Below are 115,343 nucleotides of genomic sequence, written 5' to 3'. Positions count from 1 at the left end.
CAAGTTAAGCCCTTCGGCTCCATGTTTTTGTAGAAAAGAATCTGGGTCATTATTTTCTGGCAAATAAATCCCTTTTACCAAAAGTCCTTCTTTTAAAAGATGGCGCATGGCCTTTTCACTAGCATTGATCCCCGCACTGTCGCCGTCAAAAAGCACAATGACGTTTTTAGTGTAACGCTTGATCAGGTGGGCGTGCTCTTCTGTTAAGGCCGTACCCAAGGTGGCCACCACATTTTTAAAACCGAATTTATAAAGTGCGATCAAGTCCGTGTAACCCTCAACCACAATGGCATAATCTTGAGCACGAATCTCTTTGGCTGTTTCGTATAGACCATAAAAGGTTTTGCTTTTTTTAAACACAGAGGTTTCGGGGCTATTTAAATACTTGGGTTTGGAGTCATCTAAAACTCGTCCACCAAATCCCAGCACGTCCCCTGTGGGGGATAGAATGGGAAATATGATCCGATTTCTAAAGACATCATAATAACTTTGGCCGTCTTTGGATTTAAAGAGTCCTAGTTCTGACAGCTGCTTAAAGCTGTAGTTTTTTTTCTTAAGCTCTGCACTGATAAAATCCCAGGAGTCAGGCGCAAACCCAATGTGGAAGAGTTCAATCAGGTCCACAGTTAAACCCCGATTGGCTAAATACACTTTAGCAGGATGACCTTCGGGTAAATCACTTAAAGCCTTGCGATATTGATCACGACATATTTCATTAAGTTTTTTTAAGTCGATCTGGTTGCTGTTTTTATTTTGCTTGGCAGCTACAGATCGCTCTGGCAATGGCAACCCCGCACGCTTTGCCAAGTATTCCACAGCCTCAGGAAAGCTGAGTCCATTATACTCTTTTAAAAAAGTAAAAATGTTTCCTGATTTTCCACAACCAAAACAGTGATAAAGCTGCTTATCGTCTGAGACGGAAAAACTAGGGGTCTTCTCATTATGAGAGGGAAAAGGGCAAGTTCCCATAAAACTTCTGCCCTTATTTTGCAAGCGAGTGTACTGACCTATGAGCTCTACGATGTCAGAGCTTTGCATGACCTTATCAATAAAGTCCTGATCAAAAAACAGGCCTCTTTTTTCTTGCAACACTCACCCCTTGAAATGTTTTATATTAAATTTTTGAAAACGAACTGAGGTTTAAATCTTAAAGACTAGGGCTGTTCTAGTGCGTTCTTTACGATTTGGCTTACCAGTCGGTTGTCTGCATTGCCACCCGTCTTCTCACGAACATAACTCATAACTCCACCCATGTCCTTCATGGTTGAAGCTCCTGTGGCTGAGATGGCTTCTCTCACAATCACAGCAATTTGATCTTCTGACAGTTGTGCGGGCAGATAGGTTTCTAAAATTTTAAGTTCTGCCTTTTCGTTGTCGGCAAGTTCTGGACGACCCGCTTTTTCATACTGCTCGATAGAGTCTTGTCTTTGCTTGACTGATTTTTTGATCACACCCACAACATCTTCATCGGTGATGGCATTAGGTCGAAGCTCAATCTCTTTATTTTTAATAGCAGAGTTTAGAAAGCGCAGCGTGGACAGCACGACTGTATCTTTATTTTTCATAGCTTCTTTAATATCTGTTAAAATTTTTTCTTTAAGACTCATAGCAACCCTTTCTTACAGTAGCAGACCTGGTGGCGTTCGTTCCTGCTGCTTCCTACTTTTACTGCTTGTGTTTCAAATTACGATCTTTAAGTTAAGGGGACTCCGAAAAGTCCCCTTGAAGATTTGTGAGCCGTTAATAAATTAACGACCGTAGTCTGACTTTTTCATTTTCTTAACTAGGCGTTTGCGAGCGGCAATTGATTTTTTCTTTGCACTCACACTTGGTTTTTCAAAGTACTCACGCTTTTTCACTTCAGAAAGAATGCCTGCTTTTTCGCAAGCTTTTTTGAAGCGTCTAAACGCACCTTCGAAAGCCTCGTTATCTCGAATACTGACGAAAGCCAAAGCTATCACCACCTTTATTTGTATTTTCCCATAATTAGGAATATATCTGAATAACAAACAGGCCGTGGTTTGACAAGCCTTTAGGCCCCTTAGCCATGCTGACTGGCAAGGAAAGGAGATTCCATAACTACCTTAAATCACGAAGTTTTTATGGAACAGGCCCTTGAACTTGCCCAGAAAGCCGCCGCCCTTGGCGAAGTCCCTGTAGGAGCCCTTATTGTGGACCCACAGGGTGAAGTTTTGGGGACAGGCTATAATCTCAAAGAAAGCCAACAGACGGCCACCCGTCACGCCGAAATCCTAGCCATTGAAGCCGCTAACCAAAAACTGGGGTCGTGGAGGCTTGAAGGCTGCACCCTGTATGTGACCCTAGAACCCTGCCCTATGTGCACAGGAGCCATTTGGGCCAGTCGCTTGCAACAGGTGATCTACGGGGCTTCTGATCCCAAATCGGGTTACTGTCATAGTCTTTATGAATTAGGGAAGGACTCTCGCCTTAACCATCGGTTTGAAGCTCAGGGCGGAATTTTAGAAGAAGCTTGCTCGCAAATTTTAAAAGATTTTTTCAAAACTCTTCGTAAATAAAAAAAGCCTCAAGGCTTGAGGCTTTTGTTGAAATCTCATTTCTGTGATTGTGGACAGTGACCAGATGCCACTTGTATCTATCTTGGGTGACATCTCCTTTTTCTGCACAGTCACACGATTGCAGAATGTGTGTTGTAACAACGATTAGTATTTTACAACAACGCGAATGTTAGAGCGGCCTACTTTTCTCATAAGGCCATTTAGCTTTTCTGCCACGTCAAGTCGGACTCTTACACAACCTGCAGAGGCTCTAGAACCCAATTTGGAATAGTTGTCTGTGGATGTCGCGTGAATAAAGTAATTGCCTTTAAATTGCATAGCGTAGCCCATGTAGGCTCCGTTGTAGATTCCAGAACGTCTGTTCTTGCCTGCAATCTCGTCCACGCTGAAAAGTCCTGTAGGTGTCACTTTACCTTTTCTTGCTGTAGAAACAGGTTTGTCATGCACGCCCGCAAGTGTGGATCCATTGTAATAGGCGTAAAGTCTTTGTTTAGAAATATTCACCACTACACATAAAGTGTATTTACGACATGTTGTTTCGTTAGGAGTTGAGGAGATCAATCCTACGCGATGAACTAAAGACTCAGTTTCTGAAGAGTCCAAACCATAGAACCAATCCAAGATGTCTTGATCTAAAGATTCTAAAAGATCTGGGCCCGAAACTTCGGGGTTTTTACTGACAAGAGACACCAAAGCCTTAGCCTGATCCTCTGTCCAGTAGCTGTCCTTGGCCCAAGTTTGAAAGCTTTCAAGGATTTGAGCTTTTTCAGATTCAGTGGCGTTTTGGTAAACGCTATATGGAGTGGCTTTAGTAGCATCCAGCTGCTCCGCGTGCGCAAATGGCAAGAACACAAACGATAAAAGAAATGATGTAAAGAGCGTAAATCTCATATATCCCCCTGTTTTAGATTTTAGTTTAACAAACACCCAGAGAACTAAATGAACACATTTCAATAGCCAATTCGTTTTCTATGACCATGTAATAAAGTCACAGTTTGGCTTGACCACTACACTCTTATTGATAATCTTGTTTTCTTTAAAGGAGCTTTATGTCATCGACAAACATCTCGCTAACAAAATCCTCACAAAAATCAAATCATTTCAAAACAATCAAAACCTTAGGTTTCTATCTTTGGCCCAAAGGTAGGATGGACCTTAAGATTCGTGTTCTGCTGGCGGTCTGTTTTTTAATCTGCGCTAAACTTATAAATGTCTATGTCCCCTTCTTGCTAAAACAAGCCGTAGATCATCTGTCTGTGGGACAAGCCTTATTGACTCTGCCTCTAGGAGTGATCCTCGCTTACGGTATTGCTAGCGTGACCGTACAGCTCTTTGGAGAATTTCGTGATTTGCTTTTTATTAAAGTCGAGCAACATGCCCAGAGAATCATTGCCCTAAATACTTTTAAACATCTTCATGCTCTGTCTTTAGATTTTCATCTTGCAAGGCAAACAGGTGGTCTATCGCGGGTGATCGAAAGAGGAACTCGCGGGATACAGTTCCTGCTCGACTTTATGACCTTTAATATTATCCCAACCCTTTTTGAAATCTTTTTGGTGACGGGAGTTTTGCTTTACAGATACGACTTTAGGTATTCGCTGATCACATTCTCAACCATAGCACTTTATATATTTTTAACTCTCGTCATTACCGAGTGGCGGCTTAAATATCGCAAACAAATGTTAGAAGAAGAGACCAATGCAAATATCAAAGCTGTGGACAGTTTACTTAATTTTGAAACCGTAAAGTACTTTGGCAATGAAAAGCACGAACACCATCGCTTTAATAAATCTTTACTGGGATACGAGAATGCCGCCATCAAAAGCCAGTACAGTTTATCCGCCCTTAATGTCACCCAAGCTAGTATTATTGGAGCAGGTCTTTTAAGTTTAATGATCTTTGCAGGGCAAGACGTTGTCGCAGGAAAGATCACAGTAGGAGATTTTGTTCTGATCAACGCTTACCTTATTCAACTGTATTTACCTTTAGGATTTTTAGGTTTTGTGTACCGAGAAATCAAAAACAGTTTAGTAGACATGGAAAAGATGTTTGAGATCACTGAGGTGCATGCTTCTGTGGCAGACAAACCCGATGCTCAGGTTTTAGCGTCTGATGCCAGTACGGTGGAGTTTCAAAACGTGCGTTTTGGTTATAACTCCGATCGAGAAATCCTAAAGGGCATTGATTTTAAAGTAGACTCTGGAAAAACGCTGGCTATCGTGGGCTCAAGTGGTGCAGGTAAATCCACCATTTCTCGTCTACTTTTTCGCTTCTATGATGTAAGCGCGGGGCACGTTAGAGTGAGTGGCACCGACATTCGAGACGTCACCCAAGAGTCATTGCGCTCACACATTGGCGTTGTGCCTCAGGACACTGTTTTGTTTAACGACAGCATTGGTTATAACATTTCCTACGGAAGACCTTCTGCCTCTCATGAAGAGATGGTTCATGCGGCAAAGCTCGCTAACATTCATGACTTTGTTATGGGTCTTCCTCAACAGTACGATACACCTGTAGGAGAAAGAGGTTTAAAACTTTCTGGTGGTGAAAAACAACGAGTTGCCATTGCCCGAACCATTTTAAAAAATCCACCCATTTTGCTTTTTGATGAGGCCACGTCCTCTTTGGACACGCACAATGAACGCGAAATTCAAGAGGCTCTTAAGAAAGTTTCGGAAAAGCGCACTACGCTGATCATCGCCCATCGTCTTTCAACTGTTGTGTACGCGGATGAAATCATCGTACTACAAAATGGAACTATTATTGAAAGAGGTCGCCATTTTGATCTGCTTTCTAAAAATGGCACCTATGCTGCGATGTGGAGATCTCAGCAGGAAGAAAAAGAAGTGGCCTTAGTCTAAACATTGGTACAGAGATTTGTTCTGAGTGCATTTCACCCTGTATTTACTTTAAAATCTGGAAAAATTCTTAAAGTCATTTCTTAAATCGTATATGAACAATGTCTCAAAATAAGGACAAGGTTTTTGCGTCGACTTAGCTTAATGAGTTTTTTGATATTGGTGGTGTATCTTGGGTTTTTCCCAAGTGCTCAGGCCAACCTATGTCGCAGATTTTTGTCTCAGGAAACCGTCCAGTCTGAACCTTTGGGTCCTACTGTGCCATGGGATCAACTGATTCCTGGGCAGACTCATTTTGGTCAACATATCGTTGAGAAGTATGACTTCAAACGTCCCATTAAAACTATAGAAACACCACAGGCCTTTATTTTGAACAAAAACATCCCCGTTGTGGAGGTCCAAACCCCAGAAGGCTCTCGTTACCTCATGGTAGACAGCCACCATACTCTTTTGCGCTTTGTAAATATGTTCTCACAAAAGAAAAATTTGCTTGTGCCTATTCGTGTGGTGGAAACTATCACCGCTACTAGATTTGATTACCAACTCATACAACGTCTTATAGATCAAGGACATGCGTGGACGCCCGATGTGCCGACTCCTCTGTGGCGATTTTCAACCCACTGGCCACAGAATATTTTAGAATTGCGCGATCTTCCCCTACGAAGTGCCGTGCAAATTTTGTTTTTTGAAATGGACTTAAGCGGAAAATCTTTTAAACCTTACATGCAATTTTATTTAGCCGAAGAGCTTCGTCAGCAAGGATTTAAAATTAAGCCTAAAGATTTTGAAAGTGCTAAACGCGAAGCTAAACTTAAAAAAAGACTACATAAGTTTCTAATCAAGACCCCCGAAGTGTTAGAGGCTTTAAAGCAGAATATCGTCGAAGGCGACACCAAAGGGGCTCTAACTAAAATCTCTAACTATCAAGCTTTGAAGACAACGAGATAAGCCCTAGAACCAATCTAAGAAATCAAACCAGCTTCTTTCAGGCACAGGTGTATTTAAGCTTAAATCCCTAGACCACACTTGCAAAGCCTTTAGGGTTTCGGCACTGAGTTCGTAGTTATTGGGTCGAACATTTAAACTTAGCAAATCCACCCACCAACGAGGGAACTCTTTGTTTTCCATAAGTCTAAACTGAAAATCACGATTAAGCTTGGATAAAACCAGCTCCATCTGCCTGGAGTTTTCAATATCGTTGGGATGAATAAAGGGCCAAATGTCTCTGGTGGGTATGCTAGTATGAATGGGGCGGCCCCCAGAGTGACAACTGTAACAGCGGCGTGGATTTTTTTTAACCGCAGGTCTTCCTTTAGAATCCCACACAAAATAACCTTAGCACCTCGTTCAACAGTCTTTGTGAATAGGTCTGACCACAATGCCCCCAACATCTGCCTCCCCCTTCAGTAAAATTTTGTTACTACAAATGGGGTATTTTTCAATATTGAGGGGGGTTTTCGGGATTTTGTCACCCATTCTGATAATTAAATGGGAATGCTTAAATTATGTGCGTGCTTTTTTGCCTATTACAATTCTGTATAGGAAAAGCAGCAGCATTACCCTTGGTTCACTGTTAATTTTATGTTTTAAGAAATTTTTGTGTTTTAAATAAGACATTTTAGCTTTTGCCCACGCCATACCCTTGCCAATAAGAATGTTATAGGCCAAACATAAACTACAATAACCTAATTAAGGAGGAACTTTATGAAATTGTACTACTCTCCAGGCGCATGTTCTTTGTCCGTGAACATTGCTTTACGTGAAGCTGATCTTAAATTTGATATGGTGAAGGTCGATCTTAAAACCAAAGAAACCACCGAAGGTCACTACCTTGATGTGAACCCCAATGGATATGTCCCCGCTTTAAAACTAAACGATAATACATTATTAACTGAGGCAAACGTAATTTTAAGATGGATCGCAGATCAGTCGCCCGAAAAGAATCTTTTCCCCAAACCAGAAGAACCTAACTACTATCAGGCCTTACAGATGCTAAGCTTTGTCGCCACAGAAATGCACAAAGGCTTCGGTAGTTTGTTTCATGCTTACCGCTTTAACGAAGAGGGTATTAAAAGCATACACTCTCAACTGCAAAGTCGCTTAACTTATGTCAATTCTATCTTTGAAAAACAAAAATTTCTTTTAGGTGATACTTTATCAATCGCAGACATTTACCTATTTAATATTCTGCGTTGGGCTCCTGCGATCAAAGTGGACCTTACTTCACACACTAAGATTTTAGGATTTATAGAAACCATGCGAGGTCTAGATAGTGCGCGTGAGGCTTTAAGATCTGAGAGCTAAATTATTCAAATTTTCAGACTCCAGCACTTATGCTTTCATAAAAAAAACATCTACGTTTTATTCTACAGCATCAGGTGTTGGCGCAGAATTTCTTACAGTGCCATGCCCTTCTTGACATTGCTCTGTAAGTTGCGCCACTAAGTTTATTTTATGTGCGTCTCCCATTACCAAAAAACCATTACCTTTTTTTGTTAATAAATTTTGGGCCGCATACACATCTCTCATGTTACCTATCTCATTCGCTGTTTTTAACTTATGAAAATAAATTGATATTTTTTCTCTTTCTGCAGTAGGCATTATTTGAACAAATTTTTGTATTTCATCTAGGCTTGGAATATTTTGAGGTGAGATCTTACCTGCAAATTCACTAATTGCCCGTATGTGCTTAGGCTCAAGGTTCGGACTATTCATTAATATTCTGCCAATGTAGTTTGCCTCTTCGAACGAAGCGTCCCAGCTTTTAATAAAACTAGAATCAAATCCTACCATTTGTATGTTTTTATCCCAGGAACTCTGGTTGCCATACAGATAATCGTCAATAATAGGGCCAAACCCATAAGATATCGTACGGTCATATAGTTGCTTAGATACACCTTTAGCTTGCAAATCCATCCAAAGGGAATCCACACCATCTTCCCACTGTCCCAAATGAGACATCTGGAATTCATCGGGAAGCATTTCTAAAGCCACCCAGTCAATTTTACCCGTTTTGTGTAACTCTAATATGCGCGCACGGTCTTGATCAAAACGCTCCAAAAGGTCTTTGTTCTGATTTATTTTTTGTCTTAAAAAATCTTCTATTTCTTGTTTTCCCGCATTAGGATTAGCGCCTAAAAAATCAAATATGAAACCAATCCCCCCCTCACCTGGAATTTGGTGTGTGGCCATGTGAAAATAAATTTTACTTCCATCCTTTTTATAAAAGACAGCCTCATCTTCTGAATATGTACAAATCTGCTGCGCATAAGCCTTTTGCATAAAATAACTAAGCCATCTCAGAGATGTTTTATTTCTTTTTTTTAATGCATTAGTTTTCGCTTCCCAAGTTCTTGTTTTGGTTTTGCTTAGTAACTGTTTGTTTAAACTAAAATAGTTTTTGCATATTTTATTTTTAGTATTCTTTTGACACAGTTGATGCGCAAACTCATGCATACGATACCAGTCGCCACTGGCGTAGGGTGATCGAAAAAATGAGCCTTTTTCCTTAGACGAAGACTTTGCAATACACTGTTTTAGTGCTTGTTGAGTGGTTACACAAACATCCCCAGCTCCAGTCCAACTGGCGCATCGAACCTGTCTAGCTGGACATTTTTGGCGATTCATAGACGAGATACAAGTGCCACCTTCAGATTTAAAAAGCCACCCCGCCTGTGTACAATTATAGCCCTTCATTTTAGAAGTCGGTTTAATTTGTGCTGTTTCAAAGCCCTGTAAAACCTCAGATAGCTGGGTTACCATGCTTGCTAGCTCAAAAGTCGTAAGCTTGGGTAAATCATTATGTTGCACAGTCTCAAAAGCCCAAGCGTTTTGCATACATAAAAGACTTACTATAATCACCAGCCATCGCATAAAAACCTCCAAGAGCTGTTACCATATTACACCGATTTACTGTAAGGCTTGTATTCCCTAAGCCAAATCAGGCCTTTCGTTCGGCTATGGTATGAGCCTGAAAGCCTTCGCTTTTTTGATGGACATGGCCCTTAGGACTTATTATACATAAATATCTTTGAACGGAGAGGTGGCCGAGTGGTTGAAGGCGCACGCCTGGAACGCGTGTAGGCTCCAAAAGGGTCTCGAGGGTTCGAATCCCTCCCTCTCCGCCAGTTTTACAACTTCCTAATTTTACTAAGATTTTTTTGATGATTTTAAGCTTGGGTCCGTGTTGGGTCCCACTCACTATTTTTCTACATTTATGATTAACTTCAAATCCTGAAAGTATCTCTCAACGTGTTTTTCATCAAAACCAAAGGTTTTAAAATAGGGTAAAAAATGCTTTTGTTCTTCCAAAGTTGGCAATATTCCTTGATCAATTATTTGCTGAAAAAGCTTTTGAGTTTCTTCACTGGTATGTGACGATTGTACTAAATCTATAACAAGATTGATTTGTCTCAACGATTTAGCAATTTCAATCCAGTATAAATCTATTGAATCAGAATTGGCTCCTTCCAAGAACCAACCATAAGTTGAAACTTGATTTTTTTCTTCTGCCTTAAGATTCTCACTTAAACTGAAAACTTGATCACCTTTTAAAGCTATAACATTACCCTTAACACTTTCTGACATTTTACTGCCATTACTAAGTAAAATTCTTAGTTGATCAAAATTACCATGTATCATGGCACTTCTGATTTCAGAAAAATTAGTCAAATTTAATTTAAATCGTTTTTTAGTTTTTTCCTGAAAATCGCTAATAATTTCACTTAAGTCTTTAAACGGCAGCATATCAGTGTTTCGTTGCTTTCTATTTCTATCATCCAACTTACGAGTTTCAACGCCGTACAGCTCTACCATCATCTTAATATGGAATTCCCATACTGCCCCTAAACCAGATGCCTGTTGGTATTCCCACCAAGATTTTCTTGTATATGAAGTTTTAAGTGCTTCATCTATGGCTCTATTAAATTTTGTTGTTGTACTTTCATATCCAAAAATATTTTGGGCTAGCTTATCAGCAATAGATTCAACATCACTTTGCTCTTTAATATTTTTTGGTTTAAATGCGTCGCTAATGGCCTGACTTATCTTCAATCGAATTTCTTCAATCGTTCCCAATCTCTTAAATTTACTACAAAAGACCCTTGCTATTAAACGACAAAGAAGCATCTAATATCTCCATTAAAATTTAATTTTAACTAAAATTTATTATCTGTATCTTATCATGAAGATAATCTGGACAAAGGTGAGCGTATCTTTGAGTCATCTTGATATCTGCGTGACCAAGGAACTTTTGAAGATCAAAAAGATTTCCTCCGTTCATCATGTAATGAGATGCGAATGTGTGTCTAAAATCATGAAATATATATTTCTCTAAACCAATTTGTTTTAAAAAAGGTTTTAGATGACGAGATGTAAAATGATCTGGTGATATACAATTACCCTTAGGATCAATAAATACATGACCTGCCCCCCAAAAGTTAAGCCCTAGTTTATCACAACTTTTGGCTCAACTTTTGGGGGGCAGGTCAAATGCAGTATTTATACCCACACTGTACACTACATAATTATGATACCTTAAATCATATCGTCAAATCGCCTAAAGATACCTTAAATCATATCCGATAAGAGAGTATGACCTACCCTAAAGTCGGCACATTAAAGCTAAATAACAAAGACTATCTCATTGTTTCTACAGAAGATTTTAAAAGTTTGGACACAAACCTTATAGTTAGAGGTTTAGCTATACCACCCTTAAATAAAATCACGATAGGATACCTTATTAGGCAACATCGTCTATTAGCAGGGCAAACCCAATCAGAACTTGGCAAGAGACTGGGTATCGGACAAAAACATATTGATAAGATAGAAAACAATAAAATAAAAAGGCCCTCAGATTCTTTACTTAGGAAAACAATTGAAGAATTTGGATCTAATTTTGAAGATGGACTTAAACTTATTGGCATAAATCTGAAATACTAAATAGCCGAATCCACAAAGATGTATTAATCTTTTCATTGCAATTTTTGGTCAAATTTTATGGGTGTATTTTTAGGTATTGCTACAGTTTTTTCTATAAAAGCGTTTATAATTTGACATAAATTATTCAAAGAAGATAAAAGCTACCATGAGCCTTGATAAACTTCAAAAAGCCTATTGGATTAAACAAGATGAGCTTCAATCTATTGCATGTTATTACAAAGTTTCTATTGATTCTTTAACTAATTGTATTGAAAATTACGATTTGTCTACACGATCAAGAGTAGAAAAAATTTTATGGGAACAAGTGGACTTAATTGAACAAATTCTAACTATAAAGAAAAAGTTACTCAAATCGAGTCAAATAGTTAGCCTTCCTTCTTATCGCCAACTTTTTTATAAGTAGCTTTAGACACCTTTTTAGCCGCACTTCTTTTTTCTTTGAGAAGATCAGCATCAATTACGATTGGCGTCTCAATTGATTTTAAAATCTGTTTCACTTGCACTTCAAACTCTGGTTTATAAAACAAACGCTGAACACTAAATATTGCATTATAATGCGCAATCAGTTCTGAAGTCTTTCTCATTTTTTCAGTCATTAATTGACCACTAACAGCTTTAGTTAGCACTGGAAAATCTAAGAGCTTTTGCTTTTTAAAAGGACGCTCACTTAAATAGAGAGCAGTATGTTCTTTACCTATACTATTAATGATTTTTTCAAATAGTATTATGTCACAACTACGATCATTGCTATAGCTTTGAATGGCAAGTAACCATAACTTCCTATTCAAAATCATATCACCGAGAGTTTTTTTAAGTTGAACGTTTTTTTCCAAAATATTTTCGTCATCAATTAAGATATATTCTTCAATTGTTGATGGTAATTTGTATCCAGATATTTCAGCCATCTTTTTAAATGCAGAATTACAGGAGGCATCAATCTTATGAGTATAAATCTGAACATGCATTTGAAATCTTGAAAAAAGAAAATCTTCAAACGCAGTAATAGATTTTCTCAAAACCGAGAATAATTTTTTATTACTTTTTCTTTCTTTAACTATACAAAGCCCCTCTTGCAGTCTCTTCAGATCATAGTTTCCATAGGGCACACCACAAAAATAGCTATCTCTTAATAAATAATCCATTCTATCAGAATCAATCTCACCATCTATTAAAGTTCTTAATAATGATATTGTATCTGGGTCAAACCCTTCCGGACATTTTACATACTTACTTTTCAAAGAGGCAATCAGATGGATATCTTCACTATTAAATTCAAGATCTCTTAGTATTTTATCTAGAATCAAAAGACTATAATCTTCATGGTCAGCGTTTTCATTATGACTATTCTTATTTTCAAAAGATACTTTAATAAACGGACTCATATTTTGATTATTACTAATAACTTCGTTAAGACTTGGCATTATTGATTCAGATGCGTGAGAAAACGGCCCATGGCCTACGTCATGCATTAATGCTGCAATACGAAGACATCTACGAATATTATCTGTGAAAATCTTATCACATTCCTCTATTGATATTGAAGTATGTACTGATGACATAACCCAATCATGATCCACTTGATCTCTAGTAACCTTCCCAATAGAATTAAAGATAACTCCTGCCACATGACAGGCACCAATTGAATGCTCAAAACGAGAATGTTTGGCACTAGGAAATACTCGATCCAAAAATCCCAATGCCTTAATTCTTCGCAATCTCTGAAATGCAACATGATTTATAATTCTTTCTTCCTCATCAGTAAGATCAATATTAATGTGTATTGGATCATTAATGGATATTGGCACTTAATCTCCTAAATTATATTTTACAAGATCGGCACCTTTCTAAAGTAAATATAGTTTATAATCAAATATACAAACTTATGTTCTATTTTGAAACTATAAGTTTTCCAAATTATCAAAATTAGAATCTTAAACCATTATATTGAAATTACTAAAAGGACTTTTGTTTCTTGGATGGAATATTTCAAATCTTTCGTTGGATTTTGTATATTCGCTTCTGAAATACTTATACAAAAATGCACTCTTTAAAAAACCCATCATATATCAGAGATACATCTATCTAAGACTCTTCCCCCCACATAGTTTTTCACATGGTATTCCATCTTTGTCTCGATCTAGCCTTGTATATCTACATTCATTCAAGTGATATAAAGCCTCTTCGCAAGAAATCATTTCAGTACATTTTTTTTCTGAGAACAATCAAATTCATTTTTGAATACTACTTTTGATGAAGCCTTAGTTTGTTTATCACTAATTAATTTTTTCTCGGAATCCTTAGTAATACCCGCTTTATTATATGACTCAATTTTGAAATCTTTATTCCACTCCCCAAATGGAATTAATGACATAACTCCGTTTATATTTTTAACATCATAAGGGTATAGATAATTCAACTTATTCCACATCCCTCTTTTTTTACTTTTTGCTTCTTTTTCTGCTGCAATAAATATTTTTTTATTTTCTTCAGAGAATGGATATTTCAAGTAGGCTTTAGCGCATCCTTCCAAAATCATAAATTCATTTAAAAAAGTGCCATCTTCCATAAATAAATACACCAATTTTCTATTATAATAATCTTTGTTTTCTACGCTATCATAAATAACTTTTACTTTTTTGTATCTAGTTGCTTTGATCAAACAATCTCGTGCTCAAAATAGCTCTATTGGTTTGTTTGGATGTTTAGATTCTGGGGGCATCAATCCTAATCAATCTTGCTGTACCTAAATTTTGAAGTTTAACAGTATCACCATCAACTATTTCGATTACAGTATCCTCAATTCCATTACTTCCATATGAGAAAGATAAAATAACTTGGGAGAACAATATAAAAAGAATAATATTTAAATTCGTCATAACCTAGTCATTGGCAATAATTATACCAAGTATATGCAGTAATCTTATCAGAACGATAACAAAATATTGTCACATATATTTTAATTATTAAAAAAGTGACGTTTTAGGACTAGCCGTTATATTAACCATAAAAACCCACAAACAACCACAAACTAGAAAACCCTTTCAGGTTTATATTTTATTTCCTTTTCTCTAAATATTTAAAGCACTTACGAATGCAAATACTTTTTTAAATAGGATTTATTTTTAAAAATCCCTCCCTCTCCGCCAATTTTCAAAGTGAAAAAATCCAGGGTCAAAACAGAAAATCAGTAAGTAAATAGAAACACTAGAAACCTAAGCTGCTGAAATCACAGGAGCAGATTCGATCCCTCAAAACCGGAAGTTACTTAAAAGTACGCAACGTCGCGGGAGGTTGACACATTTCAGGCACAGGAGCGGCACACTTTGTTCTGTGGGCGTAGCAAGGGAACTACGGAACTACTCGGTTAAAGGGGCGTAGGGGGTTCCAATAGGTAAATAGCTTCAAGACGTCACTCTGCACATGACTTCCTCTAGGACGGATCTAGGGCCGCCGATAAAGCAGCAATGCTTTAGCTGATTGCGCACGGTGATTCACAATAGGATCAGGATACTTCCATGGCTTTCGGTCTCCCTCTGGATTATGGAGAACTTTTGTAGGAGCCTCCCGTAGCTCTGATACAAAAGTTTTAATATACGCGCCATCAGGATCGAACTTTGCTCCCTGAAGCCAGGGATTAAAAATACGGAAATAAGGTTGCGGATCACAGCCCGTGGAGGCCGCCCATTGCCATCCACCGTTATTGGGAGCAAGATCCCCGTCAAGAAGCTCTTTCATAAAATGATGCTCCCCCCAACGCCAATCAATCAGAAGATCTTTTGTCAAAAAAGAGGCGACAATCATACGCACACGATTATGCATCCAGCCCGTTTGTCGAAGTTCCCTCATTCCTGCATCAACAATGGGAAAGCCCGTCGTTCCTTCTTTCCAACGTTCAAAAAAATCTTCATTATTTTCCCATTCGATATTTCTATAATGAGGCAGAAAGCTCTGCACTTCGACATCGGGGCGATGGAAAAGTATCGAGTAGTAAAACTCACGCCAAACAAGCTCCTTCAAAAACTGGAGTGGTCCATGACTCGTGCTCGTCCAATGAAGATCCTTGAGCTTAAGCTCATAAATGATCTGAGGAACGGTGAGGCTGCCATTTTTTAAAAACTGGGCAAGGCGCGATGTTCCGCTCACAGACGGGAAATCGCGTCTTTCCTTGTAACTTTGAAGGTCTGATTTGAATAGAAGAAGTTGCTCGTAAGCTCGATGAAAGCCCGCCTCTGGTATAGGGATCGTAACTTGCTTTGAATTTATTTGTTCGAAGCTTTCCATGGCATCTTGCCAAGGAAAATCTTGCGTTTTAGAGATCGCTTGCCACCTGAGTTTAAAAAGGTTCGGGTCACGCCGATTTCCTTCAAAATAGGACTTCGCTCCCTTTTGAGAAGCTATCCGTAACTGACCCTCATCTCTTGAAAGAGCCTCAAACCACCGGCGGGCAAAAGGAGAATAAATTTGGTAAAACTCACCACGTTTTTCATTCTTTAGAATTTCATGAGGTTCAAAAAGAAGATGGTCTCGATTTGTTTTTGTGAATACGCCATTTTCTTTAAGTAACTTTTCGATCTCAGCATCTCGGTCGCGAGCAAAGGGTTCATAGTCTCTACTCCATGTTATAATTGAAGGAGGGAGAAGTTGCTTTTTTTGGCAATAACTCAAAAGCTGCGGAAACGCCTTTTGTGGAAGCTTATCAATGACAAGAAGGTCTCCACCCCGTTCACGAAGATCTTTCTGCAGAGCTTTAAGTGTTTTTAGAAAAAATGCGAAACGATTTGAGGAAAAATCAGAACGACCTAAAAACTTCGAGTCAAAGCAAAATAGGCCCAAGGTTCGCCCCTTGGTCTGTTGCCAGTTTTCTCGAAGAGCCGTATTGCCAACAATTCTGAGATCTCGGCGAAACCAGTGAATTCCCCACGGCGCCATTGTCACAATGATCTCTTTGGAAAAAGCTCAGTAATTTTTCGGCGTCGAAAAGAAAATATCTTCTCGACATCTTTTCTTATCCAAGAAGAAAGAAGTAACCCCCCTAAGATTCCTCCCGGAACACGATATGTAATTTCGTCTATTAGTAAAGTCCCTTTGGGAACATCGCCAAAGGAGTGGACATGATGCCATTTTTTATAGGGACCTTTAAGTTGTTCATCGACAAAATGACTTCCTTCACTCCAGTCGCTAATGAGAGTCTGCCAGCGGATCGGAATACCACGAATTTTTAGTTGATATTCAATCAATGTGCCCTTTTCAATATTTGAAGTAGAAGATCTCAAAACGTGAAAATTAAGCCAAGCGGGTGTGATGGCCTCTAGGTTCTCAACTCTGCTGAAGAACTGAAAAAGTTCCTTTCTCGCATGAGGAACAAATTGGGAAGCGGAAAATCTTTGATCCAAAATGTTCTCATTTAAATATAGCTCTTCAAGAGCACTTTCTATATGCGGATACGAGAAACGAAAGCCCATGGATTCAAGACGCTTCGGTAACACTCGCTGGCTTGCCAGAAGGGCTTGAGACATTTCCCCCAAGACTAATTTTAGCGCAACTGCTGGCACTGGAAGAACAAAGGGGAAATGAAGACTTTGAGCCAATGCCCTCGTGAAGACTCTATTTCTAGTAGGTTCTGGACTAACAAGATTGTAGATTCCTTGAAAATCCTTCGAAGAAATCGCTTGCGACAAAAAATCCAGCAAATCTTTTATATGAATCCAGCTCATCCATTGACGACCATCCCCTAGGGAAAATGGCCCCATTTTCGATAAAGCTCCACCCTCGCGGGCGAGAACGACTCCGAAACGCGCGATCACCACCCGAAGCCCTAGGCCTTCCGCTTTTTGAGCTGCGTTTTCCCATTCACCGCAAAGACGAGAAAGAAAGCCGCTACCTTTGGGTGAGCCCTCATCGACTATCTTGTCTCCAGTGTCCCCGTAGAAACCAATTGCTGAAGCCGATACCAGCAATTGCGGGCGCTCAGAAGGGGGAAGTGACTCAATACTTTGAATAAGACTCTCTGTTCCATCAATGCGAGAATCCCAAAGACTTTTTTTGCGTTTTTTTGTCCAACGCCGGTTTGCAATTCCCTCACCCGCCAGATGAATGATCGCATCCACACTTCTGAAGGACTGAGTCGGCACAGAGCCCGATGACGACCATTTAAAAACTTGGCCAGAGGGAATCTCATGAATCTTATCAGGAGAGCGAACCAGAGCCCGAACTTCATGCCCCTCCAAAGAAAGCTTCTTAATGAGCGCACGTCCCACAAGGCCGCTTGCTCCGGTGATGGTGATTTTCACAAGTATCCTTTTCTAGTATTTGTCGTAGATAAGACCATCTACATGGTAGCCCTCTTCGCGCAAAGTCTGAATGATTCTGTCTTGGAGAGCCGATGCCATGGGTGCCTCACGGGACAAAATGAAAATAGAGGCTTTGGCGGGACCGCTGACAACCACCCACTGGTAATCGGTGTCGAGTTTTACAATCCAGTAATCTCCCTTACGAAAAAAGCCGAAGTCCACAACAAGCTTACCTGGCTCTTTTGGGTTTGGAGCCCAAGCGGAACCTCGAATGGTACTGATGGCTTTATCGTCTTTGTAGCAGGTGTTGAGAACAGAAATGGTCCCATCTTTTTGTAAGCCATATTCGGCAGTGGATCGCTCGCATTTTCGTTGAAAGAAGTTGGGGCTGTGGGCGACCTCAAACCAAAGGCCCTGATAACGCTGGAAATCAACGCTAGGGACAACCTCGGGATCTGAAGGCGAAGCAAGTGCGGGAAAAGAAAAGCTCAATAAGGAAACAATAAACAAAGCAATTTTTCTCATAAATCCTCCTTATTCATTCATCTCACCGAGACTACTCTTTGCCTTTTATTTTGTATAGATTTTTCTATACAAATATGGTGGCTTAATATAGCCTCGGTTTATGTCGTATTCGCTAAGGCAAGTTGTTGAGCTTACAGGACTGGAGTATAGGAAAAACAAACGCCCTTTTTAAGTCCAGGTCAAAACATAAGCGTTAATTATCAGAAGGTTTTCCTAGGTCCTTTGGCTAGTTTTTCGGCTTTTTTGCCAGAAGAGGGCTGTTAAGCATATGTTCAGTAGGCTGGGGAACTTTAGCCAAAGTGAGAATGTCCAAGCAGCCCTGTATGTTTAACGACAAAACTTGTGTCACTGAAAAAGTCCAAAAATATCGTATCAACTTTTTAGTAAAAAACCGCCATGGAAAGAAAATATTCGAGAAAGACTACCTTTGGGATAGGGCCAAATCTTTTGACGGTTTCAATGGCGTTTCCGCAGACGGCGGATATCATATTGTTGGTTTTGGCAAAGATATTGAACTCGGCTATTCCACAGTAGAATATTGGCTATCTGAAATCGTATGGAAGAAAGAACCGCCGAAGCGACAAGATCCGGACAACATTGCGTTTCCACTTATGGAATTCAACAATTAGAAATATTTAGCTATTCCAACCTACTCCAAAAATTGCTTTACAATCAGATTCGAAATTTTTCGGGAAATCTTTCATTTCTTCTAAATAATTATATATCTCTCTCACTCTGCCAATTTGCAGAATACCTTCATCGACTAACAGTTTGAGGAATTGGGCTAATTTCAAAAATTTAACCTCAAACTCAAGTGCGAGTTTTATGAGATCTGAATCATCAGTAAGAATGGTAATTTCAGCAGCATAAGCGTGAGCTAAAGCCTTGATATCAGCGAGTCCAGTTGTAAGCCGCATTTCTGAAGATGTATCCGCCATAGCATCGATTGCATTCTCCCTACGAAATTTTTGTTTTTTACTGAGAGGGATAAATTTTCTACGATTTAAGGCATAATCTTCGGATTCAACCCATCCAAATTTATTCTGAAGCTCTGCGCCTCGAAAATACTCTAATTCAAACTCAGATATAATATAAAGAGTAATCCTATTTGGGCCCATTGGGTTACAAAGCAGTGGATGAATTGATTGAGCTAGTCGGAAATAAACATTTGAATCAACTAAAAACTTCTGCTGCTTCATCACTAAGCCTTAGCAACGCTAATTTCTTCAAATATTGCATATGCATCGCTTAATGGGATGTCCATGAGATTAGCTACGAATTTAGGGTCAGCATCATTCTCTGTAATATAATTTCTCAAAATCTTAAAAAAATCTGTTTTAAAATAATCCTGTGATTCCTTAATATACACCTTTACATCAGGCTGTTCAGACTGGAAAAGCAACTCACTTACAGAACTCGCACTATTGAAAGCCTGACTGTATCTGTAAATAATTTTTTCAAGGCCTAAAGTTTCAAAATCGTTATGTTTAATATACTTTTCTATCTGTTTATAAATTGTAATCGGTGAGATCTTAAAGTCCTTGGCTATTGTTTGAATAACCCTTACTTTTTCATCCTTATCTGAATTAGAAATAATTTTTTCATAAGCAATCTTTGCTTCAGTTGAAGGGAAAAGTAATTCACCAGCAAAAGAATCAGCGAAGTCCTCGCCTTCCTGGTCTAATAAATTCGGAGCACAAGCATGACCCAATTCATGGGATAACCAAAACTTGAAATCATAAATATTAGCATTGATATTAGCGAAAACCCATGTGGTTTGGCTATCCGGCAAATAAATATGGGTTGCCATTTTATAGTGTTTTCTTCCCCACATAACCGGCACCAGTACTGCCTGGATATTCCTGAAGATTTCAACCAATTTTTCATTTTCAATAATACTGTTAGATATATGGAATTTATTACGGATACTCTGAGCCACCTTTTGGATATAGATATAATCTACTTTTGGATCTATAAAAGAGGGTGCCGAAAATAGTGGTTCAAATGGCAAATATTTAGTTAATTTTGATAGCAGTGTTGTCGTATACTCAAACTTCTGCCTATGACTGTCCGTAATCTTATAATTACCACTTTTCCGAAATGCAACTTGGGGCCTAGCTTGATTAGTAATTAAAATCTCTTTGAATGTCAGATTCAATATCTCACTTAATTTTAGGATATGCCTTGGACGTGGCATCTTTTCCGGTTTAAGCCAAGACGATATGCACGTCCTAGTCACACCAATTTTGCTTGCAAGGTCAGTTTGCGATAACCCTTCCTCGAGCATTCGGTCTTCGATAAGCGTAGTATTTAATCTTTTATCCATACTTTATTGTACCATCCAGACTGGCTATTAGCAACTTTTGTAATCTTTTGTCAACTAAATTTCGTATCACAACAATACGAATGACGTTTTAAATTAAAAAGTTTAGCTATTTCAGATGTTTATGGTCGAGTTTCTATGCCGGCTAAAAACCAGTGGCTATGTAGAAATCTGCATATTGTTAGGTCATTTATTAAATTTTTGGACAGTCAAAGAGGTTATATAGGATCTGGTTTGGCGAACTTGTTGCAATTGTATAACTCACGCGGGGGACTTTATGTATGTTTTATTTTTTGCTTCTGTTATTGCCATTGGAATAATTTTTAGACGCTCGAAAACCGATCTATTATTTGGACAAGCAATAGTCAGTAACGACGTTCTTAAAGTTAAACCTAATGGCCTTCAAGACGCTATATCAGATCCAAAAGATGCCCATGTTTTTATAGTAGCCACACTAGTTTATTTGGCTTCAACAGGATCAATATTCTATTTTGAAGGACTTGCAAGCGGCTTAGGTTGTTTTATCTTTGGTGTAGGTACAATCCTAACTATTCAAAATGTTGGAAATGTTTATAATGCCTATAATTTAGCTAACTTAATCAAAAGAATGGAATCCCGTTCATTAACCTTTAAATTGCAAAATGACTTTGAACGATCAGTAGCTTGCGATCATATAGGCAACAAACTTGTTCAACTTCAAGAATACTTCCTCAATACAGCTAGATCTCATGAAAAATTAAGTGATATTGCATAGTAACGTAAACTTTAATGAACCAATTCGAATTATTTAAGAATTTCAAAGGATAAAGTATGAAACAAATATTAGTTTTATTTACATTTTTAATAGTACAAGCGAATGCAAATGCGTTCCAAGACGGGGACATCATAATCGAAGTATGTAGCGAATGGGGCTGTGGTCAGGAATATGGGGGTAATATCAACGACGAATACAATTCTCATTTGCCCAAAGACCAGCACGAAGACCATACGCCAAGGCAAGTGTGTTCTGGTTACGATTGTAGGACAGAGCAGAGCAATGTGTATCAATCAAGTTATTAAAAAGATAAAAATCATGGTTTGAAAAATGTAGAGACTCTAATTGCTAAACAGATGAGCTCTTAATTTATTATATGGCAATATTTTATATTTGAACCGATGGTTAAAATATAAAATATTATCATTGCGGATTACCTCAAATCCCTTAGCACCAAATATCGACCAAGCAAACTTAGTGCTTCAATTTTATCCTGCATTTCAACTTTAAAGTGTAAGAAATTGCCCTTTTTTCTGTACCTGAACTTTTTCACGCCAGATAGGTTTTTCCAAAAATAGTCCAACAGATTATCTTCTGATAAATTGATTCCGAAGAACATCGGGGTATCTGCAATCATCATAAGTCTACTAATGACCCAATCCACTTCCAAACGATTTCTTTTAATACAAAGGGCCTTTTCTTTGTTAATTTCCGCTTTAACCTCAGCATTTCTCAGCAATCGGGCCCCATTCACTTCAGCAGTTCGTAAATTCGCAGTTGAGTAAGCCTTTCTATAGGAATCTGTTGCATTGAATGAAACCAAATAATTACTAACGAATATGTGTTGCCTCAAATTTAACATATTAAATTTTCTCCCTTTTTTAACCAAAATTTTTTAAAAGTCGCTGTCAAATTTTTTATTCTACCTTTTAAAAGGATCACACCTCATGGTTGTGTTGGCTTTGGGCTTTCGAGTTCTACCTTGAGTATAGGAAAAACAAACGCCCTTTTTAAGTCCAGGTCAAAACATAAGCGTTAATTATCAGAAGGTTTTCCTAGGTCCTTTGGCTAGTTTTTCGGCTTTTTTGCCAGAAGAGGGCTGTTAAAAATTAGGCGCACATATTTCGAAGGTTCGCAAACAAAAGGGCTATAGTCAGGACAGGCTTTGCTTGGAAGCTGGATTTTCTAGGGGCACAATAAGTAAAATTGAAAACGGCTTAACTAGTCCTGAGGTGTTTACTTTAGCCAGAATAGCCAACACCCTATATGTCCCAATCAAAAAACTGATTGATTTTGAATAGTCATTACTATATAAAAATTCATAAATATTTAGTATTCTTCGCTACTATCCAATATATTTTTGAAGGCTCAGTGTAAATGAAAATATTATTTAATATCGTGGCTTTTATATGTTTTATCGGAGTGATTTATTTAAGTTATATACCAGATCCTTCAATTTCAAAGCTGCTTGTTTGGACTTTTTTTACTGTTTTTTTCATACTTTTGGCAAACCCATCTGTTATACAATCTATAAGCTTTATGGGATCTAAAATAGAACTTCAAAGAGTTGAGTCAGCATTAGACGAACTTAGGTCTTTAGCAAAAACCGTCTCTTACATGATACTTGAACTAGTTCAAACAAGTAATCGCTGGGGCGGCTTTAACGATCAACAACAAGAAAAAGTATATAGTGATATCCAAAGCTTATTAACAGACTTAAAAATTCCAAAAAATGAAATTAAATCCATTCAAGAAAACTGGCATACATGGGTCGAACATGACTATGTTGGTTATTTAATAACACATACAATCACTCATAGAGCCGTTCCAGCTGAACGCATGGATGAATGGCAAAACGATAGGGAAACAATACATAAAAATATACAATCCATTACAACCGATGAGCTAAGAAATATATTTGAAAAATATGGTAAATCAGATGAGCAAGTAAAAAAAATCATTGATTACCTAGAATATTATAAAATTCATAAGAAACATAAAGATATACAATTTTGGAATAATCGACAAAATTGGTTTAAATAGCACCTCTTTATAAACCTTATATCTATATCAGTTTAATTATTTTAAGACTATTTTATCATCACAATGATTCTTGATATTTTTGCAAACTAAACAGAGTAATATTTTTCTGAGCTTCTAAATCCACAGCTAGGTCATCCAGACCAAACAACTTATAGATAGTAATTATATAGTCAAAAGCAATATCCAACATTATACAATATTGTTGATTCAGATTACTTAGATTTGTATTCAATACTCCCCCTGAAAGATTGTAGTGATTAATTATTGATGGCTGCATATGTGAATACAAACTATAAACTTTGTAAAATGATTTATATTGCTTTTCTTTATCTAAAGTAACCGCCAAGTCTCTTAACGAGTACTGCTCAACTCCTAACCAATTGCCTATTTTTTTTCTTCTAATACGACCAATTTCAGAATACCATTCGGGAAAATCATTTTTTAATATCCTAAGAAACTCTTCGTTTGTTATTTCTTCTTCTCGCATTTGAAATTTTAATTTCTCAATTTCTTTATATCGGTAATATTGTTTCGCTAGATTTTTATCATTATTAATTGTTAGCAATATTATCAAACCTTCAAAAAGAGACCTTCCAACAACTGACATAGTTAAATTCGATCTATTATAAAAACCACTGACAACGCTAAGATAGGCATCGTACCCACCAAGAATTAAGGGGAGTATATTCAATAACAAATCTTTGTCTAATTTTTCTTTATTTTTTTTATCAAAAAAATACTCAAAGTGGGTTAATATATTTGCATGAAAAATATATTTATCTTCTTTGATGTTTTTTGATGCCTCATTATTTAATCTCTCAGACAAAGCTATTGCATCAGCATAATTACTTATGTAATTTGATTTAATGGAAGGGAAGCTAGAAAAGCGAGTTGCCTCCACATTATTTTCTTCAAATATTCTAAAAATATTTTCTACCACTATTCAACCCCCAATAGAATTAAACTTTCTACCAAAATATTATTTTCTTAGATTACAATTGGCTCCATAAAAATGAAAGCTACACATCTTTAAATGATATACTTTATATTAATTGTGACGACCTATAATTGGGTTTTTATTACAATCGAGTATAGGAAAAACAAACGCCCTTTTTAAGTCCAGGTCAAAACATAAGCGTTAATTATCAGAAGGTTTTCCTAGGTCCTTTGGCTAGTTTTTCGGCTTTTTTGCCAGAAGAGGGCTGTTAAGATGGAAAAGAATGGCGATTATTTCCGTTTGGGCGAGGCTCACGGATTGTCACTTTAAGCACTGAAGTCACAAGTCCAGAGTACGCAGTAGCTTTTAACATCAAAATGGATTTTTTTCTGAATTCAGGATTATCTGAAATCCAATACGCTGTATAAAACCCGAGAGTGTATAAAGCGTTAGGAACCATTTGACCTGCCAAATCTCCATAGGTCGAATAGCTGCCAAGTGGTTTGTCTTCGACGGTGTCGTCTTGAATTCGATGACCTAAAGAATCTTCAACGCCATCAAAGACTAAAATCGTAGTCAAAATGGATCCAGACAAAAGATAATATTTTGCATTTGTCGTGAAAGGAGAGGTCACTTCTTTTTTAAAAGTATCAAAAGAATAGGCGTGTGCGTTGAATTTAAATATTAAAATGGACAGCAAACTAAATAGAACTTTTTTAAACATGTAGCCCTTTTTTTGGTTAAAATAATTATCTAAAAACACGAAAATCTTGAGCTTCTTCTTTTAAAAACTTTTCGGCATCTTTGCCGTATAACATACTTAATGTGGATAAGGCTCCAGCTTCGGTGCAAGTGGAGGCGACGACGGTGGTGGATCGAGGCGCATCTTCTACGGGATAAGCTGTTTTTGCATTTAAAATATGCGAGAGCTTTTTTCCATTTTGTAGCAAGTATTTGTTTTTATCCCCACTTGTGGCCACACCACCTGACAGAAGAATTAATGCATCTTGTTCTTCATCAAGTTCTATTTTCCAGCCAGATCCATTTCTTTTTGGACCAGTAATAGCAATGTCTCCACCCAGATTAACAAGTGTGGGAGCTAAATTTAATTCGTGCGCAAGTTGAGCTCCACGGTCCGCGGCATACTCTTTGCCGATTCCTCCAAAATCCAATTGCCAGCCATCAGGTAGACGAACAAAGTTTTTATTAAATTCCACTTTTTGCCAGCCTATTAAATTTAGAAGTGGAAGAATCTGTTCATTAGGTGGAATGTTATTGCTCTGATCAAAAATCCAAGCGCGGCGTAAAACTCCAGACGTGATATCAAACATCCCATGACTGGCGTGAAATAAAGTGTCAGCAAATTTTAAAAGACGAAAAGTCTCTTCATCAATTTTAATTTTTTTTCCATTTGCTGTATTGACCTGATCAATAATATTGCCTTTTTCATATCGGCTATATTTTTTTTCTAAACGTTTGACCTCTTGATAAACTTTTTGGAAGACCTGTAGAGACTGATTTTTATCTTGTGTTTCTACCAAAACTTCGCAAAGGCCCCCCATGCAATAAAATGAGTGGGCCTTATAATCTTGATAGTCGATAAATTTATAACTTTGATCCAATATCATTTAAAAAGAATAATGGAGTTGAATTATAAATGCACTCACATTTGGAAACAAATCTTGACCAATTTGACTTCCAACCGCAGAGCTTGGAGACGAATCACCAGTTTGCAAATAGTATCTTAAGATCAAACTCAGTTCTTTTTCGTCTTCGAGCTTACGAATGATTTTAAGAGCAGGTGCAATAGTGGTCATGTCTCCTAAACGATTATCTGCAGTGATATAAAGTGGTGCTGTCGCGTTGTTGGCTAAGGCATACTTATAAAAATCCACAGCACTTTGTAAATAAAGTCTAAAGCCAGGTTCGAGTCTCCATTTTGGTAAAATTCCAAAATTAAATGTTCCTTCAAAGGTGTGAGAACTAAGTCCCCAGTCATCATTTAAAAAACGATATGAGGTCGTCAGTATGCCATAGTTTAAATCATTTTTAGACGCGATATAAAAGCTACGCTTAAATCTTGTATCGGGTCTATTCTCATAAATATAATCCAGAGGATTTCCTAAAGATGGGCCAGGAGTATTATCAAATACAGTGACCACCTTATAAGGATCGTTCATATATCCCGAAGACAATCCTAAAGAGACATTGGTTTGTATAAGCCATGATCGACTCATGACCTGTGTGTAGCCTAATAGAAAATCAAGAGTGGTTTTATTTTCAGACACTCCAGAGCGTGGTTGAGGTGAACCTGCAGGAACAATACTTGCCAAAGCAGTTGGTACACCGCCGACAGGGTCTATGGTGTCTTGAGTGAAAGAAAACCCTAAAGAATAGGTAGAGTTTTTATCTTCGGACTCTTTTGTTAACATGGTGTTTAAGCCTAATGACAGATAGTCATATTCATTGGAACCGTTAAAGCCGGCAGCAATTTTCCATAATCTTGAAATAGGTTGAGACCATGTAGAAGAGATATTGACTCGTGTGTCTTTAAATCCTTGGAAAAGAGGAATTTCTCCGGGGTTCACAGTGTAGTTTGATTTTCCAGAGGGTGTTGTGAAGGTTTGGGGTTGATTGCTATTGATGGCTCCATTCGGAGAAGCACCAGTTAAGCTGTCAAAAACCAATTTGTTGGTCCACACTCTTTCATTTTCGAATTCAGCGCTCAGTTGCAAGGCTGCTTCAGAGACCTGAATTCGTCCATCACTTTCAGAGTAATTCAGGAAACCGGCTTGTCCTTTCCACTTGGCCCAGTTTTTTAAAGAATTATAATTTTTGACAAAAAAACCACTTTGCTCTTGTTTAGGAGTATTCAGAGAATTTTTAGTCTCTTCGGCTTTTGTATTCACGGATGTTGTCATGCACAGTAATGACAAAGAGGCATTTGCGACCAATTTACCAATACGTCTTTTTTTCTCGGGTCTTAGTTGCATCCGCATCCCCCTGCGCTAAAGCTACGACCACCACTTGAGCCTTCTTTGCTAAAATAGGTGTGATCATCAAAACCATCTTCATTGGAGTTCACACCGAATTGCATTTCAGGCTTAGAGAGACGATCTCTTTCCCAAGGTTTAACACCTAAATGAGTGCATCCATTTAAAAAAATTAGAGCAATAAATATCAATAATCCTGTGGTGTTTTTCATTATTTTTCCCCTAAAAGATTTTCAATCTCTTCAATATATTTTTGTGATTTGGCTTTTGAAAACCCGATGTGAGAAAATTTATTTTCCCCTTTTTTGTTATAAATCACACTGTATGGCATGCCTTTAACTTTAAACTTTTCGGCCATATCTCCTTTCGGATTGTAGATAATATCAAAATCAGCAGGATATTTTTTTAGAAACTCATCCGCTGTTTTACTGTCTTTATCTAAGTTGACACCAATGATTTTTAAATCTGGATATTTTTTCTTTAATTCATTTAACCAAGGAAAGGACTCTTTGCATGGGCCGCACCACGAGGCCCAAAAGTCTAAATAAACAACTTTTCCTTTGTATTGGGAAAGATCAAGCTGAGTGTCTTGAGCCCATGAAGAAGATGAAAGTAAAAGGGCACTAAGAGTGATAAATAAAGCTATTAAGTTTTTCATATGTGTTCCTAGTTTGGTTTTTGAGTCAGTTTATTAAGGCGTTGAATAAAGTTTTCTGCATTTTCAAATCCTGTTAAAGTTAAATCTTTTTGAATTTGTCCTGAGGAATTAAAAAATAATATCGTGGGAAGTCCAATAATTCCATATTGTTTTTTTAGGGATTCAAGTTTGGCTGTTGATCGAGTTGAGTCAAAATAAACCCACATGATCGAGTCGGAGTAGTGTATGACTCCTGGCTCAGAAAATGTGTTGTGTTTGAGTTCTCGGCAAGCGGCACACCAGTCCGCATAAAAATCTAAAATGATATATTTGTTTTGTTGTTTTGCCTGTTCAAAAATTTCATCACTGTAGGTTTCCCAATGGGTTTCAGCAAAAGTGGACATATTGTATCCAAAGACTCTTTCAAAGCGTTCGTTGCCAATGCTTGAGACGGCAATGGCTAATAAAGTGAAAAAGATAAAAACGGATCGATATAAGGACTTTTCTAGAAGTGTATAATCTAAAGAGGAGAAAGATTTGAAAGATAATATCAAACCAAACAAGGCAAAGATCAATGATGCAGCCACGGTGAGTTCTCTGATGTTCATTAGTGGTTTTAAGAAATATAAGATAAGACCTAAAAATAAAATCCCCATCACTTTTTTAACCGTAATCATCCATGTGCCTGAACGAGGAATCTTATCGATAAGGTTAGAGAAAGTGGCTAGAACAATAATTAAGGTTCCTAGACCCATGGCAAAAGAAAACAAAAGTCCAAATCCTAGAATAAAACTTTGGGATTGAGAGACATATCCTAAAATGCCAATCAGGACCGGGCCCACACATGGACCAACGATTAAACCTGAAAAAACACCAGTCATAAAAAGACCAGCTAAAGATGTTGAGTTTTGATGTTTGTAAAATCGATTTTGCAAAAACCTCGGTGTTTGAATTTCAAACACGTCATACATGCTTAAGGCGGCAATAAATAAAATTAAAGTTAAAAACCCTAAGAAATAAACGTTAGATAGAATAGAGCCAAACATAAATCCTGTGGTGGCGGCAAAGACCCCAAGTAAGGAGTAAGTTAGTGCCATTCCTAGGGCATAGGTCAGACCTTTAAGAAAACCTTCTTTATGGGTTTTTGGTTTTTGGGCTCCAAGGGCTGCCAAGGTGATGGGTAACATAGGATACACACAAGGGGTGAGGCTAGTCAGAAAGCCTGCAAAAAAAGCAAAAAGCAGTCCATACAGTAAACCTTTTTGAAGCCATGAGGGTTGGTTGTGATTTTTAAGTAGGTTTTGCTCGGCTTTGGATAAAGACATTTTGTATTTGGTGGTGGTTGGAAATAAACAGTACTCTGGGGTGCAAGCCTGATACTCTAAATTCAAAATAACAGAGTCCGTTTGGAAAATGCTGCTGTTGTTTGCTGAAAGCCAAGCTACGGCTTGAGCCTTATTTTTAATTCCGCGTTTGGTCTTTTGAAATGTTTTATCGAAAAAAGAAACAATGGGATCTAGTTTAAGTTGAAGTGTTTGAAAAGACTCTATTTCGAGAACAAATTTGTCTTCATACGCAAAGAAACCGTCTTTAACATCCAAATCAAATTTAAGTTGAATTTCTCCGTTAAGGTCTTCGATCCGTGCTGAGTTTTCCCTGATACTGACAATATTTTCTGGAACATCGTCAGTATCAGGGACTGTCTCTGTTTGAGACCAGCTAGGGGTTGATAGAAAAAGAATAAGGGGGAAGAAAGCCAAAATTAATCGTTTCATACCCTTATTAACGCATTAAAAAATGAAATGGTAAATTGTGCCTATGACTAATCGTAGTTATATTAAAGACTTACTATATTTGTTTAGTACTTTTATACTAGGATGATTTTATGCCCTTACTACATTCGGACAGACAAAAAGTGATCTTTTTTGCCTGTTTAATGCTTTTAGCCGCCTTTGACCTTTGGTTCGATTTCAAACATGGGATTCCAGCTAAGCATTTATTCTTCGAGATTTTTGTTCTTTTTGTGTCAATTTTAGGCTTTAACTATTTTGTGGCCATTTGGTATCGCCAAGAGCAAAAGAAAAACCTTACTTTTCAAAGTTTACATCAAAAGCTTCAAGAAAGAGAAACGGAAATTCACTCTTTACAGGGACAGGTTAAAACCTATAAAGAAGAGTTTCGAGGGGAGGTCGAACGCACCTTTCGCTCATGGGGGCTGACAAAGTCAGAATCTGATGTGGCGGGTTTTCTTCTTAAAGGTTTATCCTTGAAGGAGATTGCTGATTTACGAAGCTCAAATGAAAGAACGGTAAGGGCACAGTGTGGATCTATATATAAAAAATCTAAGCTCAATGGACGCAGTCAGCTGAGTTCTTATTTCTTAGATGACATGATTTAGATTAAACTCTTACTTTTTGTCTTAGTTTAAAATCACATCATTGTATAAAACATTTAAGCTTTTAGAATCTGGATTTAATATTACATTGTGTGCATTGGATTGTGTATACTTGCCTTTTTTGATAAGAGTATAGGAAAAACAAACGCCCTTTTTAAGTCCAGGTCAAAACATAAGCGTTAATTATCAGAAGGTTTTCCTAGGTCCTTTGGCTAGTTTTTCGGCTTTTTTGCCAGAAGAGGGCTGTTAACAAAGGAAAATTAAAGATTCTTTGAGAGTTATTTCAAAGCAATCATAGATTTAGACACACTTTGGCCCTAACCTCCAGATTACCAATTAGCAGGAAGCTGACTTTCATCAGAATCATGAATGAATGTTCTGGGTTTGGGCGGCGCTCGTCCCAAACTGGGTTTGAATTTCGGAGCAACGGCTAAATACCCCATACTTTCAAGAATAGTTTGGATGGCTTGCTTTTCTTTAATTGTAGCGATTAATTTTAATGAACCACCACAGAACTGACATTTTGTGACGTCAATTAAAAACACCCGTTTTAGCATTTCAGACCAAGTCATGTTGTTAGTTTTTCTCTTGGATGCAGATTTTTCTTTTTCAACTGATCTTTTTAGTTTTGGCACAATCTGACTCCTACTCTTAGCATTTGGAGCCAGAATTCCATGATATCGAATAAGATTCGCCCTTGGGGGTGGAATGATTGCCGCTAGTTTTTCTATTAACTCTTGCGGAGAAAATATAATATGTGTTGTTCCATCATTCCATGGACGCTTTAGTCTGTAGCCAATATCACCGCTTGGTAGTTTAAACATTCTGCCCGTGGCGACAGGTCCTCTGCTGATATACCGACAGAGTTTTTCTAATTTTTTTCTTTTGTTTGCTGGGACCCTCACATTGGCATGTAAGCTAAAGCCACTGATATTAACCCCGCCATCAGGAGAATGCTTTACATAGGTTCTAAAAAGTTCATTTTTAAGTCTTCGAAGAATTTTACCCGATCGATCACCCGCCATTGAAATCTGCATAATAGAGGCTTGAGTTAATCTGTCTTGAACCCATCCATTTTGATCTTGGCCTGTATCAAAATAGCCCTGTCGTTCCAGTAACCTAATTACTTTTTTTCTTACCTTTTGCGCTAACGATTTTAGTTCCTCATTATTAGGCCCAAGAACAGAGTAAAAACAAAATTTACCGTTCACTTGATGATAGATGCCATCTAAAAAAAGTGTATGAAAATGCACGTTAGAATTCAGTGCCCCACCTGCTCTTTGGATAACTGTGACAGCTCCTGTTTGAGTATTTTTAAAACCCAACTTTTTGGCCTTTCTTCGATACCTAAACTGAATGGCGTTAATAAATATTTTAAGAATTTGACTGATAAGCTTTGGGTTGTATGCCATTAAAAACCTAAGCTGAAATGGAAAAGACAATACCCATTGCCTGACTCCCACGTTTGGAAGAACATGATCAATCAAATGACTAGCAGTAAAGTTCATCCTTTTGGCACAACAACTTGGGCAAAACCCCCTTCTCTTACAAGAAAATGCGACAAGTTGGCTTTTTTGACAGTCTTTGCAGTAAAGTCTAACAAAACCATTAGCTAAAACTCCGCATTTAAAATAATCCTCTATTTCTTTAATGACAAAACTTGGAAGAATTTTCTCATCTTCATGGTTTTGTATAGAACTTAAAAAATCCAGCCAATGATTTTTAAATATTTGATGAAGGAGAGAGGCTTCAGGTTGTCTTCTAACATAAAGAGGGAAAGCATTGGTCACAACATGGTCTATATGCAAACACAAAGACAAGATCGTGAGCCATTTTAAAATGAGTTTGAGTGTACATCACTGCCCAAAATTTCGCATGAAACCGGACATGAAATATAAAAACTAAGTAGGTGACCCTACCCCCAAAAACCAGTCCATGTATAATCGGACTGAAGTGGAGGATTGATCTATCCCCATCGACAAAGCCAGTATCTTTCTGAGTGACAACGCATTTGATCTATCCCCATCGACAAAGCCAGTATCTTTCTGAGTGACAACGCATTAACAAGCGGTCTGTTTATTCATTCTTCTCCTAGCAAATTCTCTTGGTGTCAAGTTGCCTATTGATGAATGAGGTCTCCAATTGTTATATTCTATACGCCATCTTTCCGCCTTTCTTTGGAAGTCCTCAAGGCTTGAAAAGAGATTTGCATTTAAAAACTCATCCCTAAGTCTACCGTTAAACGATTCTATGTGCCCATTTTCTGTAGGCTTTCCAGGTCTAATAAAATGTAACTTTACTTCATTTATATAAGCCCACTGATCAAGTTTTTTTGATGTAAATTCACTCCCATTGTCTACACATATAACCTCTGGAATTCCTCTGAAAATTTTTAAACGCTCTAGTGTTTCTATAACCTGTTCTGATTTAAGGCCATACCCAGAATCAATTGCTAGGCTTTCTCGACTCAACTTATCAACTATGGTTAACATCCGTATCTTACGGCCATCAATCAACTGGTCATGCACAAAATCCATTGTCCAAACTTGATTAAGATTGGTCGGGGTAGGAGGTGTAACTCTTAGCTCAGTTGTAAATTTTCTGCGACGAACTTTCTTGGTGCGTACCCATAACTGCTCTTCCTTATAAATCCTATGAACCCTTTTGTGATTAACCTTCCAGCCTTCACGCCTAAGTAAGACATGTATGCGTGGACAGCCATAACGTGGCCTTGATTGCGCTATGCTGATGATCTTTTCCCGAACTGCACGATCATCTCTAGGGTGGTTCTTATAGTCATATGTTGACCGAGCCAGACGCAATAACCTGCAAACTCTACGATGGCTCACGCGAAAATTCTTGACCAACCACTGACCAAGATCGCGTCTCTTAGCAGGTTTTAGAGCTTTTTTTGAACCACCTCTTGGAGCATTTGTTTATCCAGCATGAGGTCTGCTACTAGGTTCTTTAAACGACGAATCTCGTCTTCTTGCTGTTTTAGCTTGCGTAGCTCACTTATCCCTAACCCTGCATACTTCTTCTTCCATGTATAAAAAGTTTGCTCGGTTATTCCTAGGCTACGACAAACTTCCTTGGCTCGTTCGCCAGACTCGGCTCTGCGAAGGGCGTGCACGATCTGTTCTTCTGTGTATCTTGTTTTTTTCATTTATCCTCCTTAGGGCTTTAAGGACCACTTGTCACGACGCTTCTAAAGATACCCATGGCCTTCTTTTTGGGGAGGAGGTCAAGTGGCTTGGGGCGCGCAGGAAGCGAAAGCTTTAACCACTTGGCTACCATGCCCAGTGTAGAACCTTGAATCATGATTGAAAGAAGAACAGCAAAGAAAACAAGATTAAACACATCGTTGGCGATATCCATCCCTGCCGCTGCGGGATAAGTGGCAAGAACAATAGGTACGGCTCCACGCAGACCTGCCCAACTCGCAAATATTTTATGCCGAATTTTAATGCCCATGCCCAAAGTTCCCACAAAAACTGCTACAGGACGCGCAACAAAAGAAAGGGCTAAGAACAAAAGAGTCCCTTCAAGCCAAACGTTTGCTAATTGTTTGGGGAATACTAAGACTCCCATTAACACAAACATCCCGATGTTTGCTGTGGTAGAAACGGCATCTGAAAAATTCAAAACACCTCGTCGATGCACATAAGTAGAATTTCCCAGAACATAACCACCCGTAAACACCGCAAGCATACCACTGGCTTGAGCCATCTCGGATACGCCAAACATAAGAAGAACAAAGGCGATAAATAAAATGTAATAGTAGCCTCTGTCTTGTGTGGTTAAGCGGTTGAAGGTCCACACAGCACAACGAGCAATAAGAAAACCAATGATAGGTCCTACCCCAAACTTCCAGAAAAAAGACAGAACCGTTGTAAGACCAAAACTCTCACCACCACTTAGACTTGCTACTGCCACTGTGGTCAATAACACCGCCATAGGGTCGTTAGCCGCGCTTTCAATTTCTACAGTAGAAGAAAGTTTTGTAGGTAAGGACTGACGACGTAGGATAGAAAAAATAGCGGCCGCATCTGTTGACGAAATGATGACAGAAAGAAGGATAGAGAGCTCTAAAGACCACCCCAACCCGATATGGAGGCATAAAAACAACACAAGGGCTGTCAGAATTACGCCCCAAGTGGCCAAGCCCCCTGCGGGCAGTGCTACGGCACGAAAATCCACCCTTTTGGTTAAAAGCCCACCATTAAAGAGGATAAAGACTAGAGCAAGGTTGGCGATTTGATTTGCCAGAACAAAGTTGTCAAAGGCCATAAGATTAAGAAAATCGCTGCCAAACAGGATCCCTGCGCCCAGTGCCACTAAAATAATGGGCACACTCCATCTCTCCAACCAAACGGACGCTAAAACTACGGCAATCAATAGGATTGGAAATATAATGTAGGCAACATCCATGCAAAGCCCTTAACTGTAAAATGTTTCAATTAAACTTTAGGATAACCTATGGAATAACTAGCATATTGGGCCACTGTCAAGAAAAGTTCAAACCTTTTGCACTCAACAAAAAAACCACAGCTAATGCCCCTTTTGGTAGCAGTTTTATATGCTACTTTTTGTTGGGTCATCATCATGACAATCATAAACTTTGTCAGGTGAGGTTTTGATACTAAAATGAAAATGTCCATTTACAAAAGCTGGATTATTAAACGTTGTTCTTGGTTTCATGTAGGTTAAAGAAAAAACCACTCCACTGGCACTGGTCGCTCTCATGCTAAAATCACCATACGCAGGATCTGTGTCCACCTGTGTGATCTGAAACTCATCACTGCCATATAAATCATTAAAGAACCCTGAAAGTTGAAAGTCGTAGTCGATGACAACTCGGTCTGAACTCAGAAAGGTAAACGAAAGCTGACATGTACCTGACCCATCATCAGTAACCACTTTAGGGTTTAATCTCGCTTCTCCTTGGGCTCCATTTAAGGTTAATAATTGTATCACTCGCGCGGTGAAGTCTTCGTTAGCTGTCGCCTGATTTTGAGTTACAAACAACAAAAATACACACAATAGCACTGTCATAATTAAATTATCTCTTTTCATACAAAACACCCCTCAACCCATTATTTTCCTTCCGCTCGTATACAGCAGGTTTGATTTTTTTATTATAATTTATGGGTTTTACACGGCGTGATATGTTCGTTCACCTATTCTATTTAGCGTCTCTTAAGTAACATCATCTCTCAAATCAAATATAAATTACTCTTTGCAAAAGAAGAACTTTAAGAGTTTTGTTTTGCCCCCACTTCGATATCCCATTCACGACTCTAGGACGATCGGACATAGAATAACCCTATATCTCTCAATGCCTCAGTACAGCAGATTGCATTCCGCTCCAATCATCAAGGCTTATAAAACCATCAATAGTTCTCTGTGGGTATTTTGAAATCAATTTTAGAAAATAAAGTTGCTATATATGGCAATTTTTGATAGGGTAAAAATGAGGCGACGCAAATACGATATAAATGTAACCATCAACGATATTAAAATTAAACACGTAGTTATCGACCCTCACTATGAAGATAAGCACACGGAGAGCATCAGCGATGAATTGATTCTCAAGCTGATTTACACACTAAATGACAGAACCTTTGAACCCGTAGATGTAACTCCACCATTCTCTTATTTTAAAACGGATCCGCACGAATGTGAAGGTAAGAAGTATCGGCTTATTTGGTTACTTGAAGACGATCAAATTTATATCGGCGTTGTGAACGTACACAGGAGGTAACCATGGGTTTTCCAGATAAAAAACAAATTAAAAATGCTCTCAAAAAGATCAAAAAAATAGAGGGAACACAAGGGCCCCCAGAGCACCCAACTCCCTTAGAAAGGTTTCGTTACGACCTACAACAAGAGTTTGTAAGATACAAACTTAAAACTAAAATCTCTCAAAAGGACATGGCCCTACTACTTGGCGTCGATGAAGGAAAGGTTAGCAAAATTTTACATAATCATTTAAATGGTTTTTCTACAGACCGCTTGATCAGCCTTTTAGAAAAAATTAGTCCCAATATCAAGCTTAAAGTCAGCTAAACTGGCTTTAGTCGCTCTATACACTCGGACCATATATGCTTAAATTTCAGTAGAGATTTTATTTTTTTGATCTTATGAACTTTAGACCAAATACCAAGGCCTAGTTTTTATTTTAAGTATTTAAGACCTGATCTGTATATTCTAGAATAGATCTATGGAAAAATATTATTTATAATTGGTTTATGTTTAGTTTTGTGCCCCAATGCATCTCTTGCTAAATCAAGTAAGAGACAACCGAATACTTCTTTCACTCTTCCCAGTACTGAAAAAATTAAAACTATGTCTAACAAAGAAAGACAAGTATTTTTCCATAACCTACAACAGGTGATGACTCGCTTTGAAAAAGATTTTGGATATGCGATTTCTAGCGAGTTCAAGGGTGAAAGTGCTTTTGTCGCTTTAAAAAATATCTTTGTTGCTTCTTATTACAAACCTACCATTCTTAAGACATATCCCCTAAAACCCTTACCCAAAGGCCAGTTTAAGGGTTGGGCCTCTGTTATTATGACCAATGCAATCCTATGATGGGGCATGAGAAATCGTACTCTCATCATTTTTATCTTATCTCTGGCCTTTATGGGCTGCATGGACGACCTACCCACTACCGATGTTCCTGTGAATATCGCCAGCATCTCTGATCAACACGAGATTGAATCTGTGGTTTTTGAAATCGAACAACTTTTAAGACATTTTGGGTCTCCTAGAAATTTAAAATCCATCCCCATACTTGTTACAGATACACTAACGGGAGATGGCCGATGTGTTCTTTCGGCAGAGAACAACGCCATCCTTATTAACAAATCTTTATTTTCCCACGAGGACCTTGATCCTAAACTCCATCAAATTTCAAGATTGTGGTCCGTGATCTTACACGAGATTGGGCACTGTTACTTTTACCGCGAACACGAAGACAAGTATATTCCAGCGACCCAAGGGCATGTGTTTCAATTTAAAAATAAACTTAAGGTTCAAAACGACTATCAGTGTTTTTACTCTAGCAAAACTTTTTGGCCCGCTACTGTGATGGGTAAAAACGGGATTTCAGTAACACCAGAAAGTTTAAAAGAATTTTATGTAAAAGAGTTAATTGGACACCTCGCTCGCCCTACCCAAGCCGATCTCCTTCAATATCAGGAAGTGAGTCTCGCTTCGGAAGCGACAGTGCTTGATGATTCTGAACCCATCGGCTGCCATGATCTTTGATTTAAACTGATCCTGCACCCCTCTTGATCGACTGATAGAGATGAAAACGTGTACTTTAACGTACACAAGCATTACAATCCTTATATTTTTAGAAGTTCAAATTTTAAAGTTCCAAGATAGCCGACATTAAAAAGCCTCCTCAATTTCGATGAGGAGGCTTGAACATTATCTTTTCATGCTCTCTGCGGAAAGAACAAACTTATTCTATTCGCACTTGCTGCTGCCACAATCCATGCACACAAAACACCCTTCTTGCAGCTTGATGTTTTGGCTTTCACAAGCCGTACACTTCATAGTTGTGATTTCAGTGATGTATTTCTTTAACGTACGCGCAATCGCTTTAGAGAAAGAAGTGATGTTCCCTTCACTCTTGATCAGTTGCGATACGATAAATTCAATATCAGCCCCATGTCTAAGTGCTGTGGAAATCATACGCGTGAGTGCTTCTTGCTCATCAGATTCAAAAAAGTTTCTGATATCACGAAGAACCCAACCATCTTTGGTTTCCAAAACATAAAGACCCGATTTTTCTTTGATCAATTTTCCATGAGTCAAATGCTTAGGCAAATGCAAGCGACTTTGTTTCATGGCAAAAACCTCATACGGGTCATTGTCCAATAGCCCTACAATCACCACCCACTTTTCGCCTGCGCTGGTGATCTGGTGAATATCGCAGTCTAAAATGTCTGGTCTTGGAGTGGCCTTAGTTCTTGGCACACCTTTAACGATCTCGTTAGCTCCTGCAGCTGTACTTGTAGAGGATAAGACCGCAGTCATTGTGCCTTCACGATAAGATGTACAGCCCTTAATAGTTCCTGTCTTATACACCTCATAGTAAAGACGTTTAAAGTCTTCGTAAGGGTAGTCAGCAGGAATATTTACTGTTTTTGACATAGCCGAATCTATGTATTTAGAAAAGACACCCATAGTTTTGATATGGTCATCAATATTTAAATTAAAAGACGTCGCGGCCCAGTCCGCATTGTCTTCCCAAGTGGAGTTCTCTTCGTGAAAGCGTACCGCGTAATCTCGAATACGAGACTCTTTTAAAAGCCCGCGAGAGTTATCGTACTTCCACACTTCACCATTAAACTCAGTCACTAGGATACTTTCATCCCCTTCTTTAGCCCATTTCCATTCAGTTTTAGGACCAGCAACATCGTAGGTTTTGGCTTCCCAGTTGATGTTTTTAGGAACGCCCATTCCTTCTGGTGTAAAAGGTTGCATGGATGTGCGCGTATAAGACGCTAGGAATAACGGCTCCAATCCGCCAGACACGTTATTGGCAAAGACTGAACTGTTGCCCGTAGGTTGAATAGATAAAAGATGACTATTTCTTGTCCCGTGCTTTTCAATAAGCTTTTTGGTTTCGGGTTTAAGTTTCTTTACAAATTCACCACCAAGATATTTTTCTTTATCAAATAATGGAAAGGCTCCTTTTTCTTGGGCAATCAAGGCCGAAGATTTATAAGCCTCGTTCATCATAAATTCACCAAGAGCTTCTGTAAGTTCAATGGCTTTATCTGAACCATAACGCACTTTAAGCATCATCAACGCTGAGCCGTAACCCAAAACCCCTAAACCAATACGACGCTTTTGTTGTAGATTGTCTTCCTGTTCTGGAAGTGGAACTTGAGTTTTATCGTTCACGTTGTCCATAAAACGAACCGCAATAGGAATGATCTCTTTAAGTTTGTCATAGTCCCAGTTCTGTTTTTTCACATCTACAAATTGAGTTAAGTTGATCGAACCCAATAAGCAACATCCACCCACAGGTAAAACTTGCTCTCCACAAGGGTTAGTGGCGTTGATGTACTCGGTGTAATAAAGGTTATTCAAACGGTTGATGGTATCAATAAATAAAATACCTGGTTCATTGCGATTGTATGTGGACTTCATAATGAGCTCCCACAATTCGTTCGCATTGGCAAAAGTCTTATAAACTACAGTAGGAAAGCCTTTAGACTTCCACTCTTTTAAATTGCCATTCCAATATTTTTTATACTCTTCAGCCGCAGTCTCATAATTTGGAAATTCCAAATTCCATGGCTCATTGTTTTCAACGGCCTTCATAAAATCATCTGAAACAAGGAGAGACATATTGAATTTAGTTAAGCGTCCTGGAGTTTGTTTTGCCGTGATGTACTCTTCAATATCAGGGTGGTAAACAGACATGGTGACCATTTGGGCCCCTTTTCTGATTTTTTTCTTACCCTTATTATTCTTTTTCTTTAAACCACTGCCAGCAGTGATCACGGCACTTTGCGTGTCCCACATCTCTAATAATTTCACAGCACCTGGAGAGTCCCCTCCAATGCCTTCTACGTAAGCTCCACGAGGGCGCATCACATCCGCACAAAACCCATATCCGCCTTCAGATTTTAAGATAAGAGCCTGACGACGTAACTCATCCATGATGCTCACCATAGAGTCTTGGTCTTCGCCTCTAAAGCCACTGACAAAGCAGTTGATATAGGTTGTACCCTTTAAGCCTGTTCCTGCGTTAGACGTGATTCTTCCCCCTGGGACGAATTTAAAGTCTTCTAAAAGGTCTAAAAATTTCTCAGTCCAATACTCTTGCAGCTCAGGACGTTCCACAGAGGCTAAGTCTTTGGCCACGTTTAAATGACGTTCGTTCACATCATTTTCGTTTCCAAATCTATAAGTCAGATTGAAGATCTCTTCCGAAAAGCTATCCGTAAACTGAGTGTTTCTCTTTTGAATTGTTTTTGCGTTTTTAGCCACTGGTTTTGTGGTGGCCTTTTCAGTTCTTGCGTTGCGGTTTACTGCCTCTATTTCCAATTTTTCCCTCTCTCTAAAAATATACCTGCTATCACTCATTCATCTACGTATTGTGTCCCTACGCTGGCTTTGCCCCTATACTTAAACGTCTCACTTAAATATCTACGCTCAATATTTGTATTAAATGGTAAGGCCGCACATGCGAAGGTCTTACCCATTATAATAGTAAAGCCAAGTTGAAGAACAAGGACTTTATCTCAAATGACATCCCATTGAAAAAGAATCCTTGGGCCAAAGGGGCCAAAACCTTTATTGATGCAACGGTTTAAGACTTGTCAGAGTAAGGATTAGGCAGTCCGAAAATAGGGGTCGCCCGATAGAAAGGCAAAAAGGCGTCTCCTGGCAAGAGCCCTCCCACAGCTTCGCTTGGGGCCCCCTGAATAAGAAGAGGTTGGCTATTGCTTTTGAAATAGGATGTGCACCACAACGTACATCACTCACAAAAGTCCGTTTTTTATCACCAAATAAATCGCCACACATAACAACACTACTTTATATAAAACCACAAAGTAGCGCTCACTTAAACGGTCCAAAATTTTAACCCCTAATTCTGTTCCCACAATAGCCCCTATGACCATCACCGAGATCAGGTCGATGTTTTTAATGAAGTCGAAACCCAAAAAAAGAAAGGCTGGGATTTTTAAAAAATGATTCACAATTTGGGCTGAGGCTTGAGTCGCAATGATCTCTTTCTTGTTTAAATCCTCACGCAAAAAGAAGACCCCAAGTAAGGGGCCCGTGGCCCCAATAAACATTCCTAAAAAACCTGCCACAAAACCTAAGGGTGCATACTGCCAATACTGAAGCCGAATAGATGGTAGGGATTTAGGCTTAAAAACTGTGTAAAGCACCAGAAGCACAATCAAATAGAGGGGCAACTTTCCAACGGCAAAGCTTTTCAGTGCGAAAACAGCCAAAAGTGTTCCCATAGGTACACCTATAAGAAAGTATATAAAAATCTTCTTATGAATGTGAGCCCGCAATAGAACGGCTCGGCTTAAATTGCTAACGAGCTGAACAAGACCATGCACGGGGATTACAAAAGAGAAAGGAAAAAATACGCTTAAGACAGAAAGCAAGATGATCCCACCCGCCATTCCCACTACAGCCGACACCACCGATGTAGAAAGGGCCAGTAAAAAGAGCAGGGCATAAATCAACATGTTTTACCTTAAAGAATAGCTAACGCTTGTGAGATTAAAGTTTGGTGACGCACCCTTTGTCGCCTTCCAGACTTTATAGATAACACTATGAACGTTCATAAGCTACCCTATTACCTCGCAAGTTTATATATCTGGCCGTTGTCTGTGGAGTAGTAGAGGTCGCCACTTGGAGACTGCTTGATGTCGCGGATACGTTCTTTGCGGTCTTGAAATATCCGCTGTTCTTTGATATTTGCACGATCTTTAATGTCGAGCACATTGAGATGGGTGTAAGCCAACGCACCCAAAATCAGTTTCCCTGTCCATTCTGGAAATTTTGTACCTGTATAAAGCTCAAGCCCAGAGGGAGCAATACTTGGTGTGTACTGGTAAATAGGGTCTACGTAGCCTTTTAATGAAGTATGTTTACTGATTTTTGGTCCATAGTACTCTCGACCAAAAGTCACCACAGGCCATCCGTAGTTCTTACCCTTTTCAATGATATTGACTTCATCTCCACCGCGAGGACCATGTTCGTGTTCATAAAGAATTTTATTTTTAAGATCATAGACCAAACCCTGTGGATTTCTGTGCCCAAAACTCCAAATGGTCTTTCTGGCTTGTTTATTTTTAACAAAGGGATTGTCTTCAGGCGTTTGCCCCTCAAGGGTCATACGATGAATCTTGCCTTGGTCTGCCGCAAGACTCTGAGCACGATCCCTCTCGCCTCTATCCCCTACACTAAAATAAATGTACTTACTGCCGTCGTGCACTATCCTTGAACCAAAGTGAATCGAATGTTTGCTGGCGTTGTTAGCCACAAAAAATTCTTTAAGATTTTTCACTTCATTGTTTTCTAAAGTTCCAAAGGCCAGAGCTGTAGTAAAGTTTCCTTCTATCTCTTTTGTATAAGAAAAATATATTCTTGAGTTCTTATCAAATTCAGGATGCAACATGATATCTAAAAGTCCACCCTGTCCATGAACTTTAGACTTAGGAACGCCTTTAATATCTTGCAAAACCTTACTTTTGATATTGTATAAAAATAGCTGCCCGTCTTTCATACTGATGAACAGTTCATTTTCATTTTTAAACTCTATTCCCCAAGGTATGCCTTTGACTTGTGTTACAGGAGTGACTTTATAATTTATTTGTTCTTTTGGTTTAACCGACTCCTTGCCATGAACTGACAAACCCCACATTGTCATTAGAGAAACTAAAATATAACTGGCCTTGTTCAAACTCATATTTGGTCTCCCTTTATATAGCCCTTGCATTGAGTGCAACTTCAAGTTTTAACACAAAGAAGCCAACAACAAAACATCTTGCGCCTTGGGCTGTCATCTTGTCTGTTTCACAATGACATGCACTGTGTCTCATTTTTATCTCTTCATGGGGTTTTCATTTTGTTTTCTAACACGCAGGTTTACAATTATAGAGTTAAAAGGAGTGCGGGACGTATGAAGAACAAATCTTTTTTCCATAAATCAGAGTATGAAGAACTTTATTTTTTAAAAGAAAATGATCGTCTGATCAAAAAAATTCACGATGAACAAAAATCGACTTCCGATCTTAGTAATGTAGTACAGCTTTTTCCAGAAAAGGAAAGTAAACCTATTAAAGACAAAAAATCAGCGTAAAAACGCCACACACCTTTTACCACGAGAGGTCGCGGCTTGTGGAACGATGTCTAAGGGATGTGATTCTGTAGAGTTTTTTGGTTTCAGCATATCCTCAGTATAAACGTCTACTTGCACTAACCCTTGTAACAGTGGGCTTGCATAGATTTTACCAGATTCATAAAGCACGTACCTAGCACCACTACTTAATTTGCCATACATGTGATCGGGAAAGTGAGAGATCAGCCCATTTGCCACGCCTGCATGAAAAACCTCTATTCTTTTATTTACTGGGGTATAATGCTTGGCCTCATCTCGCACAAATTTAGTCTCTACCTTAGGAAAGAGTTTATCTAAATCTGCTTTGAAAGAAAACCACTCTTCACGCAAACTCCGTAGGTCATACATGACAATCACCACTTCAGAAATATTCTTATAGGTCTGCAAAGTTCGCACAGTAGCCTCAAACAGATATTGAGGCGGTTTCTCTAGGCCTTCTTGATAACTGCCCGCATAGTTGATGCTATTATGGACAAACAAAGTTTTTTTAGCACGTGACTTGGCAGGCATAAGTAGTTCTTCATACTTTACACGCCAAGATTTATAACTCTCTATAATTTCTTGATACCTCTTGGTGCTTTTAATTTGAGCGACAACACTAGGAGCTGCGTCTTTCACCGTAAGTCCCATCGCCATACTATGTAAAATCTGCGTCGCCGAAACAGGATGACCCAAACCAGAAACAAAACTTATATCGTATCTATCAAAGGGCAGATGAGGACGTGGCACACCTGCTCGCGCTACCACAAGGCGAGGCCTAGGGTCAGAATCTAAAAGCCCTCGGTCAATCACTCTGTACAAAGAGTCCATACCCAATACATGTGTCAGTGGATCACGAGATTTTAAATATTGCTGTAAAGAATTTAAAACAGAGCTTAAGGTATGACTTCGCTCCGTATCTAAAACACGTTTTGTAGGAAAAACAGCGGCTTGCTTTAAACCCTCTAAACCCAATTCCACAAACCGCAACCTCTCTTCCCACTCCAGTGCCGAGAAGACTTGAGTTTTCGGATTGTTCGAGGCATGTGGCGTAGGAATGACAAACACAAAATCCAACTTATCACTTTTAAGAGCGGCCTCAACAACACTTCGATGACCCCGATGAAAGGGCGCAAATTCACCTGTAAAATATCCGATCCGCAGAGGCTCAGACACAAACCAATCATTAAGTTGAGCGATCAAATTTAAAGTTCCCTTAGGCTCTATCAAATACATGTCACTTAATAGACCCTTAAGCTGACGCGGAGGAGTGTCATTGAGAGCTGTCGCCAAAACATTAAATCCTAAATTTTTTGAATACGAATTACGACGGGCAGCTGCGATCTCTGATTCACTCATTTTCAAAAGAGGTTCATAGGCCTGAGGCAACAGACGCTCTAGCAAGCCCAACTTATGCAGCTCTTGAATTTGCTGAGTCACGGCTGGGTCTTCTAAAAGCTTCATAAAATTTCGTAATCCCTGAAACTGATTCAGCTCATTAGGAGTCTCTGCAAAGGCCCACTGTATCGCTTCACGAGCAGCCACAGGTAAAGGCAAGGCTTCCATTTTTGCAGCTCCACGAACAATTCTCAAAGTGATGTTGAGCGGATCAAGCCTCAACTGATTCTTTTCAACAATATGAATCCGAGAGGCCTCCCAAGACAAGTAACCTCGAAAGGGATCATCAATAAGCCCTTCCCTAAAAGCCCCTTCGTAACCCAGTTTGACAATCTTTCTAGCCACCTCAGTAATACGCATCCCTTGCGGGATATAGATGCGCACGCGGTCCACATCTAAAATCCCATTCAACTTCACATCTTCATAAGAGTGCATCAACGTTAAATCTAAAGTGGGATGATGAGCCACTGCTGGCAAAAAGAAAAACCCATATCCTGCGTTGTAACCAAAGTCCTTTGGATTTTGGGGATTGGTACGAGGCCTAGGACGCAGTTCATGCTCTAAAAACTCTCCAACGGTTTCTGATTGTAGACTTCGGCCCATTTCTAAGGCCATCTGTCTTGTGACCTCACGATCCATGTTTATAACTAAATCGAGGTCCCTAAACACCAAGGGCTTACCTTTTAAAATATGGTCTAAAAAGGCTCTGGAGCTTCCCCCGCCAATATAAACCTCTTTAGCTTTATGCTTAGAATACAGCTGCTCGATCAGCTCCTGAGACCACGCCTCAAGTCCTTTCGTATCCATAGCTGAAACCTGAAAACAGGTCATCATGAATAAGAGCCATACCCCCAAAAATTGCCGCACGGAATTCCCCCTCTTAAGATGGACCAACCCTAAACATTTGCCCTATTTTGGTCAAATATCCTCTCATACTTGGTAATAAATTTAGGGTGGGCTAGAGGCATAAAATCACGCCTCGTCTTGGGACACAGTGACATCTAAATGTATCAAAAATAGACGCTTTGAGAGGACACCACATCTGTATTTTAAATCCATAAAAAAATTTACTTGAAGTAAGAAAAATAAATAAAATCTCTTTTAGACGTCTCATAAATAGCCGATAAGACCAACGAATGCATAAATTTAATCTTTGAGAAGAAGGTCCGAGGAAAACGGGGATGAAAACTAAAACAAAATTACAGCTCGTTTGTATTAGCATTTTAACAGCTATCGTACTGGCATGGATAGGATGCTCGTCTTCGCAAGTGAAACCCAACACTCAGATCCCAAATTTGAGCACTAAGTCTGCCGATGTGACTCCCAAAGAGGAAACCGCACCCGCAAGTACAAAAACGGAGGAGCGCGCTCCCGCTGCAGAATCTAAACCAGAACCAGAGAAACCTACAGGACCCGTTTGTATTTCTCGTTGGAACGATTTGTCTTTGCTAGCTCCGCTTCCTGGAATGAGTATCAAGGATATTGTTGAGAGAAAACAGGCCACCTTCAGTGCGACTGATAGTGGCAAACAGTATAAGTTAGTCGATGCAGGCGGTGGGCTGGCCCTATCCACTCCAGACATGGGTCAACATAACATCACACAAATATGTAAACAGCCAAACGGAAAACTTGTAGCCACCGCTTCAGTATTTGGCGGGAAAATGGATATCGACATCCAACACCAAAGTGGAAAAACTTATAACATCAAATCTCCTGTCTTTAGCACTTCAGCAACTGTTGAATAGGAAAAAAATATGAACAAACTTCAAGGATTACTTTCAAAGATATTATTTACACTTGTGATTTCTCTCCCACTTACTGGTCACGCCAATCAAGATGCCACCTTTTCAACTGTTATGCCTGGATGGTCTTATCAACCCAAACAAACCGCATCTACATTGGAAAACCTTGATGTTTTTGAATTTAGAGGTTTATTAAACAAGAATGGAAAAGACTTTGTCCCTTCTATGTTTGTACTTAAGCAACCCATGCCCAACAACAAAACGGTCGATCACCTTGAGATGTTTTTAAATAAAAAATACTTTAAAAACAAAGCCTCTCTTAAACAAAAAACTCCACTTACAAGCAGCAACGGGTACAGAACACAAACCTATATTTTTACCACCAAAGAAAAGGGACAAGTTTTTGTGACTCTTGTTTATGCTTATCAGGTTAAAAAAGATTTGATTCTTTTATCGCAAACCTCTCGGCCCAATAATTATAAAAACGATTATAAAGTCACAGCCACAGCACTGAACCATATTAAATTTATTGACTAGTAAGGTATCCTACACATTTTCTTTTTTGTGGCGAGCGGGGCGCTGCCTTGGTCAGCAACCGATCGTGAGTTTTGACTGCGCCTTGTGCTCCTGTCTCTGGCTTCATCTGAAACCCTTTTTTACCAATTAGCTCTTTAAACAGATCATCAGGTGAAATTCCTAACTGACCACGCGGAGGATTGTGACCCACCCAGTCCTTAGAGATGAAGTACATTGTACGCGGCTGAATTCCAAAAAATTCTGCAATCAATTTAGAGCAATATGTTTTTCCTGCATCCGTCCACTGCGCAAAAATATCAAATCCCTTTTGTAACTGCGTATGAACAAACATGTCTGTAGGTTCAGGTGTATTTTTATTTTCGAGGATCACATAATCTAAAAAACCTATCTCATAAATATGATGAGACAGCTGAACACCACCATAAGGATGGGCATGCAGCCACTTTCCCTGATAAGAGAGAGCCACATGCGCAAACTCTCCCCCAGCCTCATAAACCACAAGTTGACCTGAGGGCGTATACTGACGAAAGAACGCCACTTCAACGGCATACGCCGAAGACGTTACTCCCAACATTAAAAGTTCAATAGCCACAAGCCTGAATAACCACATACAAGGAAGGGCTTACACTAGCTTCTCTGAGCTGAAAACATGACTTTCACATGGACGCGGAATAGCAAGCTGAAAATGACCACAGACTTCATGTCTCACCCTCAAAGTCAGCTTACTTAATCACTCGCTATCAATTCGAGGCACAGTAAACGGTTCCCAATGAGGATGAAGATCTTGGCGTCGGGTTAATCGTTCCCGATACTTTGCCAGCAGGATGTCCCGAAGAGTTATCATAATTCACTTGATTGCCTTTAATGGAACTCTTCTTGACCAAAACCATCAAGGTTCCTGTGGCTCCACAAGGATTACTTGGATGTTGCACCAAAGGTTGATTTTCGACATCCACACCACCCGCACTGGCATAGGAATCAATGTTTACATAACTCGTTCCTGGAATCACAGACGAACCATCATAAAATCCTTTGCCACGAAATGCCTGTGTAGGGATAGACACCCATACATATTCATCGTTCTTATAATTTGCAAGTTGTCTCATGTTGGGTTTAGCATAACACTCTTCTGCCACCTTTGATGGTGTCTCTGAAATTTCGTCTAGGGCCTTAGTCTCTTTTGCCGACAAGGCTCCTCTCTGTGGTTTGACCTGACCTAACAACTGATCCAAGGCAGACACTTTGTCCTTTTCTAATTTGATCTTCCATGCAGGACTTTGTTTTTGATTTTGATCTAATAAAGCGCCCGCTAAGGCTCCCAAACTGTAGGACTCCATATCGTAAGTGGCCTCAGGTGAAACACCCACATTATCCAAAATCGCCTTACGACTGATTTTGGCTAGCTCCGTAGAGCTTATATCTTTTTTGCAATCTACGGCATTAGCTAAAATCTCCACATACCTTGCTGAACCCTCTATAATATCTGTCGCTTCGTGAGGTTCTGGATTTGCACTTCCCTCGCCGTATTTAGACTTATAGAGTTTATGCCAGTACGCTGCTTCTTGTAGATACTTCTGACGTTGGCTGGTGTCTGTAGTTTTTAAGGCCTCCATCAAAGCGCGTTTCGTTTTATACCGAAGTTGCCTTGGCTCTGTGACCGCAGGGTAGGCAGACCTTCGTGGTCCACTATCTTTTTTTGATTGATAGTGCCATTTGTCTTCTTGGTCACAAATATGAAAGCCCTCATGGACACCCAACATGAATGCAGAATCTGTCAAAGAGGGCTCAGGACTTGAGCCACTCGAGGCAAAGCTCTTGTTTTGTTTCCGAAACTTTTCTCTGAGTTGCTTACATAAAGCAGAATCATGAGGTGAAGCGTAGGGATCTTGCATTTCTTGTCCTGTGGTCTTGGCTTCTTGAGCCTCAGCCTCCATCTGTTCACGTATTTCTTTTTCGCGCTGTAGATTTTGTAAACCTAGTATAACTTCTCGTGGAGTTTTATTGCTATTTACTGCATACCCTCCGTTAAAGCTGATCTTTGCTGGCAAATCCGTTGCGGGAACTAAATTTCCATTTTGGATACGCCAACGGGAACCATCCACATCCACAATCGCCATGTCACTCGTTGGCATTTGCATGCCTGGCCACACTTTATCTGAACAGCCTTTAAAGCTATTGATTCGACTGACCAAATCCTGCAAATCTTGGCTGGGCGAATTACTGCTTCTGTGAGCTGGGGTACTTCTACCTGAGTCGCCTGTGTCACCACGACCCAGCTCTTCAGCTTGTAAATTAGAAATCACAAATAAAAAGGTAAATAAAAAAAAGAGGAAAGCTTTCATAAAAACATTTTAGTAACACTACCTATCCTCAACAAGGCCTGATTTTTAGGCTTAGATTTGTGTTATAGTTTTACACTTTTATTCAAACTTAAGACCCACTCCATATAGCTCCCTAGACCTAGGGCTTGTTCCAGCTCTATGGCACATTCTCATCCTCTCCTTTTGTCCAAACTAGACTCAACCAAAGACTATAGCAATCCGTTAAAAGCTTTGTAGGAGCCAGAAAGGCCACGAGGTAAACATGAAAGTGCTATCAAAATCATTGATCATTATGATGAGCGTTTTATTTATTTTTGCAGGATGCAGTAAAACTGAATTTAGCGGCACATCCGTAGAAGACCAAGACAATAGCATTGATCTTCCAGAAACCGTCGTCTATTCCTTTGATAGAGACATCAACACTACATCTAACGTAGATATGATTTGGGTAGTAGACAACTCTGTCTCGATGGTAGAAGAGATTCAAATCATCCGTGAGAATATTGGAAAATTTTTATTAAGCGTTGAAGACCGTTCAAAACTGAACTTTACTTTAATTACAAACAACAAAGGTTCGCACGGGATGGCCTTAAGCGAGTGGGCCCTGTCACGAGGCTACAGACAGATTGTACAGTATATCAATAGTCGCGACGGATTGGTTCAGTTTTTAAAACTACTCCCACAGATGATCGGGAAAAGTCTTCGTTTCGATTCTAAAAAAGTCATTGTCATTGTCTCTGATGACAATTCTGAGATCAGTTCTAATGTGTTTTTACTAGGTCTTTCTAAACTTTTAGATCTTGCACATATTAAAATCTTTGGATTTATCGGTATTGATAAAAAAATAAGCCCTTGTATTGATAACCCTGGATCACAATATATCAAGTTGGCTCAAGCCACTAACGGAAATATTTTTAACATCTGCGAGTCAGATTGGACTCCCCACTTTGAATCTTTAATCAAAGATGTGGGTCAAATCACCAAAACTGAATTTACCCTTCCTGTACTACCAAAAGGCGAAATCATAGTAAAAATTGATGGTGTCACAATTACAAATTTTATTTTGGACGGATTAAATCTTGTCATACATCCTGATAATTTTCCTACAAATAAAAAATATAAGATTGATGTTGTGTATTTACAAAAATGATCCGTATTGTTTATATTAAAAATATATAAATGCTTTAACTTTTTTTACAGCAAAGACTTATCAATAGCAGATAACTTATACTAATTTTCAGGGTTCAGACTCCGATGGAAAAGCGCGGTCTATTTTTCTACCTGCTGTGTTTACATTGACTTCCTTGTAAAACATGTGTCCAATGTATTTATGAACAACAACGATGACATTTTAAAAAAATACTTGTTTCCCATATTTGAAAACCCAAACTACTTTATCCTATTGTCACTGTGGGTGTCCTTAGGCGCAGCCATTGTCTCGATTTTTAGCACTTCATTACCATTGGATGCCTTTAGCAACTCCTCGGGTTTTATGACATTTTCCATCTTGATGAACTATCTGGGTCGTTTGCTAGCTATCCCTTTGTTTGCAGCGCAAATCTATGCTTTTGTGAACAAGAAAAAGACCGCATGGGTGCTTTCTCTTTTACAAGTATTTTTAGCGGCCTATCTAGTTATAGGGACCTTCAATTTTATCCTCACTCCACTTTTCTTTTATAAATTACCCAGCCTCATACGCTCTATAGCCATTGTTTTGGCCGAGATTTTAAAAACTATATACTTTTACAATACATGTAAAAAATAAGCTCTGGCGTGGTTTCCACGCCTGCTATGATCCTCTCTTCATATCACAAAGGGCATCTATCGGCTCGTATTTGGGACACCCAAAACCACTACAAAACCCTTTATTTACGGTGTCTCACGGAGTGTGATTTTCAAAACATTTTGGCACAAAAGAAGACATTAGATATACATTTTTGACCAATTTAATCTTACTTTTTGACACTTTTTGGTAAAATACTTTGTATTTGTGAAGTAAACTTCATAAATCTGTATCTATAGAAGACAAAATTAAGACACAAATTCAAAAAAAATTGAAAATCTATTTTCCATCGTAAACGCCATGTACGCCGCTTCTGCATTGAGTTGCAGGATATATGGCATAGCAATTGCTTATTATGTATATGTGTGTCGTATAGTGGAGGGACGTATGAAACTATCGATTTTGTTTATTATCTTTTCTTTGTTTTCAGCCAATGCCATGGCCAATGACTTATGGTCTGAATTCAACGTCAAAAAAGCCAAGTCCGAAATTGATTACACACAAGGTCTTATTGAAGAACTTCAAGAACTCTCTAAATTCGTCCCCCGAGAACAGTTCAACAGCAAACTTAAAGACTATAAAAACAATATGAGAAAGACCCTTTCTAGCCTTGAGGCTCACGAAAAGAGAATGCTAATTCAAAACTACGAAAACGCTAACCCCAAGCTTGCAGCCACACTTAAAGGTCTGAAATAAACTAGATCATCTATTTTACTTAGATGCCCGCTCAAAAGAAGACGCCAACCCTAATATAAGTAACCAAAGAAGATGAAACCCTCTACTTCAGACCCCCCCGCAGGTGTGTCTGAAGGCCACTGAACGGGGTTTAAAACAAGTTTTCATTTATCTATTCAAATACTTCTTATGGAACTCTATATGTTCATGAATGAACGTGGAGATATAGTAGTAAGAGTGATCATAATCTGGCCGATAGCGCATGTCATAAGCTTGTCCCGCATCCTGTAAGGCCTTTTCTAATCTTGAGGTTAAAAGTCGTTCAGGCAAAAGCTCGTCAGCCAAACCCTGATCCACCAGAATCGGGTTACGGTGGCCAAAACCTGCGGTCAATAGCTCGCACGCATCATACCCTCTCCATAAAGCCTCATCTCCTCCAAGATATCTTTCTAAAATTTTACCATGGGTCTGTGATGGGTTGGCTATAGGAGCAAATACAGAAATGGAGTTGAACTTTTCTGGATTTCGAAGACCAATCACTAAGGCCCCATGCCCTCCCATAGAATGTCCCATCAATGATATGTTTTGATTAAATCCAAATTCATTTTGCACCAAAGAATAAAACTCTTCTGAAATATAAGAATACATCTTGTAATGGTCACGATACTGGTCCACCAGTGCGTCCACATAAAACCCCGCGCCACTCCCAAACTCAATAGAGGAATGCTCTTCGGGTAAATTTAAACCTCGTGGAGAGGTGTCTGGGCAGAAAATAGCCAGCTGTTGTTGAGATAAGTATTTTTGCGAACCTGCCTTAGTGATAAAATTTTCTTCATTGCAAGTAAGTCCTGAAAGCCAAATGATCGCAGCCTGAGGCTTAGACGGAATAAAACCCGAGAACTTCATCTGTGTCTGCGTCACTTGAGAGGTGTGCTTCCAAAAGAAAACCTCCCCATTAAAACACTTATGACTTTTTAATACTTCCATAAGTTCACCTTAACTCAATTCACAATAAATGAATATCGCTCTTTGAATGTGATTACATGCTTTATCCCAAAAACTTGACCTTCACATTTTATACTTCTTTTTATTCAAATCATTGCTAATCTAATTGAATGACACGTCTTTGCTTCATTCATTTTTCAAACCCGATGGCTGCACTTATATTTTGTCTGGCTCTAGGAATATCTCTGATTCCCCACTCAGCTTATGGGTTTAGCCTCTCAGATCTAGGCAACCTAGGAGCCCCTACTCCTGGAAGACACCAGATCAAACTTAGTGGTGAACGTTACAACCAAGATCGCAGCGAATATGGAACCGCATTTGGGTTATTTACTCTCTATAAAAATGAAGGCTCTAATCTTAAATTTACCACCAAATACTCTCACTTAAATGTGACTCCAAATACTACAGGGATCACTGACCTGTATGATTCTGAGTTTGGCTTCACGTATTCACAGAAAGTTTCTGAAACCCGTCAACTGAGCTTTTACGGTGGCTATGGAACAAAATCTGACAAGCCTTTCAAAGACTCTTCCGTAAACACACTTAATCTTAATGCCATTTATAGTTTTGCTTACGGTCCCAAAGGACGGTGGACGCTTTTGCTCAACTATTCTAATAACCGACCTATTCTGAATAATATTCCTCTTCCCTTCTTTGCTTATACTTACATTTATAGCCAAGATTTTATCGGAACATTTGGAGCTCCTTTTGCTTCTATCTATTGGAAGTTTGCTCCGAAGTGGAGCACTAGTATTTTTGCTGTGGTCCCATGGATTTTTAAAGGCCAAATCTTTTATCATATTATGGGACCGTTTAGAGTGTACGCAGGCGTGGATTTATCCCAGCAGTCTTACTTTCAATACGGAAGGACTAATAATAAAGAACGACTCTTTCACGAAGAGCACAAAGCTTTTGTGGGACTCAAGGCTCCCTTACTTAAAAATCTTATGCTAGATGCAGAGTTTGGCTATGCGTTTCATCGACAATTTTTTATCGCCGAAAGCTATTCTTGGAAACCTAAAAATCCTACAAGTCTAGAAGACAGCTTTTATGGACAAATTGGTCTGAACCTTTTCTTTTAAAGAGCTTCTGACTTTCTTAGTCCATCCATGATTTCAACTAATTTTTTTTGGATACCTGGTTCAGACATAGAGTGCCCTGCATCTGGAATCATCACAAGTTCTGAGTTCGGCCAAACCTGGTGCAGTTCCCATGCACTGGTAGGAGGACAAACTACATCATAACGTCCTTGCACAATCCAGCCTTTGATATGCTTAAACTTTTCAGCTTGTGCCAGTAAAAAATTATCGTAAGGAAAAAAGGCATCGTTCATAAAGTAATGGCATTCAATGCGCGCAAAAGCGAGAGCCTTATGTGGATCACCATAGTCATCCACCGCATCTTGGTCATAATACAAGTGCGATGTTCCCGCTTCCCACTGACTCCATCTTTTGGCCGCTTCTAAACGAACCTCGGAGCTTTGATGGGTTAATAGTTCATAATAAGCTTTGACCATATTGGTGCGCTTTGCGGGTTCAATGATCTCTTCGTACTTCTGCCATAAATCTGGGAACATAAAACTTGTTCCTTTTTGATAGAACCACTGAATCTCTTTAGGGCGACACATGAAAATTCCACGTAATACCAAGTTTTCAACACGGTCTGGATGCTCTACCGCATAGGAAAGGGACAACGTCGATCCCCAACTTCCACCAAATACAATCCATTTATCAATATCAAGATGCTTTCTGATCACTTCAATATCGGCAACCAAATCCCATGTTGTATTTTCTTTCAATTCAGCATGGGGCGTGCTTTGCCCCGAGCCCCTTTGATCAAACAAGATCACTCGGTAATAGTCGGGATCAAAATAGCGGCGATAATCAGGATGTAAGCCTCCTCCAGGTCCACCATGCAAAAAGATAACTGGTTGTCCCTTAGGGTTACCTACCTGCTCCATATAAATTTCATGCAAATCAGAGACTTGGATTCGTTCTGTTTTAAACGGTTCGATTTTAGGATAAAGATGTGGCATTTTTACTCCAAGGCAAACATAACACTGACACTCATAGAAATGTCTTGAGCTCGAACATCAATCGACGGTATCGAAGACTCTGGTGCTGCCATAGAGCTGACCATAGCACTTCTTGAGCTATCTGCATAGGCAATAGGACGTGGTTCAAATCCGCGCTGTTCATAACCTTCTACGATACTAATCACTTTTCCTACTTTTGCGCCTGCTGCTTTGGCCATTCGAGCGGCCTTAGACTTAGCATTTGCAATGGCTTGCTCAAGACAAGCTTCTTGCTCGGCTTTCTTTTTTGCAGGCGACATATCTGTCACCAGTTGTCCAATGTTACTGATCCCTTTTTTTGCTACAACAGCGATCACTTCACCAATTTTACTAATGTCTTGGGTTACAACTTTTAAACCGACTCTGGCCTTATAACCTTTAAATACGTGCTTGTTGTTCTCCCAAACTTTTTCTTCATAAACCGTGTTTTCTACAGTTTCGAGTTCTAGGTTTTTAAGTTGTAACTTTTGAATCTCAGCTCTTGCGGCTTGAAAATTTTTGACCGCATCTTTGAGAGCCGCCTGCGCATCTTTATTTAAAGATTCTGCATAAAATGTAATGCTAGCACGATTGGGTTGAGCCGAACGCAGACAAGTTCCTTGAACAGAGACAGACCTCTCTTGGGCCGCATGGCTCTGGTGAGACACCATGGTTACAGCAAGAATAATCATAACTATATTTGATGCGATAAAAAAATGAATGCGACTCATTTTTAGTTCCTTTGTTGCAAGTTTATAATTGTCACCACAATATCTGATTTACTATGAGCCACCACGCAGGCCGTGAACTCATACATATCTGTTGCTAAAGACATTTCACCTAGCAATGTAAAATGACAGCCTGGCAAAGAATCTTGCGCCACCTCATAGGTGATGTCATAAAAGGCGCGATCTAATTGTAGCTCAGTGTACTGACTCTGAACCTCAGCAATAGCGGCCTCTCTGACTAAAATATCAATCTCAGAAAACACACCAGCATGAGCAAAACCGATACACATCAAAACGTTCAACACGACCATTGGGAACAAGCGACTCATCACCTTCATAAATACCCCCCGCTTATTAGATTATTGCTCTAAAAGCTTCTGAATATCTCTATCATGTCCAAGAATCAACGCAAGTATTTCGCCTTTAATAACGTAGTCAGGCGTAGGCATTAGGATTTCTTTTGGGTTTACAGGGTCTCTAAAGCCCACTACTTGAATTTTGAATTTTGTAGGAAGCTTGAGTTCAGCCAGAGTCTTACCATGCGTCCACTTGCCTGGGCTCCATTCCACCATTTTTAATCCAAATCCCAAATCCATTTCATGTTTAATGGAAGGACGCATAAAACGCAGAGACAAAATCTTACCCATATCTTCTTCAACATAAAACACCTCATGGGCCCCTATGCTTTGATAGATGCGCGCAAGCCTTGTGGTCGGAGCACGCACAGCCACTCTTTTCACATTCAGTTCAATTAAATTTGTAAGGGTCATAGCGGAAGCCTCAAAGTCTTCACCAATACTTACGATCGCCATATCCACTGTGCTTGCTCCAATTTCTCTGAGCACTTCAATATCGGTTCCGTCTCCCTGTATAGCTAAGTGAGATTTACTTTTTACAGAGTTAATATTTTCTAGATCTGTATCTAGTGCGATCACTTCCGCTCCCGTATCATACAGGTTCCTCACGAGTGACGAGCCCAAACGTCCAATACCAATAACCAAAACTCTTTCTTTCATTTTATACCTCACACTTGGCATATTCGTTGACCAATATACTTTTAACCCACAAAAAATTCGTCTTCAGGATAGCGAACCTTAACATTCGCAGGACTTCCAATACTCATAAGCAGAACCGCCAAAATCCCAAATCGTCCCGCCAACATTAACGTTATAACAACAATTTTTCCAAATACTGAAAGTTCTGGCGTAATTCCCATAGAAAACCCAACCGTAGAAAGTGCCGATATCACCTCAAAAGCCAGTGGTCCTATGGGCAGAGGTTCGACTAAAACCAAGACCACTAGTGCTGTACACGCCACAAAAATATGAAGAGCCACCACAGTCAAGGCTCTGGAAACCACCGTGGCAGGAATGGCTCGTCCCGCAAATACGACTTGATTTTTCCCAAGGATACTATTGTAAATTGCCAAAAACAAAACCCCCACCGTGGTAGTTTTGATTCCCGACCCTGTTGAAGAAGGATTAGCGCCTAATAACATTAAAAATGATAAAAAGAACAGGGATGAAGCATGCAACGCATCTGTTGGTGCCACACCAAAGCCCGCCGTTCTACTACTAACACTATAAAAAATCGAATAACCTAATCGAGAGAAAAAACCTATTTGCTCATCAGGTCTTGCCGTTTCAAAAGCAAAAAAGAGCACTGAGCCCATCACCAATAAAATTCCCATTACTGTGAGCGTAAGCTTTGTGTACGCACTTAAATGCCCAATCCCTTTCTTAGGGGAACGCATAATTGACAAGATGTCTAAAAGAATGGGGAAGCCCATCCCGCCAATAATAATCAACAAACACACCACAGCTAAGGCTGAGAAATGAAATGGGCTGTCTTGTAATCCTGAAGGAAAAGTAGATATCCCCGCATTACAAAACGCTGAAACGGAATGAAATAACGCAGTAAAAAATCTATTTGAAGCGTCACTAGGCAAACATAAATAGAGCAACAAAAATCCTATAGCCTCAACAACGAATGTCAACATAACGACACGTCCAAGAAATCTGGGCACATCCCCTACTCTTGACCCGTACATTTCTTGTCCCATTAAAATTGTATTCATAGACATTCGACCAAAGCGCGCAATAGAAAATCCCGCAATAACCAAAATGATCCCAAGACCCCCAAGTTGAATCAAAGCCAAAATGATCATAAGGCCAGTTTGTGAAAAAACTGAGCCGATATCAATGGGACTTAATCCTGTTACAGATATTGCTGAAACTGCCACAAAGGCAGCATCAATAAGAGACAGTTCCTCTCCTGGGTTTAAAGAAAATGGCATCAATAGAAGAGGCGTGGCAATGAGTATCGCCACACCATACTGTAATAAAATTTGTCTCCCTATAGTCATATTTGAACGCAGTAACAGCCTTCTAATATAACCCGCTTCTAGGATCAATGCTGTAGTTTGACAAAAAATAAATACGTCTAAATGGGTCAGATCTTGAGGATCAATTGGGAAATATAAAACATTTTTATAACCAATGATCCATCTTGAGAACCATAGTGCAACAAAAAATAGAGATGTGATTTTTAAACCTGATACAATAATATCCAAAGTGAAGCGTTTTTGGACCTGTCTATGATCACGAACTCTTAGAAAGCTCCATTCTCTTAAAACCCTTATGAAGTGTCGGGCTTCAAAAACAGACCACACAGCTCTAAGGACTGCAATGTCTAATACTAGCGAGGTCCACCCCCCCAGGTTTAGCCAAGGGATTGCAATCCGTATCGCCATCACAATCAAGAATGAAATTAACATATCCTATAGTATTCCTGTAAGCACACTCAGAATCAACCCAAATAGGACCAATAATGTAACGCCCACCATCTTATATTCTTTTCTTCGCGCAAAGAGCACCGTTGTAAACACCACTCTTAAGGCAGGCAAACATATTAAAATAGCTAGGCCCAAATAGGCGAGTATCATACCCCACTTTTCAGCCATCCACGCTTTACTTAAATCATGAATGAGGTTGCTTTGTTGGTAGGTCTGATACTGAAGAAAAACATTTTCTGTAAAATTGATACTGCTCACCCAACCTATAATAAGCAGAACTCCCACCATCCTGATCCCATAGCGAAATAAATTTGAAATTATAAGGTTAAAGCTCTTATCATTCATGACTGTAACCCTTTATAAATCATCTGGATCGAAACAATAAACATAATCACTATAAAAATAATTCTGATTGTCGAAGATTCCATCTTCTTCATGGTCCTTGCTCCACACCATGAACCTATAATAATGCCCAAGGCCACTGGAATCACAAGTGGGGGGTGAACATCACCCTTAACAAAGTACGCACTAGCACTTGCTACTGCCGTCACCCCAATCATAAAGTTGGAAGTGGCTGAAGACACTTTAATAGGAAGCTTCATAGCATTGTCCATAGCTAGCACCTTAAGAACACCACTGCCAATTCCTAACAAAGCCGAAAGTATCCCCGCAAAATACATTAAAAACAGACCCCAAAAGACTTTCTCCACTTTATAATCAATCAGTCGGCCTGCTTTATCAGGGTACTGACTTGCAAAACCCAATTTGTCAGACCAAGGGTGATTGTGGGTGGCCACGCGATCATGCCTTTGACGTAGCATCATTAAGGATGAAAAAATTAAAAATCCTGCAAACAAAAAATATAAAAAAGAGGCGTTCACATAACTTGTAATCAGAAAGCCCGTTATAGCCCCAAACACTGTCCCCATTTCCAGAAACGAGGCCACACGAAGATTGGTCAAATTACTTTTTAAAAAATTAGAGGCCGCCCCTGAGGACGTAGCGATCACAGAAATCAAACTTGCTGCTACGGCGTAACGAATATCCACATGCAGCAACAACGTCAGCGTAGGAACAATAATAATCCCACCACCCAATCCAAGAATGGCACCAATGAACCCCGCAAATATCGAAAAGGCAAATAGCAATAATTCGTACATGAAAGAACAAACTCCTGCCGTAATGCTTCAATGTCAAGCGGCTGTCTCTATCGGGACGGTCGCTTGGAGTGCTGAAATCTTAGAACCATAGTCGTAGCGCATCAATCATCACGCTTTCAAATGAAACCAGATTTCAAAAGAAATGGGCCCAACTGTAGTGATCCAAGCTTCTTGATGTTAGGGTACCCCGAAAACCCCACACAAGGAGTTGATCGTGAGTAAATGTTCTTTAATTTTTATGAGTGTTTTCTTAATGCTGTCATCTATAGCCCATGCCAAAACCATTAAAGGCTTTGATGGAGTCAAAGTGGAGATCACTCATCCTAAACGCATCATAGCTCTGAATTCCACAACCTTTGAAATCATTTATGAACTTGGAAAGGCTGATCTTGTGGTTGGTGTTGATAATGGCGCCTTGTTTTTCCCTCCTGCGGATTCTATCACCAAACTTGGTCATCCCTATCGTCCTAGTGTGGAAGGCATGATCAGCCTTAAGCCTGATCTTGTGATCAGCACCGAAGACTCACTTCCTAAAGCCAGTGCTGAACAACTGCGTTCAGCAAAAGTCCCAACACTGATCCTCCAAACTTCGTACGAAGACGGTTACAAAGGTTTAGAGCGACGCATCTCCATCATTGCCAAAGTTCTAGGGCAAGAAAAACAAGGCAAGGCCCTGATTGCAAAAATCAACAAACAGGTCCAGGACTTGAACAAAAAAGCAGCCGCAGTCAAAGAGAAAAAGAAAGTGTTTTTTCTCTATGCCCATAGCCCAAGTGATGCCAGCATTTATGGAAAGCAAACAGGCTCTCATTTTTTAATTGAACAGATCGGTGCCCAAAATGCCGCCGACTTTGCAACTGGCGTTAAACCCCTTACTGCCGAAGCCATGGTTCAAGCCTCACCAGACTCTATCATTATGATGCAAAGAGGGCTGGATGCTGTAGGCAAACTTGAAGGCGCACTGAAAATGCCTGGAGTCAGCCTCACCCCTGCTGGAAAAAATAAAGATGTGTTTGTTGTTGATAACACAGTCAGATGGATAGGGCCGCGCTTCCCAGAGTTTGCTGCAAAACTTTTCAACGAGGTTTATAACAATAACTAGTCTAGGACGTAAGAGTTATTTGTTTATTCTTTTCCCTGCACTTATCACGACCGTCGTCTTGTCGGTAGGGATAGGTGCCGTGGCTATTTCACCGCTGCAAGTGATTTCAATACTTTTGAAAGGCTTAGGTCTTTCACCTCTTACTGACTTTACTCCTCAGCAAGAGGCCGTACTTTTAGCCCTTAGGTTGCCTCGTGTAATTTTAGGTATGCTTGTGGGGGCAAGTCTTGCTGTATCGGGAGCAGCCATGCAAGGGTTATTTCGCAACCCTCTTGCCAGCCCAAGTCTGCTGGGTGTTTCTAGTGGGGCGTCTTTAGCTGTAGCTTGTGTTGTGGTCATGGGGGTCAATATTTTTGGAATCTATACCCTGCCCATTGCTGCCTTCATTGGTAGTGTGATCACCATTGCTCTTATTTATATGCTGGCTCAGCACAATGGCACGACAAACATTGCTACTATGTTACTGGCGGGGATTGCCATCAATGCCTTATGCACATCGGGCACAGGTTTATTCACATATCTATCCACAGATGAGCAGTTGCGCACTATTACTTTCTGGCAATTGGGCTCTTTGGCAGGAGCAACTTGGTCTTCTATTCTCAGTGTCTCTCCACTCATTTTGCTTAGTATTTTCCTTATTCCTTTTTGGTCTAACGCTTTAAATGCACTTTTACTTGGAGAGAATGCCGCCAAGCACTTAGGAGTCTCTGTTGAAACCGTCAAGTGCATACTTGTGGTGCTGGTAGGCATGGGTGTTGGAGCCAGTGTGGCTGTAGCAGGTATGATTGGTTTTGTGGGTCTCGTAGTCCCTCACCTTATACGTCTATGGCTGGGCCCCAATCACAAAACGCTACTCCCTGCCACCGCACTTTTAGGAGCCACACTCCTTGTCCTAGCTGATTTATTTTCACGCACTGTAGTTACACCTTCTGAACTGCCCATCGGCATTGTCACTTCACTTACAGGAGCTCCTTTCTTTTTATACCTATTACTTAAAAATCGAAGGCTTGGTGGGGGAATATGATACTTAAAGTGGATATTCCCGAATATCAAATCCAAGGCAAAACCCTACTGTCTCAAGTGCGTTTTAGCCTGAGTCCAAATGAACTGATCGTCATCGTAGGTCGTAATGGCGCGGGGAAAAGCACACTCCTTAAACACATCTCAACGGAAATTTCTAATCCTAAATCTTACATAGAAATCTTTGGTAAAAATATTTCCGAATATAAAATCAAAGCACTGGCTCAGCGACGTGCCGTTTTGCCACAAAGTACAACTCTGAATTTTGCTTATGAGGTTTTAGAAGTGGTCTTATTAGGGAGAATCCCTCACCAACAAAGGCAAACCGAAAGCACACTGGACATTGAAATTGCAGAGCGTTGCTTGGCGGACGTGGGCCTTAAAGGCTATGAAAGAAGAAATTATTTGACTCTGTCTGGGGGCGAACAGCAACGCGTCCATTTTGCCCGCGTTCTTGCGCAGCTTACTCATGTCAAACATTCAAGGCTCTTACTTTTGGATGAACCCACAAGCAGCTTAGACATCTCACACCAGCACCACAGTTTGAAACTCGTCAAAAACCTCACACAACACAACTTATCCTGCATTGCCATTTTGCACGATCTCAATCTGACATCCCAGTATGCTGATAAAGTTTTAATTTTAGATCAAGGCAAAGTTCTGGCTTTTGGTCCTCCCACTACAGTCTTAACTTCTGAGATTTTAACTAAGGCCTTCAATTATCCTATCCAGACAATGTCCCACCCTCATTCAGATCGGCCACTCATACTCACATAACCAAAAGAACTATCCCCAATCGGAGGAGATTGAGGATAGCAAGAGTTGTAGATTCTTTCTACAAGGGGAACTGTTATTCTTCTTTACTCGATTTTACATTTAAAATCTTGTCTAGAAGACCTCCAGAAGCTTTAGACTTAATTTCAATTTTATGTCCTTCAGCTTCTTTGGTTTTGGGGATGAGAAGTTGAAGCACACCATCTTCAAAAGCAGCTTCAATTTGCTTAGGGTCAATCTTTTCAGGCAAAGAAAAACGTCTTTGAAACTTACCATAGCTTCGCTCATAGTGCTGAGCCTTTGTGTCTTTAGTTTCTCGGTGTCTTTCACCTGTAACTGTGAGATACCCGTCTTTAATTTCTATACTTATATCTTCTTTTTTTACACCTGGGAGATCAAAACTAGCCAAATAGTGGTCTGCAGTTTCGTCGATATCGCAAGCTGGTTTAAAGTTTACAGTCTGCGCATCCAGTGGTGTTAAAAATGAATTTACTAAACGATCAAAATCATCAAAAAGTGCTCTATGACCTAAAGATGAATTATAAGGGACTACCCATTTCATAAAATAACCTCCTTGTGAAACATAGTTAAAAAACTCTGTTTGTTTGCTTGGTGCTCTTCTAAAACACCCCAGCGCTCTAGAAACACTAGGAAGGTGCACCAGAAGAAGCTCCCTATGCACAATATAAAGATGGGTTTTATTTTAAGGGTGTCAAGGTGCGGGTTTGTTTTTTTTAAGAACCCGTAATTTCAAGCATTTATACTCACTATTTCCAGCAACTCAACAGACCACGAGCAAATCATCTTCGGCCTTTATTTTCAAACATACATTTAATAATTGTTTTTTAAGTTTTAAAAATTTCCCAATTTGGTATCTCATTTATTTGAATCTAAAAAAATTCTATATGCTTCTAACACTTCTTCCCTTTGGTATTCTTCGTATTCAACCTCTTTAGAGCGTATATCCTGATCTGCAACATAGTGATCTAAGACATGTCTTAGCTCTTCTTCATTTGGAAGAAAAGGACCTTTTGGTAGGGGCCACATATCCATTAAATCAAAAAGATCCGAGTTGTTTTTCAATACCTCATTTACAATTTCTTCTATTTTTTTTCTCTTTAGTTCTGTATCCATTTTAACCTCTAATATCAAAAACTAATCAAATAAACTTCTTGGATCAATTGAAATATGGCGTTTCATGTTTGGAGGCAAATGTAAATGCAGTCTATTTTGTCCATGTGTACCTTCATAGACACCATAGTCTAGTCTTCCAATATGCTTAGTCTTTTTATATCTGATACCACATATTCTGGTTCCTTGAGGTCCTCTGAATTTGAAATGAAAAATAGGGAATCTGTAAGTTTTCCGCAAGCCTTATATTGAACGTGCTTAGTTTTTTAATTTTGTTGATGATATAAATAACCGAATAGGACAACGGAGCAGACAGCTATATCCCAGCTTAAACACAATCACACAGGCAGTTGTTGTTTGGAAGGTCTTTAGAAGAGATATCTCCCTAACAATAGGCCTCCAGTAAGCGTGACGCGTTTTGCCCGCAGGGCAAATACTGGAAGAGCCCATGGATGGGCGTGCCTCTTGTTAGAGGGATATTTCTTCTAAAGACCTTCCAAACAACAACGCCGCCCGCGTAAAAAAAGCCCCCAAAGGAGGCTTTTAGATATTGTTTATTCTTTATCGTCCAATTTGTTTAATGACGAAAAAGCTTATTTAGTAGGAACAGCTCTTTCTCCATAGCCCGTGTACTCACTCAACGGTCTGATGATTCTGTTGTTTGCCGCTTGTTCCATAATATGGGCCGACCAGCCTGTGATACGGCTCATAACAAAAATAGGTGTGAACATTTCAATTTCAAAACCCATCATGTAGTAAGCAGGACCCGCAGGGAAATCCAAGTTAGGGTGAATATTCTTTTCTGCTACCATCACAGCTTCCAGTTCATTAGAAATTTCTAACCACTTTTCTGCACCTGTGAACTTCGCCATTAAAGTCATATACTTTTTCATGGTTGGAACTCTGGAGTCACCGTTTTTATAAACTCTGTGGCCAAAGCCCATCACTTTACGCTTTTCTTTTAAAGCTTGGTGCATCCACTCTTTAGCTTTTGTGGGCTCGCCCACTTCTTTTAAAAGATACATCACTTGTTCATTGGCTCCACCATGCAAAGGTCCTTTTAAAGCACCAATAGCACCCGTGACCGCACTGTAAAGATCAGAGGTTGTAGACGTGATCACACGAGCTGCAAACGTAGAAGCATTAAAGCTATGTTCAGCATAAAGAATCAAAGACACATCAAAAGCCTTCACAATTTCTTTAGCTGGCACTTCACCAAAACACATTTTAAAGAAGTTTTCAGAAATCGAAAGATCTTTTGCAGGTGGAATCAACTCTTTGCCTTGTTTGAATCTGTAACCATAAGCAATGATCGTAGGGATTTTAGCAAGAAGCGATAGAGCCTTGTCATAGTTAGTCTCTTTAGAGTCATCCCAAACTCTCTCATCTTCACAACCCAGTAAACTGACACCCGTTCTTACAAAATCCATAGGGTGGCACTTGGTGCTGATCTGTCTTAATGACTCCACAACATTTGCAGGTAACTCTCTGTAGCTTTTTTCTTTATCAGAAAATTCTTTTAACTGAGCCGCACTCGGCAGATCATCATTCCACAACAAATAAGCTACTTCTTCAAAGTTGCAGTTTTCAGCTAGGTCTTGAACCTTATAGCCTCTATACACTAAGGAGTTGATCTCTGGCATCACTTTAGAAATTGATGTCTTATCAACAACCACTCCCTCTAACCCTGGTTTTACGTTCATTGTACTCACGACACGTCTCCTTTTGTTTTTGTGCTTTTACACACGAAAGTTAAAAATATCTAAATCGAATTTATTGTAATCTTCGTATCTTAAAATTTCATACAAACGTTTGCGATGTTGCATTTGATCGACGATCTGTTCTTGGCTGCCCTTTTCATAGATATGGCGAAGTCCATCCTCAACGGCTTTCATCGCTAATCTCAATGTTGTTACAGGATAGATCACCATATTGTAGCCTAGATTTTCTAGAGTTTTAGTGTCCAGCAATTTAGACTTCCCAAACTCTGTCATATTCGCTAGCAAAGGCACATCTACAGCTTTTCTAAACGCTTCAAACTCGGCTTCATTTTGCAAGGCTTCTGGGAAGATCATGTCAGCACCTGCATCCACATAGGCCTTGGCTCTAGCGATGGCCTTCTCTAGTCCTTCACTGGCTCTGGCATCAGTTCTAGCCATAAGCACAAAGTTCGGATCTGTCTTCGCAAGAGACGCGGCTTTTACTTTTTTCACCATATCTTGAGTTTCAACGATAGATTTGTTGTCAAGATGACCACATCTTTTAGGGTTCACTTGATCCTCAATGTGACAACCACTGATTCCAAGGTCCGTCATTTCACGAATGGTTCTAGCGGCACTCATGGTTTCACCAAAGCCCGTGTCTATATCAATGATAGTGGGAAGATTAGTGGTTCTGCCAATCGCTCTGCCTCGAGCGCCAACTTCTGATAAAGTTGTCAGCCCAATATCAGGCAGACCTAAATCATTCGAAAGCACAGCCCCAGAAATGTACACCCCATCAAAACCAATCTGTTCTATCAACATGGAAACCAGCGGGGAAAATGCTCCTGGATAACGTAAAAGTTTTCCCGAAGCCAAATCGGCACGCAGTCTTTTTCTTTTATCAGCAGCGTTTACATTTAAGTCGATCAAAGTCACCTCGATTTTAAATTAAAAAATTCCTCGTTGATCACGTTCATTATTTAAAAGATCTTTTAAAGGAACTTCAATGTTCAGAAGTCCTAGCTGTCCTGCTTTAAGGTTCGGAAGGTCTTGTACAACTTCAATGAACCTCGCTGACTCAGCATCTGTAATGATTCCCGAAGTTAAGGTTTTAAATTTGTGAATATAGTTATCACGTTTAAAAGGGCGGTTTCCTGCAGGATGAGCATCTGCCACATACTTTTCATCTTCAAGGGTAGAGCCATCTTCGAATGTTATAACTACTTTAGCACCAAAAGCTTTTTTGTTGGGATCTGGATTGTGATAAAGCTCTGTCCACTTTGGATCTTCTACTGTGCTGATCTTATGCCAGAGTTTTACGGTCTCAGATCTGCCCGCTCTTTCAGGAGTGTAGCTGTCTACATGGTGCCAAGTGCCATCTTCTAAAGCCACAGCAAAGATGTACATGATACTGTGATCTAAAGTTTCTCGACTAGCTTTAGGGTCCATCTTTTGTGGGTCACCCGCACCTGTTCCAATCACATAGTGAGTGTGGTGGCTAGTGTGTAAAACAATACTTTTAATTGCAGAAAGATCTTTGATCTTTTTTCTCATATCAAAAGCCAAATCAATTAAAGCTTGAGATTGATATTCAGCGGAGTGCTCTTTAGTGTAAGTTTCAAGAATGGCTTTTTTGGCTTCGCCTTTTTCTGGAAGAGGAATGGTGTAGTTGGCATTTTTGCCGTCTAACATATAAGCCACCACACTGTCCTCACCCTCATAAATAGGCGATGGGCTATTTTCCCCTCTCATAGCACGGTCTACGGCTTCGATAGCCAGTTTACCAGCAAAAGCAGGCGCGTAAGCTTTCCAACTTGAAATCTCACCCTTTCTAGATTGACGAGTAGAAAAGCAAGTGTGCACCGCTTGCTGTACGGCTTGATAGATCCTTTCTGTTTGAAGACCCAACATGGTACCGATACCTGCCGCAGCCGAAGGACATAAGTGAGCAATGTGATCTTTTTTGTGCTTATGTAAGCAAATTCCCTTTACTAGGTTGACTTGGATTTCATAACCTGTTGCTAAACCGCGAATAAGGTCTTGGCCCGACTTACTCATTGTTTGTCCCACAGCCAGAATGGGAGGAATATTATCGCCAGGGTGGGAGTAGTCTGCTGCTAAGAATGTGTCGTGCATGTCTAACTCACGAACAGCAGTTCCGTTAGCCCATGCGGCCCACTCTGGAGAAAACGTCTGTTCACTAGGTAAACCAAAAACTTGTGCTCCTCCTTTGCGAGGATGAGATAGAGCTTGCGATCTGGCATTGGCTACAGGTCTTCTGTTAATCGCCGCAATCGCTACAGAAGCATTATCAATGATACGGTTGATGATCATCTCTTCAACGTCTTTATCAACAGCGACGGGATCAGATGCTAACTCGGCAAACTTCCAAGCCAACTGCTCTTCACGTGGTAAGTTTTCTTTTGACGGATAAACCCTAAGTGTATGATTTTTCATTAGTTTTGCTCCCCTAGTATTGGTTGGTATTTTGCTGATGAAAGTAGTCCAAACAGCCTTAAAAAACATCACGAAGGGGGTCAAAATTAGGGCTAAAATAAAAAAAACGGGGCCTTTCGGTCCCGTTTTTAAAGAATTCACATTTGTTTATCAGTTACGATTAACGACCCCAGCCGCCACCGTTAGGACGACCGCCACGGCCACCGCCGCCACCTGGGCGCCCACCGCCATCACGTCTTGGTGGACGATCCATAGCTTCGTTCACTCTTAAATTACGGCCTTGAAACTCTTGGCCATTCAAATCATTGATCGCGTTCTGCGCATCATCATTAGATGACATTTCTACGAATCCAAAGCCTTTTGAGCGACCAGATTCGCGGTCAGTGATGATCTTTACAGATACAACTTCACCTTTTGCTCCAAAAAGATCTCTTAGATCTTCTTCTTGAGTACCGAAAGCGATATTTCCAACATATATTTTAGTCATATATATTTCCTCTTCAATTATTGCGCCCATTGCGCAAGCTATAAGTTACTATAATTTAGGACACATTGAAGCAGGACTACATAAGGCCAAGATCAAGATTCATAAATTACAATTCTGTTTATCTAATAAGTATAAAAAATAGTCAAAGGGCTTTTACTTTTTGAAAAATTGTCCCAAAAATGCTTTGGCCATTAGGGGTTTTCATCTCGATTTTAACGGTATCCCCGTCTTTCATAAATGGGGTTTTAAACTCGCCTGTTTTGATCTTTTCAATCATTCGGACTTCCGCCAAACAACTGGACCCCGCAGATTCATCTTCATTGGACACCGTGCCACTGCCTATAATCGTTCCCGCCGCTAAATTTCTGGTCTTTGCCGCATGAGCAATCAACTGGCCGAAATGGAAGAACATCTCTTTGGCGTTGGCCTTACCGAAAAACTGGCCGTTATATTCCACGTCTAAAGGCAAGTGAATTCGGCCTTCTTTCCAGGCCTCCCCCAACTCGTCTTTGGTCACGGCGAATGGTCCAAAAGCCGACGAGGGTTTACTTTGATAAAAGCCAAAACCCATTTCTAATTCCGCAGGAATTAACCCACGCAACGAGACATCATTGATAGATACAAAAAGTACGATTTTATCCAGGGCATCTTCAGGAGAAATCCCCATGGGCACATCTTTAGTGATCACACCCACCTCCCCTTCAAAGTCGGTCCCATGGGAAAAGTCCACTTGCGGGATGTCTTCAGTAGGAGCTAAAAACGTATCACTTCCCCCTTGATACATTAAGGGTACGGTTTCTAGAGTGGGGGGCATAGGCGCATTTCTGGCCATTCTGACCAGTTTAATATGGTGAATAAAGGCTGACCCGTCTGCCCAGTGGTAAGCACGTGGAAGAGGGGAGTGAAAATCACTTTGGTTTAATTTTTCCCCCGCAATTTTTTTGCTATTTAGATCTGCAAAAATAGCCTCCAACTTGGGACTACACTCCTCCCAACGATCAAGGGCGTCTTGCATGGTCTTCGCAATCTGGGGAACTTTAACATAAGCCTCATTGTCACGACGAACTACAACCAACTCGCCGTCTCGAGTGTTATTTTTAAGTGTTCCTAACTTCATGATTCACCTCACCGTTTTCATCGACCCTACACCACGTGACTGGCTCCACACAATACAGCTTGAACGAACTCACACCACGTTGTTTGATCAACACAATGCTATCTGAGCCCGCGCTACGCCATCTATTTCATCAACCTTGCGCCACGCCTTTTTAATAGCCAAAAAAGTGCTATTTTTCAAAGGAAAAGGGGGAATTTGTGTCCTTACAGCTCTACAGTTACTTTCGCAGTTCTAGTGCCTTTCGTGTTCGCATTGCATTGAACATTAAAGGTCTAAACTATGAGTATTTGCCCATCCACCTCCTGAATAATGGTGGCGAACAAAATTCAACCGACTACAAAAAACTTAACCCTAAAGCTGAGGTGCCTTTACTTTTACATGACGGAAAAAGCATTTCCCAGTCTGTGGCCATCATCGAGTACCTTGACGAAGCGTTTCCCACCCCACCTCTTTTTCCTTCAGACCCTTATCTAAAAAGCCAAGTTCGAGCCGCTTGTGAAATTATCAATAGTGGCATCCAGCCTTTACAAAACTTACGAACTTTACAAAAACTCGAGTCCGATTTCGCCATTTCCGAGGAACAAAAAGTGAAATGGATCATAGATTGGATTCACATGGGATTTTATGCTTACGAACAACTGATTGCAAAACATGCGGGCCCTTATAGCTTTGGTGAGCAAGTTACAACCGCAGATTTATTTTTAGTTCCTCAGGTTTACACCGCTTTTAGATACAATATGACTCTTGAAAACTACCCCAAAATTGCAGAAGCATATAAAAACCTCAGCCAACTCGAAGCCGTAATCAAAGGTTCACCCTCACAACAGCCCGACACGCCTCCAGAACTGCGCTAGGTATAAAATTAAAACCCAATATCTTGAGGAGTTCACCCGAAAGTTTATTTTCTGACTGAATAATTTTTGAATTGAATACCTAAAGCGTTAAAAGTTTATAGACTCTGTCAAAGACAGGGGCACTGATGAAGGCGAGCATGCTGAAGTTGACGGAGAGAAAAAATCCTAACCATTTCTTTTCGCCATGTCTTACGAATTGGACAAAATAATATAGAACCATAATTACAAAAGGAAGTATCACTAAAAAGTGCACCCACCTAGCACCAATGGTGATGGGTGCTGTGATGGCCACCGCTAGATACGCAAACATATATAGACCAATATGATAAACTGTTCTTTCCACACCAATCTTTAATGGCAGAACAGGAAAGCCTCCCGCAAGATAATCATTTTTAAATTTGATGGCTAAAATCCAAAAGTGGGGCATCTGCCAGAGAAACACAATAAGGAATAAATAGATGTGCAAAGAATCCAAAAGATTGGTGTTCTGACAGGCAAACCCAATACTGACAGGCATGGCTCCAGGAATCGCACCAGGGACTGCACCAAAGGACCATCGTTTTTTCCAATATAGGGTGTACAGACCGTTATATAAAACCACTGTGAGCACCCCAAGCAGCGCAGGCATCCATCCGTGTATAAATAAAATCAATGTTCCAACCACACAGAAGACAATCCCCAAAACATAAGCTTGCCAAGGTTGAATAAGACCTGAAGGGATGGGTCTTGTTTCTGTTCTTTTCATCTTTTTATCAATGGTCCACTCTTGAGCTTGATTGAACGCCAAGCTCCCTGAGCTTAAAAGATAAAGACCGATGATAAATGTGGTGATGTCTTCAAAGACAAAGGGAGCCCCGTACGGACTCCCTAACGCATAACCTATTACGCCACATACAAGTACGAAAATAGTTATGCCTGACTTTGTAAGGTCTAAATAAGCTTTGAACATATTATAGTGGGCTGGTCTCCAGCACTCTGGTGTCAAAATCAAATATCGAGAAGCCAAATAATAACAACAAGAAGGCTACAGCAGTAATAAGAATGACCGTATAAAGCTTATTGTCATGCTTTAAGTTCATAAAGTACATTCCCACCAAAGTTGCCTTAATCGTTGCCACAAACATGGCGATGAACCCGTTTAAAACTCCAAAGTGAAATTGAGCAATCCAAACCGTGATGATTGTAAGTACGATAAGGGCTCCAAAAACCTTCAAATAAAGTTCAAAAGGTTGAACGTGATGAGCACCATGGTGACTATTTTGATTATGCTCTGACATACTTTTCCTCTTTTCTTAAAAATCCAATATGTTTGTACCGATGCCCTATTAAACCAAGTATAGCAACGGGAATAAATAAATCCAAACCAAGTCCACTAAGTGCCAAAACAAAGCTACACACTCTACGGGTGTGTAGTAGTTAGAATTAAATTCATTTCTACGTGCTCTAATTAGAACCCATGTGATCAATCCCATCCCGATCAATACGTGAATGCCGTGCAAGCCCGTCATCGAAAAATAAAGAGAAAAATATAAGGCCAAATTATCTACTACAGTCTCGTGCGCAAAAAACTTGCCTGGGAATAAGTGATCGTGAAACTTATGCGTGTACTCAATATATTTAATTCCCATAAAGCCCGCGGCACAAAAGAGCGTTATCCACAGGTTTAGCACCGCCGCCTTTGTGTTGTTCTTTTGTAAGAAATGAACCGACAGCGCAATGGTTAAAGAGCTGAACAATAGAAGCACCGTGTTTACCGCACCATATTTCCAATTTAGAAACTTAGAGCCTTCTTCAAAAATTTCAGGATATCTAGCTGAAAACATGGCGTACAGTACAAACAGACCGCCAAACATTAAGATTTCAGTGCAAAGAAATAACCATATCCCGAATTTGCTGGCTTCAAACTCAGCATCTGCATTTTCAAAGTGATGTGCAAATTCGCCCTTAGTGCGATTCACTGCTGTACTCATACGGCCCTCCTGTTACAACTGGTGTTTCATAGAAATTTTCGTGCGGCGGCGGAGACGTAGTCTGCCACTCTAAAGTCTTAGCACCCCAAGGATTATCTCCAGCAGGAGGTCCACTGCGGATACATTTAATCACAACATAAAGAGAGATCAAAAATCCAATACCAATCAACCACGATCCTACTGTTGAGATCACGTTTAAGCTTGTGAACTCAGGCAGGTAAGTGTAGTAGCGACGAGGCATACCCATTGCGCCTAAGATGAATTGAGGGAAGAAGGTCACGTTAAAGCCCATAAAAATAAACACAAAAGTCACTTGAGCTAAAAACTGATCGTACATCTTACCAAACATCTTTGGCATCCAATAATATAAAGCCGCCATCATGGACATCAAAGTTCCTCCTACCATCACATAGTGAAAGTGAGCCACGATGAAGTAGGTGTCATGAAAGTGAACGTTGACAGGCAATGTGGCCAACATGATTCCTGTCACACCACCAATGGTGAATAGGAAAATAAATCCTAACGCAAATAGCATTGGAGCTTTAAAATCAATAGAGCCTTTGTATAAAGTGGCCACCCAGTTAAACACTTTAATCGCAGTAGGAACCCCTACGAGCATAGTGATTAACGAGAACAACCAACTTGCCCATGAAGACTGACCACTGACAAACATGTGATGTCCCCAAACAAAGAAACTCACTGCCGCAATACCCACTGAAGAGAACGCAATGGCCTTGTAACCAAAGATCTGTTTGCGCGCAAAACATGTGATCACTTCACTGATCACACCCATTGCAGGGATCACCATGATGTACACAGCAGGATGTGAATAGAACCAGAAAAAGTGTTGGAACAATACGGGGTCACCACCTAGTGCAGGGTCAAAGAAACCCACACCTAAAGTTCTTTCTAGAATCAGAAGTAAAAGTGTGATCCCCAATACAGGTGTCGCAATGATTTGAATGATCGCTGTAGAGTACAAAGCCCATACCATCAAAGGCATGTTGAAAAAGGTCATACCCTTCGTGCGAAGTCGATGGGTTGTCGCAATGAAATTCAAACCTGTCAGAATGGATGAGAACCCGATTATGAACGCACCAGCAACTAACAAGGTAGTTCCTGCAGCCGACTTGCTTACGCTATAAGGAGTATAGAATGTCCAACCTGTATCAGCGCCCCCCACCAGCAACGAAGTGAAGGCTACGGCCGCGCCCACAATCAGACAGTACCAACTCAATAAGTTGACTCTGGGAAAGGCTACGTCCTTGGCTCCTAAGTGTAGAGGCAAAACGAAGTTCCCAACAAAAGCGGGAATCCCTGGAATGATCACCATAAATGTCATGATAGAGCCATGATACGTCATAAATTGGTTGTACGTATCAGCCGTCACAAATAAAGCCCCAGGGTTAATCAACTCTAACCTTAACAGTAATGCAAAAACACCACCTAAAAAGAAGAAAGCAAATACCGCCACAAAGTACAGTATGGAAATACGCTTATGATCTAATGATGTTAACCAAGACCAGAGGCCCTTTTCATGATTTAAATAATTCAAACCTGATGTAGAATTAGCCATTATCTACTCTCCTTAATTTGTTTCGCTAGCACGAGTTTTAAAGTACTCAATGATAGCTTGAATCTGTTCGTCGTCTAAGTTTTGTACGTTCATTTGATCAGCATAACCTTTTACAATTTTTTTAGATGGGAACAGCATGGATTCACGAATATAATTTTCATCCGCAACGGCTGTTGTACCGTCAGTAAACTCACGCTGACTGCCCCATAGGCCCGCAAAGCCAGGACCGATCTTTCTTTGGTCGTCCATACTATGACAGGCTACACAAGTACCCTCTTCAACCAAAATTCGTCCTCTTTCTGCCAAAGGTAAATCCTTAACTTTGCTCTTTTCTAAAAGCCATTGTTCAAATTCATCTGCAGGTAAAACTTTTAATACGGCAAGCATTTCAGAGTGACTTGTTCCACAAAACTCAGCACAAAAAACGCGATAGTCACCTGGATTTTTTGCATCAAACCACAAAGAGGTGTAAGCCCCTGGGATCACGTCTTGCTTAATACGAAATGCAGGAACATAGAAACTGTGCAGCACATCTGTGGAGGTCATAACTAGTTTTACAGGTCGACCGACAGGCACAGCAAACTCTGTGTTAGTTCTTACACCACTTTTATAATCAAACTGCCAACCCCATTGATAACCTGTAACTTGAATTTCAAACGCGCCTTCTGGAGCTTCACGCATATCTTTGTGAATCAAAAAGCCCCACACAAACACAAACATAAAAATCAAAAACGGAATGAAACTCCAAGAAAACTCTAACATGTTGTTATGAGTGATGTTGGGTGTAGCATCGTTTTCTGTTCTACGTTTGTACTTTACAGCAAAATACATCATTCCGCCGATAAGCATAAGAAATGATATTAAACTTGCTACAAGTAGAAACCCATAGAGACTATCTACCTTCTGTGCGATTTCAGTTCCTTGAAATGGCATGTAGCTGCTGGCGTGAGCTGAATTGATCAAAAAACTCAACATGCGTGATTCTCCTTAACTCTTTCTCTTAAGCGATTGATACAAATTAGGACCTAAAAATATAAGTAATAGTAAAACCGTAAACACCGCTCCTGCTCTCATAAAGTTGTAAGCATAGACCGTGTACTTGTTTCTCTTTGGATCGAACTGGAAGCACATCAATGACATTTTATCCACAAAGGTGCCGATCTTCCCTTTTGCTGCATCCACTAATGTCAGCTGAATTGTTTGAGGGATAAATTCAATTCCTGGTAGTATCTGCGCAATAGTTCCATCAGAAGTGACTGTATAAATAGCGGCTTCGTGAGCAAATTGTTTGCTCTCAGGGTCCCATCTGTAAGCGAAACCTAATTGCTCAGTCAGCGCCTTGACGTTGGCTTCGGAACCCGTAAGAAACTTCCATCCATTTTCCAACTGTTCTCTTTTTGTAGAAGCCTCTTTGGATTCTTGCTCAAGGTAGAGTTTTTTCTTATCCAAAGCCTGCTCGGGAGTTTCCTCGGTGTCCATGCTCACGGTCAGCCAACGATATTCAGTGTTGGGCTGTAGTTTCACTTTGTCTAAAGCAGCTACCACGCCGTTCATGTGAAAGTTACAAAGATTAGGGCATCTGTAATAAACCAGAGACAGCAACACAGGAAGATCACCATTAAAGTAATCTTTAAGCGGGGCCGTGTTGCCGTGTTCGTCAGCAAACTCTAGATTAAGATCAATTTGTGAGCCTAGTTTATCAGGATTTAGGCCTACATTTTCTAGTTTTTTTCTTTCTCTTGCGACGTCTACTTCCGTAGGATTTTTGGTGTCATAAGCCTGAGCAAATAACGGAAATGCACACAGAACCCAAAGTATGGCAAAAAGGCCGAACTGAAAATGACGTCCGTCCTTTTTGAAATCCATAATGACTGTCTTCTGTGTAAACATTTTTCTCTTCTTTTATGTGAAGTCCTTTTGGTGGACTACATATTTGCCTTACCAAAGCTTTCTAACTCTGCTGAATCATCGGCCGCTTTATTGTTTGTAATAGATCGAATGAAGTGCACCAAGGCCCATCTTTCATTTGCAGGCAGGTGGCCAAAGGGAGCCATAATCCCAGGAACCGATGGGTCTCTTTCTAAACCTTTGGTGATAGTCTCAAATAAATGGATGGATGTGCCGCCTTTTTTCCATTTGCCTTCTACTAGGTTTCTAGCACCCATAGCTGCGATACCTGTCCCATCCGCAGCATGGCAAACGGCACAGTTTACATCGTAAGATTTTTTGCCCGCAGCAATCATATTGTCTGAAGATAGCCAAGGCTCTTCGGCCGTAGCCAAATCAAATTTTGTACTTGCTGCATCTGGGTTGTAGTCTTTAACAATATTGTGGTCTACGCCTCTTACGCCTGGATGAAGGAAACTCAGATAAAAGAAAAATAACAACGAGGCAACCATACTGCCGAGAAACATATAATACCCTGAACGATTGTAGGGGTCTTGAGTGGACATTCGCAGTCTCCTTAAAATTTGGTATAGTTTTGTAATTACCCCTCACAATGGAATAAATCAACTGAATGATCAATTAATTTTCACCTTCAAAATGGATTAAGTTCGCTTAATATCTGTGCAATTTTTGAGATTTTCATCTTACTACAACTCGAATTTCTGTGAAAAAATCTAGGCCGCAAATGATTTGGCGAACTCTAAAATCCCTGATAACGTAAGACTATGAAGAACTTAGGTTTCATACTTGGTTTGAGCTTCCTTGCACTGTTGACCAGTTGCGCAAGCCTACATGACCGTCTCGTGAGTGCCCCACTGGGATTGTCCACCTCTGAAGTGGTGCAACGATTTGGGTCACCTGATGAAACCATTGATGATGTTAATTTCACACACTGGGTGTATCGTACAGAAACCAAACATCCTCACAGCCGCACCCCACGCAAATGGTTGGTGAAATACTCTTTTCAACATGGGACTTTGGTCGAGATTTCTCCAGAAATGGTTCCTCACCCTGATGAGATCCGTCAGATCGAAGAGCAGGCCAAAGAAAGACTGAAGCAGTCTGATCCTAATCAGCAAAATAAAGACGGCAACTTTAAATCTCTTTAGGTGGGTTACCCACAAAAACATGCTGTCGGTAACCCAACATCCTCACCCACGTAAATGGTTGGTGAAGCGCTTTCAGTATGGAACTTCAATCAGGATTCCTCCCGTCAGACACAGGTACTCTCTACCGAACACTACCTATTACTTCACTTTTTATTTTATGATTCAGACTCATATCCTGAGTCATACTCTTCGCCGTCTTGGACCTCTTCAATATCCACGCTCTCTTCATCATCGTAGCTCTCGATCAAATCATCAAAGCTATCATTGTCTTCGACAATAGGTTCTTCTCCGATCTCACCTTCTAATGAATCTTCTGTAAGCGCCATTCCTGTATCTTCGTAACCCAAGTCTTGAGCTTCTTTCAGTTTCCAATCCAGTTCGCAATTAAGATGCGCCAAACTCTGAATGATGATCGCCGCTTTAACCGCAGGGATTTGAAAGAGTTGTAATTGTCCTGCAACAATCTTTTTGGATAAATTCTCTTCTTCTAATCGAAGTTTAGAGTTGCTTAATGTTTCTAAGATTTCTGTTCTTATATCTTTAGAATCAATTCCTGAAATTGTAATATCAAAAAAGTAAGCGGAGGCCTGAAAAGGTTCAGAATCCATCCCTCCAAAAACTTCAATCTCATTTAGAAAATCATCCACGCTCATAGGGGATGGTGTTCCTGTGTCCAACGCATCATCGTCTTCACTCCCACCACCCGATGACGATGTCATCGCTTCAAGATCTTGCACTTCGTTATCTTCTCCGAAATCTTCAGTCGCGCTCTCGTCGGTCTCTGCCGTTCCACTCTCATCCGCCAAAAGCTCATCTTCTAGAGAGTCCTCTTCGTAATTTTCGTAAGCGTTCGCCTCATCATCAGAATACGTGTCTTCCTGTAGAGAGACACCTTGAGGGTCGGTTACCTCTTCGGTGTCGTCGGCTTCAAGACTCTCTGCTGAGTAAGCTTCCTCTACAAGACCCTCTAGAGACTCTTCTGTCGCAGCGATCCCACCATCCCAAGGTTCTTCTTCCGTGGTGGTTTCGTCAATTTGCCAAGATTCTTCTATTGATGAATCTTCTATGGTTCCTGTGGCCCCATCGTATTGCGATGAAAGACCTAGGCCATCGGTCACTTCTTCTGCAATTGAAGAGGTATCAAAGTTTTGTAAGTCTTCATTTTGCAAAATGGCATTGCCATCTAAATCCACAAAGCACACTACCCCACAGCCTGGGCAATTCACCAAGCCAAAATCATCTCCAATTTCAGTCTGACATGAAGGACAGTGGGCCACTTTGCTCCTTTAAATGATTAAAGTTTTAATTTTTTCTTTTTTTTCTTTTCAGACTGTCGTCTTTGTTTGCGATTCAAATCCTGCGCACTGGGGCCACGATTCATTTGTAAGTTCTGATGATTTTGAGTCATTCCCATGAGTTGTTGGCTTTGTGTGCTGTCAAAAGCAGAAACCCCATCCTCTGAACCAGAGTAATCAAGGTTCTCATCTTCAAACTCGCGTCGACTCGCCTCCACTTCTTCAGGAGTGAGCACCTGTACTCGTAACACTCTTTCCACTGTAGTATTTTTGATTTCAGCTAAGACACTTTCAAAAGCTTTAAAGGCCTCTTTTTTATATTCCGCCACAGGGTCTTTCTGTCCATAAGCGCGCAGATGTATCCCTTCACGAATTTTATCAATATTTTTTAAGTGATCTTTCCATAAAGTATCAATCGCCTCTAGGTAAACCATTCTGACAACTTGATCAAAAATGCTCGCAAGTCTTGTCTTTTGCGAATCAAATACCTCTTTAACTGCGGCACTGACTGTATTTGTGATGTCTTGGGCAGGGATATTTTGCAAATCTGCGGCCGTGTAATTTACACCAATACGGTTCAAAGCTGAGGCCATGCTTTCTAAATCCCAATCTGACAATTTTGCATCTTCAGGAGCATACCTATCTAAAATATCTGAGGTCACATCCCCCATAACGTCTAAAACTGAACGTTCAATGTTTTCGCCTTGAAGCACTTCTCGACGTAAACCATAAATGATTGTTCGTTGTTGGTTCATCACATCATCAAACTCAATCAGACTCTTACGAATCTCAAAGTTGTGACCTTCCACTTTCTTCTGTGCACCTTCAATAGAACGGTTCACCATGCGTGCTTCAATAGGTTCATCTTCAGGGAAATTAAATCTTTCCATGATCCTTTTCATCGTGTCGCCATTAAAGATACGCAAAAGATCGTCATCTAAACTGAGATAAAATTTGGACTCCCCTGGGTCCCCTTGACGTCCAGCACGACCTCGCAACTGGTTGTCCACACGTCTTGCTTCATGGCGTTCAGTACCAATGATGTACAAACCGCCCGCCTCTAAAACTTTTTTCTTTTCTTCTTCGCATTGGGCTTTAAAGCGTCTAAGAGCTTCTTTGTACTCTTCGGTCGTCTCATCTGCATTGATTCTTCTGGCCATAAATTCTGAGTTTCCCCCCAGAACAATATCCGTCCCTCTTCCCGCCATGTTGGTGGCAATGGTCACGGCAGCCAGTCGACCCGCTTGCGCTACGATTTCTGCTTCATGTTCGTGGTGCTTAGCATTTAAGACACTATGTTTAACATTGTACTTCTGTAGCATCGAACTGAGTCGCTCAGATTTTTCAATGCTCACTGTACCCACAAGAATAGGTTGGCCTTTTGCAGCTCGTGATTTGATGTCTTCAACGATAGCGCGATATTTCGCCGCTTCGTTTTTATAGATCACATCGTTTAAGTCTTTTCTTGCAATAGGTTTGTTTGTGGGAATCACCACAACGTCTAAATTATAAATCTTTTTAAACTCCATGGCTTCAGTTTCTGCAGTTCCTGTCATACCAGAAAGTTTATTGTACATTCTAAAAAAGTTTTGGAAGGTGATCGTTGCTAGAGTTTGGTTTTCACTTTTTACCGTTACGCCCTCTTTGGCCTCAACAGCTTGATGTAAGCCATCGCTCCAACGTCGACCAGGCATCAATCGACCTGTAAATTCATCCACGATCACAATCTCATCATCCACAATCATATAATCCACATCTCTTTTAAAAAGATGGTGAGCTTTTAAGCCTTGGTAAATGTGATGCATCATCCAGATGTTTTGAATGTCATAAATGTTATCCACGCCCAAAAGCTCTTCGACTTTGGCGTTTCCGTCTTCAGTCAATGACACTTGTTTAGACTTTTCTTCCATTGTGAAGTGTACATCTAACTGGAGCTTCGGGATGATCTTGTTGATCTCGTAATACTTATCTACAGAGTCCTCTGAGGGTCCTGAAATGATCAATGGCGTTCTCGCCTCATCAATCAAGATCGAGTCACATTCATCGACAATGGCGTAGTTGAGTTCCCTCTGTACAAAACGCTCGGCACTGAACTTCATGTTGTCGCGCAAATAATCAAAACCAAATTCGTTGTTAGTTCCGTATACGATATCGCAATTGTAGGATTCTTTACGTTGTTGATCGCTGAGGTTATGCACAATGATGCCTACCGAAAGTCCCATCCATTTGTACAACTGTCCCATCCACTCTGAGTCTCTGGTAGCCAAGTAGTCGTTCACTGTCACAACGTGCACGCCTTTACCAGAAAGAGCATTCAAATATACAGGTAAGGTCGCAACCAAGGTTTTGCCTTCCCCTGTTCGCATCTCAGCCACGGCGCCACGATGCAAGGTCATCCCCCCAATGAGCTGCACATCGTAGTGTCTCATACCCAAAACTCTTTTTGCGGCCTCTCTTAAGGTCGCAAAAGCTTCGATGAGGATGTCATCTAAGGTCTCCCCTTTTGCCAATCTGTCTTTAAAAATCTGTGTCTGATTTTGCAGTTCAGAATCGGTGAGTTTTTCCATTTGGGGTTCAAGAGCGTTTATTTTTTGAACAAAGGGCTGAAGCCTTTTCATTTCTCTATCGTGGGATGTACCAAAAATTTTTGCTAATAAATTTGCCATTCTGGGAGTTTAACAAAAAGCGACCCCCAAGGCATCAATTTTACAGCAAGAGTTTATCTTGGCGTCAATTGCTGTCTGAAGACCTCATAGCCTGCAATGGCCACACTATTAGCGAGGTTCAAACTCCGAGTCATCCCTAACATCGGGATGCGCACTTTATGCTCGGGGTTGAGATCCATGATCGAGTCTGGCAGACCACACGTCTCACGACCAAACACCAAATAGTCCCCCTGTTGATATTGAGGTTCAAAATACAACTTTTTAGTTTTTGTCGTCAGGAAATACAGCCGCTGAGGGTCTTTACCTTCTGCAAAGTGCTCCCAAGATTCATAGACCGATTTGTTGAGATGGGGCCAGTAGTCCAAACCCGCTCTTTTAAGTTGCTTATCAGATATATCAAAACCCAAAGGTTTAATCAGGTGCAGGTGGGCTTCCAGAGCCAAACACGTTCGGCCAATATTGCCCGTATTATTGGGAATCTCTGGCTGCCAAAGCACTATGTGAAGTCGCGGGACGGTCTCTATCATGGGCGCATTGATACCATTGTTTTTTTTTGATTGTTTTTGCGTTGCATTATTTTCTGTGGCCCATTATATGCTTATAACATAACTAAACCCACACCCGTCTGTAACGAGGGTCAACTGAAGGATACCAAAACACTTCATGAAAAAGATTGAAGCGATAATCAAACCCTTTAAATTAGACGAGGTGATTGATGCTCTGACAGAAATCGGGATCACTAGTATTTCTGTCTCTGAGATCCGCGGGTTTGGAAATCAAAAAGCCAATGCTGAAGTCTTTCAAGGTTCTGAATACGTTGTGGATTTTTTACCAAAAATTAAAATTGAAGTGATCATCAACGATGCCCTTACTGAGCCCACAATAGATGCTATCAAGCAGTCTGCCTTCACTGGTAAACTTGGTGATGGGAAGATTTTTGTCTACAACGTAGAACGCGCTGTTCGTATTCGCACAGGTGAGCAAGATGAAGAAGCTTTGTAGTTTCTCATTGATCTTTGGTTATTATTATATTTTTTTATTTACTTTAACCCAACAAAAAAAGGAATTCGTGTATGAAAATTAAAGAGATATTGGAGATGTGTAAAGAACAAGGTGTACGCATGGTTGACCTTAAGTTCATTGATCTGCCAGGAATATGGCAGCACCTTACCGTTCCTATTTCTCAATTGACTGAAGAGTCATTTGAAGAAGGATTTAATTTTGATGGTAGCTCTATCCGTGGTTGGAAATCCATTCAAGATTCCGACATGAAGATGATTCCAGATCCAAATACAGCTATGATTGATCCCTTTATGGAGGTCCCCACACTTTCTTTAGTGTGTGACATCGTCAACCCTGATACATTCGAAGCTTATAACCGTGACCCAAGACAAATTCTAAAAAAAGCTATTGCTTACGTGAAATCCACGGGAATTGCCGACCAGATCTTCTTTGGCCCCGAAGCCGAGTTCTTTATCTTTGATGACATTCGCTTTGAGCAAACTTCTAACAGTGGCTTCTATTTTATTGATTCCGACGAAGGAACATGGAACTCAGGACGTGATGAAGGGGGCGCAAACTTAGGTTATAAGCCTCGTCAAAAAGAAGGTTACTTCCCCGCCCTTCCTACGGACACACTCCACGATATCAGAACTGAAATCTGTTTAGAGTTAGAAAAAGCAGGCATCGAAGTTGAACGCCATCACCACGAAGTGGCCACCGCAGGTCAATGTGAGATCAACTATAAATTTGATGAAGCCGTTCCTATGGCTGATCAGACGATGTTGTTTAAGTACATCGTTAAGAACGTGGCTCGTCGCAATGGCAAAACCGCAACCTTTATGCCTAAACCTCTTTACGGGGACAATGGCTCAGGTATGCACACCCACATTTCTTTATGGAAAAATGGGCAACCTCTTTTTGCAGGTGACAAGTATGCGGGTCTTTCTGAAACAGCCATGTATTTTATTGGTGGAATTTTAAAACACGCTTCAGCTGTATGTGGCATCACTAACCCCTCGACAAACTCTTACAAGCGACTGGTCCCTGGTTTTGAGGCCCCTGTTAAATTGGCTTACAGTTACAAAAACCGCTCTGCTGCCATTCGTATTCCCAACTCTGGCCCTAACCCTAAAGCTAAGCGCATTGAGTTTAGAACTCCAGACGCCAGCTCTAACGTCTATCTGACTTTTGCGGCGCTATTGATGGCTGGTATTGATGGAGTTGAAAACAAACTCAGTCCTGGAGAGCCTTTAGACAAAGACATCTATGGCCTTCCACCAGAAGAACTCAAACTTGTGCCTTCTGTACCTGCTACGCTAGATGAGGCCCTCACTGCCTTAGAAAACAATTGTGACTTCTTGATGAAAGGAGATGTCTTTGACAAAGACGTTCTGGAAGCATGGACGGCCTACAAATGGAACAACGAAGTCAGACCTCTACAACAAAGACCCGTTCCTTACGAGTTCCACTTATACTACGACGTTTAAGCTCTGCATATCCGCTGGTGCTCATTACTGAACTGACGTTGAGTTTCTGCGCCCCAATTTATATCTACGACTCAACCAAAGTGCCGCAAAGAACCCCTTTACGGCACTTTTTTATTTTAAAAGCACGATAACTTTAATATATTAGATCAAAAGGAAGTGCACATGAGTCTTGAAGATAAAGTGATCACATATATGGAAACTCTTTGGGTTAGCATTGAAGACAACGTCCTCACCATTGGGGTCAAAGAAGAAGCTATTTCAGATGCCACCGAAATTTATCATGCCGATCTTCCTCCAGAAAATTCCGAAATCGAAGGCGAAGAGATTTGCGGCGAAATCCACACTGATGATGGTCCCATCAATCTTTATTCACCCGTAAGTGGCACAGTCATCGAGGTCAACTCCACTGTGATCAACAATCCCAAAATCCTATTTGAAGAGACCGAAGGCGATGGTTGGCTCATCCGTGTAGAGTGCGATGACGAAGCCGATATCGAACGTTTCGTCGCCGAAAACAGCGACGAAGACGAATAAACCTTTACAAATGTTCGTTTATTTCTAAACCAACCAAACTCCATTCATACATAAAAATCAGCGCGTTTGTTGTCTTACAAAAAACCGCAACGTTGCGGTTTTTTACTGAACTTAGCTATTTAATATTTGTTCTGCCACTTCAGCCACATTACTAGAAATGCCTTCTGTTTTTAAGATTCTTTCTAGCTGTTGGTTGATCAGCTTTTGGTTTTCTGTAGCCACTGACGGTTTGATTCTAAAAGCTTTTGCCATGGCTGCGGCCACACTGCGATTCACTTTATCTAAGTGAATCACTTCTGTAGCGAAACGCTCATAACCTTTGCCTGTTTTATCGTGGAATCTGACGTAGTTTCTAGAAAAACCACCCCATAATGATCTGACGTAGTTAGGAATTTTTTCGTTGTATTCGGGCAAGGCTTTTAAGGCGTCTAACTTTGCATACATGCTTTCGGATTCATCAGAAGCTTGAACCGCAAACCACTTTTGCATGACCAAATCATCAGACTTCCATTGATCATAAAATGACTGATTGGCTTTTTGCGCTTGAGCCGCATATTGCGAATTGAGCAAACTTAACCCACAGATTTGATCTGTCATATTATCTGCCTTAGCAAAGTGAGATTCTACAAGGTCACAATACTTCTCACCCATATAACTTAATAACATCAAACAAGTGTTTCTGAGTTGTCTATCCCCCACTCGTTTAGCATCAAAGGCTCCAGGAATATCTTGGAATTTCTTATAAGTATTTAAAACCTCATCTTCTAAAGCTGTAGCCAGTGCAGTGATCAAAGCCTTACGTGCTCTGTTGGTCGCTTTGAAGTCGATAGGATTTTGGCTTTGTTGTAATACGGACTCTGTCGGAGGAATGAGCAGTAACGACTTCATATGACTGTCAATGCTCTCGTCCACAAGTACACTTCTAAATGCCTCTATCACTTTGCTGCTTAATGGGGTTTGAGGATTTTGCAGATAAGATTGAACCCAATCTGTAAAAATATTCTGTGCACTTTCAAAACGATTAAAATGGTCGTTATCATATTTTAAAAGGTGTAATTTCTCGTCTAGGCTTTGCTCCATTTTAACTTTGATGGGCGCACTGAAAGATCGATTCACTGAAAGCACAGGAGCCTCTGTCACACCTTCAAACTGAATCACACCTTCTGCCTCTTGAAGCACGATCACACTTTCAGCATCCCAGTACGACTGCTGAGAGTCTTTCACTTGAGGCTTAAACTCTTCACCACTGGCAGCCAAAAATCCTAACTTCACAGGAATAAAGAACGGCTTTTTGATCTCAGACTCTGGCGTGGGAGGGCAAGTCTGTTTGAATTTCAGTTTATATGTTTGTGTCCCCACATCATACACTCCATGAAACTCCACCTGCGGTGTACCCGCCTGACTGTACCATGTGAGCATAGCCTTATCATCCAGATGAGGATTTGCCGCTTTCATAGCAGCCAAGAAGTCTTCTGTTGTCACTGCTTGGCCATCAAAAAGCTCAAAGTATTTTTTCATTCCGTTTTGGAAGCCGTCCTCACCCACTAAAGTGTGAATCATACGTATGACCTCAGCACCCTTTTCATAAACTGTAGCAGTATAGAAGTTATTTATTTGAACATAGGTTTCTGGGCGGATGGGGTGGGCCATCGGTGAAGCATCCTCTGGAAATTGAGCTTCACGCAGACGCTTCACATCCAAAATTCTTTGCACAGGTCTGGAATTTAAATCCGCAGAAAATTCTTGATCTCTAAAAACCGTCAAGCCTTCTTTGAGTGTTAACTGGAACCAATCACGACAAGTAACCCTGTTGCCTGTCCAGTTGTGAAAGTACTCATGCCCAATCACGCTTTCAATAGCCAAATAATCCCCATCCGTGGCTGTCTTTTGGTCAGCCAGCACAAGGGCTGAGTTAAAAATATTAAGTGCCTTATTTTCCATGGCTCCTGCATTAAAGGCTCCCACAGACACAATACGGAATTCGTTTAAGTCATACTCTAAGTTAAAACGATCTTCGTCCCACTTCATAGAGTTGATTAAAGACTGCATGGCAAACTGACATTTTGCCTCATCACCTGGGTCGCAGTAGATATAAAGTTTTACTGTTTTTCCTGATCTGGTCACAAACTGATCTTCAATCACACCCAAGTTCCCTGCCACCAAGGCAAACAAGTAACTTGGTTTTGGAAATGGATCTTCCCACTCTGTCCAGTGACGACCATTTTCTGAAGTTCCCTGAGCAATACAATTTCCATTAGCTAATAAGACAGGATATTTTTTCTGGTCTGCTTCTAATCTAGCTTTATACACAGCCATATTATCTGGACGATCAATAAAGTATGTGATTCGTCTAAAGCCCTCGGGTTCATTCTGTGTGCAGAGGATTCCACCGCTTAAGTATAACCCTTCAAGAGCTGTGTTCTTTTCTGGACATATTTCATTCACTACCACCAGCTCAAAGGAACATTGGGTGATATTTTTGATCTTTAAACCCTCAGGACTCACCTCGTACTGAGCCGCAGCCAAGGGTTTTCCATCTAGGCTCGCGCTGATAAACTTTAGGTCTTCCCCATTTAAAAACAGCTCTGTCGCCGACGGATTTTGTTTGGTGATCTTTTGCCGCGCCTCAACGACCGTCACTGCTGGGTCTAGTTTGAAGTCTAAGTAAATGCTCTCTACTTTAAAATCGTGAGGCTTATAATCTTTAAGATAAATTTTGGTGGTCACCGCTTCATTGGCTTTCATAAATTTCCCCTAGGTAAAACTTGCTTCATTCTTGGATCAATTCTGGGTATTTTTCAATGATGCAACACAAATTCAGAGAGTTTCTGGGCCTTAGGGATATTGCGCCGCATTGACCCTGACGACTTTATCTCTACTCTATAGGAGGATATAATTTTTAGATATTTTAGGAGTTTATATGATCCACAGAATACTCTTAGTGACCTTATTGATCGCTAGCTTTATGGCTGGCTGTAGCAGCCCTGAAAAAAGTCAAACCAAAGAGGCCGTCGCCTTCAGTTTAGCGAAAGAAAGCGGAAGCTTTCAAGAGTGTGGAGAGCTTGCTGAAAACCGCACCAGCAAAGCCCCTAACGGCAAAATCCTTTTAAGTTGGGATATCGACAAATTCGGTTATGCTAAAAATATTGTTGTAGATGAGAACTCTACAGAAGATTCGATTTTGGCAGAGTGCCTAAAAGAAAAGGTGAAAAACGTTAAGTTTCCCACCTCTGAAATCGTTAAAGAATATAAAGTTAAGTTTCCCTTTGTATTCAAAAACTAAATTTTAAAAACTGAATTACTCAGCGGCAGCTTCTTCTTCTGCAGGAAGAGAACATGAGTATACAGATTGAACCGCAGTCTCTTCAATGTTTTCAGCGTCAACGTTAAAGCTAACAGACTCTAAAACTAAACCGAATTGAGTCACAGCAATAGACGCAGAAGAGTGAATACGACCTTCAGCAGTCTTTTCAACAGTGTTGATGATATTAAATAAACCGCTTTGTGTTACTTGGAACGCATACTGAACAACAGCATCTGCTTTATCAACGCCATCAACAACATAGCTCTCAAGTGGAAAACCATCTTCACCAGCACCAACTGTTACAACTACAGTTGAAGACTGATCTAATGTCACACATGTGAACTCTAAAGATTGAGCAAACGCATTGCTTGCAAAAAATACTGTACCTAGTACTGCTACGATTAGTTTTTTCATTATTAACCCTCTTTGTTATAAACCTAGTGCAGTTCTTAGTCTCGATGATTAAAAATGTAAAACACTATCTCTTTTTGGGCTTTGAACATGAAATTTTCACATACAGTTATGGCTCTATTCAAATTTAACAGCTTCTTAGACTCTGTTTACTCGCGCCAGTACAATCAGCTCACGACCAAGGCGTCCTGGATGGGACACCTTTGACCTCACCCATAGATTCTTTCTAAAATCCTTCGCCATCAGATCATGGATTTCTTCTTCTGTACTTCCGTAAGGGGGGCCATAAGTCTTTGGCATCACAAAGAAAACACCCAAGACTTGCCCTTCAGGAGACAAAATACTCTTCCATACCCTTACAAGTTCGCCCCTTCTTAACGGGTCAATGGCACAAAAGCAGGTGTGCTCTACCACGAGATCAAAACTGGCCTTAAACTCCTCAGAGATTTCAAAGACATCTCGGCACACCCACTGCAAATTGGTATTTGAAGGATACAAAGTTTCCGCTTTATGGATGGCCTCAGGGCTAAAATCAATCCCTGTGACTTTGTGGCCTTTGCTTGCAAAAAGTTGGGCGTCATGGCCCGCGCCACAACCTAATACCGCCACTCGCATTTTAGGTAACTTTAATTTTTCAACCGCCCAAACTAAACTTGGGGAAGGTCCACCCATATCCCAACCCGTATCATTTTGCGTGTACCGCTCAGACCATAAGTGCGGGTCAGAAAGAGTGGCATTCGTGTCTATCCAGGAAGGCGTCGAATACTCTTGACCCTCAATCACTATAGCGTCATCCGAAAAAGACTCCGCCATATCAAACAGTTGCTCTTGGGCCTGACGGTTAAAAAGAATAGGAATGCCTTTATCAGAATACATGATGAATCTGTCTTTATAATCTAGGAAGATTTTATTTAAATCCGCTTGAGTAGTGTATTCATTTTCACAATCTAATTGTAAATATGTCCCTTGCACACCGTGAACGTCAGTGGCAATCAACGGAAAACTGAAGGGCTCTACAACGACACTTTGGTCATGTAAACTGGCCCTAAAAGTATGATGAGAATCTATGGTTAAAGAATCCAGAAATTCTTGTACCACATCAAGGTCTGTAATGACTTGGTCTTCCAAGTTATACACCAAACCCTTCTCATCAATCTTCACGAATAAATTCATAACAGGATTGTCGCAGTCCTACTCTTCAAGGCCGATAGCGTCTTCGTCACTGATGTCTCCCTCTGACTCTCCATCAATGTAGGAGTCTTCGTAAAGACCATCTTCTCCCACCTCTCGATCGTCGTCGTCAGAGTCATCCTCTCCCGCTTTAAACTTAAGGCCTTTTTCAAAGGAAATCTGTTCTCCATTGACGTTCACAGCATCAGCGATCCAAACCTGCTCTTCAGGAGTGTCATCGAGTTTTGTGAGGATCATAGAACCTTCACGCACCACTTTGCTGGTATCACCCGCCATGGACTCGCTGTAACTGACCACAAAGTGAGCCTTTACAGTGTTGGTGCTGATCTGTTCTGTCCAAAACTTTTCAAACTTGATGTCTGTGGCTCCACCAGATGATCTTTTCAAGATGATTTGATAAATCTGATCTTGTAAGTTCTCTTGAATTTTGTCCATGGTCTCTTTAGAGACGTCCTCACCTTTAGGTTGATAAAACATAGACGCCATAAGCACCAAAAATGCCACAAAGCCAATAATACCCCAAACTTTTGTTCTTAGACCAAGAATCTTCTTCATTCCCATCCTTTTCGGCTCTCTACCCCTGAGAAGCACCTCATTTAAATATGCCGCAAGTACAAAACTACCCCAACCGCTTTTGAAATGGTATGAAAGTAAGTTAAACAAGGTTTTTTTTGCATGGCACCAATGCTGGAGAGACCTCCCGTTTTTAAATGGCAGACTGCCTGATTTTGTTTATAGATAACTTAGGCATCAACAAGGGGACCACATTGGAAATTATTGGACACAATATCAACGAACACTCTGAAGAGTTCCAAGTGAATTATGAACATCTCAAAGGTCTCACTCAGACCTTTAAGGATCAACTTAAAACTGTCTGCATGGGCGGAGGGGATGAGGCCATTGCCCGTCACAAAAAACGCGGCAAACTGACGGCCCGAGAAAGAATCCAAACTTTAATTGACGATGACAGTTCTTTTTTAGAATTTTCTAGCCTAGCCGCCTACAATATTTATGACAATGATGCTCCTAGTGCTGGAATCATCACTGGGATGGGCAAAGTTGCAGGCAAGGAGTGTTTGATCATTGCCAATGACGCCACAGTAAAAGGAGGAACCTACTATCCTCTGACGGTCAAAAAACACTTACGTGCTCAAGAGATTGCCCTTGAAAACGAACTCCCTTGTATTTATCTCGTAGACAGTGGTGGAGCATTCCTCCCACTGCAATCTGAGGTTTTCCCTGACAAAGAACACTTTGGAAGAATCTTTTTTAATCAAGCCCAGATGTCGGCAAAAGGAATACCGCAAATTTCTGTGGTGATGGGAAGTTGCACGGCAGGTGGGGCCTACGTTCCCGCCATGAGCGACGAGAATATTATTGTTAAAGGCACAGGGACCATCTTTCTTGGTGGACCACCCTTAGTTAAAGCCGCCACAGGCGAAGAGGTTTCTGCAGAAGAATTAGGTGGAGCCCAAGTGCACTCAGAAAAAAGCGGTGTCACAGATCATTTTGCTCATGACGACTTTGAAGCCCTGAAAAAAGCTCGAAGCATCATCGCCCAATTGCCGTTTAAAGCGAAACCCGCCATTCAAGTTCCACCTCAAGAGCCCATCTATCCTCTAGAGCAAATTTATGGGGTAGTTTCCAAAGAAAGTCGCAAACCTTTTGATGTTCGAGAGGTCATTGCACGCATTGTCGATGGTAGCGAGTTTCATGAATTTAAACCGCTTTATGGCCAAACCATTGTAACAGGATTTGCACGCATTTGGGGATACCAAGTAGGTATTGTAGCTAATAATGGAATTTTATTTAGTGAGAGTGCTTTGAAGGCCTCTCACTTTATTGAACTCTGCGACCAACGCCGAATTCCACTGGTGTTCTTACAAAATATCACTGGCTTTATGGTGGGAAAAAAATATGAAAACAGCGGCATCGCTAAAGACGGGGCCAAGATGGTCATGTCAGTAAGCACGGCCACCGTTCCCAAGTTCACTGTGATCATTGGAGGTTCTTATGGCGCGGGAAATTACGGTATGTGTGGAAGAGCTTACCAGCCTCGCCAACTTTGGATGTGGCCTAACGCGCGCATCTCGGTGATGGGAGGAGAACAGGCCGCTAATGTTCTATTGACAGTTAAAAAAGATCAACTGGCTAAAAACGGAGAAACTCTATCAGCAGAAGAAGAACAAAAGATCAAAGCTCCCATTCTGAAAAAATACGAGGACGAAAGCTCTGCTTACTTTTCAACAGCAAGAATCTGGGATGATGGCATTATTGATCCTGTTGATACCAGACAGGTCTTAGCCATGGGGATCAGTGCCAGCTACAACTCTAAATGGCCCGATAAAATCAAGGGCGTATTTAGAATGTAATCTGAATGCGCCCTTGATTTTATCAGGCCATTTAGAGCGTAATCTACAACTAAGGGGATAAAATGGGATTTATTGAAATTGAACGAAAACACTCTTTTGCGCATGTCGTATTGAATCGACCCGACAAGAAGAATGCTTTTAACAAAGCCATGATTCAAGAACTCACTCAGGCGTTTCAAAGCCTAAATGCAGAGCCCGCTATCAAAGTGATTATTATCAAAGGGGCAGGAGATACTTTTTGTTCTGGTGCTGATCTTGAATGGATGCAAAGCCAAATTTCAAATTCCTTTGAGCAAAATCTCCGTGAGTCAGAAGAACTCTTTGAAATGTTTTACACTATTAAAAACTGTAACAAACCTGTGATCTCCTATGTCCACAAATATGTGATGGGAGGTGCCTTGGGGCTTGTTGCTGCTAGTGACTATTGTTTTGCAGAAGAGAATACAAAATTTTGCTTTAGTGAAACGACAATGGGGCTAGCGCCGTCTGTGATCAGTTCTTTTATTCTCTCTAAATGCAATTGGGGTTTATCAACACCTCTTATGTTATTTGCCGAATTCTTTGATGCTTACAAAGCTAAAGAGATGGGCCTTGTCCACCATGTCGCCAAGCCCGACGAGCTTTTAGAGCTTTTCAATAAATTTTTAAAACATTTGGAAAAATTAGATCTTGATGCAGTATTTGCTACTAAGAAGATTTTGCGCGCACAACAACAGATGAATGAAGTCGATTTTAAAACCCAAACAACAGAACTGATTTCAAATTTACGAGTGGGTGAATCGGCCCAAGAGCGTTTGCGCAGCTTTTTAGATAGAGATAAAGCATAAGATCACACTTATGCTGATTCTATAACAACTTGGATTTTAAAACTGAGTGAGTAGGTGAAAGATGAAGACCATTAAAAAAATAGCCATTGCCAATCGAGGGGAAGTCGCCTGCCGTATCCATCGGACTTGTCATGAACTGGGTATCAAAACTGTTCTTTTACATTCAGAACCTGACACCGAAACTTTGGCTTACAGAATGTGTGATGAAACTGCACTGATAGGAGGCGCGGCTTCAGCAGACAGTTATTTAAATATGGATCACGTCATTGCTGCGGCTCTCAAACATCAAGCCGATGCGATTCACCCTGGGTTTGGTTTTTTATCCGAGAACGCAGAGTTCGCGCAGAAAGTCGCAGACGCAGGTATGATTTTCATCGGCCCTACACCTGAGACCATCATGTCTTTTGGTGACAAAAAAACAGCCAAGGAACTCTGCCAAAAAGCAGGTGTGCCTACGATACCTGGCTATAAAGGCGAAGATAGCGACATTGATAAACTCGTCAGTGAATGTGAAAAAATCGGTTACCCTGTTATTGTCAAAGCCACGGCTGGGGGTGGTGGACGTGGGATGCGTGTGATTCATCATCATAAGGAAGCTCACGAACAGATCAATCTTGCTAAAAGCGAAGCTCTGAAAGCCTTCGGCAATCCCTCTGTCTTTTTAGAAAAGTATCTCCATCAAGCCAAACATATTGAAGTGCAAATCTTTGGTGACCACAAAGGGAACATTCATGTTCTTGGGGAAAGAGAATGTTCGGTTCAAAGAAAACATCAAAAGATCATAGAAGAAACCCCTTCAACAAGTTTGAACACCGAACAACGTACACTAGTACACGGCTATGCCAAAAAAATTGCGGAACTTGCAAATTACCTTAATGCAGGAACTGTGGAGTTTTTATTTCAAGAGGATCAATTTTACTTTCTAGAAGTGAACACACGCCTGCAAGTCGAACATCCTGTCACCGAAGAGGTGTTTGGAGTAGACCTAGTCAAAGCCCAAATCCTTACTGCTCAGAAAACAGATTTAAATTGGCCAGCAGCATTTCAACCCAAAGGGGCTTCCATCGAGTTGCGTCTTTATGCTGAAGACCCCTACAAAAACGGTGCGCCCAGTATTGGCCAAGTGGGTAAACTGATTTTTCCTCAGGGCCAAGGCCGCCGTTACGAATATGGCATTGAAGCTAGGGACCGCGTGACTCCTTATTATGATTCTATGGTTGCTAAAATCATCTCCACACAGGATACGCGCGAGGAAGCTATTGCCGACTTACTGGATCTTTTAGACCATCTTGAAATCTTTGGCTTTTATACCAATAAACCTCTGCTCGCACAGATCTTACGTCATCCCGATTACATGGCCAACACGGTCACAACACAGTTCTTTGAAAACAACTTCAATCTGGGCCTCACACCGAGCTTAGACGCTGAAACACAAAAAGTGGTGGCAGATCATCTCACTAAAACTTTGGATATTTTTTATCCCATAGACTCTTACTTCACTCACACGACCACTTCACAAAAGACACCCTCTACTTCTGCGCACAATTCCTCATCAATGTGGTCTTCACAAAAAAACATCAGTGCGACGTCGGGGGCGACACTTATACCCAACTCCCCTTGGACCAACCAATGGAAAGAGTCTGCGCTTTATCAAGGGACACCGCTTGTAAGACTCAATCTTCAAAATGTGAACTCTATGCGTGTAGAAGACAAAATGTGGTGGTCCTATGGATCTGATACTTATAGTTTTTCATTAAGAACAAAAACGTCCCAAGCTGGTGGAGCTCAAAGCGGTAAAATTCACTCCCCTATGCCTGGAACCTTATTTAAGGTGTTATGCCAAGTCGGTGATAAGATTAAAGAAGGAGACACTCTTGTGGTTTTAGAAGCCATGAAAATGGAACACTCGATTAAAGCGGCGGCCTCTGGAAAAATCACTGCTGTACACTTTAAACAAGGCGACATCTTACAGGCTGACGATCTAATTTTAGAAATGGAATAAAGTGATGAAAAGAGCAATAAAAATAGTTGAAGTGGGACCACGAGACGGACTACAAAACGAAAAACGAATCCTCTCGCCCCAAGAAAAGATTGAGTTTGTAAACAAACTTTCGCAGACTGGGTTAAAGTTCATTGAGTTTGGGGCTTTTGTCTCTCCGAAATGGGTTCCACAAATGTCTGGCAGCGATCAAGTGGCCCAAAGTCTTTCTCAAACCAAAAATAAAATCGTTTACTCTGCACTTGTCCCTAACCTTATTGGCTTAGAACAAGCTCTTAAGTATGATGTCAAAGACGTGGCCATTTTTGCAGCGGCTTCTGAGAGTTTTTCCAAGCGTAATATCAATTGCAGTATTGAAGAAAGTTTTGTGCGTTTTGAACAGGTGATGAAAGTCGCCAAGAGTAAAAAGATCAAAGTGCGCGGTTACTTAAGCACAGTATTTGCTTGCCCTTTTGAAGGCGTTATTCCCACTAAAACTGTGGTCAAGCTTACAAAAAAACTACTGAATATTGGCTGCTATGAGGTTTCTCTTGGCGATACCATTGGTGTGGCTACGCCCAAACAGGTCGACGCTTTACTTAAAGCACTTAAAAAAGCAGATGTCCCTTTTACTAAAATTGCTATGCACTTCCATGACACTCGAGGAACCGCACTCGCCAATGTTTTAAAAAGCCTCGAGCACGGCATTCATATTTTTGACTCCAGCCTGGGCGGGCTTGGAGGATGCCCTTACGCACCTGGGGCGCTTGGCAATCTTGCCACCGAAGATCTTGTTTATATGTTAGAGGGCATGGGGCACAAAACAGGCCTTAATCTTGAACTCCTAGTTCACACCCACAAGTGGATTCAAGATATTGTGGGACGTCCTTTGAACTCTCACGTTGGACTTTCTGGTTCCAAAATTTATTTTAAATAACAAATATACAATATTTATTTGACCTTAAAGGCAAGTGAGCGTTTCTCGCCTTTAATTTCTTTTGATGGGACCACAGGAAGAGTCAGGCCGAAAAGATATTGATTGGTCCACGGGGGGCCAAGCTAAAAGATCTTGGACACCAATAGATCTATGAGGTCCTAAAGATTTTTAAGGTAGCAGATTCTTAAACCATCTAAGACTAAATCTGGCGCCTCAAGGTCGAATAACTTTTCGTCTTTAAATAAACCCGCAAAACCGCCCGTTGCAATCACCATACTGTCTTGTCCCGCAAAGGCTTCAGTTTTAATTCGACTTACAATCTCTTTGATTGATCCTACAGTTCCATAAAAAATTCCTGATTGGATGCACTCTACTGTGGTTCGTCCTACTGTGCGTTCAGGTTTTTGAACTTGCACAATGGGCAGCTTCGCCGTTTTTAAGCCCAAAGCTTCTACACTCAATCTTACACCCGCAAGTATTACACCTCCCAGATAGTCTTTATCTGAGTTGATCACATCTACAGTGATTGCTGTTCCAAAATCTACAATGACCAGATTTTTATTTTCAAAGTTATGGCTTCCAGCAATGGCACTGGCAATGCGATCAGCGCCCACCTCTTTTGGATTTGGAGATTTTAATTTAATACCTGTCTTTACACCTGCCTCTAAGAAAAAAGGCTGCACCTTGAAGTACTTTAAAATGGCGTTTTTCATTGAATGGTCTTGTTGTGGAACAACTGAGCACACACCCACGCGTTTGATTTGAGAAATGTCCTCTACACCATTTTGTTCCAAAACAGCTTTTAAAAAAATGCCAATCTCGTCAGAGGTTTTCACTGCGGACGTCGTCATTCGAAAACGATGTTTGATTTCACCCTCTTGATTATAAACTCCACCATAAATCTGGGTGTTCCCCACATCTAAACACAACATCATATTATAGCTCCTTGGCATTGATATTCACATCATCTAAAAAATGAGTTTCACCTGACCCTCGCAGAAGATCTAAAATATGATCCGCAAGCTCAATATTTGTCGATCCATGCGCTACCAAACCTTTCTGCATAGATTTATAAAGGCTGTACTGATGTTGGTTCTCGCTCACTTCATCTATGAAATTCAATACAACGTAATCACTACTCTTAAGAATCTTCTCCACATTCTCTGCAACGTGCTCAGGTGTTTTGTCTTGTAAGAGCTTAAAGCCAAAGACCGTCACTCTAGGATTTAGAGACCAGTCTTTTAAGTTTTGAATCAACTTAGGATTCTGTTCAAACACCACTTCCAAGCTTGGACTTGTTTTAAGTTTTTCTGCCAAAGGCAAAGGGTACCTTTCTCCTTCTTGCGTAATGGCTACAGGTTTAAAATCACTTACCGCTGCAGCATGAACCACCGCCTCGTAGGAGTGGGTCCCAAGTTCTGTTTTCAAACACAATTGCAAATCCGCAAAAGATTCGTATTGTAAAACCGCGATCGCAGGTCCACAAGCAGGTCGAAGTGCTTCGAGTGCCTTAATGGCCGAAGCCGATCCTACAAAAGTCACATCAAAGGCGTCAGACAACTTTTTTGCAATCTGCGCGCCTGTGCGCCCAGAGCTAGTGTTGGTAAACACCCTCACCGCATCTATTTTTTCAGAAGTTCCACCTGCCGTGACCAGAACTCGAGAGCGCTTCGTTGTTTTGCGATCTTCTTGCAACCACGGCTTAAGCAGTTGAAGAATTTGATCGGGTTCTAACAACCGTCCTTCACCAACATCACCACAGGCCATTCTTCCCGCTTCACCATTATGAATCTGAAACCCATAGTTCTGTAAGCGTTTAACATTATCTTGCGTTGCGGGTGCCGACCACATCTTAGGATTCATCGCAGGGAAAAGCAGATACGGCGTTTCGGGAACTCTAGCCAGAGCCAACGTGGTCACAAGGTTGTCGGCAAGTCCGTTAGCAATTTTTGCCATGGTGTTTGCCGATGCAGGACAGAGTATCGAAATATCTGCCCACGTATTCAGATGAATGTGCGCCATCACATCACCTTGATGGTGTATATCTGAAAGCACAGAACGCCCCGTGAGCCCCTCAAAAGTGGACTCTCCCACAAAATGAAATACATCTTTTGTGGCTACAACTTGAACTTCATGCCCCTGTTGCACTAATGCAGAAATCACAGAGCACGCCTTGTATGCGGCAATCGAACCTGAAATTTTAAAGAGCACTTTCGACATGAAGCCTCCCATCTCTACTCTCTGTACGATCTTCGTTCAGACTGACATTATCTATCAAACGTACATCACCTACAAAAACAGCGGCAAACCTTCTGCCCCAGCGTTCTTCAAGGTAATCAATTTTAATATTTAAGGCCTCAAGTTCCTTCTTGATACTTTCAAGATTTTTTTGCGGTTGATTTAATATTTGCGCAAACTGAGTGGCTATGGCTAATTGCTCTGCATTTAAATTTAAATTTCTAGAACTCAACGCCAAACCCTCTTTGGTCCTGACCGTCGGTACACCCACAACATCTATGTCCATAAAAAGATCTTTGACCATGCCTTTGACAAGCCTCCACTGCTGATAATCTTTTAAACCCATATAAACTCTGGTGGGTTGTACGATATGAAAGAGTTTAATTAACACCGTAAGCACACCATCAAAATGTCCTGGCCGAGTGTCCCCACACAATCCTTTAGAGTCCGTGTCTTCATGCACCTTGTATTGATAGCCATGGGGATAAATCTCTTCTGCACTCGGCAAGAACACATAATCCACACCCAAAAGTTCTAACTTTTTGATATCTTCTGCAACACGATGAGGATAGGCTGCAAAGTCTTTGGGGTTATTGAACTGTGTGGGATTCACAAAAATCGAGACCACAATCACAGAATCCTTTTTTTGGGCTTGCTTAATCAAAGTCAGATGCCCTTCATGCAAGGCTCCCATGGTAGGGATAAATCCAATGTCTACGCTCTTGTGACCTTGAGTAAGAAGCTTCATCTCTGAAGCTGTACTTATGATTCTACAACTCATAGGACTCGACCTCACTGGGAAAATTTACCTCTTTCACGTCATTCACATAAGAGTTGATCGCCTCGCTGACTATTTGAAAACCGTTCAGATAGTGGCGTACAAATTTAGGTTTAAAATCTGGATTGAATCCAAGTAAGTCTTGCAACACAAGAACCTGACCATCTACATCTTTACCTGCACCGATTCCAATAGTCGGAATCGCAACTTCGGCAGAGATCACTCGTGCCAACTCGCTAGGTACACATTCAAGGACCATCGCAAAAGCTCCTATACGCTCTAACTTTATAGCTTGCTCCACAATTTTTTTACGCGACTCTTCAGTTTTACCTTGAACCTTAAAACCCCCAAACTGTTGAATATGTTGAGGCGTTAAACCCAAGTGCCCCATCACGGGCACACCCATTGCGTTCAATTTGGCAAACCTCTCTTCATAGGTACTTACACCTTCAATTTTAATCGCATTCGCTCCACTTTGCATAAACGCCTTAATGGCACGAAAGAACTCTCCATCTTCTGCCTGCATAAGTCCAAAGGGCACATCCGTCACAATAAACTTATCTGGTGCTCCCAAACGAACCGCAGACGTGAGGGTTGCAAGCTTATTTGCATCAGAGCCTAACGTATGGGCTTGTCCATAGATCACCATCTCTGAACTGTCCCCAATCAGTAACGCATCCACATCTGTCTGATTTAAAATCTTGGCAAATGAATAGTCATAACAGGTCACCATCGTGATCTTGTTCTTCTTTTGTTTACTCTCAATCCACTTTTGAGGACTAAGCATGGGACGCCTCCTTAAGAAACATTTCTGACATTTCAGTATAAACACTTTTCAGTTCTGTTCCTTCTAAAGATTTTAAATTTTTTGTTATGGTTTCTATATCTTTTCTGATGTGTGGACCCGTTAAACCCTTAGAGCCCATTTCAAGAACATTTTGTATGGAATAACTGATCAGATACTTAAAATCCTGAATGTCAAATTTCTCTGGCATTTTTTTGGAAATCAAATCAATTAGAAGTTGAGGGAAGTTCCCCAGCATCACACACAAAGCATGGTATAAGGGTTTATCCTCAGGGGGGATGTACTCCAACCGACTAGAATGGGATCTGACCCAATCTTGATGATCACACTTTAAAGGTAAATCTTCATAAATATGCTGAGGATATTTTATCTCTTTTGTAAAAGTCATCAAAGGATGGATTCCAACGATCTCTGGATGATAAAATGATCCAGAAAAATGCACATACGAAATGCGACAATCTGACACAGACGAGAGCACGTCTTTGAGTGGATGGTAGACATTAAGAATTTCTCTGTCCTGCACTGACAAATAAAAAATAATATTTTTAATAGATAGATTTTTATTTGTCTCATTTAGATCGTGAAGGACTTCTGTCAAGGTCTCTAAAGTCTTGCACTTCGAAGCATGACTTAAAAAAATTTTAAACTGCTCACGATTAAGATTCGCGAAATGAGAGGAAAGAAATCCCATCAGATAGGGAATGTGGGGAGATATTCGGCCTTGGCCAATACTGACCCCCAGAGTGTATTCAGAATCCATAAGTACCTGCCCTTTCAGATCAAGTCTTACTCATCGTGTATTCTCTCGTCTTATTTGGGTCAAGGACACATCTTGTTAATCAATATGCCATGGGAAGAGATCAAAATTAAGCTGATAGACTTTCTCGGATTTGGCCTCTTTGACTAACTTTTCTGTTTTCTTTAAAAATTTTAAAAACTCATCGTTAATCAGCGTTCGAATCTCTTCGTTTGCAGAAAATGTAGCACTAAAAATATTGGCCTTTTTGGCCCCCAGCTTCTCTAGCTGCTCAATGCTTTTGATCTTCATAAGAATCTGTGCCGTCTGATTTAAATGTGATTCCTTGTTCAAATGGTAATTGTGTTCTTTATAATGAAGCTGCCCTCTTGAATATTCTAAGGCTTTCATTTCAATCAACAGCTTGATCACCTCGTCAAACTTCTCTTTGGGTATTCCCAACTGGGCTTGAATAAGACTTGGATTATTCGCGTACTTTGGAATTTCAAAGTACAAATGAATGATACAGCAGAGTGGATCTAAAAAATATTCTGCCGCATAATTATTGGCTTCAGGATTCTCTGTGGTCGCATCAAGATGCTTAGAAATATCTAGATGCTCCGCCTGAATATTTTGGATCTTCTGCAATAGGAGTTCTTTACGGTCTTTGATGTAGCATCGACTGTAATCTAGGAGTAAGAGCATATACTCTTGCTCTTCAGTATTAAAGTTCAACTCCTTGGCAATGAGAAACATTTGATCTGGATTTAGCTCTGATCGGCCCTTGATGACATTGGTCAAATAGGTGTTTTGGATGCCCGTTTTTTGCGAAAGATGGCGAAATGTGAACTTGGGGTCAATCTTCTTACGCATCTTCACACTTTTTTCAATGACCTCTTGGTATCTTATGTATTTGAAAATATTCAAGATTTGCGTCCTTTTTGGGTTTTTATAAAAAATATAATGATCTTGCTGTTTTTTCTAAAAAATAATATACAAAGTCAATCCCTTTTGGGAGTCTTGGTCAAGCACCAAGCGGAGGTTTGGAAGGATGAAAACATTCACTCGTCACCACCTTGATTCAGCAAAACTCTTTGTACTTTTCACGACATTAACACTCTTGTTGGCCACAACCGCAGCCTGCACCACAGAACAAAATGGGGGCTGGAAAAGTAAAGGTGGGTCTAATAAACCTGTTGTTCCTCCCAGCTTTTCTAATGCAGGAAGAACCGAAGGTCCTGGAGCCATGACCATCATGGTGGTCAATCCCTACCAGTTACTAGCCCAAGACGTACTGATCTGTGAAAAGTCTAACGAAATCCAAAAGCAGCAGTTCACCTTAAACTATGACGTGATTGGAACCCTTATAGGTTTTGATCTTTTTGAAATCCAAAGACAAAACACCCTCTCGCTCATCCGAACCCTGACTCACCTGAAACACGATGATCTGGTTTCCATAGACACGATGGAGCTTGCAGATGTGGCCTTGTCTGAAGATCACCTAGAGCAAATTTTAACTGGACTTAAACGGCTCGATGCTTTTTTTGCAGAAGAACTTCGTAATATTATAGATTCTTCTACGGTCAAATCTCCTTCTGACTCTCCTAGCTTAAATTTCTATAAAACCTCTGATGATGGTCGCAAGTGCTTTACAGCCAACTTGCTTGAAGAAGACCTTGAATCTCAAACCTACACTAACCTGAACAAAGACCTGTATGAGGCCATTTCACCTCGAGATCAGAGTATGCTCTCTCTGTTTACGGCTCTCAATGTGTTCTCTCGACGATATGGTATGATTGATATTTACGGCCTCAGAGACTTTGTCTATTATGCCCACACAAAAGACTTTCAAACCGACGTAGAGAATGTTAGTGTCACAGCAGATAATTTACAGCAACTTATAAAAGCATTCTTACCCGAGTATGAAAGCCCTAATAAAGAAAACTAAATTCGACTTTTTTCACCTGATTCTTATTTTCGCCGCCCTTGTCGGAACCCTATTTGCCGTTTTTATTTTTAAAACCGCACGCCCACAGGCCATTAAATTGATCCGATGGAGCCCTGTGGACCACTATGAAGAGATTATTGATAGCATCAATAAACGCCAATACCCTTTACTTAAGAATACTTACAACGAGATTGTCATTCACGGAGCTTCTAAAATTGATGTCGATGCTAAAGCCTTTATAGATTCACTACAAAGAGTCACTCAGATTTCAGCCACCGCACTAGAAGGCGCCACCCTCTCTGCCTCTTCTCAAAGTCACAGCACCCCTACAGACCGCACAGACGACACTCTACACATTAAATTAAATCACTCACCCATAACTCAAGCCACTGCCACCAAAAGTTCGGCAACGCTGGCAGCCGAGAACATAGCCAAGAGCTCAACAACACACGCTAATGATAAAGCAACCAAGACCCCAACAGCACCAGTCACAGAACAGGCGGCTGAAAGCTTGGCAAGAAAAGCAAATGAAAGTTCGGTAACATTGAATTTATTTATTGAAGTGTATTATTTTATGGATCTTGCAGATATTCATCCCGAAGAATTTTATGATCCCAAAGCGTTGACCAAGGCCATTAAGAAGACCAATGCTCCACATCTTTTCACTGCCTACCAAAAAAGTGCCGACAGCATTTATATTGATGTCATTAGTATAAAATAACTACTCTACAGCAATCGTGTCCAAGACATCATGAGCCATTTGACGGCGTCTAGATCGAAAATAGCTGCGAGCAGATTCTTTAAGCAGATCATTTAAACTCGGCATGTAAATGTCAGCAAATCTTTCAATTTGGTTGGCAAATTGGCTCTCTTCAATTCCTACTCGCATCACTTCACCCCAGTAAGTGTTGTATAAACTTTTTTGGTTGTTTAATAGTGGCGATAGCTTATCGTCAATATGTCGAATTTGGTCCTTAAGAGCCGCGGCCTTAGACTCATCAATATTGACATTATCCTCGATTTTTTTACACACAAGAGAATCCAATTCTTTTTCTAGTTTGGTCTTTTCTTGCATCAATCCCTGAATCTCTTCCAAGAATCCTTTTGCTTTTTTATTCAGTTCAACTTCTTCTTTTAACTCTTCAATGACAAGACCCGTGCGCCATTCACAATCTTTTTTTAATCGCAAAATGTCTCCGTAGATATGGTCCCCGATATAAAGGATCTCGTCCCCTGTCACACCCCATGTGTTTGAAAGACGATTAGCACTTCCCCCCTGATAAACACCTGGCTCCAGTCCCCCAGCATAGTAGTTGCTCATTGTTCCGTCTTTTAAATTGATTTTAAGAATTGAGGCCGCATCATAAAAAAATCTAGGCTTATTAGCTAGAGTGATCGTCCATGTAAAAAGGTCCGTCCATTTTGATCCATCTGAAATGAACGGATTTATCGCATAGTCTAAAAGAGTTTTGGTATAATTATAATCTGAGTTTGTAACAATAAAAAAATGTTTGTTGTGCTTTTTATACTTTTCAATATTTTTAACGACTTCAGGTTCTTTGATCACATACTCATCTAAATTTTGCACCACCACTTCTTTAATGCTGCCATCTCTGTGTGAGAGGTCTAAAACTGTATCTAGATTTTCTGCTATCTCTGGGTAACTCGGGATTTCGTTTTTATATTGGTTGTCTTTTAAATCTACAAGTTGCGCAAACAGACACGCATGAGAGATCGAAAAGGTCGTATCTACCGTATTGTAATTACTGTCTCGCAAATCTATAAATTGCGTCCCAAACTGTCTCTTTAATTCCTTAAAGGCCGTTGGTTTTAAACCATGATAACTTTCTCTGACGGCTCCGTATCTTGAAACCTTAAGTAGGTTTCCACGATTTTTATCAATCACCAGACCACGAATGACTGATTTAAAGTCAAATTTGAGATCCAAAATTTCTTGAGGGTAACTGTAAAGGGAGACCAGCTTCTCTTTCATCTTTTCATAGGCCAAACCTTCAAACTTCTCTGAATTGTATCTGATCAGAGTATGGTCCATATCAAGGCCAATAAATTTAATTTTTTTCAAGTTCAAGGTTCTGTTTATAAATACGTCCATTTTCCGCCTACTTTTAGCTATTTAACTACAACAGTCTAATACCATCCGTATCAATTTGGTACATACGCAGCGAAGAAATCTATTTTTACTTTTAAAACTTTAGTACAGGTGACGATAAGGGCTAAGATAACAGAATTTTAAAAGGATCAATAGCATGGCAAATCGTCGCAATTCTGAAAGAAAAGTTGTAGATGCAGTCAGTTTCAGCGAACTGACCAACCTCAGAAACCCTGAAATCATTGCTACCAGAGGCCATATTATCGACACCTCTTCTAGTGGCTTCTTAATTGTATTCCACCGCGACGACATCAGATCTGAAGAGCTTCGCACTTCCTTATGTATTGATGATCTATTAGGGGAGCAAGTGGCTCTCTTTTTGCCCCAAATGTCTATTGACCTTGAAGGCACTGTCTCTCGAACCAAGCACCTTGGAAAAGGAATTTTTGAAGTCGGAATCAGCTTTTCTGACAGCACACCAGAGTACTGGCGCGAGTGTCTACGCGAGCTTTTGCCCTACCCAGGCGAACTAGAATAAAACCTTTTATATAACCAAACTTCTAATTCGAAATGGTAGATAATGGACACCCTAAAAGGGGTATCTATAGCAACGCCAACAAAGAACCCTTTTTTTGCAACTTTAAAAATTTAAGATGTCTACTAAAACGGGTATAATTCTTGGAACTTTTTTTCATACAATAAAACGATAGGCATATCTGTGGGCATAAACCAACTTAAGCCCTTGGCAATGCCTTGGTGCTCGTGGTTTGGGGGATTATTTAAAGACTCTATCCCAAATGCCAATTCATAATTCACTTTATTTCTAGTGATCAGAGCTGCTCTAGGGTTTTCCACTCCCGCAGAACGAATATATTCCTTGAGGATGTTCTGTGCATGATTAGGAATGATATCATCTGTCACTTTAGCAATATAAACTTGCGCATTCTCATCATAAACGTCGTCAAAAAGCGAAACAAAGACACTGCGATGGGCATAGCTCCACAGCATACCAAAATTAAAGACATAATCTGGCTTTTCTTTTTGGGGGTTAATCACCAAACCCACTCCATGCTGGTAGGCCCACTGAACCACGTTTAAAGCCTTATCTCGCATTCCTGAGCCTGATTCTAAATCTGTATTCAGATACAGGTAAGGCCAACCATCGGGGCCCACTTGGACATCCTCAGAAGTGACCAAAACCTCGGATGCCACAAAGGCATCTAAAAACTTTTGTTCCCATTCTTGATTTCTTGCACTGATTTTTATTTTTGAGAGATCGTGAAAGCTTTCCATAAGACAAAAAAGAAGTGGTAGGAGGTACCGGGTTCGAACCGATGACATCCACCTTGTAAGGGTGGCGCTCTACCAACTGAGCTAACCTCCTAAAATAGGGTTAAATTCCCTGCTGTAGAGCCTGTTTGTATTAGATCAAAAAGGCTTTGTCGAGAAAAAAATGCGCTCTAGACGGGCTTATTTGTAACAAGGCAGTTAGACTGCCTCGCCTACTAGTTACGAATAGGGTCAAAGGAGAAGTAAATGTCCTTTCTTTCAGCATTCCATGTAGAATCTTTCTCAATAACTAAACCAAATAACTCTCGCTTTTCAGCATGAGAAAACGCGGGACAGAATCCAGTATAAACATAATGCGGGAACACAAATTCATCTAACGGCAACAAGTACGGAGGCGTGGTTTCAGGATGAACGGCTTCAGCTTTTGGAATCCAGTTACCAAATCTTACCGTCATAAAATCATAGGTTTTTGAACTCGGCATACTATAATTGTACATTCTAAACGCCATCGAATCCTTACTGTCACCATCTTGCCAGCCTGTACCCAAGCTGATCAGGCGGTTGTCTAAAGAATACTCTCTGACCACAAAGATAGGGAGCCTTGTGAAATACACCTCAAGTTGCTGAATAGCGATCTTAGACTCTACCTGATTGTTGGTATCCAAAAGCGGCCATTGGTGTCCCAGCACTTGAGTGACGGTTTGATCTGACCATGGGAATGGCACAAAGTCGCCGTTTACGACACAGGATAGGTTAGCGTAACTTACTGTCGCAAATACATGAACTATCAGCAAAGATACTACTGCTTTTTTAACTAATTTGCTTAATCTCATCTTAATCGTCCCCACTTTAATTGATACAAACCTTAGTTGCTTTATCTAAGTAATAACCCTTACGACTTCTAAAAATATATTTCGGTTGATTGACCTCAGGTTCAATCAACTGACGTAATCGTTTGATCGTTACATATATTTTATTGTCATGAACACGAGGGTCGTACTCCTGTTGCCACACGAACTCCGCTAAATCTTCTTTGGAAAATGACTTACCTGGGTTCTTAACGAATAATTTCAACATCTCTAAAACAATAAATTGATTGTTAAACTCAACCAATCCTTTACTCTTTTCTCTGACCGAGTGGTTATCTTTGTCTAGAATAATATCAAACTCTGGTTGTTGCCCAATCATGAGTCTCTCAGCAATTTCGATCATCTTTGCACTGTTCACGTGCATCTCTGGATGAATCGAGCTTTTTGCTAATTGAATATGGTGAGCCGCAAGATCTACATTACCTAAATAAAAATAGCAGGTCGCAAAGCAAGTGAATAAATTTGCGCGATAAAACTGATTGGGATTTGTTTTAAGCACATCGTGACATTCCCATGCCAAATCGAGCGCCTTAGAATAGTTACCCTTACCTATCTCGATGTCTGCTTGAAATAGTTTGGTAGCAGCTTTGACATCAGAAATCTCTATCACGTCTAAAAAGACCTCTAGATTTTTTAATTTCTTTTCTACTAAATCGTCTAGTTTTTTAGCTTTGTAGACTCTAGCTTGTCCAAACAGCGCATTACACACATCCTCCTTACTGTCTTCTTCGAGTGCCTTCTTGAGTGACTCGTCGAATTTTTTGTCTGCCGTTTCTAGGTCCATGGACATGAACGCAAAAACAGCTTGTGTGTAAAGTAATTTTGCTGATGGTTCGATCTCAAATGTTTCAACATTATATTTGATTTGATTCGAAAGTATTTCTACTTCCTTAAAACGTCCCATTTCTACAAGCACGCGAAGGAGCTTGTTTTGGCAATTTAAGTACTCTTTAAAATGATTTAACTTTAAATAGACATCTGCTGCTTGTCTGAACTTTGGCTCTGCCTTCTCAAGGTCACCCTTGTCACAGTATAGACAGCCCAGTTCATAAAAGGTTTCAGCTATTTCAACCTGGCTGAACATTCCTCACCCTCCCCCAAAAAGGCATGCCACCCGTCCCCAGCACACACCCTCTTAGCGTAGAGTTATCTTAAATTCTCTGAAATTAGTCCATTAAATAGCTGTTTTATACACCATAAGTCATTTTTATGGCGCACTCAGATCTTATCTTATTCGTTTTCGATCTGAACCTGCTGATTTTTAAGCAGTTTTTCTAATCGAGCCTCTAACTCTGATAGCTTTTTTTCTAAGCGTTGATTTTTTTCGGTCAGGTCCTTAATGGCATTTATGGTCATGCCGTTCTGTTGGGCTGCCGTCGTCCTAAAAGGAAGGCCTACGGCGGAAGCGTTGGTCCACACGGGCTCCATATCAGCACTCAACACAAGGACATCTCCTTCGTTGCCAGGGTGGGAGATGGTCAGCCCATCCACGCTGTCATAATACACTCCCCCTATCACAGGCGAATTCCCTCCTGCAGCTCCTGAATGAGGAGCCACAGAGGATAAGGTTCTGCCTTGAATGATCTCACCTTCGGTATCACAGCCCGCGATACCGAGGGCCACAAGTAGTAATAAAATCCTTTTCATCACTATATCGTCCTTATAGTTTAGTGCGTTTGAAGTGAATGCCCCGTGTATTGAGCCTTAATCCCCAAGGATCTTTCTGCTCTTTGCTTAAAGATCTCTTTGGCATTTTTAATATCAAGAGCGTTCACTAAAACTTGATCCACATGATCCACAAGAACCACTTTAAGTTCCTTTAAGACCTCTGAAGGAATATCATTCAAATCCTTTTCGTTTTCTTTTGGAATGATCACCGTCTTAATGCCACCACGATGAGCTGCTAGGATTTTTTCCTTTAACCCGCCAATGGCAAGCACTCTTCCTCGTAAGGTCACCTCACCTGTCATCGCTACCGTTCTTTTCACAGGAATTCTTAACATCGCTGACACAATACTTGTTGTGATCGCAATCCCTGCGGAAGGACCATCCTTAGGAATAGCACCCTCTGGCACGTGGATGTGCACGTCTTGGTTAAAGTAATACTCTTTGTCTAGCTCAAACAGTGGTCCTCTCGAACGCACGTAACTTAATGCCGCTACACAAGACTCTTTCATCACATCACCAAGTTGTCCCGTGATTGTGAACTTCCCTCTTCCAGGAACAACTGAAACTTCAACCACCAACAGATCACCACCCACTTCTGTCCAAGCTAGTCCGTTGGTAAGGCCAATTTCGTTTTCTTTTTCGATCTTACCGTGCTTAAAGCGTGGCGCACCTAATAGCTCTTGAACCTTTTTAGGTGTGATCTTGCGTGAAACCTTTTTGGTTGAAGACTTTTTATTGGCGCGTTTTTCTTCTAACTCTTCTTTCACAATTTCTTTAGCTAACTTACGACATAAAGTTGCGGCCTGACGCTCGAGGTTTCTCACCCCTGCCTCGCGAGTGTAATTGCGAACTAAGTAAGTGATAGCGGCCTCTTGCACCACTATGCCATAATCCCCCAAACCATGTCTTTCGATCTGTTTTGGAAATAGATATTTTTTGGCAATCTCTACTTTTTCTCTTTCGATATAACCTTCAAGCTGGATCACTTCCATACGATCTAACAATGGACGCGGAATAGGATGTAGAGAGTTTGCCGTAGCAATGAACATAGTTTTTGATAAATCATAATCCAGTTCAAGATAGTGATCTTGAAAGGTCACGTTCTGTTCTGGGTCTAAAACTTCTAACAGAGCTGCCGACGGATCCCCACGGAAGTCCATGCTCATCTTATCAATCTCATCTAAAAGAATCACAGGGTTACCTGTTTCACACTTTCTAATAGATTGAATGATCTTTCCAGGCATTGCCCCCACATAAGTTCTTCTGTGACCACGGATTTCTGCCTCATCACGCACACCACCCAAAGAGATTCGGGCAAACTCACGATTCAAAGACTCAGCAATACTTTTACCTAAAGAGGTTTTACCTACCCCTGGAGGACCCACCAGACACAAGATAGGGCCCGCTTGACCCGAGGTGAGAGTTTGTACCGCTAAGTACTCTAAAATTCTTTCTTTTACTTTTTCCAGTCCCCAGTGATCATCGTCTAAAACTTCTTTGGCTTTATTGATGTCTAAGGTTTCTGTGGCGTAGTTTTGCCATGGCAAATTCAAAACCCAGTCGATGTAGTTTCGCACTACTGCGGCTTCTGCGCTCATAGGAGACATCATTTTTAATTTTTTAATTTCTTTTTCTATCTTTTCTCGAGCCTCTTTACTCATCTTTTTGGTTTTTGATTTTTCGTAAAGCTCTTCGATCTCGGCTTGGAAATCATCTTTATCGCCTAGCTCTTTTTGGATAGCCTGCATCTGTTCATTCAGATAGTACTCTTTTTGAGAGCGTTCCATCTGTTGCTTCACACGATTTCTGATCTTCTTTTCCACCTCTAAGATTTCGATCTCTCCAGACATCATGCCCAAAAGCTCTTCTAATCTCTTCGTAGGATCATCCATCTCCAGAAGTTTTTGTTTGTCTTCAATTTTTAAATTCAGCTGAGCCACAATAATATCTGCTAATTCACTAGCGCTTTCAATGGCGGCCACTCTCATTAAAATCTCAGGTGGGATTCTTTTGTTAAGTTTAACGTAGTTTTCAAAAGTGGTTTTTACAGAGCGGATCAACGCTTGGGCTTCCACTTCACTGTTGATCTTTTCTTCTAAGACTTCCACTTCCACTCGGAAACACTTGTCCCCGTCATCAATAAAGCTATTGATCTTTACACGTTTCTTACCTTCTACAAGAACCTTCACCGTACCATCAGGTAAACGCAACAACTGGATAATGGTTCCCATTGTACCGATATCAAAAATGTCATCAGCACCAGGGTTATTGGTTTTTGCATCTTTTTGTGCCGCCAGAACAATGTCCACTTGATTTGCCATGGCATCTTCAAGTGCATTGATACTTTTTTCACGACCAACAAAAAGGGGCATCATCATGTGCGGAAAGACAATTAAGTCTCTCAGCGGCAAGAGTGGTAAAGTCATTTTTTTATTTTGAGCCATAGATCCCCCTTTTGTAGTTTACCAAAGGGGGAAAGGGTCAGTGACTACGCGCTTTCGGCAGATTTATTGCCTGTCCCCTCTTCAGATTTTTTATTGGCATTTTCTTTTTCAGCTGCAACTTCTTTTGAACTCTTCGTTTTATAGACTAGCTCAGGAGCGGCACCGTTTTCGATAACGCCTTCATCAATTATAACAGTTTTTATGTTCGACTTGCTAGGAATTTCGAACATCAAGTCGAGCATTGCTTCTTCAAGCACACCTCTTAGGCCTCTGGCTCCTGTCTTGCGTTTTATAGCCTTTTTAGCCACAGCCCTTAGTGCAGCATCTGTAAATTGTAGGTCAATATCTTCATACTCAAACAATTTTTTATACTGCTTAGAAAGAGCATTTCTAGGTGCTGTTAAGATGTTAATTAAAGCGGCCTCGTCAAGGGTGTCTAATGTCGCAATTGAAGGCAATCGGCCAATAAACTCTGGAATAAGCCCAAAACGCGATAAATCTTCAGGTTCAACTTTGCTTAATACTGTATCACGCAGCTTTTCTTTTTCTTCTTTAGATTGAATATCAGCTGCAATACCTAAAGCTTTATTAGACATTCTGCTTTCGATGATGCGGTCTAAGCCCACAAACGCTCCCCCAACAATAAACAGGATGTTCGTCGTGTCGACTTGGATAAACTCTTGCTGTGGATGCTTACGCCCACCTTTGGGGGGCAGATTGGCCACTGTGCCTTCAAGAATTTTAAGCAAGGCTTGCTGTACACCCTCACCACTCACATCGCGAGTGATTGATGGGTTTTCAGATTTGCGAGTGATCTTATCAATCTCATCAATATAGATCACTCCACGTTGAGCGCGCTCGACATCATAGTCTGCGGCTTGCAATAGATTTAAGATTACATTTTCTACGTCCTCACCCACATACCCCGCTTCGGTTAAAGACGTGGCATCTGCCATAGCAAATGGAACGTTTAAAATTTTAGCAATGGTTTGCGCTAACAATGTTTTACCTGACCCAGTAGGACCAATAAGCAAAACGTTACTCTTTGCAATTTCTATTTCTTCTTTTTTACCACTCAAAACAGAGTTCACTCGTTTGTAATGGTTATGAACCGCAACAGCCAATGTCTTTCTGGCGCGCTCTTGACCAATAACATACTCGCCCATGGCATCGTATAACTCTTGAGGTTTTGGCACATTCAAAAGAGAACTTGAGCGATCCTCTTTGTCTTGCTCCTCCACAATGATGTCATTGCACAAATCAATACACTCATCACAAATGTATACACCTGGCCCTGCGATAAGTTTTTTCACTTCTCTCTGGCTTTTTCCACAAAAACTACAACTTAATGCACTTTTTTCTTTCTGACTCATTCTCTACGTTCCTCAATTTTAAGCTCATCAATCTGTTTCTAAATTCAACTTATTAAACACAAAAAATTATCACTACACTTTATCCAACTCAGCGGCTGTCTTTAATCAATCTTCTTTCTAAAAGTAACCACTTCATCAATAATGCCAAAAGATTTTGACTCTTCAGCGTTCATAAATTTATCTCTGTCCATTGCCTTTTCTAACTCATCGTAGTTACGGCCAGTGTGAGTCTGATAAATTTCAGTTAGACGTTTTTTCATATAGATCATTTCTTTAGCATGAATCTCAATATCACTGGCTTGACCTGACAGCCCTCCTGAAATCAACGGCTGGTGTATCATTACCCTTGCATTTGGAAGCATATATCTTTTGCCTTTGGTTCCCGCAGTTAAAAGCAAAGACCCCATACTGGCAGCCTGTCCTAGGCAATAAGTTCTTACATCACAACGAACAAACTGCATGATGTCATAAATCGCCAACCCCGCAGTCACACTGCCTCCTGGAGAGTTAATGTACATGTGAATGTCTTGATCTGGGTTTTCCATCTCTAGGAAAAACAACTGAGAAATAATGCTATTTGCCAAGTCGTCTGTAACCACTGACCCAAGCATAATGATCCTGTCTTTTAATAGTCGTGAGTAAATGTCGTAGCTGCGTTCGCCTCGTGGTGTTTGTTCAATTACAACAGGAATCAATGCCATTAAAACCGTCCTTTCATACTGTTATAGACATCAAGTCTATCGACGTAACCTACCTAAAAAATAAGGTAAAAGCAAAAAGCTAGACCCTACTCGTCTCAATATGAGACTAAATTTGATTTTGACAAGCTTTTAATCTGGCTGGGGGTATGGTACACAGACTTTATTCTATTTTTGGAGGAAAAATGAAAATCACGCTATCAGCAACTGGCTTTGATAAAGCACAAGCAAAAACTTTAATTCTGTTCTCTGATTCAGACAAAAAACTCTCTGCAAGTCTCAGCGATTCATCACAACTTAAAGCTTATACTTACGGCGAAAAGAAAACTTGTGTAAGCTTTCTGGCTTTAAACCAAAAGAACTTTTCTAATCTGCTTCTTGTGGGCTACGGGAAAAATAACGAAGTTACTGGCGAAGACTTCCGTCGTTTAGGTGGACTCATTCAGAAAAAACTCAAAGAGCTTAAGCTAGATTCCGCTTCCATTGTGTTACCTGAATTTAAAAACAAAAATTTATCTGAAGCCTATCTGGTTGAATGCTTATGCGAAGGGCTTTTGATTTCCGAATACTCTTTTGACGATTACAAAACTAAATCTAAAAAAACTCCAGCAGCTAAAGAACTGCAACTTACTCTAGTAGACCTTAAAGACCTTAAGACTACGAAAGCAGCACTCCAAAAGGCCACTGTAATTTCTGAACAAGTGAACTTTGCACGTAGACTGGGTGATACTCCTGGAAATCTTATGACTCCAGAGATCCTTGCACAAGAAGCGCAAAATGCGGCTAAAGGCACAGGTGTGAAAGTCACTGTTTGGGATAAGGCTCGCATTAAAAAAGAAAAGATGGGTGGCCTTTTAGGTGTTTCTTTAGGAAGCGACAAAGACCCTCGTTTTATTATCATGGAATACAAAGGCGGAAAGGCCACTGATAAACCCATTTGCCTTGTAGGTAAGGGGCTGACCTTTGATGCGGGAGGCATCTCCATTAAACCCGCAGCAGGTATGGATGAAATGAAGTATGACATGTGTGGAGGCACGGCAGTGATCGCTGGGATCTTAGCCATCGCAAAACTTAAACTCAAAGTGAATGTAACTGCCCTTGTCCCCAGCACAGAAAACCTTTTAGGTGGTGGTGCTAACAAACCTGGTGACATCTTACGTTTCCGCAATGGCAAAACAGCAGAGGTTCTAAATACCGATGCGGAAGGACGTTTGATCTTAGCAGATGCTCTTTCCTACGCCTCAGAACTTAAACCTAAATTCATTGCTGATGCGGCCACTCTTACAGGTGCTATGGTGATTGCGTTAGGTAACAGTCACACAGGGTTCTTCACCAAAGATGAGTCTTTAGCAAAAACAGTAACTGCTGCAGGAGAAACGTCTGAAGAGCCTCTGTGGAGAATGCCTCTTAATAATGAACACACCGAAGACATCAAAGGAACTTTTGCTGATCTAAGCAATATCAGCTCTTTTAGAGGAGCTGGAAGTGCAACGGCGGCGGCATTCTTAGCAGAGTTTGTCTCTGAGGGTATTCCTCATGTTCACTTTGATATTGCTGGCACAGCATGGAACTGTGGCAATCGTAGAGAGTATTTACCCAAGAAAGGGGCCACGGGCGTTCTTGTAAGAACCTTTGTGGAACTTGCAACAGCCCAACAGTAGTTGACTAAAGATGTATAGCAAAAACATCTGTGTTGATTTTTATTGTAAATATTGACGACAGAGGGACAGCCGAACAGCTCTTTCGGCTTCCCCATTTTCAAATTCGCCTCTAATTTTTTCGTACAAGTCGTCGTAAGAATCTTTGATCCTCTCAAGAGTCTCTTCAGATCTTAAATCAACAGTTTGAACTCTGGCTCGTTCAAAATAATTTTTTGCACGCTCTACATACTCTTTCGGTGAAATATCAAAGGGATAAATGTCGTTGGTGTTACGAAATAAAATTCGCGCCAGTTCTTTGCTTTCTTCACTGAAAGCTGGGTGATTCACAAACTCTGCAAGCTGCGCACGATACCGCTGTAACATCTCAAGCTCGTTTCCAAGTGGGGCACTAGGATTAACTGTGACCTTCCCAGTAAAATACCTTTCCCAAGCCGAACGCCGAAGAAAGTCGAAGTCTAAAGAACTTTGAATTCTCATCAGAGCTTCCGCATCGCTAACTCTAGTTGTAACTACTTTTTCTGCCAGAAGAGTCATTTGAGGACCCATAGCCGCAGCCCCAAGAGCGCCGCCAAGCATGGCTAAAAATGAACGACGACTTACGCCTTCAGTAGCTTCCACTGCCTGAACACAAAATGCTAATAAACATAGACCCAAAAGAACTGCTTTAAAGTTTATTTTCATTACGAATTCCCTACCGTTTTACTCGCAGAGAAATTAAATCATCACTTTAGGGATTACCAATTTAAATGTTTGAACTGTAATTAATACATAGGACAAGAGAGGATGATGGGTGCACTTAGTAAATCGCTGATCGCTTTACCTGTGTATTCCAGATTATGGCCTCGGCTTTGGCTGTCATAAAACATCACATCTTCTAGAGCCCAATCCACGGGGAATTCTTTGTCATAGTTTTCCAAAGAGACAAAGACATCCTTATAAAGCTGTCGAACTACACCATCGGGAACACTGGAGCAAAGCTCTTCATTAAAGAGAGGGATTTCCAATAAAAACTCGGGGTTTTTGTTATCAATGCCAGGGCAAGGCATTTCAAAATCAATCCGCACAGGATAACCATTCACCGCTGTACCTTCTGATCTTAACCTTAGACCCATGCGATCAAACAGATCACATAGAGTTTTTCCGCTAGACATTTCAATAAAATTTCCGAATTGGATGAAGGTTCGGCCTTCACGGTCTGTGCCCGATTTATGTGACACAATCACATTGTCAGCATGCTGAAGTTTGGCGTTTTCCCTTGCGAGGTTGATAAAAAACTTAGCATCATCAGCGACCTGTCGCTGATTCCAGTTCATGGTGTTTCCAATCAAAGCTGGGTTCTTCCAAACACCAAGCCCAATAAGGACTAAGGCGAATGTTGAAAGTATAAAGATTAAAGCGGTGCGCTTCTGCATACTGCCTTATCATAGCCTGATTTAGGGGAAAAACACCACTAGGCTCAGCGGTTTGCGCAAAGTTCTATACCTTTATTTTGAAACTCTCGACCAACGGCGAGCACGCTCAAACGGGCAATCCATCCGTAAACGTTTTCCATTAAACGCCCTTGATGATTGAACTCAAGGTCAGAAACACAAAGACGGGAAAACACAGCCCCTGGCGCATTTAAATTTTCATCAGGACCCTTGCGTTCATTCACTCTTAAAAATCCACCCGCTAAACGATCACCAACCATATAGATGGCAGGCTCTGCCGTGCTTTCGGCATCTTTCACAATGGTGGGAATCCCCTCTTGTAAAATCACAGCCCCAATACCACCACCACCTTTAGCGGCCTTCATTTTTTTACGTGATTTGTAGTTCCAAGATAAAATGTCCTCGGGCGATTTGATTTCAATCACACCCAGTCCGTATGTCCCAGAACTATTCTTAATAAAAAGATAGGGAGTTTGTTTGATGTTGTGCTCTTTGTACTTTTGTTCCAAAAGTTCAAACATACTTTCGGCTTTGTCCTTTAAGCCCAGAAGACTGGCTTCTTCTGAAATCGAAAAATTGTCATAGGCCTGAGTTTCAATCGTAAGCAGCACAGGTGGAACATCAATGAGTTCCGCAAAGTGTGCAGCAAGCTGATTATAATGATTAAAGAAATCCACTTTTCTGCGACTGTGCCAACCCATTTCAAGAGGTGGGTTGATCTTGACCTTGGTGTCTTTAACCC

117 protein-coding genes and 2 tRNA genes (2 of these 119 running past the window's edge) are annotated in these 115,343 nt (G+C 40.5%); 39 read left to right on the top strand and 80 right to left on the bottom strand.

Annotated features, from left to right (window positions below; all coding sequences use genetic code 11):
• From dnaG to rpsU, 3 genes are all read right to left on the bottom strand, one after another.
• Window positions 1-1,089: the 5' portion of a DNA primase gene (dnaG, locus tag M9899_02465; protein ID MCO5113018.1), read on the bottom strand. 795 nt of this gene lie to the left of the window's left edge; only the first 1,089 of its 1,884 coding nucleotides appear in the window; its start codon is at window positions 1,087-1,089; the stop codon falls past the left edge of the window.
• Between the two features lie 65 nt (window positions 1,090-1,154).
• The gene (locus M9899_02460) at window positions 1,155-1,607 is read right to left on the bottom strand and encodes a GatB/YqeY domain-containing protein (protein ID MCO5113017.1); all 453 of its coding nucleotides are present in this window, start codon (window positions 1,605-1,607) and stop codon (window positions 1,155-1,157) included.
• 141 nt (window positions 1,608-1,748) lie between these two features.
• Window positions 1,749-1,952 (bottom strand): 30S ribosomal protein S21, encoded by a 204-nt coding sequence (gene rpsU, locus M9899_02455; GenBank protein ID MCO5113016.1) that lies wholly within the window; start codon window positions 1,950-1,952, stop codon window positions 1,749-1,751.
• 150 nt (window positions 1,953-2,102) lie between these two features.
• Between rpsU and M9899_02450 the strand changes: the two genes are divergently transcribed.
• The gene (locus M9899_02450) at window positions 2,103-2,537 is read left to right on the top strand and encodes a nucleoside deaminase (GenBank protein MCO5113015.1); all 435 of its coding nucleotides are present in this window, start codon (window positions 2,103-2,105) and stop codon (window positions 2,535-2,537) included.
• Between the two features lie 144 nt (window positions 2,538-2,681).
• Here M9899_02450 and M9899_02445 read toward each other — a convergent pair whose 3' ends face one another.
• A complete protein-coding gene (locus tag M9899_02445; protein MCO5113014.1) occupies window positions 2,682-3,428 on the bottom strand; it encodes a L,D-transpeptidase in 747 nt (248 codons plus the stop codon).
• A gap of 158 nt (window positions 3,429-3,586) precedes the next feature.
• Here M9899_02445 and M9899_02440 point away from each other — a divergent pair, with 158 nt between their 5' ends.
• A complete protein-coding gene (locus M9899_02440; protein MCO5113013.1) occupies window positions 3,587-5,398 on the top strand; it encodes an ABC transporter ATP-binding protein/permease in 1,812 nt (603 codons plus the stop codon).
• Window positions 5,399-5,539: 141 nt separating this feature from the next.
• Complete coding sequence (locus tag M9899_02435; protein MCO5113012.1) at window positions 5,540-6,343, top strand: hypothetical protein; 804 nt, start codon at window positions 5,540-5,542, stop codon at window positions 6,341-6,343.
• A gap of 3 nt (window positions 6,344-6,346) precedes the next feature.
• Here the strand turns inward: M9899_02435 and M9899_02430 are convergent, their stop codons facing one another.
• The gene (locus tag M9899_02430; GenBank protein ID MCO5113011.1) at window positions 6,347-6,721 is read right to left on the bottom strand and encodes a hypothetical protein; all 375 of its coding nucleotides are present in this window, start codon (window positions 6,719-6,721) and stop codon (window positions 6,347-6,349) included.
• 378 nt (window positions 6,722-7,099) lie between these two features.
• Here M9899_02430 and M9899_02425 point away from each other — a divergent pair, with 378 nt between their 5' ends.
• Entirely contained in the window at window positions 7,100-7,699 is a 600-nt protein-coding gene (locus M9899_02425) for a glutathione binding-like protein (protein MCO5113010.1), read from the top strand.
• A 57-nt stretch (window positions 7,700-7,756) separates the two neighbouring features.
• On the opposite strand, the gene M9899_02420 is transcribed toward M9899_02425, so the two are convergent.
• A complete protein-coding gene (locus M9899_02420; GenBank protein ID MCO5113009.1) occupies window positions 7,757-9,268 on the bottom strand; it encodes a hypothetical protein in 1,512 nt (503 codons plus the stop codon).
• Between the two features lie 163 nt (window positions 9,269-9,431).
• On the opposite strand from M9899_02420, the gene M9899_02415 reads away from it, so the two are divergent.
• Window positions 9,432-9,522 (top strand) — tRNA-Ser (locus M9899_02415).
• 73 nt (window positions 9,523-9,595) lie between these two features.
• On the opposite strand, the gene M9899_02410 is transcribed toward M9899_02415, so the two are convergent.
• On the bottom strand, window positions 9,596-10,471 hold the full coding sequence (locus M9899_02410; GenBank protein ID MCO5113008.1) for a hypothetical protein: 876 nt from the start codon (window positions 10,469-10,471) through the stop codon (window positions 9,596-9,598).
• 76 nt (window positions 10,472-10,547) lie between these two features.
• Entirely contained in the window at window positions 10,548-10,718 is a 171-nt protein-coding gene (locus M9899_02405) for a tyrosine-type recombinase/integrase (GenBank protein MCO5113007.1), read from the bottom strand.
• A gap of 269 nt (window positions 10,719-10,987) precedes the next feature.
• On the opposite strand from M9899_02405, the gene M9899_02400 reads away from it, so the two are divergent.
• Window positions 10,988-11,335: a helix-turn-helix domain-containing protein gene (locus M9899_02400; GenBank protein ID MCO5113006.1), complete on the top strand. Its 348-nt coding sequence runs from the start codon at window positions 10,988-10,990 to the stop codon at window positions 11,333-11,335.
• A gap of 365 nt (window positions 11,336-11,700) precedes the next feature.
• Here M9899_02400 and M9899_02395 read toward each other — a convergent pair whose 3' ends face one another.
• The 5 genes from M9899_02395 to M9899_02375 all read right to left on the bottom strand — a co-directional run bounded on the left by M9899_02395 (window position 11,701) and on the right by M9899_02375 (window position 18,150).
• Window positions 11,701-13,140 carry an HD domain-containing protein gene (locus tag M9899_02395; GenBank protein MCO5113005.1) on the bottom strand — a complete coding sequence of 480 codons (1,440 nt, stop codon included), beginning with the start codon at window positions 13,138-13,140 and terminating at the stop codon, window positions 11,701-11,703.
• A 386-nt stretch (window positions 13,141-13,526) separates the two neighbouring features.
• Window positions 13,527-13,994, bottom strand: a complete 468-nt coding sequence (locus M9899_02390; protein ID MCO5113004.1) for a thermonuclease family protein — start codon at window positions 13,992-13,994, stop codon at window positions 13,527-13,529.
• Window positions 13,995-14,776: 782 nt separating this feature from the next.
• A complete protein-coding gene (locus M9899_02385; protein ID MCO5113003.1) occupies window positions 14,777-16,264 on the bottom strand; it encodes a DNA photolyase family protein in 1,488 nt (495 codons plus the stop codon).
• Between the two features lie 2 nt (window positions 16,265-16,266).
• Window positions 16,267-17,625, bottom strand: coding sequence for a TIGR01777 family oxidoreductase (locus M9899_02380; protein ID MCO5113002.1), 1,359 nt, complete (start codon window positions 17,623-17,625; stop codon window positions 16,267-16,269).
• A 12-nt stretch (window positions 17,626-17,637) separates the two neighbouring features.
• The gene (locus tag M9899_02375) at window positions 17,638-18,150 is read right to left on the bottom strand and encodes a lipocalin family protein (GenBank protein MCO5113001.1); all 513 of its coding nucleotides are present in this window, start codon (window positions 18,148-18,150) and stop codon (window positions 17,638-17,640) included.
• 323 nt (window positions 18,151-18,473) lie between these two features.
• Here M9899_02375 and M9899_02370 point away from each other — a divergent pair, with 323 nt between their 5' ends.
• Window positions 18,474-18,779 carry a hypothetical protein gene (locus M9899_02370; protein MCO5113000.1) on the top strand — a complete coding sequence of 102 codons (306 nt, stop codon included), beginning with the start codon at window positions 18,474-18,476 and terminating at the stop codon, window positions 18,777-18,779.
• Window positions 18,780-18,785: 6 nt separating this feature from the next.
• Here the strand turns inward: M9899_02370 and M9899_02365 are convergent, their stop codons facing one another.
• Window positions 18,786-19,349 (bottom strand): hypothetical protein, encoded by a 564-nt coding sequence (locus M9899_02365; protein MCO5112999.1) that lies wholly within the window; start codon window positions 19,347-19,349, stop codon window positions 18,786-18,788.
• Window positions 19,350-19,351: 2 nt separating this feature from the next.
• On the bottom strand, window positions 19,352-20,476 hold the full coding sequence (locus M9899_02360) for a helix-turn-helix domain-containing protein (GenBank protein ID MCO5112998.1): 1,125 nt from the start codon (window positions 20,474-20,476) through the stop codon (window positions 19,352-19,354).
• Between the two features lie 274 nt (window positions 20,477-20,750).
• On the opposite strand from M9899_02360, the gene M9899_02355 reads away from it, so the two are divergent.
• Window positions 20,751-21,227, top strand: coding sequence for a hypothetical protein (locus M9899_02355; GenBank protein MCO5112997.1), 477 nt, complete (start codon window positions 20,751-20,753; stop codon window positions 21,225-21,227).
• A 56-nt stretch (window positions 21,228-21,283) separates the two neighbouring features.
• Window positions 21,284-21,532, top strand: coding sequence for a hypothetical protein (locus M9899_02350; GenBank protein MCO5112996.1), 249 nt, complete (start codon window positions 21,284-21,286; stop codon window positions 21,530-21,532).
• A gap of 128 nt (window positions 21,533-21,660) precedes the next feature.
• Here the strand turns inward: M9899_02350 and M9899_02345 are convergent, their stop codons facing one another.
• A complete protein-coding gene (locus M9899_02345; GenBank protein MCO5112995.1) occupies window positions 21,661-22,089 on the bottom strand; it encodes a terminase small subunit in 429 nt (142 codons plus the stop codon).
• A gap of 515 nt (window positions 22,090-22,604) precedes the next feature.
• On the opposite strand from M9899_02345, the gene M9899_02340 reads away from it, so the two are divergent.
• Window positions 22,605-23,270, top strand: a complete 666-nt coding sequence (locus tag M9899_02340) for a hypothetical protein (GenBank protein ID MCO5112994.1) — start codon at window positions 22,605-22,607, stop codon at window positions 23,268-23,270.
• Between the two features lie 58 nt (window positions 23,271-23,328).
• On the opposite strand, the gene M9899_02335 is transcribed toward M9899_02340, so the two are convergent.
• The 7 genes from M9899_02335 to M9899_02305 all read right to left on the bottom strand — a co-directional run bounded on the left by M9899_02335 (window position 23,329) and on the right by M9899_02305 (window position 29,612).
• Window positions 23,329-24,210: a DUF5677 domain-containing protein gene (locus M9899_02335; protein ID MCO5112993.1), complete on the bottom strand. Its 882-nt coding sequence runs from the start codon at window positions 24,208-24,210 to the stop codon at window positions 23,329-23,331.
• Window positions 24,211-24,475: 265 nt separating this feature from the next.
• On the bottom strand, window positions 24,476-24,931 hold the full coding sequence (locus M9899_02330; GenBank protein MCO5112992.1) for a hypothetical protein: 456 nt from the start codon (window positions 24,929-24,931) through the stop codon (window positions 24,476-24,478).
• 25 nt (window positions 24,932-24,956) lie between these two features.
• Entirely contained in the window at window positions 24,957-25,748 is a 792-nt protein-coding gene (locus M9899_02325; protein ID MCO5112991.1) for an FAD:protein FMN transferase, read from the bottom strand.
• Between the two features lie 87 nt (window positions 25,749-25,835).
• Complete coding sequence (locus M9899_02320; GenBank protein ID MCO5112990.1) at window positions 25,836-27,200, bottom strand: DUF3570 domain-containing protein; 1,365 nt, start codon at window positions 27,198-27,200, stop codon at window positions 25,836-25,838.
• A complete protein-coding gene (locus M9899_02315; protein ID MCO5112989.1) occupies window positions 27,191-27,412 on the bottom strand; it encodes a DUF4266 domain-containing protein in 222 nt (73 codons plus the stop codon). Before M9899_02315 ends, M9899_02320 begins: the two co-directional genes overlap by 10 nt.
• Window positions 27,412-27,858, bottom strand: a complete 447-nt coding sequence (locus M9899_02310) for a TlpA family protein disulfide reductase (protein MCO5112988.1) — start codon at window positions 27,856-27,858, stop codon at window positions 27,412-27,414. The genes M9899_02315 and M9899_02310 overlap by 1 nt, the downstream gene beginning before the upstream one ends.
• Before the next feature lie 8 nt (window positions 27,859-27,866).
• A complete protein-coding gene (locus tag M9899_02305; protein MCO5112987.1) occupies window positions 27,867-29,612 on the bottom strand; it encodes a thioredoxin family protein in 1,746 nt (581 codons plus the stop codon).
• A 110-nt stretch (window positions 29,613-29,722) separates the two neighbouring features.
• On the opposite strand from M9899_02305, the gene M9899_02300 reads away from it, so the two are divergent.
• A complete protein-coding gene (locus M9899_02300) occupies window positions 29,723-30,235 on the top strand; it encodes a LuxR C-terminal-related transcriptional regulator (protein ID MCO5112986.1) in 513 nt (170 codons plus the stop codon).
• A gap of 326 nt (window positions 30,236-30,561) precedes the next feature.
• Here the strand turns inward: M9899_02300 and M9899_02295 are convergent, their stop codons facing one another.
• The 4 genes from M9899_02295 to M9899_02280 form a co-directional block, all read right to left on the bottom strand.
• Complete coding sequence (locus M9899_02295; protein MCO5112985.1) at window positions 30,562-32,022, bottom strand: transposase; 1,461 nt, start codon at window positions 32,020-32,022, stop codon at window positions 30,562-30,564.
• Between the two features lie 270 nt (window positions 32,023-32,292).
• Window positions 32,293-33,398 (bottom strand): IS3 family transposase gene (locus tag M9899_02290; protein MCO5112984.1). Its coding sequence is split into 2 segments (ribosomal slippage): window positions 32,293-33,137 and window positions 33,137-33,398, totalling 1,107 coding nucleotides; the frame shifts between segments, so codons are not numbered across the junction.
• Window positions 33,399-33,415: 17 nt separating this feature from the next.
• Entirely contained in the window at window positions 33,416-34,663 is a 1,248-nt protein-coding gene (locus M9899_02285) for a potassium/proton antiporter (protein MCO5112983.1), read from the bottom strand.
• A gap of 144 nt (window positions 34,664-34,807) precedes the next feature.
• Entirely contained in the window at window positions 34,808-35,308 is a 501-nt protein-coding gene (locus tag M9899_02280; protein ID MCO5112982.1) for a hypothetical protein, read from the bottom strand.
• Window positions 35,309-35,681: 373 nt separating this feature from the next.
• On the opposite strand from M9899_02280, the gene M9899_02275 reads away from it, so the two are divergent.
• The 4 genes from M9899_02275 to M9899_02260 all read left to right on the top strand — a co-directional run bounded on the left by M9899_02275 (window position 35,682) and on the right by M9899_02260 (window position 37,504).
• The gene (locus M9899_02275; GenBank protein ID MCO5112981.1) at window positions 35,682-35,996 is read left to right on the top strand and encodes a hypothetical protein; all 315 of its coding nucleotides are present in this window, start codon (window positions 35,682-35,684) and stop codon (window positions 35,994-35,996) included.
• 2 nt (window positions 35,997-35,998) lie between these two features.
• Window positions 35,999-36,301, top strand: a complete 303-nt coding sequence (locus M9899_02270; GenBank protein ID MCO5112980.1) for a helix-turn-helix domain-containing protein — start codon at window positions 35,999-36,001, stop codon at window positions 36,299-36,301.
• A 279-nt stretch (window positions 36,302-36,580) separates the two neighbouring features.
• Window positions 36,581-36,826 (top strand): hypothetical protein, encoded by a 246-nt coding sequence (locus tag M9899_02265; protein ID MCO5112979.1) that lies wholly within the window; start codon window positions 36,581-36,583, stop codon window positions 36,824-36,826.
• A gap of 6 nt (window positions 36,827-36,832) precedes the next feature.
• Entirely contained in the window at window positions 36,833-37,504 is a 672-nt protein-coding gene (locus M9899_02260) for a hypothetical protein (protein MCO5112978.1), read from the top strand.
• A 204-nt stretch (window positions 37,505-37,708) separates the two neighbouring features.
• Here M9899_02260 and M9899_02255 read toward each other — a convergent pair whose 3' ends face one another.
• From M9899_02255 to M9899_02245, 3 genes are all read right to left on the bottom strand, one after another.
• Entirely contained in the window at window positions 37,709-40,306 is a 2,598-nt protein-coding gene (locus M9899_02255; GenBank protein ID MCO5112977.1) for an adenosylcobalamin-dependent ribonucleoside-diphosphate reductase, read from the bottom strand.
• A gap of 437 nt (window positions 40,307-40,743) precedes the next feature.
• Window positions 40,744-41,469: a sulfite exporter TauE/SafE family protein gene (locus tag M9899_02250; GenBank protein MCO5112976.1), complete on the bottom strand. Its 726-nt coding sequence runs from the start codon at window positions 41,467-41,469 to the stop codon at window positions 40,744-40,746.
• 110 nt (window positions 41,470-41,579) lie between these two features.
• Window positions 41,580-42,695 (bottom strand): PQQ-dependent sugar dehydrogenase, encoded by a 1,116-nt coding sequence (locus M9899_02245; protein MCO5112975.1) that lies wholly within the window; start codon window positions 42,693-42,695, stop codon window positions 41,580-41,582.
• Window positions 42,696-42,908: 213 nt separating this feature from the next.
• Here M9899_02245 and M9899_02240 point away from each other — a divergent pair, with 213 nt between their 5' ends.
• A complete protein-coding gene (locus tag M9899_02240) occupies window positions 42,909-43,088 on the top strand; it encodes a hypothetical protein (protein MCO5112974.1) in 180 nt (59 codons plus the stop codon).
• On the opposite strand, the gene M9899_02235 is transcribed toward M9899_02240, so the two are convergent.
• The gene (locus M9899_02235; GenBank protein ID MCO5112973.1) at window positions 43,080-45,338 is read right to left on the bottom strand and encodes an adenylyltransferase/cytidyltransferase family protein; all 2,259 of its coding nucleotides are present in this window, start codon (window positions 45,336-45,338) and stop codon (window positions 43,080-43,082) included. The two genes, M9899_02240 and M9899_02235, sit on opposite strands and share 9 nt — an antisense overlap.
• Before the next feature lie 347 nt (window positions 45,339-45,685).
• Between M9899_02235 and M9899_02230 the strand changes: the two genes are divergently transcribed.
• Window positions 45,686-46,249: a hypothetical protein gene (locus M9899_02230; GenBank protein MCO5112972.1), complete on the top strand. Its 564-nt coding sequence runs from the start codon at window positions 45,686-45,688 to the stop codon at window positions 46,247-46,249.
• A 9-nt stretch (window positions 46,250-46,258) separates the two neighbouring features.
• Window positions 46,259-46,783, top strand: a complete 525-nt coding sequence (locus M9899_02225) for a hypothetical protein (GenBank protein ID MCO5112971.1) — start codon at window positions 46,259-46,261, stop codon at window positions 46,781-46,783.
• Here the strand turns inward: M9899_02225 and M9899_02220 are convergent.
• Entirely contained in the window at window positions 46,773-47,357 is a 585-nt protein-coding gene (locus M9899_02220) for a hypothetical protein (GenBank protein ID MCO5112970.1), read from the bottom strand. The two genes, M9899_02225 and M9899_02220, sit on opposite strands and share 11 nt — an antisense overlap.
• A 166-nt stretch (window positions 47,358-47,523) precedes the next feature.
• On the bottom strand, window positions 47,524-49,125 hold the full coding sequence (locus M9899_02215; GenBank protein ID MCO5112969.1) for a hypothetical protein: 1,602 nt from the start codon (window positions 49,123-49,125) through the stop codon (window positions 47,524-47,526).
• Between the two features lie 241 nt (window positions 49,126-49,366).
• Here M9899_02215 and M9899_02210 point away from each other — a divergent pair, with 241 nt between their 5' ends.
• The 3 genes from M9899_02210 to M9899_02200 all read left to right on the top strand — a co-directional run bounded on the left by M9899_02210 (window position 49,367) and on the right by M9899_02200 (window position 51,583).
• Window positions 49,367-50,254, top strand: a complete 888-nt coding sequence (locus M9899_02210) for a hypothetical protein (GenBank protein ID MCO5112968.1) — start codon at window positions 49,367-49,369, stop codon at window positions 50,252-50,254.
• 180 nt (window positions 50,255-50,434) lie between these two features.
• Complete coding sequence (locus tag M9899_02205; protein ID MCO5112967.1) at window positions 50,435-50,869, top strand: hypothetical protein; 435 nt, start codon at window positions 50,435-50,437, stop codon at window positions 50,867-50,869.
• Between the two features lie 405 nt (window positions 50,870-51,274).
• The gene (locus M9899_02200) at window positions 51,275-51,583 is read left to right on the top strand and encodes a hypothetical protein (GenBank protein ID MCO5112966.1); all 309 of its coding nucleotides are present in this window, start codon (window positions 51,275-51,277) and stop codon (window positions 51,581-51,583) included.
• 147 nt (window positions 51,584-51,730) lie between these two features.
• On the opposite strand, the gene fghA is transcribed toward M9899_02200, so the two are convergent.
• Window positions 51,731-52,549, bottom strand: coding sequence for an S-formylglutathione hydrolase (gene fghA / locus M9899_02195; protein MCO5112965.1), 819 nt, complete (start codon window positions 52,547-52,549; stop codon window positions 51,731-51,733).
• 164 nt (window positions 52,550-52,713) lie between these two features.
• Between fghA and M9899_02190 the strand changes: the two genes are divergently transcribed.
• The gene (locus M9899_02190; GenBank protein ID MCO5112964.1) at window positions 52,714-53,649 is read left to right on the top strand and encodes a hypothetical protein; all 936 of its coding nucleotides are present in this window, start codon (window positions 52,714-52,716) and stop codon (window positions 53,647-53,649) included.
• Here the strand turns inward: M9899_02190 and pip are convergent.
• The 7 genes from pip to M9899_02155 are packed head-to-tail and all read right to left on the bottom strand — an operon-like array spanning window position 53,646 to window position 59,302.
• Window positions 53,646-54,602 (bottom strand): prolyl aminopeptidase, encoded by a 957-nt coding sequence (pip, locus tag M9899_02185; GenBank protein MCO5112963.1) that lies wholly within the window; start codon window positions 54,600-54,602, stop codon window positions 53,646-53,648. The two genes, M9899_02190 and pip, sit on opposite strands and share 4 nt — an antisense overlap.
• 2 nt (window positions 54,603-54,604) lie before the next feature.
• A complete protein-coding gene (locus tag M9899_02180) occupies window positions 54,605-55,351 on the bottom strand; it encodes an SIMPL domain-containing protein (protein MCO5112962.1) in 747 nt (248 codons plus the stop codon).
• A gap of 2 nt (window positions 55,352-55,353) precedes the next feature.
• Entirely contained in the window at window positions 55,354-55,686 is a 333-nt protein-coding gene (locus tag M9899_02175) for a hypothetical protein (protein MCO5112961.1), read from the bottom strand.
• A gap of 21 nt (window positions 55,687-55,707) precedes the next feature.
• Window positions 55,708-56,364 (bottom strand): TrkA family potassium uptake protein, encoded by a 657-nt coding sequence (locus tag M9899_02170; GenBank protein MCO5112960.1) that lies wholly within the window; start codon window positions 56,362-56,364, stop codon window positions 55,708-55,710.
• 41 nt (window positions 56,365-56,405) lie between these two features.
• A complete protein-coding gene (locus M9899_02165; GenBank protein ID MCO5112959.1) occupies window positions 56,406-58,124 on the bottom strand; it encodes a hypothetical protein in 1,719 nt (572 codons plus the stop codon).
• A gap of 3 nt (window positions 58,125-58,127) precedes the next feature.
• A complete protein-coding gene (locus M9899_02160; GenBank protein ID MCO5112958.1) occupies window positions 58,128-58,487 on the bottom strand; it encodes a DUF1634 domain-containing protein in 360 nt (119 codons plus the stop codon).
• Complete coding sequence (locus M9899_02155; GenBank protein MCO5112957.1) at window positions 58,484-59,302, bottom strand: sulfite exporter TauE/SafE family protein; 819 nt, start codon at window positions 59,300-59,302, stop codon at window positions 58,484-58,486. The genes M9899_02160 and M9899_02155 overlap by 4 nt, the downstream gene beginning before the upstream one ends.
• Before the next feature lie 214 nt (window positions 59,303-59,516).
• Between M9899_02155 and M9899_02150 the strand changes: the two genes are divergently transcribed.
• From M9899_02150 to M9899_02140, 3 genes are all read left to right on the top strand, one after another.
• Window positions 59,517-60,404 (top strand): ABC transporter substrate-binding protein, encoded by an 888-nt coding sequence (locus tag M9899_02150; GenBank protein ID MCO5112956.1) that lies wholly within the window; start codon window positions 59,517-59,519, stop codon window positions 60,402-60,404.
• 79 nt (window positions 60,405-60,483) lie between these two features.
• The gene (locus M9899_02145; protein MCO5112955.1) at window positions 60,484-61,428 is read left to right on the top strand and encodes an iron ABC transporter permease; all 945 of its coding nucleotides are present in this window, start codon (window positions 60,484-60,486) and stop codon (window positions 61,426-61,428) included.
• Window positions 61,425-62,201: a heme ABC transporter ATP-binding protein gene (locus tag M9899_02140; GenBank protein ID MCO5112954.1), complete on the top strand. Its 777-nt coding sequence runs from the start codon at window positions 61,425-61,427 to the stop codon at window positions 62,199-62,201. The genes M9899_02145 and M9899_02140 overlap by 4 nt, the downstream gene beginning before the upstream one ends.
• A gap of 73 nt (window positions 62,202-62,274) precedes the next feature.
• On the opposite strand, the gene M9899_02135 is transcribed toward M9899_02140, so the two are convergent.
• The 7 genes from M9899_02135 to M9899_02105 all read right to left on the bottom strand — a co-directional run bounded on the left by M9899_02135 (window position 62,275) and on the right by M9899_02105 (window position 69,093).
• Window positions 62,275-62,760 carry an Hsp20/alpha crystallin family protein gene (locus M9899_02135; GenBank protein ID MCO5112953.1) on the bottom strand — a complete coding sequence of 162 codons (486 nt, stop codon included), beginning with the start codon at window positions 62,758-62,760 and terminating at the stop codon, window positions 62,275-62,277.
• Between the two features lie 314 nt (window positions 62,761-63,074).
• The gene (locus tag M9899_02130; GenBank protein MCO5112952.1) at window positions 63,075-63,332 is read right to left on the bottom strand and encodes a hypothetical protein; all 258 of its coding nucleotides are present in this window, start codon (window positions 63,330-63,332) and stop codon (window positions 63,075-63,077) included.
• Window positions 63,333-63,922: 590 nt separating this feature from the next.
• On the bottom strand, window positions 63,923-65,032 hold the full coding sequence (locus M9899_02125; protein MCO5112951.1) for a bifunctional 2-methylcitrate synthase/citrate synthase: 1,110 nt from the start codon (window positions 65,030-65,032) through the stop codon (window positions 63,923-63,925).
• A 36-nt stretch (window positions 65,033-65,068) separates the two neighbouring features.
• Complete coding sequence (gene prpB, locus M9899_02120) at window positions 65,069-65,962, bottom strand: methylisocitrate lyase (GenBank protein MCO5112950.1); 894 nt, start codon at window positions 65,960-65,962, stop codon at window positions 65,069-65,071.
• 18 nt (window positions 65,963-65,980) lie between these two features.
• Entirely contained in the window at window positions 65,981-67,489 is a 1,509-nt protein-coding gene (locus M9899_02115; protein ID MCO5112949.1) for an MmgE/PrpD family protein, read from the bottom strand.
• 160 nt (window positions 67,490-67,649) lie between these two features.
• Complete coding sequence (locus M9899_02110; GenBank protein MCO5112948.1) at window positions 67,650-67,976, bottom strand: RNA-binding protein; 327 nt, start codon at window positions 67,974-67,976, stop codon at window positions 67,650-67,652.
• A 142-nt stretch (window positions 67,977-68,118) separates the two neighbouring features.
• On the bottom strand, window positions 68,119-69,093 hold the full coding sequence (locus M9899_02105; GenBank protein ID MCO5112947.1) for a fumarylacetoacetate hydrolase family protein: 975 nt from the start codon (window positions 69,091-69,093) through the stop codon (window positions 68,119-68,121).
• 197 nt (window positions 69,094-69,290) lie between these two features.
• Between M9899_02105 and maiA the strand changes: the two genes are divergently transcribed.
• Window positions 69,291-69,947, top strand: a complete 657-nt coding sequence (maiA, locus tag M9899_02100; protein ID MCO5112946.1) for a maleylacetoacetate isomerase — start codon at window positions 69,291-69,293, stop codon at window positions 69,945-69,947.
• 79 nt (window positions 69,948-70,026) lie between these two features.
• Here maiA and M9899_02095 read toward each other — a convergent pair whose 3' ends face one another.
• The 7 genes from M9899_02095 to M9899_02065 are packed head-to-tail and all read right to left on the bottom strand — an operon-like array spanning window position 70,027 to window position 75,946.
• Window positions 70,027-70,896 (bottom strand): protoheme IX farnesyltransferase, encoded by an 870-nt coding sequence (locus M9899_02095; protein ID MCO5112945.1) that lies wholly within the window; start codon window positions 70,894-70,896, stop codon window positions 70,027-70,029.
• 1 nt (window position 70,897) lies between these two features.
• A complete protein-coding gene (locus tag M9899_02090) occupies window positions 70,898-71,224 on the bottom strand; it encodes a cytochrome C oxidase subunit IV family protein (protein ID MCO5112944.1) in 327 nt (108 codons plus the stop codon).
• A 48-nt stretch (window positions 71,225-71,272) separates the two neighbouring features.
• Window positions 71,273-71,917, bottom strand: a complete 645-nt coding sequence (locus M9899_02085) for a cytochrome c oxidase subunit 3 family protein (protein ID MCO5112943.1) — start codon at window positions 71,915-71,917, stop codon at window positions 71,273-71,275.
• Complete coding sequence (ctaD, locus tag M9899_02080) at window positions 71,892-73,493, bottom strand: cytochrome c oxidase subunit I (protein MCO5112942.1); 1,602 nt, start codon at window positions 73,491-73,493, stop codon at window positions 71,892-71,894. Before ctaD ends, M9899_02085 begins: the two co-directional genes overlap by 26 nt.
• Before the next feature lie 12 nt (window positions 73,494-73,505).
• On the bottom strand, window positions 73,506-74,468 hold the full coding sequence (gene coxB, locus M9899_02075; GenBank protein MCO5112941.1) for a cytochrome c oxidase subunit II: 963 nt from the start codon (window positions 74,466-74,468) through the stop codon (window positions 73,506-73,508).
• A gap of 12 nt (window positions 74,469-74,480) precedes the next feature.
• On the bottom strand, window positions 74,481-75,383 hold the full coding sequence (locus M9899_02070; GenBank protein ID MCO5112940.1) for an SCO family protein: 903 nt from the start codon (window positions 75,381-75,383) through the stop codon (window positions 74,481-74,483).
• Between the two features lie 35 nt (window positions 75,384-75,418).
• Window positions 75,419-75,946, bottom strand: a complete 528-nt coding sequence (locus tag M9899_02065; protein ID MCO5112939.1) for a c-type cytochrome — start codon at window positions 75,944-75,946, stop codon at window positions 75,419-75,421.
• A 219-nt stretch (window positions 75,947-76,165) separates the two neighbouring features.
• Here M9899_02065 and M9899_02060 point away from each other — a divergent pair, with 219 nt between their 5' ends.
• Complete coding sequence (locus tag M9899_02060; protein ID MCO5112938.1) at window positions 76,166-76,549, top strand: hypothetical protein; 384 nt, start codon at window positions 76,166-76,168, stop codon at window positions 76,547-76,549.
• A gap of 155 nt (window positions 76,550-76,704) precedes the next feature.
• Here M9899_02060 and M9899_02055 read toward each other — a convergent pair whose 3' ends face one another.
• Genes M9899_02055 through M9899_02045 form a run of 3 tightly spaced genes read right to left on the bottom strand, consistent with a single transcriptional unit; the run spans window position 76,705 to window position 81,037 of the window.
• On the bottom strand, window positions 76,705-77,826 hold the full coding sequence (locus M9899_02055) for a hypothetical protein (GenBank protein ID MCO5112937.1): 1,122 nt from the start codon (window positions 77,824-77,826) through the stop codon (window positions 76,705-76,707).
• A gap of 17 nt (window positions 77,827-77,843) precedes the next feature.
• Window positions 77,844-80,510, bottom strand: a complete 2,667-nt coding sequence (gene secA / locus M9899_02050; protein ID MCO5112936.1) for a preprotein translocase subunit SecA — start codon at window positions 80,508-80,510, stop codon at window positions 77,844-77,846.
• Between the two features lie 53 nt (window positions 80,511-80,563).
• Entirely contained in the window at window positions 80,564-81,037 is a 474-nt protein-coding gene (locus tag M9899_02045; protein ID MCO5112935.1) for a tRNA (cytidine(34)-2'-O)-methyltransferase, read from the bottom strand.
• Between the two features lie 136 nt (window positions 81,038-81,173).
• Here M9899_02045 and M9899_02040 point away from each other — a divergent pair, with 136 nt between their 5' ends.
• The 3 genes from M9899_02040 to M9899_02030 all read left to right on the top strand — a co-directional run bounded on the left by M9899_02040 (window position 81,174) and on the right by M9899_02030 (window position 83,533).
• Complete coding sequence (locus M9899_02040; GenBank protein MCO5112934.1) at window positions 81,174-81,512, top strand: P-II family nitrogen regulator; 339 nt, start codon at window positions 81,174-81,176, stop codon at window positions 81,510-81,512.
• 71 nt (window positions 81,513-81,583) lie between these two features.
• Window positions 81,584-82,999 carry a type I glutamate--ammonia ligase gene (gene glnA / locus M9899_02035; GenBank protein ID MCO5112933.1) on the top strand — a complete coding sequence of 472 codons (1,416 nt, stop codon included), beginning with the start codon at window positions 81,584-81,586 and terminating at the stop codon, window positions 82,997-82,999.
• A gap of 162 nt (window positions 83,000-83,161) precedes the next feature.
• Complete coding sequence (locus M9899_02030; GenBank protein MCO5112932.1) at window positions 83,162-83,533, top strand: glycine cleavage system protein H; 372 nt, start codon at window positions 83,162-83,164, stop codon at window positions 83,531-83,533.
• A gap of 111 nt (window positions 83,534-83,644) precedes the next feature.
• On the opposite strand, the gene pepN is transcribed toward M9899_02030, so the two are convergent.
• Window positions 83,645-86,278 carry an aminopeptidase N gene (gene pepN / locus M9899_02025; protein MCO5112931.1) on the bottom strand — a complete coding sequence of 878 codons (2,634 nt, stop codon included), beginning with the start codon at window positions 86,276-86,278 and terminating at the stop codon, window positions 83,645-83,647.
• Between the two features lie 175 nt (window positions 86,279-86,453).
• On the opposite strand from pepN, the gene M9899_02020 reads away from it, so the two are divergent.
• Window positions 86,454-86,816 (top strand): AgmX/PglI C-terminal domain-containing protein, encoded by a 363-nt coding sequence (locus M9899_02020; protein MCO5112930.1) that lies wholly within the window; start codon window positions 86,454-86,456, stop codon window positions 86,814-86,816.
• Window positions 86,817-86,831: 15 nt separating this feature from the next.
• On the opposite strand, the gene M9899_02015 is transcribed toward M9899_02020, so the two are convergent.
• The 3 genes from M9899_02015 to M9899_02005 all read right to left on the bottom strand — a co-directional run bounded on the left by M9899_02015 (window position 86,832) and on the right by M9899_02005 (window position 88,994).
• Complete coding sequence (locus tag M9899_02015) at window positions 86,832-87,251, bottom strand: hypothetical protein (protein MCO5112929.1); 420 nt, start codon at window positions 87,249-87,251, stop codon at window positions 86,832-86,834.
• 135 nt (window positions 87,252-87,386) lie between these two features.
• Window positions 87,387-88,421: a TPMT family class I SAM-dependent methyltransferase gene (locus M9899_02010; protein ID MCO5112928.1), complete on the bottom strand. Its 1,035-nt coding sequence runs from the start codon at window positions 88,419-88,421 to the stop codon at window positions 87,387-87,389.
• Window positions 88,422-88,439: 18 nt separating this feature from the next.
• Complete coding sequence (locus M9899_02005) at window positions 88,440-88,994, bottom strand: hypothetical protein (protein MCO5112927.1); 555 nt, start codon at window positions 88,992-88,994, stop codon at window positions 88,440-88,442.
• Window positions 88,995-89,206: 212 nt separating this feature from the next.
• On the opposite strand from M9899_02005, the gene M9899_02000 reads away from it, so the two are divergent.
• The 4 genes from M9899_02000 to M9899_01985 all read left to right on the top strand — a co-directional run bounded on the left by M9899_02000 (window position 89,207) and on the right by M9899_01985 (window position 94,553).
• Window positions 89,207-90,811, top strand: coding sequence for a methylcrotonoyl-CoA carboxylase (locus M9899_02000; protein ID MCO5112926.1), 1,605 nt, complete (start codon window positions 89,207-89,209; stop codon window positions 90,809-90,811).
• A 62-nt stretch (window positions 90,812-90,873) separates the two neighbouring features.
• Complete coding sequence (locus M9899_01995) at window positions 90,874-91,638, top strand: enoyl-CoA hydratase-related protein (GenBank protein ID MCO5112925.1); 765 nt, start codon at window positions 90,874-90,876, stop codon at window positions 91,636-91,638.
• Window positions 91,639-91,699: 61 nt separating this feature from the next.
• Window positions 91,700-93,640: an ATP-grasp domain-containing protein gene (locus tag M9899_01990; protein ID MCO5112924.1), complete on the top strand. Its 1,941-nt coding sequence runs from the start codon at window positions 91,700-91,702 to the stop codon at window positions 93,638-93,640.
• A gap of 4 nt (window positions 93,641-93,644) precedes the next feature.
• Window positions 93,645-94,553 carry a hydroxymethylglutaryl-CoA lyase gene (locus M9899_01985; GenBank protein MCO5112923.1) on the top strand — a complete coding sequence of 303 codons (909 nt, stop codon included), beginning with the start codon at window positions 93,645-93,647 and terminating at the stop codon, window positions 94,551-94,553.
• Window positions 94,554-94,711: 158 nt separating this feature from the next.
• Here the strand turns inward: M9899_01985 and M9899_01980 are convergent, their stop codons facing one another.
• The 6 genes from M9899_01980 to M9899_01955 form a co-directional block, all read right to left on the bottom strand.
• Window positions 94,712-95,488 carry a type III pantothenate kinase gene (locus M9899_01980; GenBank protein ID MCO5112922.1) on the bottom strand — a complete coding sequence of 259 codons (777 nt, stop codon included), beginning with the start codon at window positions 95,486-95,488 and terminating at the stop codon, window positions 94,712-94,714.
• 1 nt (window position 95,489) lies between these two features.
• Window positions 95,490-96,773 carry a bifunctional phosphopantothenoylcysteine decarboxylase/phosphopantothenate--cysteine ligase CoaBC gene (coaBC, locus tag M9899_01975; protein ID MCO5112921.1) on the bottom strand — a complete coding sequence of 428 codons (1,284 nt, stop codon included), beginning with the start codon at window positions 96,771-96,773 and terminating at the stop codon, window positions 95,490-95,492.
• Window positions 96,754-97,572 carry a pantoate--beta-alanine ligase gene (gene panC / locus M9899_01970; protein ID MCO5112920.1) on the bottom strand — a complete coding sequence of 273 codons (819 nt, stop codon included), beginning with the start codon at window positions 97,570-97,572 and terminating at the stop codon, window positions 96,754-96,756. Before panC ends, coaBC begins: the two co-directional genes overlap by 20 nt.
• Window positions 97,562-98,356 (bottom strand): 3-methyl-2-oxobutanoate hydroxymethyltransferase, encoded by a 795-nt coding sequence (gene panB, locus M9899_01965; GenBank protein MCO5112919.1) that lies wholly within the window; start codon window positions 98,354-98,356, stop codon window positions 97,562-97,564. The genes panC and panB overlap by 11 nt, the downstream gene beginning before the upstream one ends.
• Window positions 98,349-99,134, bottom strand: a complete 786-nt coding sequence (locus M9899_01960; GenBank protein ID MCO5112918.1) for a DUF2520 domain-containing protein — start codon at window positions 99,132-99,134, stop codon at window positions 98,349-98,351. The genes panB and M9899_01960 overlap by 8 nt, the downstream gene beginning before the upstream one ends.
• Before the next feature lie 75 nt (window positions 99,135-99,209).
• Complete coding sequence (locus M9899_01955) at window positions 99,210-100,037, bottom strand: TIGR02147 family protein (protein ID MCO5112917.1); 828 nt, start codon at window positions 100,035-100,037, stop codon at window positions 99,210-99,212.
• 124 nt (window positions 100,038-100,161) lie between these two features.
• Here M9899_01955 and M9899_01950 point away from each other — a divergent pair, with 124 nt between their 5' ends.
• Window positions 100,162-101,058, top strand: a complete 897-nt coding sequence (locus tag M9899_01950) for a hypothetical protein (protein ID MCO5112916.1) — start codon at window positions 100,162-100,164, stop codon at window positions 101,056-101,058.
• Window positions 101,033-101,779, top strand: a complete 747-nt coding sequence (locus tag M9899_01945) for a hypothetical protein (GenBank protein ID MCO5112915.1) — start codon at window positions 101,033-101,035, stop codon at window positions 101,777-101,779. The genes M9899_01950 and M9899_01945 overlap by 26 nt, the downstream gene beginning before the upstream one ends.
• On the opposite strand, the gene M9899_01940 is transcribed toward M9899_01945, so the two are convergent.
• On the bottom strand, window positions 101,780-103,171 hold the full coding sequence (locus M9899_01940) for an HAD-IG family 5'-nucleotidase (protein MCO5112914.1): 1,392 nt from the start codon (window positions 103,169-103,171) through the stop codon (window positions 101,780-101,782).
• Between the two features lie 154 nt (window positions 103,172-103,325).
• Between M9899_01940 and M9899_01935 the strand changes: the two genes are divergently transcribed.
• Window positions 103,326-103,706, top strand: a complete 381-nt coding sequence (locus M9899_01935; GenBank protein MCO5112913.1) for a PilZ domain-containing protein — start codon at window positions 103,326-103,328, stop codon at window positions 103,704-103,706.
• A gap of 122 nt (window positions 103,707-103,828) precedes the next feature.
• Here M9899_01935 and M9899_01930 read toward each other — a convergent pair whose 3' ends face one another.
• The 8 genes from M9899_01930 to M9899_01895 all read right to left on the bottom strand — a co-directional run bounded on the left by M9899_01930 (window position 103,829) and on the right by M9899_01895 (window position 111,513).
• Window positions 103,829-104,509: a hypothetical protein gene (locus M9899_01930; protein ID MCO5112912.1), complete on the bottom strand. Its 681-nt coding sequence runs from the start codon at window positions 104,507-104,509 to the stop codon at window positions 103,829-103,831.
• A tRNA-Val gene (locus M9899_01925) sits at window positions 104,477-104,552 on the bottom strand. The genes M9899_01930 and M9899_01925 overlap by 33 nt, the downstream gene beginning before the upstream one ends.
• A gap of 121 nt (window positions 104,553-104,673) precedes the next feature.
• Window positions 104,674-105,291, bottom strand: a complete 618-nt coding sequence (locus M9899_01920) for a hypothetical protein (protein ID MCO5112911.1) — start codon at window positions 105,289-105,291, stop codon at window positions 104,674-104,676.
• Window positions 105,292-105,307: 16 nt separating this feature from the next.
• Window positions 105,308-106,411: a winged helix-turn-helix domain-containing protein gene (locus M9899_01915; GenBank protein ID MCO5112910.1), complete on the bottom strand. Its 1,104-nt coding sequence runs from the start codon at window positions 106,409-106,411 to the stop codon at window positions 105,308-105,310.
• A gap of 146 nt (window positions 106,412-106,557) precedes the next feature.
• Window positions 106,558-106,974: a hypothetical protein gene (locus tag M9899_01910; protein MCO5112909.1), complete on the bottom strand. Its 417-nt coding sequence runs from the start codon at window positions 106,972-106,974 to the stop codon at window positions 106,558-106,560.
• Between the two features lie 20 nt (window positions 106,975-106,994).
• Window positions 106,995-109,439, bottom strand: coding sequence for an endopeptidase La (gene lon / locus M9899_01905; protein ID MCO5112908.1), 2,445 nt, complete (start codon window positions 109,437-109,439; stop codon window positions 106,995-106,997).
• Between the two features lie 44 nt (window positions 109,440-109,483).
• Complete coding sequence (gene clpX / locus M9899_01900; GenBank protein MCO5112907.1) at window positions 109,484-110,812, bottom strand: ATP-dependent Clp protease ATP-binding subunit ClpX; 1,329 nt, start codon at window positions 110,810-110,812, stop codon at window positions 109,484-109,486.
• Window positions 110,813-110,913: 101 nt separating this feature from the next.
• A complete protein-coding gene (locus M9899_01895; protein ID MCO5112906.1) occupies window positions 110,914-111,513 on the bottom strand; it encodes an ATP-dependent Clp protease proteolytic subunit in 600 nt (199 codons plus the stop codon).
• A 182-nt stretch (window positions 111,514-111,695) separates the two neighbouring features.
• Here M9899_01895 and M9899_01890 point away from each other — a divergent pair, with 182 nt between their 5' ends.
• Window positions 111,696-113,171 carry a leucyl aminopeptidase gene (locus M9899_01890; protein MCO5112905.1) on the top strand — a complete coding sequence of 492 codons (1,476 nt, stop codon included), beginning with the start codon at window positions 111,696-111,698 and terminating at the stop codon, window positions 113,169-113,171.
• Between the two features lie 39 nt (window positions 113,172-113,210).
• On the opposite strand, the gene M9899_01885 is transcribed toward M9899_01890, so the two are convergent.
• The 3 genes from M9899_01885 to gshA all read right to left on the bottom strand — a co-directional run.
• Window positions 113,211-113,852: a twin-arginine translocation signal domain-containing protein gene (locus tag M9899_01885; GenBank protein MCO5112904.1), complete on the bottom strand. Its 642-nt coding sequence runs from the start codon at window positions 113,850-113,852 to the stop codon at window positions 113,211-113,213.
• 80 nt (window positions 113,853-113,932) lie between these two features.
• Complete coding sequence (locus M9899_01880) at window positions 113,933-114,583, bottom strand: hypothetical protein (GenBank protein ID MCO5112903.1); 651 nt, start codon at window positions 114,581-114,583, stop codon at window positions 113,933-113,935.
• A gap of 44 nt (window positions 114,584-114,627) precedes the next feature.
• Window positions 114,628-115,343: the 3' portion of a glutamate--cysteine ligase gene (gene gshA, locus M9899_01875; protein MCO5112902.1), read on the bottom strand. It continues 526 nt past the right edge of the window; only the last 716 of its 1,242 coding nucleotides appear in the window; its start codon lies off the right edge, out of view; it ends in the stop codon at window positions 114,628-114,630.

The organism is Pseudobdellovibrionaceae bacterium (assembly GCA_023954155.1).
In the GTDB taxonomy this organism is placed as follows: Bacteria; Bdellovibrionota; Bdellovibrionia; order Bdellovibrionales; family UBA1609; genus JAMLIO01.
Note: the sequence above shows the minus strand (reverse complement) of the source record. Positions and strands in the feature narration are given on the sequence as shown.

Bases quoted from the DNA above. Each gene is read 5' to 3' on its own strand.
- M9899_02460 (MCO5113017.1), bottom strand. From the start codon at position 1,607: ATGAGTCTTAAAGAAAAAATTTTAACAGATATTAAAGAAGCTATGAAA.
- M9899_02450 (MCO5113015.1), top strand. From the start codon at position 2,103: ATGGAACAGGCCCTTGAACTTGCCCAGAAAGCCGCCGCCCTTGGCGAA.
- M9899_02445 (MCO5113014.1), bottom strand. From the start codon at position 3,428: ATGAGATTTACGCTCTTTACATCATTTCTTTTATCGTTTGTGTTCTTG.
- M9899_02440 (MCO5113013.1), top strand. From the start codon at position 3,587: ATGTCATCGACAAACATCTCGCTAACAAAATCCTCACAAAAATCAAAT.
- M9899_02435 (MCO5113012.1), top strand. From the start codon at position 5,540: ATGAGTTTTTTGATATTGGTGGTGTATCTTGGGTTTTTCCCAAGTGCT.
- M9899_02425 (MCO5113010.1), top strand. From the start codon at position 7,100: ATGAAATTGTACTACTCTCCAGGCGCATGTTCTTTGTCCGTGAACATT.
- M9899_02420 (MCO5113009.1), bottom strand. From the start codon at position 9,268: ATGCGATGGCTGGTGATTATAGTAAGTCTTTTATGTATGCAAAACGCT.
- M9899_02400 (MCO5113006.1), top strand. From the start codon at position 10,988: ATGACCTACCCTAAAGTCGGCACATTAAAGCTAAATAACAAAGACTAT.
- M9899_02385 (MCO5113003.1), bottom strand. From the start codon at position 16,264: ATGGCGCCGTGGGGAATTCACTGGTTTCGCCGAGATCTCAGAATTGTT.
- M9899_02375 (MCO5113001.1), bottom strand. From the start codon at position 18,150: ATGAGAAAAATTGCTTTGTTTATTGTTTCCTTATTGAGCTTTTCTTTT.
- M9899_02370 (MCO5113000.1), top strand. From the start codon at position 18,474: ATGTTTAACGACAAAACTTGTGTCACTGAAAAAGTCCAAAAATATCGT.
- M9899_02365 (MCO5112999.1), bottom strand. From the start codon at position 19,349: ATGAAGCAGCAGAAGTTTTTAGTTGATTCAAATGTTTATTTCCGACTA.
- M9899_02360 (MCO5112998.1), bottom strand. From the start codon at position 20,476: ATGGATAAAAGATTAAATACTACGCTTATCGAAGACCGAATGCTCGAG.
- M9899_02355 (MCO5112997.1), top strand. From the start codon at position 20,751: ATGTATGTTTTATTTTTTGCTTCTGTTATTGCCATTGGAATAATTTTT.
- M9899_02350 (MCO5112996.1), top strand. From the start codon at position 21,284: ATGAAACAAATATTAGTTTTATTTACATTTTTAATAGTACAAGCGAAT.
- M9899_02345 (MCO5112995.1), bottom strand. From the start codon at position 22,089: ATGTTAAATTTGAGGCAACACATATTCGTTAGTAATTATTTGGTTTCA.
- M9899_02340 (MCO5112994.1), top strand. From the start codon at position 22,605: ATGAAAATATTATTTAATATCGTGGCTTTTATATGTTTTATCGGAGTG.
- M9899_02330 (MCO5112992.1), bottom strand. From the start codon at position 24,931: ATGTTTAAAAAAGTTCTATTTAGTTTGCTGTCCATTTTAATATTTAAA.
- M9899_02320 (MCO5112990.1), bottom strand. From the start codon at position 27,200: ATGCAACTAAGACCCGAGAAAAAAAGACGTATTGGTAAATTGGTCGCA.
- M9899_02315 (MCO5112989.1), bottom strand. From the start codon at position 27,412: ATGAAAAACACCACAGGATTATTGATATTTATTGCTCTAATTTTTTTA.
- M9899_02310 (MCO5112988.1), bottom strand. From the start codon at position 27,858: ATGAAAAACTTAATAGCTTTATTTATCACTCTTAGTGCCCTTTTACTT.
- M9899_02305 (MCO5112987.1), bottom strand. From the start codon at position 29,612: ATGAAACGATTAATTTTGGCTTTCTTCCCCCTTATTCTTTTTCTATCA.
- M9899_02300 (MCO5112986.1), top strand. From the start codon at position 29,723: ATGCCCTTACTACATTCGGACAGACAAAAAGTGATCTTTTTTGCCTGT.
- M9899_02285 (MCO5112983.1), bottom strand. From the start codon at position 34,663: ATGGATGTTGCCTACATTATATTTCCAATCCTATTGATTGCCGTAGTT.
- M9899_02280 (MCO5112982.1), bottom strand. From the start codon at position 35,308: ATGAAAAGAGATAATTTAATTATGACAGTGCTATTGTGTGTATTTTTG.
- M9899_02275 (MCO5112981.1), top strand. From the start codon at position 35,682: ATGGCAATTTTTGATAGGGTAAAAATGAGGCGACGCAAATACGATATA.
- M9899_02270 (MCO5112980.1), top strand. From the start codon at position 35,999: ATGGGTTTTCCAGATAAAAAACAAATTAAAAATGCTCTCAAAAAGATC.
- M9899_02265 (MCO5112979.1), top strand. From the start codon at position 36,581: ATGTCTAACAAAGAAAGACAAGTATTTTTCCATAACCTACAACAGGTG.
- M9899_02260 (MCO5112978.1), top strand. From the start codon at position 36,833: ATGAGAAATCGTACTCTCATCATTTTTATCTTATCTCTGGCCTTTATG.
- M9899_02250 (MCO5112976.1), bottom strand. From the start codon at position 41,469: ATGTTGATTTATGCCCTGCTCTTTTTACTGGCCCTTTCTACATCGGTG.
- M9899_02245 (MCO5112975.1), bottom strand. From the start codon at position 42,695: ATGAGTTTGAACAAGGCCAGTTATATTTTAGTTTCTCTAATGACAATG.
- M9899_02240 (MCO5112974.1), top strand. From the start codon at position 42,909: ATGAAGAACAAATCTTTTTTCCATAAATCAGAGTATGAAGAACTTTAT.
- M9899_02235 (MCO5112973.1), bottom strand. From the start codon at position 45,338: ATGATGACCTGTTTTCAGGTTTCAGCTATGGATACGAAAGGACTTGAG.
- M9899_02230 (MCO5112972.1), top strand. From the start codon at position 45,686: ATGAAAACTAAAACAAAATTACAGCTCGTTTGTATTAGCATTTTAACA.
- M9899_02225 (MCO5112971.1), top strand. From the start codon at position 46,259: ATGAACAAACTTCAAGGATTACTTTCAAAGATATTATTTACACTTGTG.
- M9899_02220 (MCO5112970.1), bottom strand. From the start codon at position 47,357: ATGTTGGGAGTAACGTCTTCGGCGTATGCCGTTGAAGTGGCGTTCTTT.
- M9899_02215 (MCO5112969.1), bottom strand. From the start codon at position 49,125: ATGAAAGCTTTCCTCTTTTTTTTATTTACCTTTTTATTTGTGATTTCT.
- M9899_02210 (MCO5112968.1), top strand. From the start codon at position 49,367: ATGAAAGTGCTATCAAAATCATTGATCATTATGATGAGCGTTTTATTT.
- M9899_02205 (MCO5112967.1), top strand. From the start codon at position 50,435: ATGAACAACAACGATGACATTTTAAAAAAATACTTGTTTCCCATATTT.
- M9899_02200 (MCO5112966.1), top strand. From the start codon at position 51,275: ATGAAACTATCGATTTTGTTTATTATCTTTTCTTTGTTTTCAGCCAAT.
- fghA (MCO5112965.1), bottom strand. From the start codon at position 52,549: ATGGAAGTATTAAAAAGTCATAAGTGTTTTAATGGGGAGGTTTTCTTT.
- M9899_02190 (MCO5112964.1), top strand. From the start codon at position 52,714: ATGGCTGCACTTATATTTTGTCTGGCTCTAGGAATATCTCTGATTCCC.
- pip (MCO5112963.1), bottom strand. From the start codon at position 54,602: ATGCCACATCTTTATCCTAAAATCGAACCGTTTAAAACAGAACGAATC.
- M9899_02180 (MCO5112962.1), bottom strand. From the start codon at position 55,351: ATGAGTCGCATTCATTTTTTTATCGCATCAAATATAGTTATGATTATT.
- M9899_02175 (MCO5112961.1), bottom strand. From the start codon at position 55,686: ATGAAGGTGATGAGTCGCTTGTTCCCAATGGTCGTGTTGAACGTTTTG.
- M9899_02170 (MCO5112960.1), bottom strand. From the start codon at position 56,364: ATGAAAGAAAGAGTTTTGGTTATTGGTATTGGACGTTTGGGCTCGTCA.
- M9899_02165 (MCO5112959.1), bottom strand. From the start codon at position 58,124: ATGTTAATTTCATTCTTGATTGTGATGGCGATACGGATTGCAATCCCT.
- M9899_02160 (MCO5112958.1), bottom strand. From the start codon at position 58,487: ATGAATGATAAGAGCTTTAACCTTATAATTTCAAATTTATTTCGCTAT.
- M9899_02155 (MCO5112957.1), bottom strand. From the start codon at position 59,302: ATGTACGAATTATTGCTATTTGCCTTTTCGATATTTGCGGGGTTCATT.
- M9899_02140 (MCO5112954.1), top strand. From the start codon at position 61,425: ATGATACTTAAAGTGGATATTCCCGAATATCAAATCCAAGGCAAAACC.
- M9899_02135 (MCO5112953.1), bottom strand. From the start codon at position 62,760: ATGAAATGGGTAGTCCCTTATAATTCATCTTTAGGTCATAGAGCACTT.
- M9899_02130 (MCO5112952.1), bottom strand. From the start codon at position 63,332: ATGGATACAGAACTAAAGAGAAAAAAAATAGAAGAAATTGTAAATGAG.
- M9899_02125 (MCO5112951.1), bottom strand. From the start codon at position 65,032: ATGAACGTAAAACCAGGGTTAGAGGGAGTGGTTGTTGATAAGACATCA.
- M9899_02115 (MCO5112949.1), bottom strand. From the start codon at position 67,489: ATGAAAAATCATACACTTAGGGTTTATCCGTCAAAAGAAAACTTACCA.
- M9899_02110 (MCO5112948.1), bottom strand. From the start codon at position 67,976: ATGACTAAAATATATGTTGGAAATATCGCTTTCGGTACTCAAGAAGAA.
- M9899_02105 (MCO5112947.1), bottom strand. From the start codon at position 69,093: ATGAAGTTAGGAACACTTAAAAATAACACTCGAGACGGCGAGTTGGTT.
- M9899_02095 (MCO5112945.1), bottom strand. From the start codon at position 70,896: ATGTTCAAAGCTTATTTAGACCTTACAAAGTCAGGCATAACTATTTTC.
- M9899_02090 (MCO5112944.1), bottom strand. From the start codon at position 71,224: ATGTCAGAGCATAATCAAAATAGTCACCATGGTGCTCATCACGTTCAA.
- M9899_02085 (MCO5112943.1), bottom strand. From the start codon at position 71,917: ATGAGTACAGCAGTGAATCGCACTAAGGGCGAATTTGCACATCACTTT.
- ctaD (MCO5112942.1), bottom strand. From the start codon at position 73,493: ATGGCTAATTCTACATCAGGTTTGAATTATTTAAATCATGAAAAGGGC.
- coxB (MCO5112941.1), bottom strand. From the start codon at position 74,468: ATGTTGAGTTTTTTGATCAATTCAGCTCACGCCAGCAGCTACATGCCA.
- M9899_02070 (MCO5112940.1), bottom strand. From the start codon at position 75,383: ATGTTTACACAGAAGACAGTCATTATGGATTTCAAAAAGGACGGACGT.
- M9899_02065 (MCO5112939.1), bottom strand. From the start codon at position 75,946: ATGTCCACTCAAGACCCCTACAATCGTTCAGGGTATTATATGTTTCTC.
- M9899_02060 (MCO5112938.1), top strand. From the start codon at position 76,166: ATGAAGAACTTAGGTTTCATACTTGGTTTGAGCTTCCTTGCACTGTTG.
- secA (MCO5112936.1), bottom strand. From the start codon at position 80,510: ATGGCAAATTTATTAGCAAAAATTTTTGGTACATCCCACGATAGAGAA.
- M9899_02045 (MCO5112935.1), bottom strand. From the start codon at position 81,037: ATGATAGAGACCGTCCCGCGACTTCACATAGTGCTTTGGCAGCCAGAG.
- M9899_02040 (MCO5112934.1), top strand. From the start codon at position 81,174: ATGAAAAAGATTGAAGCGATAATCAAACCCTTTAAATTAGACGAGGTG.
- glnA (MCO5112933.1), top strand. From the start codon at position 81,584: ATGAAAATTAAAGAGATATTGGAGATGTGTAAAGAACAAGGTGTACGC.
- M9899_02030 (MCO5112932.1), top strand. From the start codon at position 83,162: ATGAGTCTTGAAGATAAAGTGATCACATATATGGAAACTCTTTGGGTT.
- pepN (MCO5112931.1), bottom strand. From the start codon at position 86,278: ATGAAAGCCAATGAAGCGGTGACCACCAAAATTTATCTTAAAGATTAT.
- M9899_02020 (MCO5112930.1), top strand. From the start codon at position 86,454: ATGATCCACAGAATACTCTTAGTGACCTTATTGATCGCTAGCTTTATG.
- M9899_02015 (MCO5112929.1), bottom strand. From the start codon at position 87,251: ATGAAAAAACTAATCGTAGCAGTACTAGGTACAGTATTTTTTGCAAGC.
- M9899_02010 (MCO5112928.1), bottom strand. From the start codon at position 88,421: ATGAATTTATTCGTGAAGATTGATGAGAAGGGTTTGGTGTATAACTTG.
- M9899_02005 (MCO5112927.1), bottom strand. From the start codon at position 88,994: ATGAAGAAGATTCTTGGTCTAAGAACAAAAGTTTGGGGTATTATTGGC.
- M9899_01995 (MCO5112925.1), top strand. From the start codon at position 90,874: ATGGGATTTATTGAAATTGAACGAAAACACTCTTTTGCGCATGTCGTA.
- M9899_01990 (MCO5112924.1), top strand. From the start codon at position 91,700: ATGAAGACCATTAAAAAAATAGCCATTGCCAATCGAGGGGAAGTCGCC.
- M9899_01985 (MCO5112923.1), top strand. From the start codon at position 93,645: ATGAAAAGAGCAATAAAAATAGTTGAAGTGGGACCACGAGACGGACTA.
- M9899_01980 (MCO5112922.1), bottom strand. From the start codon at position 95,488: ATGATGTTGTGTTTAGATGTGGGGAACACCCAGATTTATGGTGGAGTT.
- coaBC (MCO5112921.1), bottom strand. From the start codon at position 96,773: ATGTCGAAAGTGCTCTTTAAAATTTCAGGTTCGATTGCCGCATACAAG.
- panC (MCO5112920.1), bottom strand. From the start codon at position 97,572: ATGAGTTGTAGAATCATAAGTACAGCTTCAGAGATGAAGCTTCTTACT.
- panB (MCO5112919.1), bottom strand. From the start codon at position 98,356: ATGCTTAGTCCTCAAAAGTGGATTGAGAGTAAACAAAAGAAGAACAAG.
- M9899_01960 (MCO5112918.1), bottom strand. From the start codon at position 99,134: ATGGATTCTGAATACACTCTGGGGGTCAGTATTGGCCAAGGCCGAATA.
- M9899_01950 (MCO5112916.1), top strand. From the start codon at position 100,162: ATGAAAACATTCACTCGTCACCACCTTGATTCAGCAAAACTCTTTGTA.
- M9899_01945 (MCO5112915.1), top strand. From the start codon at position 101,033: ATGAAAGCCCTAATAAAGAAAACTAAATTCGACTTTTTTCACCTGATT.
- M9899_01940 (MCO5112914.1), bottom strand. From the start codon at position 103,171: ATGGACGTATTTATAAACAGAACCTTGAACTTGAAAAAAATTAAATTT.
- M9899_01935 (MCO5112913.1), top strand. From the start codon at position 103,326: ATGGCAAATCGTCGCAATTCTGAAAGAAAAGTTGTAGATGCAGTCAGT.
- M9899_01930 (MCO5112912.1), bottom strand. From the start codon at position 104,509: ATGTCATCGGTTCGAACCCGGTACCTCCTACCACTTCTTTTTTGTCTT.
- M9899_01920 (MCO5112911.1), bottom strand. From the start codon at position 105,291: ATGAGATTAAGCAAATTAGTTAAAAAAGCAGTAGTATCTTTGCTGATA.
- M9899_01915 (MCO5112910.1), bottom strand. From the start codon at position 106,411: ATGTTCAGCCAGGTTGAAATAGCTGAAACCTTTTATGAACTGGGCTGT.
- M9899_01910 (MCO5112909.1), bottom strand. From the start codon at position 106,974: ATGAAAAGGATTTTATTACTACTTGTGGCCCTCGGTATCGCGGGCTGT.
- lon (MCO5112908.1), bottom strand. From the start codon at position 109,439: ATGGCTCAAAATAAAAAAATGACTTTACCACTCTTGCCGCTGAGAGAC.
- clpX (MCO5112907.1), bottom strand. From the start codon at position 110,812: ATGAGTCAGAAAGAAAAAAGTGCATTAAGTTGTAGTTTTTGTGGAAAA.
- M9899_01895 (MCO5112906.1), bottom strand. From the start codon at position 111,513: ATGGCATTGATTCCTGTTGTAATTGAACAAACACCACGAGGCGAACGC.
- M9899_01890 (MCO5112905.1), top strand. From the start codon at position 111,696: ATGAAAATCACGCTATCAGCAACTGGCTTTGATAAAGCACAAGCAAAA.
- M9899_01885 (MCO5112904.1), bottom strand. From the start codon at position 113,852: ATGAAAATAAACTTTAAAGCAGTTCTTTTGGGTCTATGTTTATTAGCA.
- M9899_01880 (MCO5112903.1), bottom strand. From the start codon at position 114,583: ATGCAGAAGCGCACCGCTTTAATCTTTATACTTTCAACATTCGCCTTA.